Below are 110,307 nucleotides of genomic sequence, written 5' to 3'. Positions count from 1 at the left end.
CGGGCGGCCCTGCGGCTGGCGCCGCCTCAGTCCTCGTGATCCTCGGCCAGGTGCGGCTCCTTCAGCGGCAGGTAGTTCTCGGCCAGGTACTGGTCCTTCAGGCGCACGTAGTTGTCGGCGCTGTAGCGGAAGAAGCCGCGCTCCTGGTCGTTCAGCGGGCGGGCCTGCTTGACCGGGCTGCCGACGTACAGGTAGCCGCTCTCCAGGGTCTTGCCCGGCGGCACCAGGCTGCCGGCGCCGATGATCACCTCGTCCTCGACCACCGCGCCGTCCAGCACGATGGCGCCCATGCCGACCAGCACGCGGTTGCCGATCCGGCAGCCGTGCAGGGTCACCTTATGGCCGACGGTGACGTCGTCGCCGATTTCCAGGGGAAAGCCGTTCGGCTTGTACGCGCTGGCATGGGTGATGTGCAGTACGCTGCCGTCCTGGATGCTGGTCCGCGCGCCGATGCGGATGCGGTGCATGTCGCCGCGGATCGCCACCTGCGGCCAGACCGAACTGTCGTCGCCGATCGCCACGTCGCCGAGCACCACGGCGGAGGGATCGACGAAGACCCGTTCGCCCAGCGTCGGGGTGAGGCCCTGGAAGGTTCTGATGGTCATGCTGAAGACTCCAAGTGGGGTTCCGTATCGTCCCGAAGAGTCACCGTCGGCGCAATAGCGCGGCTTGCCGCTCAGAAGTCGACGGTCGCCGACAGCGTCGCGGTGCGCGCCGCCCCCCAGGACACCCGGTTGCTGGTGCCGCCGCTGGAGATGAAGTACTTCTTGTCGGTCAGGTTGTCGACGTTCAGCTGCAGCTCGGTCTGCTTGCCGATCAGGTTCGGCAGCGTCCAGGTGGCGAAGGCGTCGTAGGTGGTGTAACCGGCCAGCTCGAAGCTGTTCGCCGAGTCGCCCTCGCGCGAGCCGACGTAGCGGGCGCCGCCGCCGAGCCGGAAGGCGCCGGGCAGGACGCTCTGCGGCAGGTCGTAGGAGAGGAACAGCCCGGCGACGTTGTGGGCGACGTTGAGCAGTTCGTTGCCCTTGTTGGCCGGCGTGTCCTTAAGCACCTTGGTATCGGTGTAGGCGTAGTTGGCGACCAGGTTCCAGCGCTCGCCCAGCTGCCCGTTGAGGCTGGCCTCCAGGCCCCGCGAGCGGGCCTCGCCGATCGCCCGGCTGACCTGCTCGCCGTTGACGGTCTCGGTGGTCTGGATGTTTTCCTTGCGGATGTCGAACAGCGTGACCAGACCCGACAGCCAGCCGTTGTCGTAGCGCAGGCCGACTTCGTACTGGCGGCCCTCCTCCGGGGCGCTGCCGCCGTCCACCTGCGTGCCGGAGGCGATGACGTTCGGCTTGTAGGACTCGCTGTAGTTGGCGTACAGGGAGAATTCGTCGTCCAGCTTGTAGACCAGGCCGACGAAGGGCAGGTTCTTGCTTTTGTCCAGGTCGGTACCGGTCTGCGAGGGAATGCCCGCCCTGTCCTGCTGGCGGAAGCGCTGGTGGCGCAGGCCCAGGGAGAGGATCCAGCGCTCGCCGATATGGATGTTGTCCTTGACGTAGGCGGACTGCATGCGCACCCGCGAGCGCTGCTCGCTGTTGCTGGGGTTGACCACCTCGGCCTGCTCCAGGTCGCCATAGTGCGGCGAGTCGGGGTCGAAGCCCCAGGTGTTGGGGCCCTGGTAGAAGAAGCCGTTCGACTCGTCGTGACGCTCGTGGTCGGCGCCCAGGGCCAGTTCGTGGCGCAGGCCGCCCAGCTCCAGGTCGTTGAGCCAGTCGAGGGAGGCATAGTTGCGGGTCCGCTCGACGTCCGGATTGCTGCGAAAGCGCCGGCGCAGCTCGCCGGTCGCCGGGTTGTAGGCGTTCGGATCGGCCTGGTAGTCGCTGTAGGCGTTCTTGTTCCAGCCATAGTTGACGCGCAGTCGCGAGGTCGGCGAGAAGCGGTATTCCATGGCCAGGCTGGCGTACTGGCGCTGGCCGTCGATCCGCGTCCAGTGCTCGTCGAGCCGGTGTTCGCGGTCGCCGACCGCATGGCCGTTGTAGAAGAAGGCGCCGCGGTCGAGCACCGAGGTGTAGTCGGAGTGCTCGTAGGACAGGGTGGCCGAGAATGCCTCGCTCTCGAAGGCCAGCGACGGTGCGACCAGCTTGTCGCGGTTGACGCCGTAGTTGCGCCAGTAGTCCTCGTCCTTGTGCTGGCCGATCAGGCGAAAGGCGAAGCCGCTCTCGCCCAGGGGGCCCGACACATCGAAATAACCGCTGCCGCCGCCTTGGTCGCTGAGCTGTCCGCCCAGGGTGCTGCGCCACTGGTAGGTCGGCTTCTTGCTGATGACGTTGATCACCCCGCCGGGTTCCTGCATGCCGTAGAGCAGGGAGGCCGGGCCCTTGAGCACCTCGACCCGCTCGGTGGTGACGCTGTTGAAGTTGCGCCCTTCGCTGGTACGGATGCCGTCGCGCAGGACCCCGCCGTCGCTGCCGTTGCCGAAGCCGCGCTTGACCAGCGAATCCTGGGTGCCGCCGAAGCTGTTGCCGATGGTGATGCCGGGGACGAACTTGATGGTTTCTTCCAGATCGCTCACCGCGAAGTCGTCCAGCACCTGCCGGTTGACGCTGTAGGCGGTCTGCGTCTGCTCGAGGAACGGCGTCTCGAACTTGTCGCCGATGGCGCTCTCCGCGGCCCGGTAGCTGCTGTCCTCGGCGACCTCGCTGACGCTGATCGCGTCCAGCGCCATGCTGCCGCCGGTTTCCGCCAGGGGCTGCACCTCGTAGTGGCCGGTCCGGGTCGGCACGGCCTGCAGCCCGCTGCCGCCGAGCAGGATGCGCAGGGCCTGCTCGACCTCGTACTGGCCCTCGAGCGGCTGGCTCTGCTTGCCGGCGGTGAGCGCGGCATCGCCGGCCAGGTAGATGCCGGCCTGGGCGGCGAACTGATTGAGCCGCTCGGCCAGCGGGCCGGCGGGAATGGCGTAGCGCTGTCTCTGGGTCTGCTCGGCGGCCTGGCTGGCGCTGCCGTAAAGCAGGGCGGGCGCGCCGGACAGGGCGAGGGGAATGGCCAGGGTCAGCGGGACGAGGGGGACGCTGGGGCGGCGGGCTGGGCGTGGTGACATGGGGTTTCCTTCACTGCGTTTCGGTCGGCAGAAAGCCGTTGTCACCAACCAATTCGGATGAGCGGAGAAAACCGGAAGCAAAAATGAGAATTTTTATTGTTTTATCCGGGCGACGGCCGTCGACGGCGGAGGGGGCTGCGCCGCGTTCCTCGAAAAGGGCGGCAATCGCGCAAGGGCAAGGCCGCTGGCAGGCGCGACGGGCACCGCTCACTGGCGGGCGTCGATGCTCGTCCACCAGGGCAGTGGGCGCTGGATGCGGATCGGCAGGGCGCTTTCCAGCATGGCCAGGACCTGCTCGCTGTCGTGCAGCGGATAGGTGCCCATGACGCGCAGGCCGGCGACTTCCGGGGCGACTCCGAGGTAGCCTTGGTGGTGGCGGGACAGTTCCTCGACGAACTCCGCCAGGGGGATGTCGCCGGCCACCAGGATGCCCTGGGTCCAGGCCTGGCGGGCCGCCAGCACCGGTTCGCGAGTGCCGATTCCCCGCCGGTCGAAGCGCAGCTGCTCGCCGGCCCGGACGATGCGCGTGGCGCCGCTGTCGACGGCGCGGACCTCCACCGCCCCCTCGAAGAGCGCCAGTCGGGTGAAGCCGTCCTGCTGGGTCACGCTGAAGCGCGTACCCAGCGCCCGCAGGCTGCCCTGTTCGGTATCGACGACGAAGGGCCGAGTTTCCGCGGCGGTCTCGATCAGCACTTCCCCGGCGAACAGGCGCAGGCGCCGCCGCTCGGGCCGGTAGTCGGCGTCCAGAGCCGTGGCGCCGTTGAGCCAGAGGTGGGTGCCGTCGGCGAGGACGAAATCGCGCACTTCCCCGGTCGCCGTGCGGTAGTCGGCTTGCCAGGCCATCAGCAGCTGCGGCAGGGGCGTGGCACGCCAGCCGAGCCAGCCGAGCAGGGCGCTCCCCGACAGCACGCCCAGGGTGCGCAGCGCCTGGCGGCGGGAGGTATCCGTGCGGCGTGCCGCGCGCAGGGTCCGCGCGGCCGTGTCGCCCTCGCCCTGCAAGGCGGCGAAGCGCCGGCTGACGCGCTCCACGTATTGCCAGGCCTGACGGTGCGCGGCGCTCTGACCGTGCCAGCGCCGCCAGGCCGCGCCGACGGCTTCGTCGTGCGGATCGGCGCTCAGCCGGGCGTACCACTCGGCGGCTTGTTGCAAGCTGGCGTGGTCGGGTTTCTGTGCGGACAAGGGGTCAGACGAGCGCTTCATCGAGTTCGGCCTCGAGCAGCAGGCACTGGTACATCGCCTGGGCCATGTACTTGGTCACGGTGCGCTCGGACACCCCCAGGCGCTCGCCGATGGCCTTGTAGCCGAGGCCCTCGAGCTGGGCCAGGAGGAAGGCCTCGGCGACCTTCTCCGGCAGGCGGGAGAGCATCCCATGCACCTGCTGCAGGGCTTCCAGCACCAGGGCCCGGTGCTCCTCCGAGGGCGCCACGGCCTCGGGGCGGCCGGCCAGCACCTCCAGCCAGGCCTGCTCGACCTGCCGGCGCCGCCAGAAATCCACGCAGACGTTGCGGGACATGCTGCGCAGGTAGGCTTGCGCGTGGCTGTCGCTGTCGAAGCGGTGCGGCTTGAGCAGCAGGCGCAGGAATACCTCGTGGGCCAGGTCGGCGGAGTCGCAGGCGTTGCCCAGCCTCCGGTACAGCCAGGCGCGTATCCAGCCATGGTGCTCGGCGTAGTAGAGCGCTACCTGTTGCCGATAGGTCGTGTCGAGGGTCGACATGGCCGCTTACCGTCCGCTTGTCTGTGGCATGCAAATAAGATGAATTCTCATTCTACGCATGACCAGCACCCGCAAGCAATCTACATGCCGATATACGGTTCGACCTTCGGCCATGGCTGCCGCCGCAGGGCCCGCTCCCGCCGCCCTGATCCCGTGTCTTTCGATCGCCCCCCTAGCCATTTGCCGAGCTGCGTTGTCGGGCATTTCTCATTAACATGGAGATTGTCCATCTCGACTCAGGGTCAACTGCCGTGACTGCCAGCAATCCACTCCTGCAAGCCTTCGACCTGCCCCCCTATTCCGCCATTCGCCCCGAGCACGTCGAGCCGGCCGTCGACCAGATCCTCGCCGACAACCGCGCAGCCATCGCCCGGCTGCTCGCCGAGCAGGGCGGCACGCCGAGCTGGAACGGCCTGGTGCTGGCGCTGGACGAGCTGGGCGAGCGCCTCGGCCGCGCCTGGGGTCCGGTCAGCCACCTCAACGCGGTGCGCAACGGCCCCGAGCTGCGCAGCGCCTACGAGGCCTGCCTGCCCAAGCTGTCCGCCTACTGGACCGAGATAGGGCAGAACCGCGCTCTCTGCGACGCCTACAAGGCCTTGGCCGCCAGCCCCGAGGCGGCGGGCTTCGACGTGGCGCAGAAGACCATCCTCGAACACGCCCTGCGCGACTTCCACCTGTCCGGCATCGACTTGCCGGAGGCCGAGCAGCAGCGCTACGGCGCGATCCAGATGCGCCTCTCCGAGCTGACCAGCCGCTTCTCCAACCAGTTGCTCGACGCCACCCAGGCTTGGACCAAGCATGTCACCGAGGAAGCCGCCCTGGCCGGGCTGACCGACTCGGCCAAGGCGCAGATGGCCCAGGCCGCCAGGGCCAAGGAACTCGACGGCTGGCTGATCAGCCTGGAGTTCCCCAGCTACTACGCGGTGATGACCTACGCCGACGACCGCGCCCTGCGCGAGGAGCTCTACGCCGCCTACTGCACCCGCGCCTCCGAGCTGGGGCCGAACGCCGGGCAGTTCGACAACGGCCCGCTGATGGCGGAGATCCTCGACCTGCGCCAGGAACTGGCCCAGTTGCTCGGCTACCCCAACTACGCCGAGCTGTCGCTGGCGACCAAGATGGCCGAGTCCGGCGAGCAGGTGCTGCACTTCCTGCGCGACCTGGCGGTGCGCAGCAAGCCCTTCGCCGAGCGGGACCTGGCCGAGCTGCGCGCCTTCGCCGCCGAGCAGGGTTGCAGCGATCCGAAGAGCTGGGACGTCGGCTACTACAGCGAGAAGCTGCGCCAGGCGCGCTACAGCATTTCCCAGGAGCAGCTGCGCGCCTACTTCCCGATCGACAAGGTGCTCACCGGGCTGTTCGCCATTGTCCAGCGCCTCTACGGTATCGAGATCCGCGAACTCAAGGACTTCGACACCTGGCACCCGGACGTGCGCCTGTTCGAGATCCTCGAGAACGGCGCGCACGTCGGGCGCTTCTTCTTCGACCTCTACGCCCGCGCCAACAAGCGCGGCGGCGCCTGGATGGACGGCGCCCGCGACAAGCGCCGCAACGTCGCCGGAGCGCTGGTCAGCCCGGTGGCCAACCTGGTGTGCAACTTCACCCCGGCGGTGGAAGGCAAGCCCGCGCTGCTCACCCACGACGAAGTGACCACCCTGTTCCACGAGTTCGGCCACGGCCTGCACCACCTGCTGACCCGCGTCGAGCACGCCGGCGCCTCGGGGATCAACGGCGTGGCCTGGGACGCGGTGGAGCTGCCCAGCCAGTTCATGGAGAACTGGTGCTGGGAGCCGGAAGGCCTGGCGCTGATCTCCGGCCACTACGAGAGCGGCGCGGTACTGCCCGCCGACCTGCAGGAGAAGATGCTGGCGGCGAAGAACTTCCAGTCCGGGATGGTCATGGTCCGCCAGCTGGAGTTCTCGCTGTTCGACTTCGCACTGCACATCCACCACGGCGACGGGCGCAGCGTGCTCGAGGTGCTGGAGAGCATCCGCGACGAGGTTTCGGTGATGCGTCCGCCGGCCTACAACCGCTTCCCCAACAGCTTCTCGCACATCTTCGCCGGCGGTTACGCGGCCGGTTACTACAGCTACAAGTGGGCGGAAGTGCTCTCCGCCGACGCCTTCTCCCGCTTCGAGGAGGAAGGCGTGCTAAACCCCGCCACCGGCAGCGCTTTCCGCGAGGCGATCCTGGCCCGGGGCGGTTCGCAGGAGCCCTTGGTGCTGTTCGTCGACTTCCGCGGCCGAGAGCCGTCGATCGACGCCCTGCTTCGTCACCTTGGCCTGAGCGCGGCGGCCTGAGAGGAAATCATGAGCGGACACAAGAAACAGTTCATCGCCGGCGCCGTGTGCCCGGCCTGCGAAACCATGGACACCGTGCGGATGTGGAACGTCGACGGCGTGCCGCACCGCGAATGCGTGACCTGCTCCTTCGCCGACACCCTCAACGCCGAGGGCCTGTCGGTGCCTCTGGAGTTGGGCACCCGGGTGAACAAGAGCGAGGCGGCGCCAGCGGTTCCCGGCCCCGCCGCACCCAAGGTGCACGCGGCGCAGTTCTTCCCCAATCCGAAGCTGAAGAAGCCCGACGCCTGAGCAATCGCGGCAATCGACGAGGCGGCGCCCTTTCCGCCGCCTCGTCGCCCAGGCCCCGGCGGTCTGGCGGAGGGCCGATGGAATCCCCATGAGCGAATACCAGTACTACGAATTCGCGGCCATCGACAGGCCGCTGACCCCGCAGCAACAGGCCGAGCTGCGCAGCCGCTCGACCCGCGCGACCATCACCGCCTCGAGCTTCATCAACGAATACCACTGGGGCGACCTCAAGGGCGATCCGCTGGACTGGATGCGGCGCTATTTCGACGCCCACGTGTATTACGCCAACTGGGGTTCGTGCTGCCTGTTGCTGCGCCTGCCGCGCGCGACTCTGGAACAAGCCGTTCTGGACGCCTTCGTCCTGCCCGCCGAACGCGGCAGCGCCTTCTCGGCCAGCGCCACGGACGAGCACTGGATTCTCGACTGGAGCGACTGGGACGAGGAAGGCAGCGGCGACTGCGAGCGCTTCTGGGACGAGGAATCGCAGCACTGGATGGCCCGCCTGCTGCCGCTGCGCGACGAACTGCTGCGCGGCGATACCCGGCCGCTCTACCTGGGCTGGCTGGCGCGGCTGTGCGGGGGCGAACTGGACGACGCGGCCGTGGAGCCGCCGTTGCCCGCCGGGCTGCAGACGCTCAGCGGTGCCCAGCAGGCTCTGGTCGAATACCTGCAGATCGACCCGGACTGGCTGGCGGCCGCCGCCGGGGCCAGCGAACCCCTGCCGGCGTCCGACGAAACGGCGCCGGCCCTGGACGCCTGGCTGGATGCGCAAACGCCGGAAACGCTGCGCGCCGCATTGCGCCTGCTGCTGGAGGGGCGCGGCGCGCAAGCCGAGCGCGAGGCGCGGCGGCGCTTTCTGGACTGGCAGCGCAGCCGGCAGCCCGTCGTCGCCGCGCCTACGCGCCGGCGCGTGGCGGACATCGCCGTGCTGCGCCAGGCTGCCGCCCAGCGCCGCCTGGAACGCGAGCGGCAGGCCCGCGACGCCGAAGAGGCCCGGCAACGCGCCGAACGCCGGCAGCATCTTGCGCAACTGGCGGAACAGGCCGATGTGGTCTGGACCGACATCGACAGAACCCTGCAGCGCGGCACGGGTGCCGCCTACGACCGGGCCCTGCAGAGTCTCCGGGCGTTGTCCGAAGCCCTGGCCCAGGCCGGCCGGGAGCGCGAGTTCCGCCTCGGCCTCGATCGCCTGCAGCAGAGCCACGGTCGGCGCGGCGCCTGGGTCAAGCGGCTGATCGCTGCCGGGTGGGTGGAAAAATAGTCCTGCCGCGCCGGTCGAGAAACGCCCCTACCGTCGCCAGGCCTGACCTACAAGCCGCGTTCCCCCTCGAGCGTCGGGGCGATCTCGGCCGGCACAGCTGCGGACGACGCCGTCAGACCGCCCGCACCTCGAACGCATGGCAGCCCCAGGCCGGCAGGTCGAGGTAGAGGCCGTGGGCGGCGAGGTCGCTGCCGTCGCGCTCGTAGAGCGCGGGACCCAGCCGGTCGCGCAGCCGCCAGCTGCGCCCGGCGAGGTCATTCCACGGCAACCTGACGTAACCCTGGCTCGGGTGGTCGGCGTAGTTCACCGCGACCAGCCGGCGCTGGTCGTCCGCGCCGCTCCAGGCGAAGACGATCAGCGCGTCGTGGCTGGGGTTGCCCGCCCAGGCGGGATCGGCGTCGAGCAGTTGCCAGTGACCGTCGCGCATGACCGGCTCCTTGAGGCAGTCGAGCAGGGCGTCGTAGAAGACGGCGAGCGCGGCGTCCGGCGTCTCGGCCGGGCCGCGGGCGAGGTGGGGCGGGATGCGCACCCTTCTGCCCTCGCGCTGCCCCTGGTGGAAGAAGCGCAGGCCGGGGCTCAGGAAGGTGATCGCGGCGGCCGCGCGGTGCCGGTCCGCGGCGAAGGTGGCGGCGGCGCGCGGTTCGTCGTGGTTCTCGAGAAAGCGCGCGAGGCGGTCCTGGAAGTCGAGCCCGGCGCGCAGGTGGTCGCGCACCGGGCCGGCCTGGCCGGCCACTAGGCGGTCGTAGAGGCGCTTGTCGTAGGTGTAGTCGAAGCCCTGCTGCTGCAGCGTCCACTCCAGGTCCCAGTAGACCTCGGCGAGGAACAGGAAGCCCGGCCGCTCGGCGTGGATCGCCGCGCTGGCCCGCGGCCAGAAGGGCGCGGCGGCGATGCCCCAGGTGCGCGCGAAGACTTCCGGCAACAGCAGCATCGCCATGTCGCAGCGCACGCCGTCGCACTGCCCGGCGATCCGCCGCAGCTCGCCGAGCATGGCTTCCTGCAGCGCCGGCTGGCCGTAGTTCAGTTGCAGGGTGTCGGACCAGCCGGCGAAGTAGGGGTCGCGGCCGTAGGCGAGGATGCGGCTGCCGCCGACCGTTTCGAGGCGCCGGTAGTTGTGCGGCTCGGCCGCCAGTTGCTCCTCCGTGCCGGCGACGAAGAACTCCGGGTGTTCCTCGACCCAGCGATGGTCCGGCGCCAGGTGGTTCGGCACGAAGTCGAGGATCAGGCGCAGGCCGCGCGCCTGCAGGCGTTCGCGCAGGCGGGCGAGGGCCGCGTCGCCGCCGAAGTCGGCATGCACCCGGTAATCCTGGATGGCGAAGCAGGAGCCGCAGACGTCGGATTCCCGGAAGTCTGCCAGGACCCGGCGGTATTCGGCCCGCCACTCGGGATTCGACGCCGACACGCGGCGGGCGGCCTCGCCAGTCTGCCAGACGCCGAGCAGCCAGAGCAGGTCGAAGCCGTCCGCGGCGAGGCGGTCGAGTTCCGCCTCGCCGAGGTCGTCGAGGGTCGCCGGACGGCCCCGCGCGGCGGCCAGCTCGGCCAGGCGGACCCGGGTGTTGAGCTGGAGCAGCGCGGGATAGCGGGGTGTGGGCATGGCGGCCTCCTATTTCTGTCCCTTGCCGCCCGCCTGCTCGCGGGTCATGCGCTCGGCGATGCGCTCCCGTGGCGTCAGCAGCAGGTCGCTGGCCTGGATGCGCCCGAACAGGTCCAGCAGGCGGGCGACGAGGCCGGTCCAGCCGGTCTGGTGGCTGGCGCCGAGGCCGGCGCCGGTGTCGCCGTGGAAGTATTCGTAGAAGAGGATCAGGTCGCGCCAGTGCGGGTCGTCCTGGAATTTCGCGCTGTTCCCGTAGACCGGACGGCGCCCGCTGGCGTCGCGCAGGAACAGGTCGGCGAGCCGCCGGGAGATCTCCCGGGCCACCTCGAAGAGCGTCATCTGCGTGCCGGAGCCGGTAGGGCACTCGACGGTGAGGTCGTCGCCGTAGAAGTAGTAGAGGTTCAAGAGGCCGCGGATGATCAGGGCGTTGACCGGCATCCACACCGGCCCCCGCCAGTTCGAGTTGCCGCCGAACATCCCCGAGTCCGACTCGGCCGGCAGGTAGGCGACGCGGTGCTCCTGATCGCCGACCCGGAACGCGAAGGGGTGCTCCAGGTGGTAGCGCGACAGCGAGCGGATGCCGTGGGGACCGAGGAATTCGTTCTCGTCGAGCAGGTAGCCGAGGACCCGCACCAGCCGTTCCCGGGACAGCGGGGAGAGCAGGCGGCGGCCGTTCAGGCCGATGTAGCCCTCGGTCGTCGGGGCGACCTTGGCCACCACTTCGGGATGGCGTTCGCGGAACAGCCGGATCAGCTCCAGCAGCCGCGGGTGGCGGTCGGCAACGTCCGCCTCGAAGGTCGTGCAGGCGCACAGCGGCAGCAGCCCGACCATGGAGCGGACCTTCAGGCGCATGGCCGAGCCGTCGGGCAGGCGCAGCACGTCGTAGAAGAAGCCGTCCGCCTCGTCCCACATCTCGTCGTGGTGCTCGCCGATGCGGTCCATGGCGTAGGCGATCCACATGAAGTGCTGGAGGAAGTTGAAGGCGTACTCCTCGTACTGCGCATCGCGGTCGGCGAGGATCAGCGCCATCTCCAGCATGTTCTGGCAGTAGAAGGCCATCCAGGCGGTGCCGTCGGCCTGCTCCAGGGTGCCGCCGGTGGGCAACGGCGCGCTGCGGTCGAAGACGCCGATGTTGTCGAGGCCGAGGAAGCCGCCGGCGAAGACGTTGCGGCCCTGCGGGTCCTTGCGGTTCAGCCACCAGTTGAAGTTGAGCCGCAGGCCCTGGAAGCAGCGCTCGAGGAAGTCGAGGTCCTCGCGGCCGAGGTCCCGCTCCACCCGGAAAAGATACAGTGCGGCCCAGGCGTGGACGGGCGGGTTGACGTCGCCGAAGTTCCATTCGTAGGCCGGGATCTGTCCGTTCGGGTGGCAGTAGAGGCTCTTGAGCATCAGCGCCAGCTGTTCCTTGGCGAAGTCGAAGTCGACCAGCGCCAGGGACAGGGTGTGGAAGGCCAGGTCCCTGGCGGCGTACCAGGGGTATTCCCACTTGTCTGGCATGGAGATGACGTCGCCGTTGAACATGTGGAACCACTCGGCGTTGCGCACCTGCCGCGTGCCGCCGGCCAGCGGATGCGCCTGGTGCTCCTTGAGCCAGGTGTCCACGTCGAACAGGTAGTACTGCTTCGACCAGAGCATGCCGGCGAGCGCCTGGCGGTGGACGCGGCGCTCGTCCTCGTCCAGCGGATCGGGGACGATTCGCGCGTAGAACTCGTTGGCCTCGGCGCGGCGCGCGGCGAAGGCGTTCTCGAAGCCTTCGCCGAACGGCTTGCCCGAGGACTCGCCGGCGGACAGCCGCAGGTGGACCACCGAGCAGCCGCCGGCCGGCACCTCGAGCACATAGCGGGCGGCGGCCTTGGTGCCGCTTCGTTCCGGGTTGACGGCCGCCTCCTCGCCGGCGATCAGGTAGCGGTGGAAGGCGTCCTTGACCCAGGGCGAGGCGCTCGGCTGGCCCCACAGGCGCTCGGCGTTGCTCTCGTTCTCGGTGAACAGCAGTTCCGGCGTCCCCTCGCAGAAAAGCCGGTAGTCGCCCAGCTCCGGATGCGTGGCATGGATCGCCCCGCCCGCCGCGCGCAGCGCAGGCTTCGTCTGGCCTGCCTTCCACGACCAGGTGTTGCGGAACCACAGGCTCGGCAACAGTTGCAGCCGCGCGGCCTCGGGCCCGCGGTTGTGCACGGCGATGCGGATCAGGATGTCCTCGGGACCCGCCTTGGCGTATTCGAGGAAAACGTCGAAATACCGGTTGTCGTCGAACACGCCGGTATCGAGCAGCTCGTACTCGGGCTCCTGGCGCGAGCGGCTCCGGTTGGTGTCCACCAGGTCGCTGTAGGGGTAGGCCCGCTGCGGGTACTTGTAGAGGTACTTCATGTACGCGTGGGTGGGCGTCGAGTCGAGGTAGAAGTAGCACTCCTTGACGTCCTCGCCGTGGTTGCCCTCGCGGTTGGTCAGCCCGAACAGGCGCTCCTTGAGGATCGGGTCGCGCTCGTTCCACAGGGCCAGAGCGAAGCACAGGCGCTGCCGGTCGTCGGATATCCCGCCGAGCCCGTCCTCGCCCCAGCGGTAGGCCCGCGAGCGGGCCTGGTCGTGGCTGAAGTAGTCCCAGGCGTTGCCGTCCTCGCTGTAGTCCTCGCGGACCGTCCCCCATTGCCGCTCGCTCAGGTAGGGACCCCATTTCTTCCAGGGAATGCCGGCTTCGCGGGCCTCGTTCAGGCGCTTCTGCTCCGTCACGTCGACGAAGCGGGGCGGTTCGGCCGACGCCTGGCGTCCCGGCTTGCGGCGGGCCGGGCCCGTTGAATCCGATGTGCTCGACATGCTTGCTCGCTCCTGTCCGGTGCCGCGTCGGCGGCCGGCTGAGTTCTGAATCTAGACAGCCGTGAGCGGAACGCCAGCGATCCCGGACTGGCCGGCGGGGTGGGCGCCGCCGGCCGAGCGCAACGGAAGTGCGCGGCGCTTTGGCGAGGAGCCGAATGCTACTTACAATGCCCCTTTGCGGGCGCCGGCCGGGCGCATCGCCGGACCGACAGCGGAGTTTTTCCCGAATGATGACGATGAGCGACGGCTGGCAACTGGTCTGCGGCGACCTCGCGGCCGAGGCCGTCCGACCCCTGCTCGGCGCGGCGGCGCGGATCGAGGTCCTGCACGACGACCTGGCGGTCGGCCCGCTGCTGGATGTCGACGAGCCGCCCTGCGCGGTGCGGGCGGCCTTCTGGGAAGGTGTCTGGCCGCCCGGTTCGCCGCCGCCGGCCTTCGCCGTGCAGCTCGCCGAAGAGGCCGAATGGCTGGCCGCCCTGGCTCGCCAGGCCGAGCCGGTGACGCTCTGGCACGGCGACAGCGCGTCCGAGCAGCTGCTGCTCGCGCGCCTCGCCGCGCTGCTCGGCGAGGCACCGCTGGAGCTGCGCGAAATCGCCTGCGGTACGGGCGACAGCGGGGTACGCCGGCGCCGCGCGGTCGCCCTGTGTTCGCCGCAGCAGCTGCGCGACTGCCAGCGCCAGGCCCGGCCGCTCTCCGCCGAGCGCCGTGCCGAACTGGCCGGGCAGTGGCGCCGGGCGGTGGCGGAAAACGGCGGGGTGCGCCGCTGGCGGGACGGAGTCTTCCATTCCGAGGACTACCGGCTGGTCGACGGCATGCTGCTGTGCCTGTGCAGCCGCGACTGGCAGCCGCTGCCACCGCTGCTGTCCCAGGCGATGCGCTGCTGCAGCGGCTTCTTCGCCACCGACCTGTTCCTCGCCTGGCGCCTGCGCGAGCTGGCCCGCCAGGGCCGCGTCGGCTTCGCCGAGGCGCCCGAGGCCGACTTCGCCGGCCAGCGCGTGCGCCGGCTGGCCGATTAGTTTTCCCGCCCGGTGCCGCCGGGCAGGAAATAACTTCCCGCGAACTTCCATTTATTCTTGTTCGGCATTCGTCGAAAGTCGTTCTGTAAGGAAAGATGTAAGTCGGCGGGCACGGTAGGAATACCGAACATTGCTCATGTGTAAAAAAATGTAAGTCCCCCGAGCCGTTCGCCCCGGCCTGCACTCGGCAGGAAAATCCTTCCCGGCCCTCGCCCGTCGCCGTGGAAGGCCCGGCCGGTCGGGATTGTGGCCAAGCGCCATGAGTCGGGCAGGCGACCGTCGCAACGGGCGAAGGCCGTGCCGTTCGTTGCATTCGGTTTCATTTAAGTTGTGTAGCCGACTATTCAGTTTCACTTAAGTTATGAGCGCTACCCCTTCAGTTTTATTTAAGCCGAAGGGGTCAGACTTATTTAATCGAAGGCACCCCGAGTGTCCCGCGCCCGCCCTGTGCCGAACCCGTCGTTCCGGCTCGTCACAGCAGGGGCGCAACCCAGCCTTGCTACTTTTCCGCTACCCAGGGAGGTTATGCCATGAACCGTTGCATCTCCGGACAGAGCCCGTCGCAGGGAACGACCGAGGCCCGCACCGAGTCCGAAAACGCCGAGGTGGCGCTGAAGAACATCGTCGAGGGCTTCCACCGCTTCCGCACCGAGATCTTTCCCCAGCAGAAGGAGTTCTACCGCGCCCTGGCCAGCGCCCAGCGCCCGCGGGCGATGTTCATCACCTGCGCCGACTCGCGCATCGTCCCCGAGCTGATCACCCAGAGTTCCCCCGGCGACCTGTTCGTCACCCGTAACGTCGGCAACGTGGTGCCGCCCTACGGACAGATCAACGGCGGCGTCTCCACCGCCATCGAATACGCGGTGGCCGCGCTCGGCGTGCACCACATCATCGTCTGCGGCCATTCCGACTGCGGCGCGATGAAGGCGGTGATGGACCCGCCGAGCATGGAGAGCATGCCCACCGTCAAGGCCTGGCTGCGCCATGCCGAGGTGGCCAAGATCGTGATGCAGGAGAACCGCTGCAGCTGCGCCGGCCGCGAGCCGCTGGAGGTGCTCACCGAGGAGAACGTGGTCGCCCAGCTCGACCACCTGCGCACCCATCCCTCGGTGGCGGCGCGCCTGGCCAGCGGCCAGCTGTTCATCCACGGCTGGGTCTATTCCATCGAGACCTCCGAGATCAAGGCCTACGATGCCGAGCAGGGTGGCTTCCGCCTCCTGGACGGCGAAGGTCCCGTGCCCATGGCTACCCCGCGCCCGCGCTTCCACCAGCGCTAGCGCCGCCGCACGTCCGCCGGGCCGATCTTTGCCGATCGGCCTCGTTTTTTATCTCGTCCGCTCCCCGGTGCTGGGCCGTCGCCCCGCGCCGCGGGCGAGTCATGTCCCGCCTTTTACCCGGAAGGAGCCCCCATGAACCTTGAAACCCTGAAATCCACCCTGCCACGGGACGCGATGGCCTCCGTGGTGGTCTTCCTGGTCGCCCTGCCGCTGTGCATGGGCGTCGCCATCGCCTCCGGCATGCCGCCGGCCAAGGGCCTGATCACCGGCATCATCGGCGGACTGGTGGTCGGCGCCCTGGCCGGCGCGCCGCTGCAGGTCAGTGGCCCGGCCGCGGGCCTCGCGGTGCTGGTCTTCGAGCTGGTGCGCCAGCACGGCATCGCCATGCTCGGGCCGATCCTCCTGGTCGCCGGCCTGATCCAGCTGCTCGCCGGGCGCCTGCGCCTGGGCTGCTGGTTCCGCGTCACCGCGCCGGCAGTGGTCTACGGCATGCTGGCGGGGATCGGCATCCTGATCATCCTGTCGCAACTGCACGTGATGCTCGACGCCTCGCCGCAGGCCTCCGGGCTGAACAACCTGCAGGCCTTCCCGGCGGCGCTGGTCGATGCCCTGCCGTTCGGCGCCGGCGACGGCTGGGGCGCCGGGCTGCTCGGCCTCATGACCATCGGCAGCATGTGGCTGTGGGACAAGCGCAAGCCGGCCAGGCTGCGCTTTCTGCCCGGCGCGCTGATCGGCGTGAGCCTGGCGACCCTGGTCAGCCTGGCCCTGTCGATGGACGTGCGGCGGGTCGAGGTGCCGGCCAACCTGGGCGATGCCATCGATTGGGTGCAGCCGGCCGACCTGCTGCATCTGCTGACCGACCCGACCCTCTTGATCGCGGCGCTGACCCTGGCCTTCATCGCCAGCGCCGAGACCCTGCTCTCCGCCGCCGCGGTGGACCGCATGCACCAGGGCCCGCGCGCCGACTTCGACCGCGAGCTGACCTCCCAGGGCGTCGGCAACCTGCTCTGCGGCCTGCTCGGCGCCCTGCCGATGACCGGGGTGATCGTGCGCAGCTCGGCCAACGTGCAGGCCGGCGCCGTCACCCGGATGTCCGCGATCCTCCACGGCCTCTGGCTGCTGGCCTTCGTCCTGCTGCTGACCGCGGTGCTGCAGAGCATTCCGGTGGCCAGCCTGGCCGGGGTGCTGGTCTACACAGGGGTCAAGCTGGTCGACCTCAAGGCCCTGCGCGGCCTGGGCCGCTACGGCCGGATGCCGATGTTCGTCTACGGCGCCACGGCGCTGGCGATCGTCTTCACCGACCTGTTGACCGGGGTGATGATCGGTTTCGCCCTGACCCTGGCCAAGCTCGCCTGGCGCGCCTCGCGGCTGAAGATCAGCCTGGTCTACGACGAGGACGGGCGCAGCGCGGAACTGCGCATGGTCGGCTCGGCGACCTTCCTCAAGGTGCCGGAACTGTCCCGCGTGCTGGCCTCGGTGCGTCCGGGTACCCAGTTGCACGTGCCGCTCGAGCACCTCAACTACATCGACCACGCCTGCATGGAGCTGCTCGACGAGTGGCGTGCCGCCAGCGCGGCCACCGGCTCCGAGCTGGTGCTCGAAGCCCGCGCGGTGAAGCGCCGTCTGGAAGGCCGGGTGCGTACTACGGTGGGCATCGGCAGCGCGGCCTGAGGGGCTGCGCCTGCCCTCGTGGGAGACCGTAGGGCGGGTGAACCCCGCCGCTTTCGGTGCAGGCCCTTGCCACGTCCGGCGGGTTGCACCCGCCCTACCCGTCCGCCCGGCTCAGCTGCAATTCCACCCCGAACTGCCGCGACAGGCACGGCCAGGCCTGCCAGGCGGCGACGGTCGTCGGGCTGTTCAGGCGGTTGCGGGAGGACTCCAGGGACACCTGCTCGAGCAGCGTGTTGCCGAGCAGGCCGTTGACGGCCAGCTGCACGGCCTCGTCGAGCTGGTTGGCGAAGGATTCGCCGATCAGCCGGTGGGCGACCAGGTTGGCCACCGTGGTATCCAGGGGAATCAGCGGCTGGCCGAGGAAGGCGATGTAGCGGTCGTTGATTTCCTCGACCAGGCGATGCGCCAGGTAGGCCTCGTCGAGCAGGCCGGCGAGGCCTTCCTGCCCCTCCACGAGGTCCGGTGGGCTGAGGAAGAAGTGCTCGGCGACCTTCAGCACCGGGCCGATCTGTGCCTCGATGCCCGTCTCGCAGGCGACCGCGTGGGCGGCTTCGAGCAGTTCCGGCACCTGCTCCAGATAACCCTCGACGAAGTGGGTAAGCACCCCCAGGCTGTCCCCGTCGGGCAGGCAGATGGCGGGGTGCAGGTGTTGCATTCGGGATTCCAGCTGGCGGGCGAGCGTGCCGTGACGGGCTTCGTGCTGGCGGGCGCGCTCGATCAGCTGGCGCAAGGCGGGAATATTCACGGGCGGACTCCTTGGACTCGCGGTGGTGCAGCCTCCCTGGCCACGCAGCTGGAAAAATGTCTGCCTAGCTTAGACGTCCGTACTGCTCGCCGCTATTGGCAAATCGCCGTGATTCGCCGCCGAACGCCGCCCCGGACGGCCGCGGACGCAAAAAGCTCTCGCTGTGCCGGCGCTGTCTATACTCGACTCGAAACACGCTTACCGGAGTGAAGCCCGACTGCGCCGCAGACCGGGGTTCTGCGGTAGCGGGTCGCGGGAAAGGGAGCGCAGGCGGTTGCCCGGCGGTTTCCGGCGGCCCGTCCAGGCCGGCAGTTCTGGCCAGCAGCGCCCTCGGTCGACGGTTTTCCAGCGGGATGACAAGAACGACAAGGGGAACCCGCAATGATGCGACATCCACGACTCGGGATGGGTCTTCTGGCGTGCTCGGCCCTGTCCCAGGCACAGGCCGCCTGGGATGTGAACATGCGGCAGGGGGTCACGGAAGTCAGCCGCTCCGTCTTCGATCTGCACATGACCATCTTCTGGATCTGTGTGGTCATCGGTGTGCTGGTGTTCGGCGCGATGTTCTGGTCGATGTTCGCCCATCGCCGCTCGCGGCACCCGCAGCCCGCCCACTTCCACGAGAACACCAGGGTCGAGCTGCTGTGGACGGTGGTCCCGCTGGTGATCCTGATCGCCATGGCCGTCCCGGCGACCCGCACCCTGCTGCACATCTACGACCCCTCCGATCCCGACCTCGACATCCAGATCACCGGCCACCAGTGGAAGTGGCACTACAAGTACCTGGGCGAGGACGTGGAGTTCTTCAGCAACCTGGCCACCGACCGCGAGGCGATCGGCAACCGGGCGCCCAAGGGCGACCACTACCTGCTGGAGGTCGACCAGCCGCTGGTGATCCCGGCCGGCGCCAAGGTGCGCTTCCTGGTCGGCGCGGCGGACGTCATCCACTCCTGGTGGGTGCCGGAGCTGGCGGTGAAGAAGGACGCGATCCCCGGCTTCATCAACGAGGCCTGGACCCGCGCCCCCGAGCCCGGTCTCTACCGCGGCCAGTGCACCGAGCTGTGCGGCAAGGACCACGGTTTCATGCCGATCGTGGTGGAGGTCAAGGCCCCCGCCGACTACGCCGCCTGGCTGGCCGGCAAGAAGGCCGCTGCCGCCGAGAGCAAGGCGCAGGCCGGCAAGGTCTGGACTCTCGAGGAACTGGTCGCCCACGGCGAGCAGGTCTACAAGACCGCCTGCGCGGCCTGCCACCAGCCGACCGGCGAGGGGCTGCCGCCGGTGTTCCCGGCCCTCAAGGGCTCGAAGATCGCCACCGGACCGAAGGAAGGCCACATCGAGCGGGTCGTCAACGGCAAGCCGGGCACCGCCATGGCCGCCTTCGGCAAGCAGCTCTCCGAGGTCGACCTGGCCGCGGTGATCAGCTACGAGCGCAACGCCTTCGGCAACGCCCTCGGCGACATGGTCACCCCGCAGGACATTCTCGCCTTCAAGCAGGCCGCAGAAGCCGGCCAGGGCATGCAGCCCGGCCAACCCCAACCCCAGCCCCAATAGAGGAGAGGCCACGATGAGCGCAGTGATCGATCATGGACATGGCGACCATCCGCACGGCCCGGCCCCGGGGCTGATGCGCTGGGTGCTGACCACCAACCACAAGGACATCGGCACCCTGTACCTGTGGTTCAGCTTCTGCGCCTTCCTCCTCGGCGGCTCCTTCGCCATGGTGATCCGCGCCGAGCTGTTCCAGCCGGGGCTGCAGATCGTCGAGCCGGCGTTCTTCAACCAGATGACCACCATGCACGGCCTGATCATGGTCTTCGGCGCGGTGATGCCGGCCTTCGTCGGCCTGGCCAACTGGATGATCCCGCTGATGATCGGCGCGCCGGACATGGCCCTGCCGCGGATGAACAACTTCAGCTTCTGGCTCTTGCCGGCGGCCTTCGGCCTTTTGGTCAGCACCCTGTTCATGGAGGGCGGCGGGCCGAACTTCGGCTGGACCTTCTATGCGCCGCTGTCCACCACCTACGCGCCGCAGAGCGTGACCTTCTTCATCTTCGCCATCCACCTGATGGGCATCAGCTCGATCATGGGTGCGATCAACGTGATCGCCACCGTGCTCAACCTGCGCGCGCCGGGGATGACCCTGATGAAGATGCCGTTGTTCGTCTGGACCTGGCTGATCACCGCCTTCCTCTTGATCGCGGTGATGCCGGTGCTGGCCGGGGTGGTGACCATGATGCTGATGGACATCCACTTCGGCACCAGCTTCTTCAGCGCCGCCGGCGGCGGCGATCCGGTGCTCTTCCAGCACGTCTTCTGGTTCTTCGGCCACCCCGAGGTGTACATCATGATCCTGCCCGCCTTCGGCGCGGTCAGCGCGATCATCCCGACCTTCAGCCGCAAGCCGCTATTCGGCTACACCTCGATGGTCTACGCCACCGGCGCCATCGCCTTCCTGTCGTTCATCGTCTGGGCGCACCACATGTTCGTGGTCGGCATCCCGGTGGCCGGCGAACTGTTCTTCATGTACGCCACCATGCTGATCGCCGTGCCCACCGGGGTGAAGGTGTTCAACTGGGTCAGCACCATGTGGCGCGGCTCGCTGACCTTCGAGGCGCCGATGCTGTTCGCCGTGGCCTTCGTCATCCTCTTCACCATCGGCGGCTTCTCCGGGCTGATGCTGGCCATCGCCCCGGCGGACTTCCAGTACCACGACACCTACTTCGTGGTGGCGCACTTCCACTACGTGCTGGTGCCGGGGGCGATCTTCGGCATCTTCGCCTCGGCCTACTACTGGCTGCCCAAGTGGACCGGCCATATGTACGACGAGCGCCTGGCCAAGCTGCACTTCTGGCTGTCCTTCGTCGGCATGAACCTGGCCTTCTTCCCCATGCACTTCGTCGGGCTGGCCGGCATGCCGCGGCGGATTCCCGACTACAACCTGATGTTCGCCGACTTCAACCGGGTCTCCAGCCTCGGCGCCTTCCTGTTCGGTGCCACCCAGCTGCTGTTCCTCTACATCGTCGTCAAGTGCATCCGCGGCGGCGAGCCGGCCCCGGCCAAGCCCTGGGACGGCGCCCATGGCCTGGAGTGGTCGGTGCCCTCCCCTGCCCCGTACCACACCTTCAGCACCCCGCCGGAGGTCGAGTGATGGCGCGCCTGCCCATGCCCCGTCGGGAGGCGCCATGAGCGCCGACCTGCCCACTGCCCGGCTGATCCGCCGCCTGCTGCTGGTGGTGGTGGCGATGTTCGCCTTCGGCTTCGCCCTGGTGCCGCTGTACGACGTGATGTGCCAGGCCTTCGGCATCAACGGCAAGACCGCCGGCGCCTGGCAGGGCGCGCAGGCGGTGGACGCGTCGCGCCAGGTGCGGGTGCAGTTCCTCGCCAGCAACGCCGCCGGCATGAGCTGGGAATTCCGCCCCGAGCAGGACGAGCTGGAGGTGCACCCCGGCGCCAGCAGCCAGATGCTGTTCGTCGCCTACAACCCCAGCGGCGTGCCGATGACCGCCCAGGCCATCCCCAGCATCGCGCCGGCCCGGGCGGCGGCCTGGTTCCACAAGACCGAGTGCTTCTGCTTCACCCAGCAGGTCCTGCAGCCGGGCGAGCGCATCGAGATGCCGGTGCGCTTCATCGTCGACCGCGACCTGCCGGCCGACGTGCACCACCTGACCCTCGGCTACACGCTGTTCGACGTCACGGAGCGCCAGGGGCCGGTGGCCCGCGGCGCCCAATAAGGAGAACACCCATGTCGACCCACGAGCAGTATTACGTCCCCGCCCAGAGCAAGTGGCCGATCGTCGCCAGCCTCGGCCTGCTGACCACCTTCTACGGCCTTGGCAGCTGGTTCAACGACCTCAAGGCCGGCCGCGACAGCCTGAGCGGCCCGCTGATCCTCTTCGTCGGCGCCCTGCTGCTGGCCTGGATGCTGTTCGGCTGGTTCGGCAACGTCATCCGCGAGAACCGCGCCGGACTCTACAGCGCGCAGATGGACCGCTCGTTCCGCTGGGGCATGAGCTGGTTCATCTTCTCCGAGGTGATGTTCTTCCTGGCCTTCTTCGGTGCGCTCTTCTACGTGCGTACCTTCGCCGGCCCCTGGCTCGCCGGCGAGGGCGACAAGGGCGTCAGCCACCTGCTCTGGCCGGACTTCGCCTTCGCCTGGCCGCTGCTGGCCAATCCCGATCCCAAGCTGTTCCCGCCGCCTGCCGGGACCATCAGTGCCTGGTCGCTGCCGCTGCTCAACACCGTGCTGCTGGTGTCCTCCAGCTTCACCGTGACCTTCGCCCACCACGCCCTCAAGGACGGCAACCGCTCGCGCCTGAAGGGCTGGCTGGCGCTGACCATCCTGCTCGGGGTGTGCTTTCTGATCCTGCAGGCCGAGGAGTACGGGCACGCCTACCACGAACTGGGGCTGACCCTCGGTTCGGGCGTCTACGGCGCTACCTTCTTCCTGCTCACCGGCTTCCACGGCGCCCACGTGACCCTCGGCTCGATCATTCTTGCGGTGATGCTGGTGCGCGTGCTGCTCGGCCACTTCACCCCCGAGGAACACTTCGGCTTCGAGGCGGCGAGCTGGTACTGGCACTTCGTCGACGTGGTGTGGATCGGGCTGTTCGTCTTCGTCTACGTGCTGTGAACAGGGGATGGGATAGCCGTAGGGCGGGTGAAACCCGCCGACTCCGGTGCAGGCCCCTGCCACGCCTGGCGGGTTGCACTGTAGGCACTTCGGTGGAAAACGCGGGTGCGGCTTTCCACCCTACGAAACCGTAGGGCGGGTGAAACCCGCCGATTCCGGTGCAGGCCTGTGCCACGCCTGGCGGGCTGCAGCCGCCCTACCAGGTCACCCGGGACACCAACTGGCCGCTGTAGAAGCCCCAGGCGACCAGTGCCAGGGTCAGCGCGGCCAGGCCGACCCGCAGGTACAGCGCCTGCAGCAGCCGGCGGCTGTGGCCGGCGTCCCGGACCAGGAAGAACAGGCCGCCGAACAGGCTGGCCGCAGTCGCCAGGAGCGACAGGAGAATCGCCGCCTTGAGCATGGATGGCTCCGGGAGGTAAGGGGGATGGGGTGCAGTATAGTCCGTCGCTGAAAGCGCCTGGCCGAGGGTTGCGGCGCCACTTCCGGCCCGGCTGGGGGCCGAGCCTGCTGGTCGCGCTGCTCGTGCCGGCGTTGCTCTGGCTGGGTTTCTGGCAACTGTCGCGGGCCGAGGAGAAGACCGCCCTGCTCGCCCGGTTCGAGGCCCGTCGCCAGGCCGCGCCGCTCGCCCTGGCGGAACTGGAAGCCGCGGGTGCGCCGGCCTTCCAGCGGGTGCGCCTGCACGGCCGGTTCGACGCGCAGCACGGCCTGCTGCTGGACAACCGCACCCGCAACGTCCGACCCGGCGTCGAGCTGCTGCAACCCTTCCGGGACGACGGCGGCCAGTGGCTGCTGGTCAACCGCGGCTGGCTGCCCTGGCCCGACCGCCGCACGGCGCCGGTCTTCGCCACCCCGGACGAGCCCCTGGCGCTGACCGCCTGGGTCTACCGCCCGCCCGGCGCTCCCTTCCTGCTCGGGGACAGCCCCGGCGCCGGCTGGCCGCGACTGGTCAACCGGATCGACGCCGCCGCCTTCTGGACCGAGCTGGGCCGCGCCGGCCTGCCCGTCGAACTGCGCCTGGAGCCCGGTCCTGCGGCCTACGCGACGGACTGGCCGGCGCTCGCCATGGGCCCGGAGCGGCACCGGGGCTACGCCCTGCAGTGGTTCTCCCTGGCCGCTGCCCTGCTCGTCCTGTTCATCTGCTTCGGTATTCACAGCGCACGGGAGACCCGTCATGCCCTTACTCGCCACCCCGACTGAATGCCTGCCGCCGCGCCGGCGCGGTCGCCTGCAACTGCTGGCGCTCTTCGCCGTGGCCTTCGGCCCCATGCTGCTCGCCGGTGCGATGTACCACTGGCGCTTCTGGGTGCCGGAAGGACGCACCTACCACGGCACCTTGATCGGCACCGGTCAGCACCGCGCCGAGCTGGGCGTCGTGCCGGCCGGAGACGGCGAGCCGCGCTGGGAGCTGCTGGTCACCGCCCCGGCGGAGTGCGCCGCGGACTGCCGGCAGCTGGTCTACCTGGCCCGGCAGATCAACATCGGCCTCGGCCGCGAGGCCGATCGCGGCGCCCATGCCCTGGCCGTGGGCCAGCCGCCGAGCGCCACGGAGACGGAGCGGCTGGAGCGCGAATACCCGCGGCTCGGCCGCTACCGCCTGGAGCGCGCGACCTACGAACGGGCCGCGCCGGGACTGTCCGGCGCGCAGCTGTGGATCGTCGACCCGCTCGGCAACCTGGTGCTGCGCTACGACGCCGGCGCCGACGGCAAGGGCGTGCTGGAGGACCTGCGGCTGCTGCTCAAGCTGTCGAAGATCGGCTGAGCGCCCTGGTAGGAGCGAGCGGGCTCGCGATCCGTCGCTGCGCAAGAGCCTCGCCAGCACGCGGGCTTCTGCGGGGGATGGCCGATGAAAAAGCGGTTCGACGACTGGGAGATCGCCATGGACACACGTCGCAAGCCGGGCTTTCGCCTGGCCCTGTTCGCCACCCTGCTGGCCTTCGCGGTGGTGCTGCTCGGTGCCTACACCCGGCTGACCCACGCCGGGCTCGGCTGCCCGGACTGGCCGGGCTGCTACGGCTTTCTCGCCGTGCCGAGCGGCGAGGCGCAGCTGGCCCACGCCGAGCGGCACTTCCCCGATGCGCCGGTGGAGGCGCAGAAGGGCTGGAACGAGATGATCCACCGCTACTGCGCCGGCGGCCTGGGCCTGCTGATCCTTGCCCTGGCGCTGCAGGCGCTGCGCCGCCGGGCGGACCCCGGACAGCCGCTCGGTCTGCCGCTGGGGCTGCTCGGGGTGGTGGTCGCCCAGGCGCTGTTCGGCATGTGGACGGTGACCCTCAAGCTCTGGCCGCAGGTGGTGGTCGCCCACCTGCTCGGCGGCATGACCACCCTCGCCCTGCTCTTTCTGCTCGGCCTGCGCCTCTCCGGCAGCGTCCCCGCCCTCCCCTCCCCGGCGCCGGGGCTGCGCGCCCTGGCCGGCGCCGCGCTGGCGCTGGTCGTCGGGCAGATCGCCCTGGGCGGCTGGGTCAGCAGCAACTACGCGGCGGTGGCCTGTCTCGACCTGCCGACCTGCCACGGCCGGTGGTGGCCGGAAGAAGCGGACTTCGCCAACGCCTTCCACCTGACCCAGGCGATCGGCCCCAACTACCTGGGCGGCATGCTCGACGGCCCGGCGCGCACCGCCATCCACCTGAGCCACCGCCTCGGCGCCCTGGCCGTCGCCCTGACGCTCGTGGCGCTGGCCTGGCGGCTGTGGCGCCACGGCCTCGGCCGGTTCGCCGCCCTGCTGCTCACCGCGCTGCTGCTGCAGGTCGGGCTGGGCGTCGGCAACGTGTTGTGGCGGCTGCCGCTGCCGTTGGCGGTCGCCCACAACGGCGGCGCCGCCCTGCTGCTGCTGAGCCTGGTGCTGGCCAACTACCGGCTGCGCATGCGGCCGGTGCGCGATTTCGATGGCGCCCATGCTCCGGCGTGGGCGCCCCGGACAGGACGCTCCGCGCCTGCAGACCTGGGGTGAGGAACGCGGAGCGTCCGGGTTGTGTTCCCACGCGGGAGCGTGGGAACGATCCATCGCAGGACAAGAACGACAACAAGGAGAAACGACCATGGCCATCCTACTCGCCACCCGCGGCAACCGGGCCAGCTGGCGCGACTACCTGGAGCTGACCAAGCCCAAGGTGGTGGTGCTGATGCTGATCACCTCGCTGGTCGGCATGTTCCTCGCTTCCCGCGCCGGCGTGCCCTGGACGGTGCTGGTCTTCGGCAACCTCGGCATCGGTCTCTGCGCCGGCGCGGCGGCGGCGGTCAACCATGTGGTCGACCGGCGCATCGACGCGCTGATGGCGCGCACCCGCCGCCGGCCGCTGGCCGAGGGCCGTGTCGCGCCGGCCGCGGCGCTGGGCTTCGCGCTGGCGCTGGCCGTCGCCGGGATGACCCTGCTGCTGGCCTTCACCAACCCGCTGGCGGCCTGGCTGACCCTCGCCTCGCTGCTCGGCTACGCGGTGATCTACACCGGCTTTCTCAAGCGCGCCACGCCGCAGAACATCGTCATCGGCGGCCTGGCCGGCGCCGCCCCGCCGCTGCTCGGCTGGGTCGCGGTGAGCGGCCAGCTGTCCGCCGAACCGCTGCTGCTGGTGCTGATCGTCTTCACCTGGACCCCGCCGCACTTCTGGGCGCTGGCCATCCATCGCAAGGCCGAATACGCCAAGGCCGAGATCCCCATGCTGCCGGTGACCCACGGCGAGGCCTACACCAAGCTGCACATCCTGCTCTACACCCTGGCGCTGCTGGCGGTGACCCTCCTGCCCTATGCCATCCACATGAGCGGCCCGCTCTATCTCGCGTCTGCCCTGATCCTCGGCGGGCGCTTCCTGCACTGGGCCTGGGCGCTGTACCGGGACAGCAAGCCCCATGCAGCGATCGGCACCTTCAAATACAGCATCAAGTACCTGTTCCTGCTGTTCATCGCCCTGCTGGTGGATCACTATTTGCCGTTGACGCTCTGACCTGCCCAGGATTGCCCCTATGACCCGTCTCCAGAAGACCGTCCTCATCCTCGTCGCCGTGATCGCCGCGGTGATCGGTCTGACCTTCTCCAAGGTGCTGCACGGCTCGCGCCAGGCCGACCCGGCGCAACTGCTGGAGGCCGGCATCGTCCTGCTGCCGCAGGCCCGCCGCCTGCCGCCGGTCAGCCTCACCGACCAGAACGGCCAGGCCGTCCGGGTGGACGGCCTGGCCGGCCAGTGGACCCTGGTGTTCTTCGGCTACACCTTCTGCCCGGACGTTTGCCCGACCACCCTCGCCCAGTTGCGCCAGCTCGACGACCGGCTGCCGGCGGCGGCCCGCGAGCGCCTGCGGGTGGCGATGGTCAGCGTCGATCCGCAGCGCGACACCCCGGCGCAGCTCAAGCAGTACCTGGCCTTCTTCGACCCGGCCTACCTCGGCCTGACCGGCGAGCTGGCGGACATCCAGCAACTGGCCAACGCCCTCGGCATCCCCTTCATCCCCGGCGATACCGGTCGCGAGGACTACACGGTGGACCACAGCGGCAACCTCGCCCTGCTCGGCCCGGACGGCACCCAGCGCGGCTTCGTCCGCGCCCCGCTGAACGTCGCCAAGCTGGCCGAGCGCCTGCCGCAGCTGGTCGGGCAGCCCTGAGGCTGGCCGGCCGAGGGGGGTAGGAGCCGGCTTGCTGGCGACCAGCCCAGAGCATCGCCGGCAAGCGGGCTCCCACGGCAGGGCGTACCGGGATCGCAGGGCTTTTCCAACGTCGACGAGAGGAGAAAGACGATGCGCGCCATGCTGCTCGAAGCGCTCGGCCAACCCCTGGTGCTGCGCGAGTTGCCCGATCCGCAGCCGGGGCCGGGCGAGCTGCGCGTACGGGTGAGTGCCTGCGGGGTGTGCCGCACCGACCTGCACGTGGTCGACGGCGAGCTGCCGGCAGTAACTCCGCCGGTGATCCCCGGCCACGAGATCGTCGGCCGGGTGGACGCCCTCGGGCCGGGCGTCGAGGGTTTCGCGCTCGGCCAGCGGGTCGGCATTCCCTGGCTGGGGCACACCTGCGGGCAGTGCTGGTACTGCCGGCACGCGGCGGAAAACCTCTGCGACGCGCCGCAGTTCACCGGCTACACCCGCCCCGGCGGCTACGCCGAGCGAGTGGTGGCCGACGCCCGCTTCGCCTTCGCCCTGGGCGAGGCCGGCGACGACGTGGCTCTGGCGCCCTTGCTCTGCGCCGGGCTGATCGGCTGGCGCTCGCTGGTCAAGGCCGGCGACGCCAGGCGCCTCGGTCTCTACGGCTTCGGCGCGGCGGCGCACATCGTCATGCAGGTGGCGCGCTGGCAGGGCCGCGCGGTATACGCCTTCAGCCGGCCGGGCGATACCGCCGCCCAGGACTTCGCCCGCTCGCTCGGCGCGGTCTGGGCCGGCGGCTCGGACCAGCTGCCGCCCGAGCCGCTGGACGCGGCGATCCTCTACGCGCCGGCCGGCGAGCTGGTGCCGGCGGCCCTGCGCGCGCTGCGCAAGGGCGGCCGGGTGGTCTGCGCCGGCATCCACATGAGCGACATCCCGAGCTTTCCCTACGCCATCCTCTGGGGGGAGCGCGAAGTGGTGTCGGTGGCCAACCTGACCCGCCAGGACGGCCTCGACTTCTTCGCCGTCGCCGCCCAGGCCGGCATCCGCACGGAGACCCACCGCTATGCCCTGGAGGACGCCAACCGGGCGCTCGACGACCTGCGCCACGGGCGTTTCCAGGGCGCGGCGGTGCTGGTGCCTTGAGGGGAGGAAGGGGTTTTCCGCACTGTAGGAGCCAGCTGGTTCCTACGGGACCGGCTGCGTAGGGCGGGTTAGCCGCGATGCGGCGTAACCCGCCAAGGATGCTGACGGCCGGTCGGTGGGTCACGGCCGGCGGCCCAACCCTCCCTACGGAGCGGCCCGCCTCAGGGCTTGGCGGGCGCGCCGCTCTGGCGCGGCACGCTCAGCGCCGGGGCCTTGGGCATCAGCGCGCGGGCGTTGCTCAGGGCGGTGGCGGCGGCGCTCATGTCGCCGCGCGCCAGGGCCTGCTCGCCGCGTTTCAGCCAGGCTTCGGAGAGGCGGCGCTGGTAGTCCTCCAGGGCGGTGCCGGGCTGTTCGAGCTGCAGGCGCTTGAAGCTGGCGGTGGCGGCGGCCAGGTCGCCGTCGCTCAGTTGCCGTTCCAGCTCCTGGCTGATGCTCGGCGTCGGCGGCGGCGGGGTGGGAGCGGGCTCCGTCGACCCACGCTGGCAAGCGGCGAGCAACAGCGGCAGCAACAGCGGGGGCAGGTAGCGAAGGAGCGACGCGGGCATGACGGGGTTCTCTGGCCGTTTTCCGCCCACTCTACACCTGCCGCCGGCCCATCAGGAAGCAGACCTTGGCACTGTGGCGAAGTTCAGCCGGCGCGCCGCGGCAGGGCGAGGCTGGCGAGGAACAGCGCGGCCGCCGAGACCACGATCGACGGGCCGGCCGGGGTGTCCTGGAACCACGACAGCGACAGCCCGGCGCAGACCGCGAGCATCCCCAGAACGCTGGCGCCGGCGGCCATCTGCTCGGGGGTGCGGGCGTGGCGCTGGGCGGCCGCGGCGGGGATGATCAACAGCGAGGTGATCAGCAGCACGCCGACGATTTTCATCGCCACCGCGATCACCAGGGCGATCAGCAGCATCAGCGCCAGGCGGATGCCGGCCACCGGCAGGCCCTCGACCCGCGCCAGCTCCTCGTGCACGGTGATCGCCAGCAGCGGTCGCCACAGCGGCACCAGCAGCAGCAGGACCAGCGCGCTGCCGCCGAGAATCCAGGCGAGGTCCACCGGGCCGACCGCCAGCAGGTCGCCGAACAGGTAGCCCATCAGGTCGATGCGCACATCGCGCATGAAGCTCAGCACCACCAGGCCGAGGGACAGGGTGCTCGGCGCGAGGATGCCGAGCAGGGTGTCCGAGGCCAGCGCCTGGCGCTGCTGCAGGGCCACCAGCAGCACGGCGAGCAGCAGACAGCCGGCGATCACCGCCAGGGTCGGGCTGACGTCGAGCAACAGGCCGACGGCCACGCCGAGCAGCGCGGCGTGGGACAGGGTGTCGCCGAAGTAGGCCATGCGCCGCCAGACCACGAAAGAGCCCAGCGGCCCGGCGACCAGCGCCAGGGCGAGTCCGGCAAGCAGGGCGTTGAGCAGGAAATCAGCCATGGTTGCAGTCGGGACCGTGTACGTGGGGTTTCTTCAGTACCACGCTGCCGTGCAGGTCGTGGGCGTGGTCGTGATGGTGCTGGTAGAGCGCCAGGCTGCGCGCCGCCTGGCCGAACAGGGCGACGAAGGCCGGGTCGCCGCTGACCTGCTCGGGGTGCCCGGAACAGCAGACGTGATGGTTCAGGCAGACCACCTGGTCGGTGGTGCTCATCACCACGTTGAGGTCGTGGGAAACCATCAGCACGCCGCAGCCGTGGCGCTCGCGCAGCCGGGTGATCAGCCGGTACAGCTCGGCCTGGCCGGCCACGTCGACGCCCTGCACCGGCTCGTCGAGCACCAGCAGTTCGGGCTTGCGCAGCAGCGCACGGGCCAGCAGCACGCGCTGCAGCTCGCCGCCGGAAATGGTCTGCAGCGGGCTGTCGACGACCTGCGCCGCGCCCACCTCGACGAGCGCGGCCAGGGCCGCGGCGCGGTCGACGCCGGGCACCAGGCGCAGGAAGCGCAGCACCGACAGCGGCAGGCTGGGATTGACCTGCAGCTTCTGCGGCATGTAGCCGATGCGCAGCCTCGGGCGGCGCCAGACGGTGCCTGCATCGGGCGTCAGCAGGCCGAGCACGACGCGTACCAAGGTGGTCTTGCCGGCGCCATTGGGACCGATCAGGGTGACGATCTCGCCGGGCTGCACGCAGAGGTGCACGTCGTGCAGCATCTCGCGGCCGGCGAAGGCGACGCGCACGCCGTCGAGGCGGATCAGGCTGTCGCTCATCGCGCGTCCTGGCAGCGGGCGCAGAGGCCGACCACCTCCACGGTCTGTCCCTCGACCCGGAAACCCAGGCCCCGGGCGCTGTCGAGGATGCTGTCGCTGATCGCCGAGCGCTCCAGCTCGATGGCCGCGTGGCACTGCCGGCAGATGAAGAACTGGCCCTGGTGGGCGTGGGCCGGGTGGTCGCAGCCGACGAAGGCGTTGAGCGAGGCGATGCGGTGCACCAGGCCGTGCTCGAGGAGGAAGTCCAGCGCCCGGTAGACGGTCGGCGGCGCCGCCCGGCGGCCGTCCTGCTCGCTCAGCACGGCGAGGATGTCGTAGGCGCCGAGCGGTTTGTGGCTCTGCCAGACCAGCTCCAGCACGCGCCGGCGCAGGGCGGTCAGGCGCAGGCCCTGGCGGGCGCAGAGCGTTTCGGCCTCGGCCAGGGCTTGCTCGATGCAGTGACGGTGGTCGTGGGGCTGACAGGCCAGGGGCGGGATGGTCATGGGCGACGTCCGGTCATGGGGACGTTATTCTATTACACTTTAGACCCGGGGGGATGCCCGCCATGTTCCGTCCACTCGCCGCCCTGCTGCTCGCCGGCTGCCTGGCTCCGGCGCAGGCCGACGTGCGCCTGCTGACCAGCGTCAAGCCCCTGCAGCTGATCGCCGCCGCCGTGCAGGACGGCGCCGGCGCTCCCGCCGTGCTGCTGCCGCCCGGCGCCTCGCCGCACCACTACGCGCTGCGCCCCTCGGACGTGCGCGCGCTGCGCGAGGCGACGTTGTTCTACTGGATCGGCCCGGACCTGGAAACCTTCCTGCCCAAGGTGCTGGAGGGCCGCAGCCAGCCGAGCCTGGCCGTGCAGGCGCTGCCCGGCCTGCAGCTGCGCCACTTCGCCGGCGAAACCGCGGCCGGCGGGGACGAGCACGACCACGCCCACCGCCCCGGCAGCCTGGATGCCCATCTCTGGCTGCTGCCGGCCAACGCCCGGCTGATCGCCGCGCGAATGGCCGCCGACTTGGCCGCCGCCGACCCGGACAACGCCGCGCGCTACCAGGCCAACCTCGCCGCTTTCGAGACGCGCCTGGACGACCTCGACCGGCGCCTCAAGGCGCGTCTGGAACGGCTCGCCGGCAAGCCCTACTTCGTCTTCCACGAGGCCTACGACTACTTCGAGGCGGCCTACGGCCTCGAGCATGCCGGGGTGTTCAGCGTCTCGCCGGACGTGCCGCCCGGCGCCCGCCAGGTCGCCGGGATGCGCCAGCGCCTGCAGGACGCCGGCCCGGCCTGCGTGTTCAGCGAGCCGCCCCTGCAGCCGCGCCTGGCGCAGACCCTGAGCGCCGGCCTGCCGGTGCGCCTGGCCGAACTCGATCCGCTGGGCAGCGCCGTTCCGCTCGGGCCGCAGGGCTACGAGCAACTGCTGGAACGTCTCGGCGAGGGGCTGGCGGGCTGCCTGGAGGCGCAGTAGGCGTTTCCGTCCTCGCGGCGATGGCGCACTATCGCAGGGTCCGCCGGGGCTGCGGACCCGGTGGAAGCGGTCCCGACCGCGCCGGAACCGCAGGACTACTCTAGAGTCCCACGAAAACGGCAGGCCGGTGCTGCCGGCGGCGAGGAGGCAACATGCAGCGCTACAGGATCTTTCACCGCACCCACTACCGCTTTTCCAAGTCCGTCGAGCTGGGGCCGCACGCCCTGCTGCTGCGTCCGCGGGAGAGCCACGAGCTGCGCATCGAGTCCTCGACCCTGAAGATCGTCCCGCCGGCCACCCTGAACTGGCACCGCGACGTGGAGGACAACTGCGTGGCGATCGCCACTTTCAAGGTCCACACCGACCAGTTGCTGATCGAGAGCGAGGCGGTCATCCAGCAGTACAACGAGAAGCCCCTCGATTTTCTCGTGGCCGACTACGCGGTGAACTACCCCTTCGTCTACCGCCCCGAGGAGCGGGCCGTCCTCTCGCCCTACATGGATTTCGCCCGGCAGGCGGACCGCGATCGGCTCGCCGAATGGCTCGGCAAGCTCTGGCAGCCGGGCGAGCCGATCCAGACCTATGCCCTGCTGCAGCGGATCAACGAGCAGATCCCCCGGACGCTGGCCTACCGGATGCGCGAAGAACCCGGCGTGCAGAGCGCGGGGGAAACCCTTGCGCTCGGCATGGGTTCCTGCCGCGACTTCGCCAACCTGTTCATGGAGGCGGCCCGGCTGCTCGGCCTGCCGGCGCGTTTCGTCAGCGGCTATCTGCATGTCGAGCCGGCGGGGCTGCATGGCGGCTCGACCCATGCCTGGGCCGAGGTGTATCTGCCGGGCGCCGGCTGGAAGGGCTTCGATCCCACCCACGGGGAACTGGTGGGAGCCAACCATATCGCCGTGGCTGTGGCGCACCTGCCCGCATCGGTGCCGCCGGTCGCCGGCTCCTACCTCGGCCCGCCGAACGCCGGCCGCCTCGAGGTCGGCGTCTGGGTGACCGGGCTGAACTGAAGGGCGGCGTGCGTCCGGACCAGCGGCTAAGGTGAAAGGACCCGTCAGCCAAGGGAGGTCCGGGCGCATGGCGAAACGCGGCGAATCCGCGCCGCCGGGAGCCGGCGGCATTCCCCTGCAGGCCGCTTCCGAGGACATCTGGGCGCAGAAGTACCGGCTGGCCGAACCCGACGGCACGCCGGTCGATACCGACATCGACGCCACCTGGCGACGGGTCGCCCGCGCCTTGGCCGAGGTCGAGCGCGAAGAGCTGCGCGAGCACTGGTACGAGCGCTTCCTCTGGGCGCTGCGCAACGGCGCCATCCCCGCCGGGCGGATCGTCGCCAACGCCGGCGCCCAGGACCGCAAGCCGGCCACCGCGACGATCAACTGCACCGTCTCCGGAACCCTGCGCGACTCGATGGACGACATTCTCGCCAAGGTCCACGAGGCCGGGCTGACGCTGAAGGCGGGCAGTGGTATTGGCTACGAGTTCTCCACCCTGCGCCCGCGCGGCGCCTTCGTCTCCGGCGCCGGCGCGCGCACCAGCGGGCCGCTGTCGTTCATGGATATCTTCGACAAGATGTGCTTCACGGTCAGCTCGGCGGGCGGGCGGCGCGGCGCGCAGATGGCCACCTTCGATGTGGCCCACCCGGACGTGCGCGAGTTCATCCGCGCCAAGCGCGAGGACGGTCGGCTGCGCCAGTTCAACCTGAGCCTGCTGATCACCGACGACTTCATGCAGGCGGTGGAGAGCGACGCCGAGTGGCCGCTGGCGTTCCCGGCGCATCCCCGCGAGGCCGAGGCGCTGGACTTCGACGACCCGCAGCAGGTGCTCTGGCGCGACTGGCCGCTCCACGAGGGCTACCGCGTGCGCGACGACGGCCGGGTGGCCTGCAAGGTCTACGGCAAGGTCCGCGCCCGCCACCTGTGGGACATGCTGATGGCCTCCACCTACGACTTCGCCGAGCCGGGCTTCATCCTCATCGACCGGGTCAACCAGCTGAATAACAACTGGTGGTGCGAGGAGATCCGCGCGACCAATCCGTGCGTGATCGGCGATACCCGGCTGGCAACGCACTACGGCCTGGTGCCCATCGGCGAACTCGAGCGCCGCGGCGTCGCGCTGGAGGTAGCGGTGGACCGCCGCTGCCTGCCCGAGAACGCCCGCGGCGTCGTCCGCCGCCCGGCCAAACCGGCCTTCCTCAGCGCTTGCCGCGCCCCGGTCTGGCGGGTGGTCACCGCGGACGGCTACGAGATTCGGGCGACTGCATGGCACGACTTCTACAGCGAGCGTGGCAAACTGAATCTGTGCGACCTCAAGGTCGGCGACCGGTTGTTGATCCAGTCCGGCAAGGGCCTGTTCGGGCAGGAAGGCCGAGAGGAACTGGGCATCCTGCTCGGCCTGATCGCCGGCGATGGGCACTTCACCCATCGCGGCAAGGGCCAGCGGGCCGCCATCGTCAGCCTGTGGGGCGAGGAGCGGGCGCTCGGCGAGCCGGTGGCGGCCTGGGTGAATGCGCTGACCGCCGGTCTCGGCGGCCGTCGCCGGGTGTCGGCCGTCGCCGTTCCCCAGCGCAATCAGGTGTTCGTCCGCTCGATTCTGCTGGCCCGCCTGCTGGAGCATTACGGCTTCACCGCCGCGACCAAGCTGCGCGTGCCCGAAGTGGTCTGGCGCGGCAGCGAGGCCTGCGTGCGCGGCTACCTGCGGGCGCTGTTCCAGTGCGATGGCACGGTCAATGTGTCCAGTGCCCGGCAGAGCTGCTCGGTGCGCCTGGCCTCCAGCTGCGAGGCGCTGCTCAAAGAAGTCCAGCAACTGCTGGCCAACTTCGGCATCTACTGCTGCGTTCGCCAGCGCCGCCCGCCTACTAGAAGGCGCCGCTTGCCGGACGGCAGGGGCGGGCAGCGGGAATACGCCTGCCGGGCCGACTTCGAGCTGATCGTCGACGGCGAGTCGCGCGAGCGCTTCATGGCCGAGATCGGCTTTTTGCTGCCGAACAAGACCGAGCGCTACCGGGCCTGGGCGCAGGGCCGGCCCCTGCGCAAGACCCAGCGCTTCAGCTCGCCGATCGCCGCCATCGAATACGCCGGCATCGAGCCGGTCTACGACACCACCCAGCCCGATGGCCACGCGGTGATCTTCAACGGCCTGGTCACCGGACAGTGCGGCGAACAACCGCTTCCCCCCTACGGCGCCTGCCTGCTCGGCTCGGTCAACCTGACCGCCTTCGTCGAGGAGCCGTTTTCCGCCAAGGCGCGCTTCGACTGGGAGCGTTTCCGCGAGGTGGTGCGGATCTTCACCCGCCTGCTGGACAACGTGGTGGAGATCAACGGCCTGCCGCTGGCGGCGCAGCGCCGCGAGATTCTCGACAAGCGCCGCCACGGCATGGGTTTTCTCGGCCTCGGCTCGGCGCTGGCCCTGCTCAGGCTGCGCTACGGCAGCGCCGAGGCCTGCGTGTTCACCGAGGAGGTGGCTCGCGAGATGGCGCTGGTCGGCTGGCAGGTGGCGCTGGAGCTGGCCAAGGAGAAGGGCCCGGCGCCGCTGCTGGCGCAGGACTTCGAGGTCACCGCGAAGATGCTCCGCCAGCGCCCGGAGATGGCCGCCGACGGCTACAGGGTCGGCGACCGGGTGCCCGGCCGCGTGCTGCACGCGCGCTACTCGCGCTATATGCAGCGCCTGGCCGAGGTCGCCCCCGAACTGGTCGCCGCGCTGGCCGAGCAGGGCGCGCGTTTCACCCATCACAGCTCCATCGCGCCGACCGGCACCATCAGCCTGAGCTTAGCCAACAACGCCTCCAACGGCATCGAGCCGAGCTTCGCCCACCACTACGCGCGCAACCTGATCCGCCCCGGTCGCAAGGCCAAGGAGCAGGTCGAGGTGTTCAGCTACGAGCTGCTCGCCTACCGCGCCCTCATCGACCCGCAGGCGCAGCCGGACAGCATTGATCCGGCGCACCGGCTGCCGGACTGGTTCGTCGGTGCCGACGACATCGGCCCGACCCAGCACGTGGACATCCAGGCGGCGGCGCAGAAGTGGGTGGACTCGTCGATCTCCAAGACCGCCAACGTGCCCACCGACTACCCCTTCGAGGCGTTCAAGGACATCTACCGCTACGCCTGGCGCCAGGGCCTCAAGGGCTGCACCACCTTCCGCTTCAACCCGGCGGCCTTCCAGGGCGTGCTGGTCCGCGAGGCCGACCTGGAAAACACCCTGTACCGCTTCGAGCTGGAGGACGGCAGCGTGGTCGAACTCCGGGGCAACGAACTGGTGGAGTACGACGGCGAGGTGAACACCGCCGCCAACCTGTTCGACGCGCTGAAGGAAGGCTATTACGGCAAGTATTGAGCGCCTACGCCGGGCCGGTTCATCCGTAGGGGGGTGCAACCCGCCATTGGGCGTCAGATCCTCGCCACGTCCGGCGGGTTGCACCAGCCCTACGAAAAAACCTTTGCAGACAACGGGTTGCAAGTTTCTGGAGGAAAGGGAAGAGCCATGACCGTCAAGATCGGGCAGCGCATCAAGAGCTTCCAGGTGGTCGACGAAAGCCTGCGGCCCGCCGAAACCGACGCCGGGCAGTTGCCGCCCGTGCAGCTGGACGAAACCCTGCAGCGCCCGGAAATGCTGGTCGGCGCCACCTACAAGATCAAGTCGCCGCTGTTCGAGCACGCCCTCTACGTGACCATCAACGACATCCTGCTCAACGCCGGCACCCGCTTCGAACAGCGCCGGCCCTTCGAGATCTTCATCAACTCCAAGGGCATGGAGCACTTCCAGTGGATCGTCGCGCTCACCCGGATCATGTCCGCGGTATTCCGCAAGGGCGGCGACTGCACCTTCCTGGTCGAGGAACTCAAGGCGGTGTTCGACCCGCGCGGCGGCTACCTGAAGAAGGGCGGCATCTACATGCCCTCCATCGTCGCCGAGATCGGCGCGGTGCTGGAGCGTCACCTGATCGCCATCGGCCTGCTGCGCGGCCACGCGCCGGACGAAGCCCAGCGGCGCTACCTGGCCGAAAAACGCGCCGCCTACGAAGCCAGCCAGGGCGCCGCAGCCCTGGAGCCCGGCGAAGGCTTCCCGCCCGGCGCTCAGCGCTGCGGGCAGTGCCATACCCAGGCGGTGGTGCAGTTGGAGGGCTGCACCACCTGCCTGAATTGCGGGCATTCGAAGTGTGGATGAAACGATCCCGGCGGTAGGCTGGGCGACATTCTGCTCGTGCAGCGTGGCGAACGCGGGAAGCCTTCAAGGGCGGTCCAGCGGACTCAACACGCCCAGCCCGCCCCGGTTGAGCACGTGGGTGTAGATCATGGTGGTCTTCACGTCCGCATGACCCAACAACTCCTGGACCGTGCGGATGTCCTGCCCGCTTTCCAGCAGATGGGTGGCGAAGCAGTGGCGCAAGGTATGCGGCGTGGCCGGCTTGACGATTCCCGTTTCCCGCACGGCGGCCTTGAAGGCCCGCTGCACGCGCTTCTCGTCCATATGGTGACGGCGCTTGACGCCGGAACGAGGATCGACCGAGCGGCCGGGAGCCGGAAAAACGTACTGCCACCCCCATTCCTTCGCGGCGTTCGGATACTTGCGCGCCAAGGCAAAGGGTAGATAGACCTCACCGAAGCCCTCGGCAAGATCGCGCTCGTGCAGGGCCTTTACGCAATCGAGATGCCGTTTCAACGGCTGGGCCAGCCGGGCCGGCAGCAAGGTGACGCGGTCCTTCATGCCCTTGCCGTCCCGGACCAGAATCTCGCTGCGGGCAAAATCCATATCCTTCACCCGCAGGCGCACCGCCTCCATGAGGCGCATGCCGGAGCCGTACAGCAACCCCGTAGCTCCCCCTCGAAACAGGCCAGCAGCCGCTGCGTCTCCTCGCGGGACAGGACGACCGGCAAACGCTCGGGCCGCTTGGCGCGTACCACGTCGTTCAGCCAGGGAAGATCGATGGCCAGGACATGCTTGTAGAGAAACAACAGGGCCGCCAGCGCCTGATTCTGCGTGGATGCCGCGACATTCAAATCCACAGCAAGATGCGACAGGAATCGCTCTACTTCGGGAGCGCCCATTTCCGCCGGATGACGTAACTTGTGATAACGAATAAAATCCCGTACCCACTTGATATAGACTGTTTCAGTACGGATCGAATAATGGCGAATACGGATTTGCTCGCGCAGCCGGTCCAGCAATCTGGGCTTGCCGTCCATGGTGTATAACTCCCTGAAAAGACACCAGCCTCCTGCTGGAGGCCGCAGGTTACAAGGGAGCCGCCAGCAGCGGCAAGGGAGTGTTATGCACCAAATGGTGTGTTTGTTCACACCATTTGGTGTCGAATAGTAGTTAACCAACAATATCCACCATCGGGCGTAGGGAAACGTAAATGATGTGGAATCAATCGCCGAAAAAACCGAAAAAATCAGCTATACCCAGCACGGGGCTCCGGCGGAGCATAACGAAGTTAATGCACACGCCGGAGCCCCGTGCTGGGGGAGAGGCAAATTTTTCGATTTTCATTGCGCTTGAGCGCCTACCCCATTTACAGCCCGCTGCGCGGGACGGAGTGTATTGTCGGCTAACTAGTCGCTCAAACACACACTCGCAAAAAGCGCGCGAGCGGTGTTTAGCTCCGTTACGTTAGGCCGCCCCGGTTCACAAGAGGAGCATATATGCCAATCACTCTCACGTTCGATATCGAAAATGCATCTATTGCTGATACGAATGATCGCACCAGAATAATCGCGTGCTTTCAACGCTTCGGTTGGGAGCACATAGGGGGTTCTGCTTGGCGCTATCCAGCACTAGGCACCGAAAACGTTTCCGAAGATTGGTTTAACCACGTTATACCGGCACTCGCATATTTCCGCAGCATTGTGTGCCACGGAAACCTCGATGTGTACAACTTCACGATTGATGCCCACTCTGAGGCAGGGCATCGCGGGCGAGCAAATCCCCCACTGGGGGAGCCTATTCAACAGGCTTCTGATATAACTCTCTATCAGGCCAACCCTACATATGACAGGGTGCTTTCCGAGCAACGTCTTCGTGGTTTTGTCCAGGCCTGTGCAGATCAGCTTGCCTAACAATTCCGTCGAGAGGGACGTCCTAAAGCTGCGCTTTGGGTTCCCTCCGCCTACGGCTCCGGCCGCCCCTCACGTCAAACGTTATGCATAAAGGACCAACGGTGGAACTCGAAAATCTTGAGCTGGAAGTAAAGAGATCCAGATACTTTGTTCTCGCAGCAGCGGTCACCCCAGCGCTTCTATATTTGCTTTGGTTTGTTGCAGTCAACGATCAAAAGCTTTCAACGGACGCCGCCCGCTAGGGAACCTTTGGAGACTTTGTAGGCGGGTTAATCAACCCCCTAATTGCATTCTTTGCCTTCTACTGGCTGACAAAATCAGTACTAATACAAAAAACAGAACTATCCGAAACTAAAACCGCGCTACAAGAAACCCAAAGAGCACAAGAAGCCCAGGCGCGCATCGCTTTAAAAACCGCACAATTACAATCACTCAACATTAGATTGAGCGCAGTAAATCACAAAATCTCACACGAAAGAGATTACATGCGCTACATACTCTCTGAGTATCAGCGCCTTGGCGGCTCCTACACAATAATGACAAGAGACGGAACCGCAGAAAAAGGCGAAGCAGTCTTAAGCAAAACGCATGCAGCAATAAGCACTCTCATGCAGGAGCAAGAAAAGCTAATTGAAATGGTCGAAACTTTGGAGTAACTGCATAACAATGCGCTCAACTGCCGCTCACTTCGTTCGCTGGACAGCCAAAAGCTGCGCTTTTGTCTGCCCGTTAGCTTAATCGTTAGGCCACTACAAATTTCACTGAGGTATGCCCATGAACTTTCCACCATTGATAGCAGAGCTGCATGAGCGTGAGTTTGATTACGCCGACGGAGAAGGCATGGACTTCGAGCCGTTTCAATCTTTTTTGCCGCCTGAGGAAGTTCAAGACTGGTTCAAGGCGTGGACCGGAAACAAGGAAGCTGACGGTAGCAAGTTCCTCGTCTTCGGAAAAGATGGTTCAGGCGGCTTCGCCGCAATATGGCTTGCCAATGAATCGGCTACGGTGCTTGATCAGCCTGTTGTTTTCATGGGCTCCGAGGGAGAGACCGGCGTGGTCGCAAAAAACTTCGATGACTATCTGTGGCTGCTAGCTAGCGGACATGGTCCATACGAGGCTGTTGCTTACCCCGATGACTCAAAAGCAAAGAGCCAAATCTTCGCTGAGTTCGCAAGAGCGCACTCAGGATCAACAGCACGCGCCCCCTCTGAGTTGCTGGCGGCGGCGAACTCAGCCTATCCTGCGTTCAAGAATTGGGTTGAATCGCAATGTCGCTAAATCAGGGCCGTGGCCTAACTGGGCGGTCAAGCGGACGCCAACAAGGGCCATGCCTTCGGCATTCTCATGGCCCTTGTTGGTACCCTGCGCACCTTCGGTGCTCCGGCGCCGCTTACCTTGGGCGTTAGAGGAAACAAAATTGACACTCCGAAATCGTTTTCTTGATGCAATGATCAACGGAAATATTGGCAATGGCTTAGTAGTGACTAGGCAAGAGCTAATTCAGCACTTCAATAATGACAATGAGCTAACGACAGGCTGCTTTTTGTCAAACTCTGAAATCAATACTGGAGCGCCGCACAGCCCTACATACGACCACTTCACTATGCGAATCACTGTCGGTACATATCGGATCCACCCCCAAGCATTGCTTGACCGCATGCGCGAGCGTGGCATCCTCTAACAATGCGCTTAACGCCGCTCACTTCGTTCGCTGGACGTCCAAAAGCTGCGCTTTTGGACGCCCGTTAGCTTAATCGTTAGGCACGCATGAAAAACATTCAGGTCTTTGACAGTGCTATAAATGCTGTTTATGACATTTTCTCAGCCACGGACGAAGAGTTTGCGTTGATATTTCCTGATGGTGAGGACGTAGCATTCATTGATGAGGTGTATGGGCGTGAGAGCACTCACGAGCTTAACCTAGTCTTTGAACGCATATGGGCACGTCGGGTCCCGAAAAAGGAAGCAATGGGAATTCATGGCATACTTTTCTACGAGCTAGATGAGAAAAAGGAATTTTACCCGACACGCCGCGATGAAGAGGCTAGGAATCCCGATGGTAGTCGTTTACGTTAGCAACCGGTGGCAGCGAGCCTAACAATGCGCTCAACTTCGCTCACTTCGTTCGCTGGACAGTCAAACGCTACGCGTTTGCCTGCCCGTTAGCTTAATTGTTAGGCATAATTAGCTTTGTAGTTGGTGCAGGCAAGGAAGCTCGAAAATCATCATTCTGTTTCCACTTCCTTCCTGCCCCATGGGTTCTGCCCGGCTTCGAGTCTGCGGCACAATCACCCGGTGGCTGCTTCCGTTCGCCGCGAGGATGTGGCGGTAGCGTGCCTGGTGCGGTGGCAGGTTTGGCTGTTTGGCGTGAATCGCAGGCTATTCGTGCATCCGCTTTGGCTTCAATGCCTAACATTCGGTATATGGACTCTCCCCACAAGTGGTGAGCAATGCTGTTTCAACCCTGTCGTCAGTGCGGTTGCATTCGTATATCCGGCCTTCCATGGGCGTTGCCGCCCGGGCCATTCTGTAGTTCACGCAACGGGGGCCAAGCGCTCAATCGATCACCAGGATCAGCATTTTTATCGGCCTTGTTCCGCTGCAGGACTCGCCTGTTCCGACAGTGTCGCTGTTCACCACAACCACGGGAAAACCTGCTGCCGATTACGCAGGTCCGCCGTCAGGCGGGCCGGCTGCTCTGCCAGTTGCCGCGGAGGAGCCGACCGTGAAACCACACCGCCCAGCAGATCTGAACCAGCTTGTTGGGCTTGTCCCCCGTCGATAGGGCGGTCGCCGAGAGGCATGGGCACGCTCGCCGATCCCTCCGGTGGGGCGCGCAGGCTTGCTCCACGCCTTCCCGCCGGATGACGCGCATTACGACAGCGGATAGAATTCCGCGCCTGCTCGATACGAGCTGTTCCAGCACGCATCGAATAATGGCGCATACGGATTTGCTCGCATGGCCGGCTCGCTAACTTGTGCTCGTCCATGGGGAAACGCTCTGAAAGGACGTTCGTGTCGGCAGACGAGGATTTTGTACCTCATGGTGGACTTATTCAGATCATGGGTTATCGAAGAACGGTTGAGCAATAAGTTATTCACCTTCAGTACATCGTTTTATCGACTGACGCACTACACGAACCAAGGAGTGCAGTATGAGTAAAAGATTTGTGATCCTCTCCATAGCCACCGTACTTTGGCTGACTGGCTGCGCATCCAATCCTTGGAGCGATATACCTCCCCAGGAGGCCGACGAATGGAAAGGCATAGGGGTTGCCGCCCAGAGTGCGAACCTGTTTCGGCAGAGCGGTTTCACGCCGACCGATATCAAGCCTTGGGTTCAATCCGGTATTCAAAGCCCCGACACCATCATGAGCTGGCATCGCGAAGGTTTCACTCCGCAAGAAACCGCCAAATGGCAAGCCAAGGGATTCACGCTTCCCAGGGCGATAGAACTGAGAAAGCAGGGATTGACTGTCCAGTAATTACATAAACATGAGTCGATCTGGTGTAGGCGCCTGACTTGGTATTCAAGTCGTTCGCCTCGCTAACCCGGACGTCCGTAGGCTACGCTTACGGCGCCCTTTGGCCGATGTCGAGCGGAGTATTCCAATGAAAGCCCTGCCAGAAGATGTTCGACCCTACAAGAGAACGCCGATATTCACGGAGGCAACGGTACCTCCCGGACTTCTGAAGCAGCACACGACGAAAGAGGGCGCCTGGGCGAAAATCGTGGTATTGGAAGGCCGGCTCCTTTATCGGATATTGGTGCCGGAAGTGAGCGAAATCCTCCTGACGCCCGATCAGTACGGTGTCGTCGAACCCCAGGTGCCGTATGAAGTAAGCCCGGATGGTCCGGTCAGATTTTTTGTCGAGTTCTGTCGGGTGCCAAGGGAGTAGAGGCAACGATTCGGTTAGGCAACCGCTCTGGAAAGACTTCGCATTGATAATGCGTCATGGCCAATGCGAGAGGATTTAAAGCGAGCGGGCCTTCTACTTTCTATATTGACGATTGTAAACATCGGGCTACGCTGGAACGGTATCGTGGCTTAGGGTGTGCGGAATTGCAGAGGCTTTCTCATGTCGAGGAGCGCCTGGGCGACCATCTTCATGGACAGGAAAGCACAGGGATTTTGAATCCGGGGACTTTGAACAGGCCACAACTTGCGGTTCGCTTCGACAGCTACAGCTTTTCCATACGCTGGTGTAATCGTACATTACAACTATTCATTATGGTGTTTTATGGCATTTCAGCAATCCGACTACCACATTTCAGTGATGTCGCGAGACGAGCTACAGATAGCCGTGGATTGGGCAAATACCGAAGGGTGGAATCCGGGGTTGGACGATGCCGCTTCTTTTTATGCGGCAGATCCCCAAGGCTTTCTGATCGGAAGGCTCGACAATCGGCCGATTGCAACCATTTCGGCCGTCAAGTATGGCGACTCGTTCGGGTTTGTCGGTTTATATATTGTCGAGAAGAGTCATCGCCAGAAGGGATATGGCATTCAGATTTGGAACAGGGCGCTCGAATACTTGAAGGGGCGAAATGTCGGGTTGGATGGCGTGGTGGCCCAGCAGGAAAACTATAAGAAGTCCGGTTTCAAGCTGGCGCATAGAAACATAAGGTTTGCCGGGCTGTCGAGAAAGTCATCCCCTGTCTCGGCAAACATGGTCAGCCTGTCGTCCCTCGATTTCGGGGACTTATGCGGTTACGACCGGCAGTTCTTTCCGGAGCGGAGGGAGTGCTTCCTCAAGGCCTGGATCAACCAGCCCGATTGTCATGCTCTGGGGATCGTCGAAAACGGCAAGCTTTCAGGGTATGGCGTCATTCGTGCCTGCCGGACGGGATACAAGATAGGTCCCCTGAATGCCGAAGATAAGGACCTGGCCATCGAGCTGTTCAATGCCTTGACCTCCAGGGTCCCTCCAGGCTCCGCCCTTTATCTGGATACGCCCGAGCCCAACGCCCGGGCGATCGACGTTGCCCGGCTCAACGGGATGGAGCCGTCCTTCGAAACGGCACGAATGTACACCGGCTCGTTCCCGGATATTGCTCTCGATAAGGTTTTCGGCATTACCACCTTCGAGCTGGGCTAGTTTCGCGTCCGTCTTTCCGTTGCGCCCGAAAATACCATGGTGCTCCCTGTTGGGCATTTCGTCGGCCGGCGAGATCCCGGCACCCCGGGCTCCGCTGCCGCTCCCCGTCGCGGGCTACTCCGCACGGCTATTCTCTGAAGCGGGGGAGGGACTGTTGTCCTTCCGTTACTTCCGTACCGGCGGAGATCGCCCATGGAAAGGTTCGTGCAGACCAACGGCATCCAGTTGCACTGTCTGGATCACCCCGGCGGCGAGCCGCCGCTGGTGCTGATGCCCGGCCTGACCGCCAATGCCCACATCTTCGACGGTCTGCTCGAGGCCGGTTTGAGTCCGGCGCTGCGGGTGCTGGCCCTCGATCTGCGCGGGCGCGGGCTGAGCGACAAGCCGGAGCGCGGCTACGGCATGGCCGAGCATGCCGCCGACGTGGTGGGCCTGCTGGAGGCGCTGGGCCTGGAGCGGATGGTGCTGGGCGGGCATTCGTTCGGCGGTCTGCTGGCCCTCTACATGGCGGCGCACTATCCCGAGCGGGTCGCCCGGCTGGTGGTGCTCGATGCGGCCGGCTCCTTCCATCCGCAGGCGCGTGCGCTGATCCAGCCCTCCCTGGATCGTCTGGGCACGGTGCATCCTTCCTGGGAGGCGTACCTCGCCTCGATCAAGCGGCTGCCGTTCTACGCGGGCTGGTGGGACCCGACCATCGAAAGCGCCTACCGGGCCGACGTGGAAACCCGCGCCGACGGCACGCTCAGGCCGCGCTCGCGCCCCGAGGCGATCGGCGAGGCGCTGGACAGGCTGCTCGCCGAGGACTGGCCGGGCCATCTGGCTGCCGTCCGTCAGCCGATGCTGCTGGTCAATGCCCCGGGCGCCTACGGGCCGCCGGGCACGCCGCCGGTGCTGCCGCGCGAACAGGCGCTGGAGACGGTCGCGGCGGTCGCCGACGGGTGCTACGTCGAGGTTCCGGGCAACCACATGACCATGCTCTTCGGGGAAGGGGCGCAGCGGACGGTGGCGGCGATTCTAGACTTCGTGCGTCCATAGCCGGGCGGCGGTGCCTGCGTTGCGTAGGGAGGGTTAGCCGCCAGGCGGCGTAACCCGCCAAGGATGCCGGCAGGCATCCCCATTGCCGGCCTCGCGGCCGGTCGGTGGGTACGGCCTGCGGCCTAACCCACCCTACGCGAGGCCGGGGGGGTTACGACGGGAATTACAGGGCGAAGGGCAGGGCGACCTGGACGTGGCGGCGCGCCTGCAGGCGGCGGCGGAACACTTCGGGGTCGTGGATCAGCACCTGCTGGCCGGCGAAGGCCTGGGCGGCGATCAGCCGGGACAGCCAGAAGCGCAGGCAGGCGATGCGCAGCATGGCCGGCCAGAGTTCGGCCTCGGCGGCGCGGAACGGGCGCTTGGCCGAATAGGCGGCGAGCATGGCCTGGGTGAGCTGCGGATCGAGGGTGCCGTCGTCCTTCGAGCACCAGTCGTTCGCGGCGATCGCCAGGTCGTAGAGCATCGGTCCGCAGAAGGCGTTGTAGAAGTCGATCACTCCGGTCAGGTGCGGGCCGTCGAACAGCACGTTGTCGCGGAACAGGTCGGCGTGCAGGTTGGCCGAGGGCAGGGCGAGCAGGCGGGCCTTCAGCCGGGCGACCTCGGCCAGAGCCTCGCGCAGCAGCGGCAGTTGCTCGTCCGGCAGCAGCAGGGCGAGTTCCGGACCCTTTTCCTGCATCCACTCCAGGCCGCGGTCGCTGGGCCGCGGCAGCGGTTGCTTGCTGGTCGCCAGGTGCAGGCGAGCGAGCAGGGTGCCGACTTCGCGACAGTGCTGCGCGTTGGGCTCCTGTACGTGTTTGCCGGGCAGCCGCGGCTGCAGCAGCGCCGGCTTCTCGGCCAGCGCGCGCAGGGCCTGGCCTTCGGTCGTGCGCAGCGCGTAGGGCACCGGCAGATCGGCCGCGTGCAGCACGTCGAGCAGTTCGATGAAGAACGGCAGGTCGTCCGCCGCCCCGCGTTCGATCAGGGTCAGAACGTATTCGCCCTGCTCCAGGCTGACGAAGAAGTTGCTGTTTTCGCTGCCTTCGGCAATGCCTTGGAAATCCAGCAGCCGGCCGAGCCCGTAGGGCGCGACGAAGGTTTCCAGCTCGTGGCGTTCGAGAGGGGTAAAAACCGACATGTTCAGAGGGGCTCGCTTACCATTTGAAGATTTCCCAAGCGGGGATACGCATGGTCGGCTGGTCGGAGCGCACGAAGTTGGCGTCGTTGCCGTCGGCGCGCACCAGGAAATAGGGTTTGCCGAATTTGGGGGTGACCTTGATGGCATAGAGGAAACCGTTGACGCGGTATTCCTCGATGGTCTTGTCGCCTTCCTGGCGGATGGTCACGTCCGGCTCGCCGGACGGCGGCTCCTGCTGGGCGAAGGCGCCGACCGCGCCGAACGCCAGCAGAGCGGCCAGCAGCAGGCGAGGGAAGGTGTGCATGATAACCTTGTCCTTTCGTCGTCAAGTCTTGTCATTCTAGCGCCGCACCCGCGGAAAAGGTTGATTCTTCGTCATGATCCAGCCCCCCCTCGTCCTGGTGGACGGCTCCTCCTACCTGTACCGCGCTTTCCACGCCCTGCCGCCGCTGCACACCTCCGCCGGCCTGCCCACCGGGGCGGTGAAGGGCGTGCTGAACATGCTGCTGAGCCTGCGCCGACAGTACCCGGACAGCCCCTTCGCGGTGGTGTTCGACGCCAAGGGGCCGACCTTCCGCGACGAACTGTTCGAGCACTACAAGTCGCACCGCCCGCCGATGCCGGACGACCTGCGCGTGCAGATCGAGCCGCTGCATGCCTGCGTGCGAGCCCTCGGCCTGCCGCTCTTGTGCATCGAGGGAGTTGAGGCCGACGACGTGATCGGCACCCTGGCGCGTTCCAGCGCCGCCGCCGACCGCCCGGTGGTGATCTCCACCGGCGACAAGGACATGGCGCAACTGGTCGACGGCCACATCACCCTGGTCAACACCATGACCGGCAGCGTGCTGGACCGCGCCGGGGTGGTGGAGAAGTTCGGCGTCGGCCCGGAGCTGATCGTCGACTTCCTCGCGCTGATGGGTGACAAGGTCGACAACATCCCCGGCGTGCCGGGGGTCGGCGAGAAGACCGCGCTGGGCCTGCTGCAGGGCCTGGGCGGCGGCCTCGACGTGATCTACGCCCACCTCGAGCAGGTGCCGGGGCTGCCGATCCGCGGCGCCAAGTCGCTGCCGGCCAAGCTCGAGGAGCACCGCGAGATGGCCTACCTGTCCTACCAGCTGGCGACCATCAAGACCGACGTGGCGCTGGATCTCCAGCTCGACCAGCTGCACCCGGGCGCGGCGGATCGCGAGGCGCTGATCCCGCTGTACCGCGAGCTGGAATTCAAGAACTGGCTGGACGAGCTGCTGCGCGAGAGCAAGGCGGCCGGCGAGGACGGCGCCGCCGACCCGGCAGCGCCGCCGACCCGCTACGAAACCCTGCTGGAGCCGGCGCAGTTCGACGCCTGGCTGGAGAAGCTCGAGGCGGCCGAGCTGTTCGCCTTCGACACCGAGACCACCGGCCTCGACGCCCAGCAGGCCGAGCTGGTCGGCGTGTCCTTCGCGATCGCGCCGTTCGAGGCGGCCTACGTGCCGCTGGCGCACAGCTACATGGGCGTGCCCGCGCAGCTGGATCGCGCCGCGGTGCTCGCCGCGCTCAAGCCGCTGCTCGAAGACCCGGCCAGGGCCAAGGTCGGCCAGCACGCCAAGTACGACATGAACATCCTCGCCCGCTACGGCATCGAGGTGCGCGGCGTGGCCTTCGACACCATGCTCGAATCCTACGTGCTGGACTCCACCGCGACCCGCCACGACATGGACAGCCTGGCGCTCAAGTACCTCGGCCAGAGCACCATCCACTTCGAGGACATCGCCGGCAAGGGTGCCAAGCAGCTGACCTTCGACCAGATCGCCCTCGAGCAGGCCGGCCCCTACGCCGCCGAGGACGCCGACGTGACCCTGCGCCTGCACCAGTGCCTGTGGGAAAAGCTCGAGGCCGTCCCGTCGCTGGCCAGGGTGCTGCGTGAGATCGAGATGCCGCTGGTGCCGGTGCTGGCGCGCATCGAGCGCCACGGCGCGCTGGTCGACGCGAAACTGCTCGGCCAGCAGAGCGTCGAGCTGGGCGAGAAGATGCAGCAGCTCGAGCGCCAGGCCTTCGAGCTGGCCGGCGAGGAGTTCAACCTCGCCTCGCCCAAGCAGCTCGGTGCGATCCTCTACGACAAGCTCGGCCTGCCGATCCTCTCCAAGACCGCCAAGGGGCAGGCCTCCACCGCGGAAAGCGTGCTCGCCGAACTGGCCGAGCAGGGCTACGCGCTGCCGCAGGTGCTCATGGATTACCGCAGCGTCAGCAAGCTCAAAAGCACCTACACCGACAAGTTGCCCGAGCAGATCAACCCGCGCACCGGGCGCATCCACACCAGCTACCACCAGGCGGTGACCGCTACCGGGCGGCTGTCTTCCTCGGACCCCAACCTGCAGAACATCCCGATCAGAACGGCGGAAGGGCGGCGTATCCGCCAGGCCTTCGTCGCCGCGCCGGGCTACAAGCTAGTGGCCGCCGACTACTCGCAGATCGAGCTGCGCATCATGGCCCACCTCGCCCAGGACGACGGCCTGCTCGACGCCTTCCGCCACGACCGCGACGTGCACCGCGCCACCGCCGCCGAGGTGTTCGGCGTCGAGCTGGAGCAGGTCAGCCACGAGCAGCGGCGCAGCGCCAAGGCGATCAACTTCGGCCTGATCTACGGGATGAGCGCCTTCGGCCTGGCCAAGCAGATCGGCGTCGACCGCAAGCAGGCGCAGGCCTACATCGACCGCTACTTCGCCCGCTACCCCGGCGTGCTCGCCTATATGGAGCGCACCCGCGCGCAGGCCGCGGAGCAGGGCTATGTCGAGACCCTGTTCGGCCGTCGCCTGTACCTGCCGGAGATCCAGTCGAAGAACGGCGCCCTGCGCAAGGCCGCCGAACGCACGGCGATCAACGCGCCGATGCAGGGCAGCGCAGCGGACATCATCAAACGCGCGATGGTGGCGGTGGACGCCTGGCTGCAGGAATCCGGGCTGGATGCGCGAATGATCCTCCAGGTGCACGACGAACTGGTGCTGGAGGTGCGCGAGGATCAGGTCGAGGCGCTCAGGGCCGGCCTGCTGCCGCTGATGAGCGGCGCCGCGGCGCTGGACGTGCCGCTGCTGGTCGAGGCGGGGGTGGGCGACAACTGGGACGAGGCGCACTGACGGCGGGAGGCGGCGGTCTTCCCGGCGCGAGGGCGGGGTTCCCCCGTGGGCCGTTGCAGGTTCAGCCGGAAATGTTTCTCGGCGGGGCTGAACTTTTGGAGCGATCGTGCAGTCAGACCCGTACGACTGGCTGAACGGCCTTTCGATGCTCCTTGTTGTGTCAAGTGTTGGCAGATATTCGGCACCCCCTCCAGGGGACCGAGGTTGAACCCCGAACTTCATCCTCCCCCATACGAAGTTCGGGGTTTTTTTGGTTCTTCGCGGGCCGTGGGCGCATGCGGACCGACCCTCGGGGACGCGGGCCTGCAACCAGGCTCCCCGCTCTTACCGGCCCGACGCGCTTGCGGATCGACCGGCCCTCAGCTTTCCAGCCAGACCTCCTTCACCCAGTGCCACACCGAGTCCCAGCTCTCGTCGGTCGGCTCGCCGCTGTCGCCGCTCCACAGCAGCACCTCGCCCTCGATGTCCACCACGTAGTAGTCGCGGCCGGCCTGGCACAGCGGCACCAGATCGCGCGGTACGCCCTGGTCCCAGGCGACCGCAGCGACTTCCGGCAGGTAGGTGTGCGACTGGGGATCGCAGGCGGTCACCGGTTCCAGGCTGCCATAGACCACATCGCTGACTTTGAGCAGGAACTCGCGCAGCTCGAAGGGGAGATTGATCAGCAACTGCTCCTCGATCTCCACCAGCAGATCGTCGTCGGGCAGCTCCAGGGGCACCGGCACGGGTTCGTTCAGCTCGCGCAATTGTTCGATGACGTCTTCCACGGCTCGTTCTTCCTCAGGCAGTCGGTGGGCGCTTTATACCCGAGTCCCGTCGGTGGAGGTCGGCCAGACATCGGGTCGCAGGCGTGCATACTGGCAAGTTGGCAGGCACTTTGCGAGCATAGCCGGCCCGGTGCGGTCCCCCCTGGATGTCGAACACTGCAAGGATCGTCTATGCCCAGTATTTCCCCGGAACACCAGGCAGCGGAATGGAAGCGGCTGCTCGAACAATTTCCCGTGGCGGTCGCCACGCGGGTCAGGGAACTGGCCACTGCCCACCAGGCCGTGCTGGCCGGGTACTTCTACGCGCAGATGCTGCAGGACGAGGAGGCCATGCTCTTTCTCACCCACGAGCAGGTGAAGAGCCGCCTCCAGGGCACCTTGCAGCAATGGATCGCCATGCTGTTCGCCGCCCGCCCCGACGAGGCCGAGCTGTTGCCGCTGATCGCCCAGCAGCAGCGGATCGGCGAGATCCATGCGCGCATCAACATCCCCATCCATCTGGTGCTGCGCGGCGCACGGCACCTGCGCGAGCGGCTGTTCGCGCTGCTCTGCCAGCAGCCGGTCGATGCCGAGCACAAGCTCCTCGGCCAGCGCCTGATCGGCGAAACCATCGACCTGGCCATGGAGATCATGAGCCGTGCCTTCTCCGACGCCCACGACCGCAACTCGCGCAGCGAGGAAGGCTACCGACTGTTCTCGGTGGCGCAGAACATCGGCGTCGAGCAGGAGCGCCAGCGCGGCGCCCTGCTCGACTGGGAAAACCAGCTGATGTTCGACCTCGCGGTCGGTCATTCCCTCGCGCAACTGCCCCGGCTGTCCGGCTCGGAGTTCGGCCTGTGGTTCCGCCACAAGGGCGCCCACGCCTTCCAGGGCTCCCGGGAAACCGAGCTGATCCTGCAGGGCATGCAACACATCGACGGGGTGCTGCTGCCGCTGTTCGAACAGGCCGCGGCACAGATGGATGCGGACCGGCGCCTGCACAACCTGCGCACGCTGCGCGAACAGGCCAAGGGCATCGTCTTCCACCTGGACAACCTGTTCGAGCAGGCCAATGTGCTGGAAAGCGGCCGCGACGTGCTGACGCGCATGCTCAACCGCAAGTTTCTGCCGGTGATCCTGGCCAAGGAAGTGGCTTACGCGCGGCAGAACGAGCGCACCTTCGCCGTGCTGGCCATCGACATCGACCACTTCAAGCAGATCAACGACGCGTTCGGCCACGAAGCCGGCGATCTGGTCCTGCAGCAGCTCGCCACCCTGCTCAGCAACCACTGCCGCGGCGGCGACTACGTGTTCCGCATGGGCGGCGAGGAGTTTCTCGTGCTGCTGGTCGACATCAACGCGAACAGCGCGCTCGGCGTGGCCGAGAAGCTGCGCCGGCAGGCCGAGCAGGAGCGCTTCCGTCTGCCGGGCGAGCACGATCTGCAGCTGACCGTGAGCGTCGGCGTGGCCTTGCACGACGGCCACCCGGACTACCAGCGCCTGCTGCGCTGCGCCGACCGTGCGCTGTACGAGGCCAAGCATGGCGGACGCAACCGGGTGGTGCTGTCCGGCGGTGCGTGAGGCCGGAAAGGGAAAAAAAGAACCCCGGGCATGCCCGGGGTTCTTTTGTCGGAGTCCGGCTCAGCCGTTCTGACGGATGCCGGCGACCAGCCAGGGCTGGTTCTCGCCCTGGCGGCGCTCCATGCGCCAGCTCTCGCTGAAGGCCTCGCCCGGCTCGAAGCGGGAGTTCTTCGACACGCCGCTGAAGGTCAGGGTGGCGACGGTCTTGTCGGCCAGATCGTCCACGCCGTCCAGTTGCACCTGCAGGTTGTCGATGTAGGTGGACTGGAGGCCCTCGCCCTGGTCGGTGCGCTCCTTGCGGATGAAGTCGAGCATCTGCGGAGTGACGAACTCGGCGATCTTGTTCATCTCGTTGGCGTCCCAGTGCTGCTGCAGGGCCATGAAGTGCTGGCGGGCGGCATCCAGGAAACGCTGCTCGTTGAACCAGGCCGGCGCCTGGATCGGAGCGCGGCGTTGGGCGGCGGCCGATGCACCGGCAGCGACGGGGCGCGGCTGGGCCGGCGTCTGCCGCTGCTGCGGCGCGTGGCCGGCCATGGCCGGATGCAGCTTGCGCCGGCGGGCGGCGATCAGGCGGTACACCAGGAAGGCGATCAGCGCGAGGATCAGGATGTCGAGCAGTTGGATGCCGTCGAAGCCGTCGCCCATGAACATCGAGGCGAGCAGGCCGCCGGCGGCGATGCCGGCCAGCGGGCCGAGCCAGCGCGACGCGCCGCTGGCCGGACGAGCGGGGCCCGGGGCGCTGGCGGTGTTGCCGGCCGGCGATTGCGGCTGGGTCTGGTGGATCTGGGTGGTCTGGTGGCTCGGCGCGCTGCCGGACGACTTGCCGCCGCCGAAACGCTTGGCGTTGGCGTCGAGGCTGAGCGTCATAGCCACGCAACATGCCATGAAAAGGCTGAGAAAACGTCGCATGTAGGGGTCTCGTGGTTGATTTCACGCATTTCATCTTGCCCAGCAGTGCCGGGGCCTGTCATCCATTATTTCCCAACGTGCAAATAATGGATGACAGGCCATCGGTTCTGCCGACGAAAAATGTTTCGGGCTTTTGCTCCCGGCTCAGGGGCGCAGCAGGCAGGCCAGCGGCAGGCTGTGCAGGCGCCGGCGCAGGTAGGCGCGCAGCGCGGCCTCGTCCTCCCGGTCGCGGCGCAGCCAGTGGGCGAACGTGCACAGATAGACGGCGCTGAGCGCGCCCTCCTCGCCGATGCGGGCGAGATGGACGCCGTTCCGCCCGGCGGCCTCGCGCCACCACTGCACGGTGCGGCTGATGCGCATCAGCCCCCGCACCTGCAGATGGAGGTGGCCGGGCTCGAGCTTGTAGCGCAGCATCTGCCCGGTCAGCGTGCGGTGCGGGGCGAGTGCGCCCAGCCAGGCGACCAGCAGCTCCTCCAGGCGTCCGGCGGGCGTCAGTGCGGGCAGGTCGGCTCCTCTGGCTCGGGCCAGCAGGGCCGCGTCGGCGCGGTCGAACCAGGCTTCCACCAGGGCGTCCTTGTCCCGGTAGTGGCGGGCGATATCCTCCAGCCCGACGCCCAGCGCGGCGGCCACGTCGAACAGCCGCAGGCGTTCCCAGCCGCTGCGCTCGGCGACCTGCAGGGCGGTATCGAGGATCTGCGCGGAACTGGCCATGGACTCACCTCCGCCTTTCAGTATGGCCGCTCCCGGGCCGGATGCCGGGAGCGGCGACCGGTGGCGGAAGCCTTTGAAGCGGGGCTGGGCGGCGTTTCCGGATGCCCTGCGGCGATCAGGCCGATCCGGCGGAGCCCCGCCCTACACCGCCTCCAGCTTGGCGTAGCCGAGCATCAGCCACTTGCTGCCTTCGCTCTCGAAGTTCACCTGCACCCGTGCCTGGGCGCCGGCACCTTCGAAGTTGAGGATGGTGCCCTCGCCGAACAGCGCGTGGCGCACGCGCTGGCCGAGGGAGAACGGAGTGTCCGGCACCGCGGCGCCGGCGAACATCGCGTTGTGGCCCGGGCGGGTAGCGGTGGGGCGGCTGACGCTGTTGGACAGGCGCACCTCGCGGACCAGCGCCGGAGGCAGTTCGCGGACGAAGCGCGAGATCTTGTTGTAGGTCTCGCTGCCGTACAGCCGGCGGGTCTCGGCGTAGGTCACCACCAGGCGCTGCATGGCGCGGGTGATGCCGACGTAGGCCAGGCGGCGCTCCTCTTCCAGGCGGCCGGGCTCCTCCAGGCTCATCTTGTGGGGGAACAGCCCTTCCTCCATGCCGACCAGGAACACCAGCGGAAACTCCAGGCCCTTGGCGCTGTGCAGGGTCATCAGCTGCACGCTGTCCTCGAAGTCGCCGGCCTGCTGCTCGCCGGCCTCCAGCGAGGCATGGTCGAGGAAGGCCGCCAGCGGCGACTGCCGGCCCTCGTCCTCGGCGTGCTCGAAGGTGCGGGCGGCGCTGACCAGTTCCTCGAGGTTCTCCACCCGCGCCTGGGCCTTCTCGCCTTTCTCCGCGCCGTGATAGGCGCGCAGTCCGGACTCTTCGACCACCACCTGGGCGATCAGCGGCAGCGGCAGCTGCTCGACCTTCAGCGCCAGGGTATCGATCAGCTCGACGAAGGCGTTCAGCGCGGAGGCGGCGCGGCCGCTGACCTGCTTGCTGCCGACCGCCTGGTGCAGCGCGCCCCATAGCGAGAGGTTGGCCTCGCGGGCCAACTGGCGCAGGGTTTCGACGGTCTTCTCGCCGATCCCCCGGGCCGGCAGGTTGATGATCCGCTCCAGCGCCGCGTCGTTGTCGCGCTGGTGGATCAGCCGCAGGTAGGCCACGGCGTTCTTGATCTCGGCGCGCTCGAAGAAGCGCTGGCCGCCGTAGATGCGGTAGGGGATCTTCTCCCGCAGCAGCGCCTCCTCGAGCACCCGCGACTGGGCGTTGGAACGGTAGAGGAGGGCGATCTCGCCGTGCGCCAGGCCGTCCTTGAGCGCCTGGCGGATGCTGTCGACCACGTAGCGCGCCTCGTCGTACTCGTTGAAGGCGGCGTAGAGGCCGATCGGCTCGCCGTCCGCGCCCTCGGTCCACAGCTCCTTGCCGAGCCGGCCCTGGTTGTTGGCGATCAGCGCGTTGGCGGCCTTGAGGATGCTGCCGGTGGAGCGGTAGTTCTGCTCCAAGCGGATGGTTTCGGCGGCGGGGAAGTCGCTGGAGAACTGCCGGATGTTCTCGATCCGCGCGCCGCGCCAGCCGTAGATCGACTGGTCGTCGTCGCCCACCGCCATCAGGCTGGCGCCGCCCTGCGCCAGCAGGCGCAGCCAGGCGTACTGCACGGCGTTGGTGTCCTGGAACTCGTCGACCAGCACATGCCGGAAGCGCCGCTGGTAGTGTTCCAGCAGGCCCGGCCGGTCGCGCCAGAGGTCGAGGGCGCGCAGCAGCAGTTCGGCGAAGTCGATCACCCCGGCGCGCGCGCAGGCCGCCTCGTAGGCTTCGTAGATGTGCAGCTGGGTCTTGAGGTAGAGGTCGCCGCTCGGCTGGATGTGCCGCGGGCGCAGGCCCTCGTCCTTCTGCGCGTTGATGAACCACTGCGCCTGGCGCGCCGGCCAGCGCTGCTCGTCGAGGCCCAGCTCGCGGATCACCCGCTTGACCAGCCGCTGCTGGTCGTCGGAGTCGAGGATCTGGAAGTTCTCGGCCAGACCCGCTTCCTGCCAGTGGGCGCGCAGCAGGCGGTGGGCCAGGCCGTGGAAGGTGCCGACCCACATGCCCGTCGGGCTGTGGCCGAGCAGCTGCTCGATGCGCGTGCGCATCTCGGCGGCGGCCTTGTTGGTGAAGGTCACCGCGAGAATCGAATGGGGCGAGGCGTGCTCCACCTCGATCAGCCAGGCGATGCGGTGCACCAGCACGCGGGTCTTGCCCGAGCCGGCACCGGCCAGCACCAGATGGGGGCCGAGCGGCGCGGCCACGGCCTGGCGCTGGGCGGCGTTGAGGGTACTTAACAGAAAGGAGAGGTCGTCGCGCATCGCGGCATTCTAGCGGCGGCTGCCAAGACGGGGCAAACTCGGGGGGTGCCTTGCCGACGATTACACCGAGGGAGCCTGCCTGATCGCTCACCTTGGGACTGGATTCGCATCACCAATAATGATGGATATGAACTTTCTTTTCTCTCCCGATACCGTTTCGCCGGCCATTGAGCCGGAGAGCATCCGGGAGCGTTACGGTGTGCAGATGGAGGCGGCCCTGAACCGCCGGCTGTACCGTGCCGCTCCCCTGCCCATCGCGCTGATGCTGAGCGGTGGCCTGAGCTGCATGGCGCTGCTCTGGGAGCCGCACGAGCCGTCCACGCTGGCCTGGCTGTCGGGCTGGCTGGTCCTGCTGATCGGCCTGAGCCTGTGGCGCACCCGGGCCTTCCACCGTGCCCCGGTCGAGCGCCAGGCCGATGCGGGCTGGCGGCGCAGCTTTCTGCTCGGCGCCGCGGTTTCGGGGGCGACCCTGACCCAGGTCGGCATCTTCCTCATGCCGCTGGCCACGCCGCTGCAGCAGGCGCTGATCCACGGCCTGCTGGCGGCGGCGACGATCTGCGCCAGCATGGCCTATGCTGCCAGCCTGGGCGCCTTCCTCGCCTTCGCCCTGCCCGCCCTGCTGCCGTCCAGCCTGTATCTGCTCGGTCTCGACCAGCGCTTGTTGCAGGGCTGGGGCGTCCTCGGCCTGATCCTGTTGGCGGCCCTGGTGCTCAGCGCCTGGCAGATCAACCGGGCGACCCGGCGTAGCCTGCTGCAGCGTTTCCAGAACCGTTCGCTGCTGGAGTTCGAGAAGCAGGCGCGGCGCGCCACCGCCCGGCTGAACGACGAGCTGGCCCGCGAGGTGGAGCTGCGCCGGCGGGTCGAGAAGGCTTTGCGCCGCGCCCAGCGGGCGCTGGAGGAGCGGGTCAGCGAGCGCACCCGGGCGCTCACCGCCAGCGAGCAGGCGCGCCGCGAGGAAAAGGCGCTGCGCCGCTACCTGGCCAGCCACGACCCGATGACCGGCCTGGCCAACCGCAGCCTGCTGCTGCGCCGCCTGAAGATCCTGACCAGACGGCCGCAGCCTCCTGGCCGCGAACTGGTGTTGCTGCACATCAACCTGGATCGCTTCAAGCTGCTCAACGAAAGCCTCGGCCACCAGGCGGCCGACGAGATCGTCTGCGAGCTGGCCCGGCGCCTCGGCAGCACGCTGCGCCAGGCCGACACCGTCGCGCGGATCGCGGTCGACGAATTCGTCGTGCTCCTGGAAAGCGACAAGAGCCTGGAGGAGCTCGAACAGCTCGGGCGTCGCCTGCTCGCCCTGCTGCGCCACGGCGTGCAGGTGGGCGAGCACGAGGTGGTGGTCAGCGCCTCGCTGGGGATCGGCCTGCTGTCCGCGGCCGGCGGCGACCCGACGACGCTGCTCTGTCAGGCGGCCATGGCGATGCGTCATGCCAAGCAGTTCGGCAGCAATACCGTGCAGTTCTACCGCGACAGCCTGCAGGGCGGCAGCCGCGAACGCCTGCTGCTCGAGGCGCAGCTGGACAAGGCGCTGGTGCGCGGCGAGCTGGAGGTGTTCTACCAGCCGAAGCTGAATGTCGCGGCGAATCGCCTGCAGGGCGCCGAGGCCCTGGTGCGCTGGCGCCATCCGCAGCGCGGCCTGGTATCGCCGGCCAGTTTCATTCCCCTGGCCGAGGAAACCGGGCAGATCGACGCCATCGGCGCCTTCGTCCTGCGCGAGGCCTGCGCCCAGGCGCGTGCCTGGCAGCAGTCGGGCGTTGCCGAGCTGCGCGTGGCGGTGAACATTTCGATGGGCCAGCTGCGCCAGGACGATTTCGTCGAGCAGGTCGGCGCCGTGCTGGCCAAGACCGGCCTACCGGCGCACCTGCTGGAACTGGAGCTGACCGAAAGCCAGCTGTCGGACGACGTCGAGAGCCTGGCCAGGGTGTTCCTGCGCCTGCGCGCGCTGGGCGTGCGCCTGGCGATCGACGATTTCGGCACCGGCTATTCGTCGCTCGGCTACCTCAAGCACCTGCCGGTCGACGTGGTGAAGATCGACCGGACCTTCATCCACAGCCTGGACGGCTCCGGCCGCGGCGGCGATGCGGCGATCACCCGGGCGATCATCGCCATGGCCCACAACCTGGGCCTGGAGGTGGTCGCCGAGGGCGTCGAGGCGCCGGCGCAGCTGGAGTTCCTGCGCGAGCACGGCTGCGACGAGATCCAGGGCTATCTGATCGGCCGGCCGGTGGAGGCGGCGATCCTGGCCAACCGGCTGCGCGGGCAGGCCGCGCAGCAGGCCTGTGCGATGAGCGACTGACTCAGCCGCGGGTGGTGGCGCCGTCCAGCTCGCGCATCAGCAGGGCGTACTCCAGCTCCACGCCCTCCGGCACCGGCAGGTAGACGGTATGGCCGTCGCCCGGGGCCACCTCGGCGCGCTCGCCGTGCTTGTTCTCTAGGGCCTCCAGGCGGAAGTTCAGGTTGCCCTGCGGAGTCATCAGCTCCAGGCGGTCGCCGAGGGCGAAGCGGTTCTTCACCTGCACCTCGGCCAGGCCGTTGCGGCGCTCGCCGGTCAGCTCGCCGACGAACTGCTGGCGCTCGGACAGCGAGTAGCCGTGGGCGTAGTTCTGGTACTCGTCGTGCACGTGGCGGCGCAGGAAGCCCTCGGTGTAGCCGCGGTGGGCCAGCGACTCCAGGGTGTCCATCAACGACTTGTCGAACGGCCGGCCGGCCGCCGCGTCGTTGATCGCCTTGCGGTAGACCTGGGCGGTGCGCGCCACGTAGTAGTGGCTCTTGGTGCGCCCCTCGATCTTCAGCGAATGCACCCCCATCTGCACCAGCCGCTCGACGTGCTGCACGGCGCGCAGGTCCTTGGAGTTCATAATGTAGGTGCCGTGCTCGTCCTCGAAGGCTTCCATGTACTCGCCCGGCCGCTTGCTTTCCTCGAGCAGCATCAGTCGCTCGGTGGGCGCACCGTTGCCGAGGGTCGGCTCGCTCGATTGCACCGGGATCGGCGCCTGGACGTGGACGATGTTGCCCAGCTCGTCTTCCTTGCCTTCATGGGCCTTGTATTCCCAGCGGCAGGCGTTGGTGCAGCTGCCCTGGTTGGGGTCGCGGTGGTTGATGTAGCCGGACAGCAGGCAGCGCCCGGAATAGGCCATGCACAGCGCACCGTGGACGAACACCTCGAGCTCCATCCCCGGCACCCGCTCGCGCATCTCGCCGATCTCCTCCAGCGACAGCTCGCGGGAGAGGATCGTCCGGGTCAGTCCCTGGCGGCGCCAGAATTCCACGCTGGCCCAGTTCACCGCGTTGGCCTGTACCGAGAGGTGGATGGCCATCGCCGGGAAGTGCTCGCGCACCAGCATGATCAGCCCCGGGTCGGACATGATCAGCGCATCCGGCTGCATGTCGATCACCGGCTGCAGGTCCTTGAGGAAGGTCTTCAGCTTGGCGTTGTGCGGGGCGATGTTGACCACCACGTAGAACTGCTTGCCCTGGGCATGGGCCTCCGCGATGCCGAGCGCCAGGTGGGCATGATCGAACTCGTTGTTGCGCACCCGCAGGCTGTAGCGCGGCTGCCCGGCGTACACCGCGTCGGCGCCGTAGGCGAAGGCGTAGCGCATGGACTTGAGGGTGCCGGCGGGGGACAGCAGTTCGGGACGGAAGGCGGAAGCGGTCATGGCGCAGCGACTCGCGGGGCAGCAAAAGGGCGGAGGATTCTACTGCGCTTTGCCGGGGCGTGCGCCTTTTCCGACAGGTGCGGAGCACGGCCACGGTGCCCCTGTTTTGCATACGGTATGGTTCATGCTAATGCACAAGAACTCCTGTCTTTCATGGGCTTCTGAGGGGTATCGAGGGGAGAATGGGTATCCAAAGGTATGAAATCGCCGGCCGTGTATTGATCCGGATCGACTGAATAATTACTTTTTATTTCAACGTGTGGTGGGGTCCGGAACAAGCGGCGGGCCCTGCCATCGACGGACTCCCGAAAGGCCGGTGCCCTCCGCTTCCTCGACGAGCCAGGCGCGGATCGGCAGAAGCGGCAGAGAGCCTGAAACGTTCCTCGGAGGAACCCCATGAAAAAGTTCGGCATCCTGGCCCTGACCCTCAGCCTGTCGAGCCTCGGCAGCGTGCATGCCGCCGAGGTCGCCAAGGAGGGCGAAGAGCAGACCACCGGCAAGTCGCTGGGCGGGATGAACGGCATGATGGTCGGCGCGATCGGCGGCCCGATCGGCATGCTGATCGGTGCCGGCGTCGGCGCCCTGTTCGGCGGCTCCGCCCAGGAGGCCGCGGGCCTCAGCGAGCGCACCGACGAGGTCGAGGGCGAGGACGGCGAGCGGAAGGTGCTGCGCTCCCCTCATTGATCGGGTCGCTCCCGCCGACCGTTGCCTTTGCCGGGGGCTTCCGGCCCCCGGCCGCGCCGGCGGGCCGTTTCTGCGAGCGTTTCACCTCTCCGCGTCACAGGCCGACCCGCGGGGCTGTGACGCGGCCGCTCGCTAATGCTGCTGAGCGCTACGCTTCGGTTTCTGCCTTGTTTCCTTCCCCTCTCTCCCTCTCTCCCTCTCTCCCTTTGCGCCCGTCCGTCGCTCGGGATCGGTGGAATGCACAGGTCCGACTAAGATTTCATGATGTGGATCAATGAAAGCTCACTTTTCTGGAGGGATTCCGACAAGCGTTTGTCTGTGTCGCGACATTTTGTCGCGAAGCGGGTCTGGGAAACGAAGCTAAGTCATTGATTTGCCGTGCCAGGGCCTCTGGCATGTTTCGTGAAGTAATCCTAGCGAAGCCCACAGACAGTTCCTCGGAGGAACCGCCATGAACAAGTTCGGCATTCTGGCTCTGACCCTCGGCCTGCTGACCATCGGCAGCGTCAACGCAGACGAGATCGTCAGTGAAGCGAAAGACCAGACCTCCGGTAAGGCAACGGGCGGCATGAGCGGCATGATGATCGGCGCCGTCGGCGGGCCGATCGGCGCCCTGGTCGGTGCCGGCGTCGGTGCCCTGTTCGGCGACTCCGCCCAGGACGTGACCGGCGCCAGCGACCGCGCCTACGTGGTGCGCACCGACAGCGGCGAACTGAAGACGGTGCGCTCGCCGAACCGCGTGTTCGCCGTCGGCGACAAGGTCGAGATCCGCGGCAACCGCCCCTATCCGAAGAAGCCCAAGACCACTGCCCTGGCCCTTCTCTAAAGCATTTTTCGGCCCGGACCTCCGACCGGGCCGCTCCGCGTCAGGCTCTCCCGCTCCCCTGCCTCCCCTGGCGATCGAAGCGGCGGGAGAGCCGCCTTTACCCTCCCCCTGCCTCCAGGCCGCGTCGCGTGCCGCCCGAGCCCCTCGTCGAAGCCGATTCGCCGGCGGGTTAGCCCTCCAGCGCCTCGTAGCAGCAGGGGGTGAAGCGCGGCGTGCAGATGCAGTAGAAGGCCAGTTCGCCGTCGCCGGTGTTGGCGATCTGCTGCGTGATGCCCGCCGGGATGACGACCAGGTCGCCGGGGCCTACCGGCTCGGGGGACTGCCGACCGAGGCTGACCAGGCCTTCGCCGTGAAGGATCAGGTAGCGCTCGTCCACCCCGTGCAGGCGGTGCAGCTGGGTGGTCTCGCCCGGGGCCACCGTCGCCAGGGCGATGGAGACCGCCGGGTCGTCGGCGCTGTTCCACAGTTCGAGAATCCGGCAGCGCTCCGCGGTCAGGAAGGCCGCGGCGGGATCGGCCCGCACGATGCTTGGCTTCATGGTTGCTCCTCCGATTTTTCCGATGCCGCCGGCGAGCGTGGCGCGCCGCGCCGCAGCAGGCTGCCGAGGCTCGCCAGTCGGGCGGCAAAGCGCTGCAGGAAGTCCGGCAGCAGGCGGAAGAGGTACAGCGCCACGGCGGCGTTGAGCAGCGCGGCGATGCCGAACAGCGCGGGGATTGACAGCCCTGCGGCCAGCAGGAGGGCGGCGGCGAGCGCGCCCACCACCATGAACAGGGCGTTGAGGATGTTGTTGGCGGCGACGATCCGTGCGCGGTGCGCGGGGGCCGAGCGCAGCTGCAGCAAGGTGTAGAGCGGGACGATGAACAGGCCGCCGGAGAGGCCGAGGGCGAACAGATCGGCGAGCACGTGCAGGGTACCCGGCGCCGCCAGCAGCGCGGCAAGCCCGAGCGGGACGGTCGGTGTGGCGGTCGGGGAGGCGAGGGCCAGGTCGAGGCCGGAGAGGGTGAGGCCGAGGGCGCCCAGCGGCACCAGGCCGATTTCCAGTCGCTGCGCCGAGAGGCGCTCGCAGAGCAGCGAGCCGCTGCCGATTCCCAGGGTGAAGACGCCGAGCAGCAGGGTCACCCCGCCTTCCGAGGTGCCGAGCACGTCCTTCGCGTAGGCCGGGAACTGGGCGAGCAGCAGCGCGCCGTACAGCCAGAACCAGGAGATGCCGAGGATCGCCAGGAACACGCTGCGCTCCTCGCGGGCGAAGCCGATGCTGCGCCAGGTCTCGTCGAGCGGGTTGCGGTTGAGGCGCAGGCCGGGCTCCGGCGGGGCCGCCGCGGGAATGCGCAGGCTGCCGAGGTAGCCGGCCACGGCGGCGAGCAGGCAGCCGGCGGTGATCCACAGGGTGCCGCCTTCGACGCCGGCGAGCAGGCCGCCGGAGAGGGTGCCGACCAGGATGGCGACGAAGGTGCCGGCCTCGATCAGCGCATTGCCGCCGACCAGCTCGGTCTCGCCCAGGTGCTGCGGCAGGATGGCGTACTTCACCGGGCCGAACAGGGTCGCCTGCAGGCCGAGGAGGAACAGGCCGGTCAGCAGGAGTTCCAGGCTGTGCAGCCAGAAGCCGACGCCGGCGAGCAGCACGATGACGATCTCCAGCAGCTTGGCCCGGCGCGCCAGCAGGGCCTTGTCGTACTTGTCGGCGAGTTGTCCGGCGCTCGCCGAGAAGAGGAAGAACGGCAGGATGAACAGGCCCGCCGCCAGGTTGGCCAGGAGGCCGGGAGACAGGCTGGTCCACTGCGTGCTCTGGAAGGTCAGCAGGACCACCAGGGCGTTCTTGAACAGGTTGTCGTTGTAGGCGCCGAGAAACTGGGTGACGAACAGCGGGCCGAAGCGGCGGGCCCTGAGCAGGGCGAATGGCGAACTCATGCGGGGATTTCCTCGGCCATGCGTTTGAGGGTCTGGTAGTCGGTCTTGCCGGTGCCGAGCAGGGGCAGCGCGTCGATCCGGCGGATCACCCGCGGCACCGCAAGCTCCGGCGCCCCGAGCGCCCGCGCCGCGGCGAGCAGGCGTTCGCGGGCGAGTTCCGGGGCGGTGGTGAAGAGTACCAGCGCTTCGCCGCGGGCGGCGTCGCTGCGTGTCGCGGCGGCGTGGAGGAACTCCGGGGCGGCGCTCGCGGCGAGGCTTTCCACCGTTTCCAGCGAGACCATCTCGCCGGCGATCTTGGCGAAGCGCTTGAGGCGGCCGAGGATATGCAGGTAGCCGTCGGCGTCGACGCTGGCGATGTCGCCGGTGGCGTACCAGCCGGGCCTGATCGCCGGCGGCGGCTGGATCACCCCGGGTTGGTCGTAGAGCAGGTAGCCCTTGAGCAGGTTCGGTCCTTTCAGGTGCAGGGCGCCGCCCTCGGCGATGCCGGGCACCGGTTCCAGCTCGTAGTCGATACCCGGCAGCAGCTGGCCGACGCTGCCGTTGCGGCAGGCCATCGGTACGTTGACCGCCACCACCGGCGCGCACTCGGTGACCCCGTAGCCTTCGAGGATGCGGATGCCGAACTTGTCGAGCCACTGTTTGCGCACGCTCTCGGCCAGCCGCTCGGCACCGGCGACCACGTAGCGCAGGCGGCCGAAGTCGTAGGGATGGGCGAACTTGGCGTAGTTGCCGAGGAAGGTCGAGGTGCCGAACAGCACGGTGCAGTTGCGGTCGTAGACCAGCTCGGGGATCACCCGGTAGTGCAGCGGGTTGGGGTAGAGGAACACCTGGCAGCCGGAGACCAGCGGCAGCAGCGCGCCGCTGGTCAGGCCGAAGGCATGGAACAGCGGCAGGGCCATCATGAACTTGTCCTGCGGCGTGAAGTCGGCCACCGCGCGGATCTGCGCGACGTTGGCCAGCAGCGCGGCATGGGAGTGGACGACGCCCTTGGGTTTACCTTCGGAACCCGAGGTGAACAGCACCACGGCGGCGTCCTCGGGCGTCTGGGGCAGCGCGGCGCGGCGCGGGAAGGCCAGGTGCCAGAGCACCCACAGCCGGTCGGCGAGGCCGAACTCGGCCTTGAGATCCTCCAGATAGTGCACGCGGACCTCCGGCACGGCGGCGAGCAGCGGGCCGAGGTGCGCCTTCTCGACGAAGGTGCGCGAGGCGACGAGGGTCTTGAGGTCGGCGGCGTGGCAGGCGGCGCGCAGCCCCTCGGGGCCGGCCGTGTAGTTGAGCAGGGCGGGGACGCGCCGGCCGAGCGACAGGCCGAGCAGCAGGCCGAGGGCCGGCGCGGCGTTGGGGGCGAGCACCCCGACCGTCTCGCCCGGTGCGCTCAGGCGCGCGGTCAGGCGGGCCAGGGCCAGGGCCATCTTCAGCAGCGAGCCGTAGGACTCCTCCTGCAGGCGGATGTCCTCGACCAGCCGGTAGTTCGCGCCGAAGGTTTCCCGGGCGTCGAGGAAGGCCTCGTAGAGGGTGCGTTGCGGGCGGGTGGCGACCAGCATGTCGAGCAGGAGGTGGCGCAGCAGCTCGCCGGCGCGGCGGCGGCGCAGCCTGGCCGAGGGCAGGTCGGGCATCGGGATGTGCTGGGGCGGGCGGATCGAGATACGCACCTTGGGAAACGCCCGGCGCGGGAAGACCCCGGCCAGGCGGCCGAAGTAGCTCTGTGCGGCGCCGTCGATGCGTACCGGCACGACGGTGGCGCCGGTCCGGGCGGCGACGAAGGCGGCGCCGTCGTAGACCTTCATCAGCGAGCCGGTGCGGGTGATCCGCCCCTCCGGGAAGATCGCCACCGGCCGTCCGCTTTCCACCAGCCTGACGATCTGCTTGATCGCCAGCGGGCTGCTCGAGTCGACCACCAGGTGGGGCACGAAGTGCAGCACAACGCGGAACAGCGGGCGGCTGGCGACCTGGGTGTGCACCACGAACACCGCATCCACCGGCAGGAACACGCCGAGCAGCAGGCCGTCGAGGAAGGATTCGTGGTTGGCGACGATCAGCGTGCGCGGATCGTCGAAGACGTTGCGGTCGCCTTGGACCTCGACCCGGAAGAGGGTCTTGAGGAGCAGGCGCAGAAGGGGCTTGAGCATGATCGGTCCCTGGCATGGAAGAGCCGCCAGCATGGCGGCTCATGGAACGAAACGAAACCTTGTCGGAAAAAGTCGTGCAGAATTACCGTACAAGTAGCGGAAAACGATACCTTTGTCCGATGAGCGAACTCGACCGCCTGGTAGGCACCCTCAAGCAGCGCCTGAAACTCCAGGGCATCACCTATCGCGAGCTGGGCACGCGCCTCGGGCTGTCCGAGGCGAGCGTCAAGCGCATGTTCGCAACCCGACGTTTCAGTCTCGACCGGTTGCTCGAGATCGGCCACCTGCTCGGTTTCAGCCTCGCCGAACTGGCCCAGGAGGCGGCGCTCAGCGGGGCGCGCCTGCATACCCTGAGCGAAGGCCAGGAGCGCGAGCTGGTCTCCGACGAGAAGCTGCTGCTGGTCGCGGTCTGCGTGCTCAACCACTGGACGTTCGACGAGATCCTCGCGATCTACCGGCTCGGCGAGGCGGAATGCATCCAGCGCCTGGCGCGGCTGGACCGCCTGCGCCTGCTCGATCTGCTGCCCGGCAACCGCGTCCGCCTGAACGTCGCGCGGGATTTCGACTGGCGGCCCAACGGGCCGATCCACCGCTTTTTCCTGCGCCAGGGGCTGGGCGAGTTCCTGGCCAGCGACTTTGCCGGCGGCGACGAGGTGCTGGGCTTCGCCCACGGCATGCTCACCGAGTCGGCGCTGGCCAAGCTGCAGGCGGAGATCCGCACGCTGCGCCGGCGCTTTGCCGAACTGCACGAGGAAAGCCTGGCCGCGCCGCTGGCGAAGCGGCATGGAACGGGGATGCTGCTGGCGCTGCGCGAGTGGGAGCTGGGCGCTTTCACCCGGCTGCGGAGGGAGACCTGAGGGTGGGGGATGCCTGGCGGTGAGCCGGGCGAAAAAAGCGGAGCCCGAAAAGAAAACTCCCCCTACGAAGAGGGGGAGCGGCGAACAGGCCTAATGGGGCATCCTTGCCGAAGAAATCGGGAAAATCGAGTGATCGATCAAACCGGACCGCGGTGCTCGCGCACGACGGTGGAAACGAAGCTCAGGGCATCGGCGAAGGCAACGGTTTCGTACTTCGGCTTGTAGTCGGCCAGGCCCTGGGCCATGGTGATGACCTTGTCTTCGGCGCTCTGGCCTTTGAAGTCTTCCTTGTCCAGGCGCAGGTCCTCCATCATGGTGTTCCAGATGGCGCCTTCTTCGTGCGGCTGGAGGATCATCTTGACGCCGTCGAGCTCGGTGTAAACCGGCTTGCTCAGGTTGCTCACGTAGAAGATCGCCTGTACGTCGCCGGCCAGGTCGCCCTTGTAGCGCTCGAAGAAGGACGGGAGGTGGGCCAGTTGCTCCAGGCCACCGGAAACCATGCTCAGCTTGTCGTTCTTGAACAGCAGGCCGGCTTGTTTCAGGACGGCTTTCGGCGGCAGGCGGCGGCCAGCGTCGTCGGCGATGTCGCCTTCGATCACCACCAGGTCGCCACGGAAGGCTTCGACGCCGGCTTCGGTGGTTGCACCCTTGACGCTGAGGTTGCACAGCAGGTTTTGGTCTTCGTAGCTTTTCAACAGCATGGTTGGCTTCTCGTCTAGATGAAGGAAGAGGAGTCAGGCCACTTCAGTGGCACTGGGGTTGGCGAGGGCGAGGAGACTGCTCCAGTCGGCCTCGATCAGTTGCAGGTTCTTGCGCTCGCAGACCTTGCGTTCTTTGTCGCTTGGCTGATCGATCAGGACCCAGCCGGCCGGTTCGGCGGCATCGTAGATCATATCGCTCATCACCATGCGCTCGGTGTCGCGGTTGAAGTGCTGGCCGAGGAACAGGTAGCGCTTGTTCTTGCGGTGCAGCTTGATCCAGTCGGGAATCGCGAAGCCGCCCATCAGCTCGGTGATGTAGTCGACGAAGTCGGCATCCGAGGCCACGTAGCCGGGCTTGGGCAGCGGGGTGCCGTGCGGCTTGAAGATCACCGGCAGGGCGGTGTCGACCTGCTCCAGCGCGATCTTGCGGTACTTGCCGTCCTCGAAGTGGTACAGATCGAAGCGGTAAGGGGTCGCGGCGAGACGCGCGGCGCCGACCACCAGGGTGTGCTTGCGCTCGACAGCGATATAGCAGTGCTGCAACTGGGTGTCGCGGTTGCAGTCGATGATATAGGGCAGGTCGAGGTCGGTCAGCCACTGGTGGACCGGCGAGGGGGTCCAGTTGTCGCTGCCGTAGACCTGGGTCAGGAAGCGCTCGATGAAGCTGCGGCCCTTCTTGTTCTCCAGGTGCATGGCGGCCCGGGAGAACTCATACATGAGACGCGGCGACATCGGCTGCCCGCCGGTCATGGCGAGGATCAGGCTGTCGCTGTCGGCGGGAATCGGCTTGCCCGTGTCGCGGTCGACGACTCCGCGCAGAACGCCTTGGCCCAGGTAGGGAACGATTTCGCCCGAGCCGAGCTGGGCGAGGATTTCCTTTAATAAGCTGTTGTTCACTGGACTCTCCTGCGGAAAGAAGGGCAAGAATCGACAACCACTTGCAATAACCGCGCCCAGTAGCGATGTGAGAACAAGTATCTGAAATATAAGCAATTTATGGTGTTTGGCAAGGGGGCTTGTCGCGTCTGTGGGCCATGGCGGGGCGCGGCTTCGCGACAATTGTCGGTTTTGTCACATCCGGGGGCGGGGAAGGCGAGGGGCTGGGAGATGATGTAGGGAGATTGTTCGGTTGTAGCAATTACAACAGACAGAGTAGGGGTTTGTAGGGGGATTGTTATGTATCAAACCGCCCTGCCAGACCTGTCGTCGGGTATCAAATCCATTTAAATCAATAGGTTAGGTGTTTGTCGCGAGTGCTGGCACAGACGCTGCATTAGGTTCAGTGCGCGGACTTGTTCGGGCTTACGCCGAACTTTCAAGTGGAAATGCAACCTGAGGAACTTAACTATGGCTATGCGTCAATGCGCCATCTACGGCAAGGGCGGTATCGGTAAATCCACCACCACTCAGAACCTCGTGGCGGCCCTGGCCGAGATGGGCAAGAAGGTCATGATCGTTGGTTGTGACCCGAAAGCTGACTCCACTCGCCTGATCCTGCACTCCAAGGCCCAGAACACCATCATGGAAATGGCTGCCGAAGCCGGCACCGTGGAAGATCTGGAGCTGGAAGACGTGCTGAAGGTCGGCTACGGCGGCGTCAAGTGCGTTGAGTCCGGTGGTCCGGAGCCGGGCGTTGGTTGCGCTGGCCGTGGTGTTATCACCGCGATCAACTTCCTGGAAGAGGAAGGCGCCTACGAAGACGACCTGGACTTCGTATTCTACGACGTACTGGGCGACGTGGTGTGCGGTGGCTTCGCCATGCCGATCCGCGAAAACAAGGCTCAGGAAATCTACATCGTTTGCTCCGGCGAGATGATGGCGATGTACGCCGCCAACAACATCTCCAAGGGCATCGTGAAGTACGCCAACTCCGGTAGCGTGCGTCTGGGCGGCCTGATCTGCAACAGCCGTAACACCGACCGCGAAGACGAGCTGATCATCGCTCTGGCTGCCAAGCTGGGCACCCAGATGATCCACTTCGTACCGCGTGACAACGTTGTACAGCGCGCCGAAATCCGCCGTATGACCGTGATCGAATACGATCCGACCGCCAAGCAGGCCGACGAGTACCGCACTCTGGCTCGCAAAGTCGTCGAGAACAAGATGCTGATCATCCCGAACCCGATCACCATGGACGAGCTCGAAGCTCTGCTGATGGAGTTCGGCGTTATGGAAGAAGAAGACGAGTCCATCGTCGGCAAGGCCGCCGCTGCCGAAGAGTGATAGCTCCGCTTCAGTAGGACGGGGCAGGGCAGATGGGCCCTGCCGGAGTGTCGCACTGCGCGTGCGCAGTGCGACCCATCCGTTACCCGCACACGAACGCAAAGCAAGAGGAGTCATACCCAATGTCCGGTATGTCGCGCGAAGAGGTCGAATCCCTCATCCAGGAAGTCCTGGAAGTTTACCCCGAGAAAGCCCGTAAAGACCGCGCCAAGCACCTGGCCGTCAACGACCCGGCGGTGACCCAGTCGAAGAAGTGCATCACTTCCAACAAGAAGTCCCAGCCTGGTCTGATGACCATCCGCGGCTGTGCTTACGCCGGTTCCAAGGGCGTGGTCTGGGGTCCGATCAAGGACATGATCCACATCTCTCACGGCCCGGTAGGCTGCGGCCAGTATTCGCGTGCCGGCCGTCGTAACTACTACATCGGCACCACCGGTGTGAACGCTTTCGTCACCATGAACTTCACCTCGGACTTCCAGGAGAAGGACATCGTGTTCGGCGGCGACAAGAAGCTCGCCAAGCTGATCGACGAAGTCGAAACCCTGTTCCCGCTGAACAAGGGCATCTCCATCCAGTCCGAGTGCCCGATCGGCCTGATCGGCGACGACATCGAATCCGTGTCCAAGGTGAAGGGTGCCGAGCACAACACCACCGTGGTTCCGGTTCGTTGCGAAGGCTTCCGTGGCGTTTCCCAGTCCCTGGGTCACCACATCGCCAACGACGCAGTCCGTGACTGGGTCCTGGGCAACCGTGACGACGACAACAGCTTCCAGACCACCCCGTACGACGTAGCCATCATCGGTGACTACAACATCGGTGGCGACGCCTGGTCCTCGCGCATCCTGCTGGAAGAAATGGGCCTGCGTTGCGTCGCCCAGTGGTCCGGCGACGGCTCCATCGCCGAAATCGAGCTGACCCCGAAGGTCAAGCTGAACCTGGTTCACTGCTACCGCTCGATGAACTACATCTCCCGTCACATGGAAGAGAAGTACGGTATCCCATGGATGGAGTACAACTTCTTCGGCCCGACCAAGACCATCGAGTCGCTGCGTGCCATCGCCGCCAAGTTCGACGAGAGCATCCAGAAGAAGTGCGAAGAAGTCATCGCCAAGTACAAGCCTGAGTGGGAAGCGGTGGTCGCCAAGTTCCGCCCGCGCCTCGAAGGCAAGCGCGTCATGCTCTACATCGGCGGTCTGCGTCCGCGTCACGTGATCGGCGCCTACGAAGATCTGGGCATGGAAGTCGTGGGTACCGGTTACGAGTTCGCTCACAACGACGACTACGACCGTACCATGAAGGAAATGGGTGACTCCACCCTGCTGTACGATGACGTGACCGGCTACGAATTCGAAGAATTCGTCAAGAAGGTCAAGCCCGACCTGATTGGCTCCGGCATCAAGGAAAAGTTCATCTTCCAGAAGATGGGCATCCCCTTCCGTCAGATGCACTCCTGGGATTATTCCGGCCCGTACCACGGCTTCGACGGCTTCGCCATCTTCGCCCGTGACATGGACATGACCCTGAACAATCCGTGCTGGAAGAAACTGCAGGCTCCTTGGCAGCAGGCTGATGAAGCCGCCGAGAAAGTCGCCGCCAGCGCCTGATAGTCCGCAATCGTACGCATCGTCCGCTGTGGGCGGGCCGCCCGCCCGCAGCCGACATCCGCTATCGCCGTCCACAGATGAGTGGGGCGTAGGAGAGAGTCATGAGCCAGCAAGTCGATAACATCAAAGCCAGCTACCCGCTGTTCCTCGATCAAGACTACAAGGACATGCTTGCCAAGAAGCGCGACGGCTTCGAGGAAAAGCATCCGCAAGAGAAGATCGACGAAGTGTTCCAGTGGACCACCACTGAAGAATACAAGGAACTGAACTTCCAGCGTGAAGCCCTGACCATTAACCCGGCCAAGGCTTGCCAGCCGCTGGGCGCTGTTCTGTGCGCACTGGGCTTCGAGAAGACCATGCCCTACGTGCACGGTTCCCAGGGTTGCGTGGCCTATTTCCGCTCCTACTTCAACCGCCACTTCCGCGAGCCGGTTTCCTGCGTTTCCGACTCCATGACCGAAGACGCGGCGGTGTTCGGCGGCCAGCAGAACATGAAGGACGGTCTGCAGAACTGTAAGGCTACCTACAAGCCCGACATGATCGCAGTGTCCACCACCTGCATGGCCGAGGTCATCGGTGACGACCTCAACGCCTTCATCAACAACTCGAAGAAGGAAGGTTTCATTCCTGACGAGTACCCGGTGCCGTTCGCCCACACCCCGAGCTTCGTGGGCAGCCACGTGACCGGCTGGGACAACATGTTCGAAGGCATCGCTCGCTACTTCACCGCCAAGTCGATGGACGACAAGGTGGTTGGCAGCAACGGCAAGCTCAACATCGTCCCCGGCTTCGAAACCTACCTGGGCAACTTCCGCGTGATCAAGCGCATGCTCTCGGAAATGGGCGTGGGCTACAGCCTGCTCTCCGATCCGGAAGAAGTGCTGGATACCCCGGCTGACGGTCAGTTCCGCATGTACGCGGGCGGCACCACCCAGGAAGAGATGAAGGACGCGCCGAACGCTCTCAGCACCGTCCTGCTGCAACCCTGGCAGCTGGAAAAGACCAAGAAACTGGTCGAAGGTACCTGGAAGCACGAAGTTCCGAAGCTGAGCATCCCGATGGGCCTGGACTGGACCGACGAATTCCTGATGAAAGTCAGCGAAATCAGCGGCCAGCCGATTCCGGCCAGCCTGACCAAAGAGCGTGGCCGTCTGGTCGACATGATGACCGACTCCCACACCTGGCTGCACGGCAAGAAGTTCGCTCTGTGGGGTGACCCGGACTTCGTGATGGGCATGGTCAAGTTCCTGCTGGAGCTGGGCTGCGAGCCGACCCACATCCTGTGCAACAACGGCAGCAAGCGCTGGAAGAAGGCGGTCGACGCCATCCTGGCCGCTTCCCCGTACGGCAAGGACTGTGAAGTTCACGTTGGTCGCGACCTGTGGCACATGCGTTCCCTGGTCTTCACCAACAAGCCGGACTTCATGATCGGCAACAGCTACGGCAAGTTCATCCAGCGCGACACCCTGCACAAGGGCAAAGAGTTCGAAGTTCCGCTGATCCGTATCGGCTTCCCGATCTTCGACCGTCACCACCTGCATCGCTCCACCACCCTGGGTTACGAGGGTGCCATGCAGATCCTGACCACCCTGGTGAACTCGATCCTGGAGCGTCTGGACGAGGAAACCCGCGGTATGCAGGCCACCGACTACAACCACGACCTGGTTCGCTAAGTCGCGGTTCGAGCGGTATCGGCCGGGGCGGCGCCAGCCGCTCCGGCATTTCCTTGGCGGTTGTCAGCAGGCCGGCGGGCGCTTAGCATCCGCAGCCTGCGACACCGCCAAACCTGTCTAAGGAGCAAGCCCATGCCCAGTGTCATGATTCGCCGTAACGACGCAGGTCAACTGACCTTCTACATCGCCAAGAAAGACCAGGAAGAAATCGTGGTCTCCCTGGAGCATGACAGCCCCGAGCTGTGGGGCGGCGAGGTCACCCTCGGCGACGGCTCCAGCTACTTCATCGAGCCGATCCCGCAACCCAAGCTGCCGATCACCGTGCGCGCCAAGCGAGCCGGCGAGGCCTGATTCCATGAGTGCGCAACCGCCGTACGGCCAGGCCCCCCTGCCGGCCCATCTGGCTCTGCGCATTGCCTTGGCGGCACGTTCGCTCAAGGGGGTGGACACCGCCCACCTGCTGCGTGCCCTGATTGCCGCCGTTGGTGAACCCATCACGGAAGCGCGTCTGCGCAAACTGCGAGCTTCCCGCCTGCGTGCCCGACTGCTTGAGGCGTGCGGGGACAGTGTCCCGCCGGCGCTGACCGATCGTCAGCTGCACAGTGCACTCGGCCTGCTCAAGGGCCGCGGCGTGCGGATGCCGGAAGATCCCCTGCCGATCCCCGAGCCCTATCGCGAGGGCGAATTCCCCTACTCGGTGCGCATCGCCTGCGCGTCCGACAGCGGCGAGCGTCTGGACGGCATCTTCAGCAATTGCGCGCGCTTTCTCATCTACCAGATCTCGCCCCGCGAGACCCGTCTGGTCGACCTGCGCGAGCCCGGTCCCGGTCGCGACGACGAAGACCGCCATGCGCGCCGGGCCGAATTGCTCGGCGACTGCCAGCTGCTCTACACCCTGAGTATCGGCGGTCCGGCGGCGGCCAAGGTGGTCCGCGCCGGGGTCCATCCGGTCCGCCTGGCCCGTGCCCAGCCGGCCCGCGAGATCGTCGAGGAGCTGCAGCGGGTGCTGGCCACCGCGCCGCCGCCCTGGCTGGCCAAGGCGATGGGTGCCGAGCCCGACCAGCGCGTACGTTTCACCCAGTAACTGCTTCGGATGAGGACACAGCCATGATCAGCCAAACACTTCTCGACGATGTCATCCGCCAGGCCGAACAGGGGGTTCTGGGCGAAAGCCTGCTCGCCAGCCTGCGCAGCGCCCATCCCGGCGTGCACTTCACCTGCTGCATGGAGGACGACATCGTGGTCAACGCCAAGCCGGTCGCCGAGCGTCCGGGTTTCAACGTCTATCTGGTCAACTCCAGCGATCACTGCTCGGTGCTGAGCAACGACCTGGGCTCCGCCTCCGGCATCGTCCTGGCGGAAATCATCGAGGATTGAGGTGAGGCATGGCCGACGATCAAGGCGACATCACTCCCCTCGGCGACTGCCGGGCCTGCAGCTTTCGCATGAGCCTGCTGCTGGGTGGCCGCTGCACGCCGGGCGATGCCTGCGTGGCGGTGGAGAGCGGGCGACAGATCGACCGTTTCTTCCGCAATAATCCGCAACTGGCCGCGCACTACTTGGGCGACTCCTTCTGGGAGCGCCGCGCCATCGCCGTGCGCTATTCGCCGGTGGAGGCGCTGACCCCGCTGATCCGCGACAGCGACGAGGTGGTCCGCCGGGCCGTCGCCTACCGTCTGCCCCGCGAACAGCTGGGTGCGCTGATACACGACGACGACCGCGAGGTACGGATCACCGTGGCCGACCGCCTGCCGCTGGAGCAGCTGGAGCAGATGGCCGCCGACAAGGACTACCTGGTGCGCGCCTACGTGGTCCAGCGGATTCCCCAGGGCCGGCTGTTCCGCTTCATGCGCGACGAGGACCGCCAGGTGCGCAAGCTGGTGGCCAAGCGCCTGCCCGAGGAGAGCCTGGGCCTGATGACCCAGGACCCGGAGCCCGAGGTTCGGCGTATCGTCGCCTCGCGCCTGCGCGGCGACGACCTGCTCGAACTGCTCCACGACCCGGACTGGACGGTGCGCCTGGCCGCGGTGGAGAACGCTCCGTTGGCCGCCCTGCGCAAGCTCGACGAACCCGATCCGGAAGTCCGCCGGGCGATCGACGAGCGGCTCGCCGCGTCCTGATCCCCGCCGCCGTCCCGCGCCATCCGGCCGGGACGGCCGTGGCGGCCGCCGCTGCGTCGGCCTCCTCTACCCTTGTCGTCTTTTGCCCGGTGCCGGCGGGAAGGCCCGCCGCTGGCCGTCCGCTTGTTGCAAACCCGACAGGAAGGCGCGTTTACGACAAAGTTTCTTCTTGAAAATTCTTTGTAAATCAATCGCTTATCTTGTGGTATGAGCATTGCAATGATCCATTGCGAACGCTGCATCAACGACCAGAGGGGTACGCGATGAAAGCCAAGGATATTGCCGAGCTGCTCGACGAGCCAGCATGCGAGCACAACAAGAAGGAAAAGTCCGGCTGTTCCAAGCCCAAGCCCGGCGCGACGGCCGGTGGCTGTGCCTTCGACGGCGCGCAGATCGCTCTGCTGCCGATCGTGGATGTCGCGCATATCGTGCACGGCCCGATCGCCTGTGCCGGCAGCTCTTGGGACAATCGTGGTACCCGCTCCAGCGGGCCTGACCTGTACCGCATCGGCATGACCACCGATCTCACCGAGAACGACGTGATCATGGGACGTGCCGAGAAGCGCCTGTTCCATTCGATCCGCCAGGCCGTGGAGACCCACGCACCGCCGGCGGTGTTCGTCTACAACACCTGCGTACCGGCACTGATCGGTGACGACCTCGACGCGGTGTGCAAGGCCGCTGCCGAGCGTTTCGACACCCCGGTGGTTCCGGTGGACTGTGCCGGCTTCTACGGCTCCAAGAACCTCGGTAACCGCATCGCCGGCGAGGCCATGCTCAAGCACGTGATCGGCACCCGCGAGCCCGATCCGCTGCCGGAAGGCAGCGCGCGCCCCGGTATCAAGGTGCACGACGTCAACCTGATCGGCGAATACAACATCGCCGGCGAGTTCTGGAACGTGTTGCCGCTGCTCGACGAACTGGGCCTGCGGGTGCTCTGCACCCTGGCCGGCGATGCGCGCTACCGCGAGGTGCAGACCATGCACCGCGCCGAAGTGAACATGATGGTCTGCTCCAAGGCGATGATCAACGTCGCCCGCAAGCTGCAGGAAACCTACGGCACGCCCTGGTTCGAAGGCAGCTTCTACGGCATCACCGATACCTCGCAGGCGCTGCGCGACTTTGCCCGGCTGATCGACGATCCCGACCTGACCGCCCGCACCGAGGCGCTGATCGAGCGCGAGGAAGCGAAGATCCGCGCCGCCCTCGAGCCCTGGCGCGCACGCCTCAGCGGCAAGCGCGTGCTGCTCTACACCGGCGGCGTGAAGTCCTGGTCGGTGATCTCCGCCCTGCAGGATCTGGGCATGAAGGTGGTGGCCACCGGCACCCGCAAGTCCACCGAGGAAGACAAGGCGCGCATCCGCGAGCTGATGGGCGATGACGTCCGCATGCTGGACGAGGGCAGCCCGAAGGTTCTGCTGCAGACCGTCGAGGACTACAAGGCCGACATCCTGATCGCCGGCGGCCGCAACCTCTACACCTCGCTCAAGGGCCGGGTGCCCTTCCTCGACATCAACCAGGAGCGCGAATTCGGCTACGCCGGCTACCAGGGGATGCTCGAACTGGTGCGCCAGCTGTGCCTGACCATCGAGAGCCCGGTCTGGGAGGCTACCCGCAGCCCGGCACCGTGGGACAGCAACGGTTACCCGCAGCCGGCGAAGCCTGGCGCCTGAGGAGAGAGACATGGCCGAGATCATCAATCGCAAGAAGGCGCTGGCCGTCAGTCCGCTGAAGGCCAGCCAGACCATGGGTGGCGTGCTCGCCATCCTCGGCATGGCACGCAGCATGCCCCTCATGCATGGTTCCCAGGGCTGCACCGCCTTTGCCAAGGTGTTCTTCGTCCGTCACTTCCGCGAGCCGATTCCGCTGCAGACCACCGCGATGGATCAGGTGACCTCGATCATGGGTGCCGACGACAACGTCGTCGAAGCGCTGAAGGTCATCAGCGAAAAGAACCAGCCCGGCCTGATCGGCCTGGTCACCACCGGCCTGTCGGAAACCCAGGGCTGTGACCTGCACTCGGCACTGCACGAGTTTCGCAGCAAGTTCCCGCAGTTCGACAGCGTGCCGGTGGTGACCGTCAACACCCCGGACTTCTCCGGCAGCTTCGAGAGCGGCTACGCCCTCACGGTGACGGCGATCATCGACACCTTGGTGCCGGAAGACCGCAGCAAGGTCGGCCAGCGTCAGCGCCAGGTCAACGTGCTGTGTTCCTCCAGTCTGACGCCCGGTGACCTGGAGTTCATCAGCGAGAGCATCGAGGGCTTCGGCCTGCGTCCGCTGTTGATCCCGGACCTGTCCGGCTCGCTGGACGGCCACCTGGAAGAGTCGCGCCTTAACTCGCTGACCACTGGCGGTCTGACCGTGGACGAGCTGAAGAGCTGCAACCAGAGTATCGCCACCCTGGTGGTGGGCGAGAGCCTGCTCCCGGCCGCCGACCTGCTGAAGGAGCGCACCGGGGTACCGGATCACCGCTTCGGCCTGCTGATGGGGCTGGAGGCCGTGGACCGGTGGCTGGTCACGCTGTCGAATTTGAGCGGCAACCCGGTGCCGCCGCGTCTGCAGCGCCAGCGTCAGCAGCTGCAGGACGCCATGCTGGATACCCATTTCATGCTGGGTGACAGCCGGGTGGCGATCGCCGCAGACCCCGACCTGCTGCTGGCCTACGACCGCCTGCTGCGCAGCGTCGGCTCGCGCACCGTGACGGCGGTGGTACCGGCTCGTGCCCCGGCGCTGGAAGACTCGCCGCTGGCCGCCATCCAGATCGGTGATCTGGAGGACCTGGAAAACAGCGCGCGCGCCGAGGGTGCCGAGCTGGTGCTGGGCAACAGCCATGTGCTGCAGCCGGCCAAGCGTCTGGGCGTGCCGGTGCTGCGTGTCGGCTTCCCGCAGTACGACCTGATCGGCGGCTTCCAGCGTTGCTGGTGCGGCTATCGCGGCACCACCCAGGCCCTGTTCGACATGGCCAACCTGCTGGTCGAACACCACCAGGGCATCGCGCCCCATCTCTCGATCTACGCGCAAAAACCCGCAACCGAACAGCAGCAATGGAGGCACTGAGCAATGTCCAGCCCGACCCGACAATTGCAGGTACTGGATGGTGAGGACGACGGCACCTTGCTGAAGGTTGCCTTCGCCTCGTCCGATCGCGAACTGGTCGACCAGCACTTCGGCTCGTCGCGCTCCTTCGTCATCTACGGGGTCAATCCCGAGCGTTCCCAGCTGCTCTCGGTCGTCGAGTTCGGCGAGCTGGAGCAGGACGGCAACGAGGACAAGTTGGTCAGCAAGATCGAGCTGCTCGACGGCTGCGTCGCCGTATACTGCCGTGCCTGCGGTGCTTCGGCGGTGCGCCAGTTGCTGGCCATCGGCGTGCAGCCGGTCAAGGTGAGCGAAAGCGCGCGGATTGCCGAACTCATCGAAACCCTCCAGACCGAACTGCGCGAAGGCCCTTCGGCCTGGCTGGCCAAGGCCATCCAGCGCACCCGCGGCCCCGACGTCAAGCGCTTCGACGCCATGGCCGCCGAAGGCTGGGACGAGTAAGGCCGATCATTTTTTCAGCGAGGAACCGTACATGTACTACGAAGAGCAACAAGAACCCGTGGTGCAGGAAGACGACCAGTCCCTGCAACACCCCCTCGTCCGCCAGATGGTGATCCAGCTGCGGGCCGTGGACAGCTACGGCACCTACGACACCTGGAGCGATGCCCGCGTGCTCGACCCGCTGGTGCTGACCAAGGAGCGCCGCAAGGCCATCCCGGTGGTCGGCGATCCGGACGAAACCACCATCTCCCGGGTCAAGGCCTACTACAACGCCCTGGCCCAACTGATCGAGCGCGAAACCGGCCTGCTCGCCGTGCCGGTGATCAACATCACCCACGAGGGCTTCGGTCGCGCGCTGATCCTGGTCGGCAAGCTGGTCGCCCTGGACAAGGTGCTGCGCGACGTCCACCGCTTCGGCTTCGACTCCCTCGAGGCGCTGGTCGCCGAGGCGCAGAAGCAACTGGCCAAGGCGACCGCCCTGGTCGGCGAGCACCGCGCGGTCGCCGAACTCTGATTCTGGGGGGACATCGATGAGCGAAGAAGACATCAAGGCCCTGAAGAAAGAGGTCAGCCAGAAGAAGCGCATCGCGACCGAGTGGGCCTCGCAGATCCACGACCTGGTCGAGGATCGCCTGTTCAACGACTACGATTCGCTGCCGGAGCTGGCCCGGCAGGCTCACCAGGCGTGCCTGGAGTGGGCCGAAGCCAAGGCGCGTCTCGACGCGACCGGCGCCGCCTGACGACGGCAGCGGCTGCGCCGGGCGCTGCGCATCCGGCCGGCCGCGATCGGGCACAGGCTCACGAGGCCTGCGTCTTCTATATCCGGGCCCTCGCGGCCCGATCCTTGTGGCCCGCCCTGGCGGCGGGCAACTGCCGCCCGAGCCCACGAAGCCGGGCGGTGCCCGGCCGGACCGGGCACCGACGAGCAAAACCATGCAGAGCGGGCTTTCGAACCGCCTTTATCGATATCGACAACCGTTTGGCCTCCGCCACCGTGAAGGGGCGGGCAGGAGAAAGTAGATGGCTATGATTACCGGGCGTACCCGTGGCGGCTCCGAGTGGGTTCCGCAGTTTATTACCGCACTGAATCCGCAGACCTGCATCGGCTGCGGTCGCTGCTACAAGGTCTGTCCGCGCGATGTGTTCGAGCTGGTCGACCGCGCCGATCTCATCGAGGCCGACGACGATCATGACGACGACGACGAAATGATGGTCATGGCCATCAAGGATGGCCAGGACTGCATCGGCTGCACCTCGTGCGCCAAGGTTTGCGCCAAGCAGTGCCACACCCACGAAGCCGCGGCGGCTTGAGGAGACGAGATCATGGCCAAGCCTGAGTTCCACATCTTCATCTGCGGCCAGCATCGTCCCGAGGGGCATCCCCGCGGCAGCTGCGGCGCCAAGGGCGCCGAGCCGGTGTTCAACGCTTTCGCCCAGGTGCTGATCCAGAAGAACCTGACCAATCGCATCGCCCTGACCAACACCGGCTGCCTCGGCCCCTGCCAGGCCGGCGCCAACGTGCTGATCTACCCCGGTGCGGTCATGTACAGCTGGGTGGAGCCTGCCGACGCCGCGATCATCGTCGAGCAGCATCTGCTGGGCGGCGAGCCCTACGCGGACAAGCTCACCCCTGCCGAGATCTGGTAAACGACATGGCCGACGTGCTGCTGTTCGCTGCCGAGCGTGCGTTCTTTTCCGACCGCACGCCCCAGCCGCTGCGTTACCTGCTCAACAGCGCCCTCTGCGCCGGGACTCCCGATGCCGTCGAGGCACTGTTGCTGGAGGCACGCCAGCGCTGGCCCGCGGAGCCGGACGCGCACATCGGCCTGTACAAATTCTACTTCGTCAGCAGACGCTACGAAGAGGCCGAGGCGGCCGTCTGGGCGGCGCTGCGTGCTGCCGCCGGAGCGGCCGGGTTCGACCGCAACTATCGCCGCCTGCACCCGGGCAGTGCCGACTGGAGTCGGCGCCAGGGCGCCGAGCGGCTGTACCTGTTCAGCCTCAAGGCGCTGGGGGTGATCCGCCTGCGCCGCGCCAAGGTGGCGATGGCCCGGCAGGTGCTGGAAAAGCTGCTGGAACTCGACCCCGGCGACGAGATCGGCGGTGGCGCCTTCCTGCATATCGCCCGTTCCTTCGACGAGGATGCCGCGTGATGAATGCGCCTCTTGAGAGGCGTCTGGACGACGCCCAGCCGCTGTTCGCGGAACTCTGGCAGGTGCTGGCCGATAGCCTGCGCGCCGCCGGACTCGACCAGGGCCTGGCGGTCTCCGGTATGCCCCATACCCGTGGCGAGCTGCGCGAGGACTCCTACGACCGCAGCCAGTCCCTGTATGTCGAATGGCGCACGCCGGGCGGCGGCTACCTGGGCAGCGTGCTGGTGCACGGGGACGGACAGGCCTTCGCCGAGTTCGACGTGCTGCTGCCGCACCCGCGCAAGCCGCAATGGGTGATCGAGGCCGCCACCGCCTGGGGCTACCGCGGTGCGCTGAAGAGCGAGCTTCGTCTGCTGCCGGCGCTCGACTCGTGAACGGCTTGTACGACTGGCTGCTGGAACATGCCGCCGCTGCCGCTCGCGACGAGCCGGTCGGGCGGGTCTGTCTCGGCCTCAACTGGACCCTGGCGGAGGTCGGCGACGGCCTCGGCTTCGCCTTCAGCCCGCGTCAGGTGCCGCGCACCTTGAGCTGGGCCGGCACGCTGGGCGGTCAGGCGAGCGACCGCCTGTGCCCCTGGCTGCTGTCCTGGGATGCCGCCGAGGCGGCGGTGGGCCTGGCGGTGGTCAATGCCGGCATCAATCGCTCCTCGCCCTGCCTGCGCCAGGCCCAGCCGCTGCTGGGCGAGGTGCCCGGACATCTGCGCGTGTTCGCCCACTTCCGGCCGCAGCTGGACGGGCAGAAAGTCGCGGTGATCGGCCATTATCCGGGGCTCGAGACGCTCTGGCACGACTTCCCCTACTGGTGTTTCGAGCGCCAGCCGCAGGACGGCGACCTGCCCGACGCCGCCGTCGAGTACCTGCTGCCGGAGGCCGACTGGGTGTTCATCACCGCCAGCAGCCTGGCCAACAAGACCCTGCCGCGCCTCCTGGAGCTGTCGTCCCGTGCCCGGGTGGTGCTGATGGGGCCGAGTCTGCCGTGGATCTACGAGTGGCGACGGTTCGGGGTGAACTACCTGGCGGGGGTGCGGGTGCAGGATGCCCGGGCCGCGCATCAGGTGGTCGCCGAAGGAGGCGGTACCCGGCTGTTTGCCGGGCCGGTGGAATATGCCCTGTTGGCGTTGGACTCATGAACGAACAGCAAACCATTGAAGCGTTGGCGTGGCGGATACTGCTCTGCCACAAGCATCCGGTGAGCGCGCGGCTGCGCTTTCTGATCCCGAGCGAGGCCGGCGTGGTCTTGCCGCAGGCTCTGCCCAAGCTGGCGGTGATTGCCGAGCAGGAGCAGGAGGCGCCCGTGCAGTGCCATCCGGCCACTGCGCTGCGCTGTCTGCAGGAGGCGCTGGACATCGACTGGCCGCTGGAGCCGGTCGGCGAGTTCCAGTTGAACATGGAGGTGCCGGGGCAGATCCTGCCGGTCTACCTGGTGGCCCTGTCCGGGCACGAGCTGCGCGAGCCGCCGCCCGGTACCCGCTGGATCGATCTGCCGCAGAGCATCGGCATGCCCTGGCTCGACCGCGAACTGCTGCGGCGGGTCTACGAGGTGCTGATCGGCTTCGGCTGATCGCCGGCGGAGCGGGTGCCGGGGCGCGATGCCCCGGCGGACGGACTCAGGCAGGCAGCAGGGCCTTGGCCATCTTCGGCGACAGCTGGTCCTTGCTGAACTGCGGCTCGTTCGGCGGATACAGCGCATCCTCGATGACGTTGAAGCCGGATTCCTTGACCAGGGCGAGGATGTCGCGGACTTTTTCGCAGGCTTTGAGCTTCTCGCCCAGGGCGGGCTCCGCTTTGGCCTTCTCGGCGAAGGCTTTGATTTCCTTGATGGACATGCACTTCTCTCTTTCTTGATGATTGCAGCAAACCCAAGGCCGACGGGCCTAGGCGGAGTCGTTTTATGCAATCGCAGTGCCTTTGTAAAATATTCCTTATAAATCAATGAATTAATCTTTATTTCCTGTCGCGTTGGTGACAATGAGCGGAGGCTTTGGCGCAATTGCGACAGGTTTTTCTCAGTCCATCATCGCCACCGACTTGATCTGCGCGTACACCGGGAGATTCGGCGCCAGTCCCAGCCGGTCGGCCGACAGGCGGGTGATCCGCGCGAGGATGCAGGCGCTGCCCAGGTCCAGTCGCACCATGACCCGCGCCGAGTCGCGCTCGTAGAACAGGTCGACGATGCGCGCGCTGAGGGTGTTGAGGATGCTGCTGCGGTGCGGCGGGTCGAGGGCGATGCTCACGTCCCGGGCGAAGATGCGCACCCGCGTCTCGGCTTCCGGCGGCAGGCGGCAGAGGGCGACGCTGAGGGTGCCGCCGGGAACCCGGAGGGTGCTCAGCTGGTAATGGTGATCGTGGCGTTCCACCTGGCCGATGATTACCACCGCGGCTTCGTCGGGATGGCCGAGCGGCAGGCGCGGATCGCTCAGCAGCCGGCTCGGCGGACCGCTGGCGAGCGTCTGGCCCTTGTCCAGCAGGACCAGGTGGTCGGCCAGCCGGGTGACTTCGTCCTGGCTGTGGGTGACGTAGAGCAGGGGAATCTGCAGCCGCTCGCGCAGTTGTTCGAGGAGCGGGAGGATTTCCGCCCGGCTGTGGCGATCCAGGCTGGCCAGCGGTGCGTCGAGCAGCAGCAGGTCCGGGCTGGTCAGCAGGGCGCGGACGATGGCGACGCGTTGGCGCTGGCCGGCGGAAAGCTGCTCGGCACGTTGCCCGAGCAGCGCTTCCAGGTCGAACAGGGCGACTGCCTCGTCGAAGCCGAGGCGCCGCCGGGCGCGGGGCACGCGCCGGTAGCCGAACGCGAGGTTGGCCCGTACGTCCAGGTGCGCAAACAGCTCGCCGCTCTGGTCGACGTAACCCAGCGGGCGCAGGTGGCCGGGGCGGAAATGGGCGCCTTCCTGCCAGAGCTGTTCGCCGACGCGCAGGAAGCCTTCGGCCCGTTCCAGTCCGGCGATGGCGCGCAGCAGGGTGGTCTTGCCGCTGCCGGAGCGGCCGAACAGCACGCTGATGCCGGTCGCTGGCAGTTGCAGGCGGGCGTCGAGCCGGAAGGCACCCTGCTGCAGGCGCAGCTGCGCATCTATACCCAGTTCCGGCATCTGAAATCTCCCGTGCCCAAGGGGTGAAAAGGTAAGCAACGCAGGCGGGGTGCCGGCAGGACGCGGACGGTCCGGCCACCTGCCGGGAAATCCGGGCGCTGTGGCGGCTCGCTGACCGCGCGGGCTTTCCCGGATGGCTTGTCGGCTACGGCACAAGGCCGATTTATATGTGTAGTTTTGTGTATAAACAAACAAGCACTGAATGCAGTGCAATCCCGCATGGCGCCTAAATTTATCGTATTGGCAAAGTCCTTGCACGTGGGATTGTCAGTTGTTATTTGTATACTTTTATATATAGCGCATGCTCGTCCGCGCCCGGCTTGTCCTGCGGCGCTCCGTCATGCCATTGCCGCAGGGGTCCAAGGTCATGCTGGAAGCACGCTCCGCAACCGTACCACTGATCGACAGCTTCGCTTTCGCCCGCGACGGCTTCGTCCTGCTGCGCGGTTGTCTCCCCGAAACGCTGGTCGACCGGCATGCCGCCGCCGTGGCGGCCTACCGGCTGCGCTGCGAACCGTCCTGCGGACAGCGCCAGCCCCATCCGCAGGTGCTGCGCCGGCGCAGCGCCGTTCACCTGCAGGCGGCCGGCATCCTCGGGCTGGTGCTGCACGAGCGGCTGCTCGCACCGCTCAACATGCTGGCCGGCGAAAGAAGCTACCTGCTCGGCATCGATGCCCTGGAGAGCGCGCAGGTGCTGCTTGCCAGCGATGCCTGCGTGGGGGGTACGCCGCATCTGGGCGTCCTGATCGCCCTGCGGCCGATTCCCCTCGAGGCCGGGCTCAAGGTTCAGCCGGGCAGCCACCTGGACAGCCGTCGTTCCCTGCAGCGGATGCTCGCCGGCGATCCGGCGCTGGCCGTCCAATTGCGGCGAATGCACGAGGAAGGTGCGAGCCTGGAGCGGTGGCGCCAACTCGAGGCGCGTCTGTTGCGGGTGCGGGCGCAGGAGTCGTCGCCCGGCCAGCCCATGCGCCTGCTGGCGCTACGCAAGGGCGACGTACTGATCCAGCAGCAGGGATTGCTCGGGGCGGCCGAGCGGGTGGAGCGCAACGGCTGTCTGGTGGTCCGTTATGGGGCCTCGCAGCTGCACCGCAACCCCTATTTCAGCGATGCGGCCCTGGTCGGCGATTGAGCTCGCCGGGCGAGGCGGAAAGCTGTCGGCGTGCCGCGCCAGGGTGGGGGCGGGTAACGACCGACAGGCCTTGTCGGAAATCAGACATTCATTGCCACAGGTATTGTTCGCTACAGCCAAAGATCCTCTTGTTAAAATTTAAATAATTGATTTTAAAGATAAAATTCATTTTTTGCGGCGTGGCATGCCGGTTGCAGCGATGAACTGCGACAGGTTGAGCATGCAACCGCCAAGTTTTTGAGGAGACAAGCCGATGATTACCCTGACAGATAGCGCCAAGAGCGCGGTTACCCGCTTCATCAGCAGCACTGGCAAGCCGGTCGCCGGTTTGCGCATCCGGGTCGAGGGTGGCGGCTGCTCCGGTCTGAAATACAGCCTGAAACTGGAAGAGACAGGCGGGGAGGGCGATCAACTGATCGACTGCGACGGCATCACCCTGCTGGTCGACGATGCCAGCGCCCCTCTGCTCAACGGCGTGACCATGGACTTTGTGGAAAGCATGGAAGGTAGCGGTTTCACCTTCGTCAATCCGAATGCCAGCAACAGCTGCGGTTGTGGCAAGTCTTTTGCTTGCTGATAGGCAACCCTGAGGTCGCCGGCTGGGCCGGCCCCCAAAGACTCACCGGGAGATGAAGCCGACATGTGGGATTATTCGGAAAAAGTCAAAGAGCATTTTTACAACCCCAAGAATGCCGGAGCCGTGGACGGCGCCAACGCCATCGGCGACGTCGGGTCGCTGAGCTGCGGTGACGCGCTGCGCCTGACCCTGAAGGTGGATCCGGAAACCGACGTGATCCTGGATGCCGGCTTCCAGACCTTCGGCTGTGGTTCCGCCATCGCCTCCTCCTCGGCGCTGACCGAGATGGTCAAGGGCCTGACCCTGGACGACGCCCTGAAGATCAGCAACCAGGACATCGCCGATTTCCTCGACGGCCTGCCGCCGGAGAAGATGCACTGCTCGGTGATGGGCCGCGAAGCCCTGCAGGCCGCGGTGGCCAACTACCGTGGCGAGGAACTCGAGGACGACCACGAGGAAGGCGCGCTGATCTGCAAGTGCTTCGCCATCGACGAGGTGATGGTTCGCGACACCATTCGCGCCAACAAGCTGTCCACCGTCGAGGACGTGACCAACTACACCAAGGCCGGCGGCGGCTGCTCGGCCTGCCATGAGGGCATCGAGCGCGTGCTGACCGAAGAGCTGGCCGCCCGCGGCGAAGTCTTCGTCGCCGCACCGACCAAGGCGAAGAAAAAGAAAGCCGCTCCCGTGGTGGCGGCCGAGCCGGCTCCCGCTCCGGTGACCGAGGCTCCGGTGGCTCCGCCGAAGATGAGCAACCTGCAGCGCATCCGCCGCATCGAGACCGTGCTGGCGGCGATCCGTCCGACCCTGCAGCGCGACAACGGCGACGTCGAGCTGATCGATGTCGACGGCAAGAACATCTACGTCAAGCTCACCGGCGCCTGCACCGGCTGCCAGATGGCGTCCATGACCCTTGGCGGTATCCAGCAGCGCCTGATCGAGGAACTCGGCGAGTTCGTCAAGGTGATTCCGGTCAGCGCCGCGGCTCACGCCCAGATGGAGGTCTGACATGGCAGACGTCTATCTGGACAACAACGCCACCACCCGGGTGGACGACGAAGTCGTCCAGGCCATGCTGCCGTTCTTCACCGAGCAGTTCGGCAACCCCTCGTCGCTGCACAGCTTCGGCAACCAGGTCGGCCTGGCGCTGAAGAAGGCCCGCCAGAGTGTGCAGAAGCTGCTCGGCGCCGAGCACGACTCGGAAATCATCTTCACCTCCTGCGGCACCGAGTCGGATTCCACCGCGATCCTCTCGGCGCTCAAGGCCCAGCCCGAGCGCAAGACGGTCATCACCACCGTGGTCGAGCACCCGGCGGTGCTGAGCCTCTGCGACTACCTCGCCAGCGAGGGTTACACCGTGCACAAGCTGCCGGTGGACAAGAAGGGCCGCCTGGACCTGGACCATTACGCCAGCCTGCTGGACGACGACGTCGCGGTAGTGTCGGTGATGTGGGCCAACAACGAGACCGGCACACTGTTCCCGGTCGAGGAAATGGCGCGCATGGCCGATGAGGCCGGCATCATGTTCCACACCGATGCCGTGCAGGCGGTGGGCAAGGTACCGATCGACCTGAAGAACTCGGCGATCCACATGCTTTCGCTGTCCGGCCACAAGCTGCACGCGCCCAAGGGCGTCGGCGTGCTCTATCTGCGCCGTGGCACCCGCTTCCGTCCGCTGCTGCGCGGCGGTCACCAGGAGCGCGGTCGCCGGGCCGGTACCGAGAACGCCGCTTCGATCATCGCCATGGGCGTGGCCGCCGAGCGCGCGCTGGAGTTCATGGAGCACGAGAACACCGAGGTCAAGCGCCTGCGCGACAAGCTGGAGGCCGGCATCCTCGCCGTCGTGCCCCACGCCTTCGTCACCGGCGATCCGGACAACCGCCTGCCCAATACCGCCAACATCGCGTTCGAGTACATCGAGGGCGAGGCCATCCTGCTGCTGCTGAACAAGGTCGGCATCGCCGCCTCCAGTGGCTCGGCCTGCACCTCCGGCTCCCTGGAGCCCTCCCACGTGATGCGCGCCATGGACATTCCCTATACCGCTGCCCACGGCACCGTGCGTTTCTCCCTGTCGCGCTACACCACCGAGGAGGAGATCGACCGGGTGATCGCCGCCGTACCGCCGATCGTCGCCCAGCTGCGCAAGCTGTCGCCCTACTGGAGCGGTAGCGGTCCGGTGGAAGATCCGGGTAAGGCGTTCGCTCCGGTCTACGGCTGAGTCGCCGCCCTGCGGGAGCGTATCCCGCAGGAAACCGCCCCCGCGGGGAGCCCCGCCCGAGTTGTTGGAGAAAGCCATGGCTAGCGTGATCATCGACGACACCACCCTGCGTGACGGCGAACAGAGTGCCGGGGTCGCCTTCAATGCCGACGAGAAGATCGCCATCGCGCGTGCGCTCGCCGAGCTGGGCGTGCCGGAGCTGGAGATCGGCATTCCCAGCATGGGCGAGGAAGAGCGCGAAGTGATGCGCGCCATCGCCGGCCTCGGCCTGCCTTCGCAGCTGCTGGCCTGGTGCCGGTTGTGCGACTTCGACCTCGATGCCGCGCGCTCCACCGGCGTGACCATGGTCGACCTGTCGCTGCCGATCTCCGACCTGATGCTGCGCCACAAGCTCAATCGCGATCGCGACTGGGCCTTGGGCGAGGTGGCCCGGTTGGTCGGCAAGGCGCGCATGGCCGGGCTCGAGGTATGCCTGGGCTGCGAGGACGCCTCGCGGGCGGATCAGGAGTTTATCGTGCAGGTGGGGGCGGTGGCGCAGGCCGCCGGCGCCCGCCGCCTGCGCTTCGCCGATACCGTCGGGGTGATGGAGCCGTTCGGCATGCTCGATCGCTTCCGCTTCCTCCGCCAGCGCCTGGATATGGAGCTGGAGGTCCATGCCCACGACGACTTCGGTCTGGCGACCGCCAATACTCTGGCGGCGGTGATGGGCGGTGCGACCCATATCAACACCACGGTCAACGGGCTCGGCGAGCGTGCCGGCAACGCCGCGCTGGAAGAGTGCGTGCTGGCGCTGAAGAACCTTCATGGCATCGACACCGGCATCGATACCCGCGGCATCCCGGCGATCTCCGCGCTGGTCGAGCGGGCCTCGGGACGCCAGGTGGCCTGGCAGAAGAGCGTGGTCGGCGCCGGGGTATTCACCCACGAGGCCGGCATCCACGTCGACGGCCTGCTCAAGCATCGGCGCAACTACGAAGGGTTGAATCCCGACGAACTCGGCCGCAGCCACAGCCTGGTGCTGGGCAAGCATTCCGGCGCGCACATGGTGCGCAACAGCTACCGCGACTTGGGCATCGAGCTGGCGGATTGGCAGAGCCAGGCGCTGCTCGGCCGCATCCGTGTCTTTTCGACCTGCACCAAGCGCAGCCCGCAGGCGGCCGAACTGGAGGACTTCTATCGCCAGCTGTGCGAGCAGGGGACCTCCGAACTGGCCGCGGGAGGTCTGGCATGAGCCTGTTTGCGCAATGGCGCGAGGATATCCGCTGCGTCTTCGAGCGCGACCCGGCAGCCCGCACCACCTTCGAGGTGCTGACCACCTATCCGGGCGTGCACGCGATCATGCTCTACCGCCTCGCCCATCGCCTGTGGCGGGCCGAGTGGCGCTACCCGGCGCGGCTGCTGTCGTTCGTCGCCCGCCTGCTGAGCAATGTCGACATCCATCCCGGGGCCGTCATCGGGCCGCGTTTCTTCATCGACCACGGCGCCTGCGTGGTGATCGGCGAAACCGCCGAAATCGGCAAGGATGTGACGCTCTACCACGGGGTCACCTTGGGCGGTACCAGCTGGCGCAAGGGCAAGCGTCATCCGACCTTGGGCGACGGCGTGCTGGTCGGCGCCGGGGCGAAGATCCTCGGCCCGATCACCATCGGCGCCAACGCCCGGGTCGGCGCCAATTCGGTGGTGGTCCAGGACGTGCCGGATGGCTGCACCGTGGTCGGCATCCCCGGCAAGGTGGTCAAGCTGCGCGAAGCAGGCCAGCTCAACCCCTATGGCATCGACCTCGACCACCATCTGATTCCCGACCCGGTGGGCAAGGCCATCGCCTGTCTGCTGGAGCGCATCGATTCGCTGGAGAAGAAGGTCGAGGGGGGCGGTCTGGTCGCGGTCGGCAGCCAGCAGCAGTTCTACCAGGGCTGCAATCCCGACAACAGCATCTGCGAGAGCGATTGTGCCGGCGGTGCTACCGCTCTGGCCCAGCCGGCCAGCCGCCGGCGTGCCGCACCCGCTTCGGTGAGCGAGTGATCGGCGGGTATACGGGGAGCGATTGACTATGGATCTGCAGGACTTCGACAGCGACAGCCTGTATTACGACGAGCCGCTCGCCCCGGAGGTGTCGGCCCGTCTGGCCGCGGCTGCCGAGCAGTACGGCGAGGGCACCGCCGAGCAACCGCTGCTCGAGGCGCAAGCGCTCGCGCCGGAAGACCTGACGGTGCTGGTCGGCCTGTATCGCTTCTACTACTACCAGCATCGCTATCAGGACGCCCTGCAGATCGCCCACCGGGCGCTGGAGGTGGTCGGTCCCCGGCTGTGCCTGCCCGCGAACTGGCGCAAGATCGACGCCGGCCAGCTCGCCGTGGCGGCCGAGCGGGGTATTGCGCTCCTGCGTTTCTACCTGCTGGCACTCAAGGGCGCCGGCTATCTGAACCTGCGTCTGGGCCGATTCGAGCAAGGCAAGTCCATGCTCGCCAAGGTCGTCGAGCTGGACACGAACAACCGCCTGGGCGCCAGGCTGCTGTTGGACGTGCTGGCCGAACACAGCGCTGAAATCCTGACTTTTCCCACTGCGGCCAACGCGGAGATACGACCATGACCGTGCAACCCTTTTCCCCGGATTCCGACCTGACCCTGGACGAGGCTATGGACGAGCTGGTATCGGCCGAAGACTTCCTCGAGTTTTTCGGCGTACCCTTCGATCAGCCGGTCGTGCACGTCAATCGGCTGCACATCATGCAGCGTTATCACGATTACCTGACCAAGGCCGGCGATCTGGACGCGCACGACGACCAGGCGCGCTATGCGGTCTATCGCCAGCTGCTGGCGCGCGCCTATCTGGATTTCGTCGAGTCCGACGCTCTGACCGAGAAGGTGTTCAAGGTCTTCCGCATGCACGAGCCGCAGAAGACCTTCGTTTCCATCGACCAGCTGTTGAGCTGAGCACAGAGGGGGAAGCGCCATGCTGCCGCAGTTTGAATACGGTGATGAAGTACGCCTGATCCGCAACGTGCGTAACGACGGCACCTATCCGGGCATGGATACCGGCGCTCTGCTCATTCGCCGCGGTGCGGTGGGCTGTGTGTACGACGTCGGCACCTACCTGCAGGACCAACTGATCTATCGCGTGCATTTCCTCAGCGAGGGGCGCACCGTCGGTTGTCGCGAGGAGGAGCTGATCCTTGCCTCGGCACCCTGGATCCCCAACCTGTTCGAGTTCCGCGACAACGTGATCGCCACCCGCAGTCTCGCCGTGCGGGGCCAGGTGCTGGTGAAGCGGGGCCAGGTCGGCAGCATCATGAAGGTGCTGCGCGATCAGCCCGAGGACGGCGTCCAGTACCACGTGCATTTCGGCGACGGGCTGGTGTTGCAGGTTCCCGAACAGAGCTTGGCGATGGCCGAGGCGGGGGCGGGGGCGGCTCTGGAGGTGCTTGATGAATTCTGAGCGTTTCGGCGACGGCGACAGCCGTTATTACCTGCTGAAGATCGCCCACGAGCAGTTCGACTGCGCGCCTGGCGCGCTCAGCGAGGAGCAGCTCCAGCAGGCCGACCGGATCATCGGTCGGCAGAAGCATATCGAGGATGCCGTGCTGCGCAGTCCGGATGCGGCCGGCGTGGTGGTTCCGGCTTCCCAGGTCGAAGAGGCCTGGGCGCAGATCGCCAGCCGCTACGAGACCGTCGAGGCGCTGCAGCAGGCCCTCGACGAGCAGGGGTTGGATGCCGTCGGCATGCGCGCCATGCTGGCCCGGGATCTCAAGGTCCAGGCCGTCCTCGACTGCATCTGCGCCGGTCTGCCGGACATCACCGATACCGACGTGAGCCTCTACTACTTCAATCATCCCGAGCAGTTCAAGGTTCCGGCCCGGCACAAGGCCCGGCACATCCTGGTCACCGTCAACGAGGACTTCCCGGAAAACTCCCGCGAGGCCGCCCGGACGCGTATCGAGGCGATCCTCAAGCGGCTGCGTGGCAAGCCGGAACGCTTCGCGGAGCAGGCGATGAAGCATTCCGAATGCCCCACCGCGATGCAGGGTGGGCTGCTTGGCGAGGTGGTTCCGGGTACTCTCTATCCCGAGCTGGACGCCTGCCTGTTCCAGATGGCACGGGGGGAGCTGAGTCCCGTGCTGGAGTCGCCGATCGGTTTCCACGTGCTGCTCTGCGAAAGCGTGAGCCCTGCCCGGCAGCTGACCCTCGAGGAAATCCTGCCGCGCCTGCGCGACAGGCTGCAGCTTCGGCAGCGCAAGGCGTATCAGCGCAAATGGCTGGAAAGCCTGCTCCAACAAAAGGCCACTTTGGAGAACCTCGCCCATGGATAAAACGGACAAACCCTGCTGCTCGTTCTGCGGCGCGGAAAAGAGCCCGACGGTCCCGCTGATCGCCGGCAACGACGGGCGAATCTGCGAAGCCTGCGTCAAGCTGGCCCATCAGGTGGTCAGCAGCTGGGGGCAGCGGCGCAAGAACCAGCAGCTGGCGCCGCAGCTGCGCACCCCTGCGGAATACAAGAAGCACCTGGACGAGTCGGTGATCGGCCAGGAAGCGGCCAAGGAAACCCTCTCGGTTGCGGTCTACAACCACTACCTGCGGCTGCTCAACTGCGACCGCGAGCCGGTCTGCCAGCTCGGCGAACAGGTCGAGCTGGAGAAGTCCAACATCCTCATGGCCGGTCCCTCGGGCACCGGCAAGACCCTGCTGGTGCGCACCCTGGCGCGCATTCTCGGGGTTCCCTTCGCGATGGCCGACGCCACCACCCTGACCCAGGCCGGTTATGTCGGCGACGATGTCGACAGCATCATCACCCGCCTGCTCGATGCGGCCGGCGGCGACGTGCAGCAGGCGCAGTGGGGCATCGTCTACATCGACGAGGTGGACAAGCTGGCCAAGCGCAGCGGTGGCGGCACGGCGGTGCGCGACATCTCCGGCGAAGGCGTGCAGCAGGCCCTGCTGAAGATGGTCGAGGGTACCGAGGTACGGATCAGCAAGTCCGGCCGGCGCAGCGAGCACAGCGAAGAGCAGGTGGTGGATACCCGCAACATCCTGTTCATCGCCGGCGGCGCCTTCCCGGGGCTGGAAGCCATGGTTTCCAGCCGTATCCAGCCGAAGAACACCGGCATCGGCTTCCATGCCCAGCCGCGTCGGGAAGCCCCGTCGATCAACGAGCTGATGGCCTCGCTGCTGCCGGACGACCTGCACGAGTTCGGCCTGATTCCCGAGTTCATCGGTCGCTTCCCGATCATCACCTTCCTCCAGGAACTTGACCACGCCACCTTGCTGCGCATCCTCACCGAGCCGCGCAACGCGCTGGTCAAGCAGTACAAGCAGCTGTTCGCCTATCAGGGCGTCGAGCTGGTGATCACCGATGCGGCCCTCAGCCACATCGCGGATCAGGCGCTGACCCGCAAGACCGGCGCCCGCGGCCTGCGTGCGGTACTGGAGGCGGCCTTGCAGCAGACCATGTTCAACATGCCCTCGCAGCCGCTGCTGCGGGTCTGCACGCTGGACTTGGTCGAGCGCGAGGACGGCGACAGCGCACTGCAGGTTCTGACCGGGCTGGCCGACGAAGGCCGCGAACCGCTCCAGGCCTGTCCGTCCGTCGCAGTGGAGGAGAAATCCGTACTGTCGGCCGATCTTTGAGGTGTTGTAAAAACGACAAGGCCAGCCTGTCTGCCGCTTCCTTGGCGTCGCATTTGCGACAGGGTTTTTTGCTTTTATAAAAAATACTTGTAAATCAATAAGTTGGTAACTGTGGTCGGGCTCTGGAGAGTGGTCTGTTTCTTGCTACCACTCATCGGCCAGCCAGGTGTGCAAGCCCGGAGACTGGCGCCCCGACCACGATCATGCACGCAGCCAGAGGTTAAGTTATGGCCAAGATTGGACTCTTCTTCGGTAGCAACACCGGTAAAACCCGCAAGGTCGCCAAGTCGATCAAGAAGCGTTTCGACGACGAAACCATGTCCGATGCAGTGAACGTCAACCGCGTTTCCGCGGAAGACTTCGCCCAGTACCAGTTCCTGATCCTGGGCACCCCGACCCTCGGCGATGGCGAACTCCCCGGTCTGTCCACCGACTGCGAGAGCGAGAGCTGGGAAGAGTTCCTGCCGAAGATCGAAGGCCTCGATTTCAGCGGCAAGACCGTGGCCCTCTTCGGTCTGGGCGACCAGGTCGGCTATCCCGAGAACTTCCTCGATGCCATGGGCGAGCTGAGCGAGTTCTTTGCCTCGCGCGGCGCCAAGCTCGTAGGCGCCTGGCCGACCGACGGCTACGAGTTCGAAAGCTCTGCTGCTGTGGTTGACGGCAAGTTCGTCGGCCTGGCACTGGACCTGGACAACCAGAGCGGCAAGACCGACGAGCGAGTCTCTGCCTGGCTGGCCCAGATCGCTCCCGAATTCGGGCTGTCCCTGTAAGGGGTCGATCCGGTCATGCAGCGTTGCTGCATGACCGGCTGCCCGACGAGTCGCCTTTCTTCGCCCTCTCTGCGCCATTCGGTGCACGATCTCTTGCTGCAGGAGATCCGTCACTACCCTGCCGGTCGCTCTCTTTTCCATTCAGTCGAATGCCTGGGCAGCTCGCCTTCCGCTTCCGGCTCGGTTTTTCCGTCTCTTTTTCATCGCGACGACGTCGCTGCACTCATGGGGCTGCCTGGAGTGGCAGGGTGCACGCCACGCCGAGTGGGGCAGTGCCCTGCAGCCCGTCCCGTGCACTCGGGAGGGACACGGGTTCCGGGGGAGAAATGCGCCAGATCTGCCCGGATGGGAGGACGGACAGACCCGGCGACTTAAACGGTGGCGGATGTGGATTCAGCGATAGCTGCCGCCAACACCGGCCAGTGCGGTGGCTTCGCGATAGGCGCGGTTGCCACGGGACCTGACCGCTTCGCCAGCGGCCAGTTCGTTACTCGGAGCGCGCAGCACCTTCTCGTCGCCGAGCAGTGCCCCGATGCCGGCGCCGACCAGCATGCCGATCGAGCTGCCGATGACACTGATCATCAGCCCGCTCATGCCGCCGCCCGGCTTGCCGGCAGCCTGCTCCGTGGTTCTCTCGACACCTTCGACGGCATGTGCGCTACCGGCGGTCAGCAGGGTGAGGGTCAGGGCCAGGGTGCCGAGCTTTTTCATGGCAGCTCTCCGCAGAAGGCTTCAGCAGATCTTTGATCTTATATATCCACGAAGCATGCCAATGAAATTTATGATTAAAATCAATCAGTTATATAATTTTGCGGGATTTCATAAGCGACAAAGTGTCGTTATGGCTACAAAAGTTTGTCTCGTTTCTCACAAAAAACCGCGTTTTCATTGATCTGGATCAAGAAGGGTAGTGTGGTTTTGTGCTTGAGCCTTTACCGGGTATTGCTGGCGATTGGCGGTGCCACTCCTGCGGTTCGATGGCGATGGGCTTGCTGGCTCCGGCGTGTGCACTCTGCTTGCCCGATACGGCCGTTCCTGGCCGGGCGAGCGGTCCGTACGTCCGGTTCGGGTCGGGCTGGGGCGTGATGGGGGCTATTCAGGGGGAGGTGATCGAGTCGGGGTGCGGTAACCCCTTGCGATCGGGCGGGTCGCTGTGGAGGCGGCCCGGCAGCGCTCCGGGGCCGCAGAAATGCTCAGCGGAGAGGGCGCGTGCCGTCGTTGGCGTCGGCCAGGGTGGCGGCTCTGTCGGTCGTCTTGGTGTGCGGGCGGTTGCCGCGGATCTCGACCTGCTCGCCGACAACGAAGTGGCGGTGGGGGGAGCGCACGATCTTCACTGTGCCGCTGTCGGTGCGCGTGCGATCACTGCCGCCGAAGGCTTGCGGAGTAGCGCCGCCCAGAACCTTGGCGAAGCTCCGGCCTTGGGTTTCCTCGATGCTTTCGGCGGCGTTGGCACCGCTGGCGGTCAGCAGGCCGAGGGTCAGGGTCAGAATGCCGAACTTTTTCATGACGGCTCCTCCGAGGAGCGTTCCGGTGGGATTCGCTAGGGGATTTCCACGAAACGTGCCAGGTGGCTGGATATGGGAAATCAATTAGTTAGCCATGAAGGGGCGACGAGGTTCGCGACAAGATGTTGCGACTACGACAAGGAAATTGTCGGCTAGTCGCCAGAAGAAGCGCTTTTGTTGATCGTAGTCAGTGAAATGCCCGTGAAGACATGATTTGCCCGCGCCTTGCGGGGGCCTGTTCAGGGCGCGATCCACTGGCCTTTGCTGCGGCTTTCGCAGGATGGTTTGAGGTAGCGGGCGTCGCTGGCGACACCGTAGTAGTGGATATCCTGGTGATAGGCGGTGCCCTCGACCCGTGCCTCGCGGCAGATGCCGAAGCTGCCCTGCGGGCAGTGCTCGGTGAAGCTCACCTCGGTCGTCTGTCCGGCGAGCTGCGGCTGGCAGAAGCCTTCGCGGAACAGCTTGGCCGGGATGCTGCGGTTTTCCTGGCAGATCCGCACCTCGACCCGCTCGGCCCTGCTGTGCACCGTGCAGGCCTCGGCCAGGGCCTGGCCGGACAGGGCAAGAGACAGGGACAGCAGGAGCAGGCGCATGGGGATTCCTCCGGGATGGGCGCGCGCGACTCTAGCATGTCGCGGCCGCTCGCCGCCGCCAGCGGGTGGCTCTGCCGCGACGGGCTTCCCGCTCGCTGCAAAAAGCCCCACCATGCCCGGATGCTGAAGAACATCCCCACCCACCTGATCGCTGGCCCTCTCGGCGCCGGCAAGACCAGCCTGATCCGCCAGTTGCTGGCGCAGAAGCCGGCTGCCGAGCGCTGGGCGGTGCTGATCAACGAATTCGGCCGGATTGGCCTGGACGCCGCCCTGCTGGACAGCGGTGCGGACGGCATCGCCTTCGCCGAAGTTGCTGGCGGCTGCCTGTGTTGCGTCAACGGCGCACCCTTCCGGGTCGGTTTGGCGCGTCTGCTGCGCAAGGCCCGACCCGACCGTCTGCTGATCGAGCCCTCCGGGCTCGGTCATCCGGGCGAGCTGTGGCGCCAGCTCGCTGCACCGCCCTGGGTCGGGGTGCTGGCGCTGCAGCCCGCCGTGCTGGTACTGGATGCCGCCGCCCTGGCCGCCGGCGAGGCCTTGCCGGCGAGCCAGGCGGAAGCGCTGGCTGCGGCTGGGTTGCTGGTTCTGAACAAGGCGGAGTCGCTGGACGAGTCGGCGCGGATACGACTGGCCGAGCGGCTGCCGCCGCGTCCACTGTACTGGACCTGCCAGGGCGCGTTGCCGCTGGCGCTGCTGCCGGGGCTGGCCGCCCGTGCTGAGCCGGGCGCCGGACCGCCGGGCGAGGCGCCGGAGCTGGCGGAGGTCTGGCTCGATCCGGGCCGGCCGGTCTGCGCCAGCCAGACCCGGACCGAAGGCTGGAGCATTGGCTGGCGTTGGCATGCCAGCCAGCGTTTCGCGTTGTCGGCTGTCCAGCGCTGGCTGGCCGGACTGCCCTGGCGGCGTGCCAAGCTGGTCCTGCGCACCGAGGCCGGCTGGTTGTCCGGCAATGCGCTGAACGGCGAGCCGATCCGCTGGCAGCCTAGCGAGTGGCGCCGGGATTCGCGGCTGGAACTGATCTTCGCCGACGCCGGCGACGAGGCCGCGCTCCAGGCCGGGATGACGGCCTGCCGCCTGCCGGAGTGAATTTCCTGGCCGCGGCGCATGGCTGCGCGCCGTGGCGTCCGGCTATACTGCTTCGTCCCTCACCCTCCATGGACGGTGCGCATGATCCTGCATTCCTGGTCCCACGCCACCTCGGCCGGCTTTACCCTGCGCGGCTGGCACAGCACGCCGAGCGGCAGGCCGCTGCTGCACTTTCTGCACGGCAACGGCTTTTGCGGGAGGACCTACGAGCCGCTGCTACGCGTGCTGGCCGCAGATTTCGACCTCTGGCTGTGCGATGTCCAGGGACATGGCGACAGCGACCACGGCGGCCGCTTCCAGGGCTGGAACCGTACCGCCGAGCTGGCACTGGAGGCTTTCCAGGCCGGTCTCGGACGTTTCGGCGAGGTGCCGCGCCACGCCTGCGGGCACAGCTTCGGCGGAGTGCTGAGCTGCCTGATCCTGGCTCGCGAACCGGACTTGTTTCAGCGTGCGGTGCTACTTGATCCGGTGCTGTTCGGTCGGGCGATGATCGGCGCGCTGGGCTTTTCCGAGCTCTTCGGACTGCAGCGTTTCAATGCTCTGGCACGCCAGTCGGCGACGCGCCGCCGGCACTGGCCCGACCGCGCCACCGCCTATGCCTGCCTGCACGGTCGCGGCGTCTTCCGGGGCTGGAGCGACGCGGCATTGCGCGCCTACGTCCAGCACGCCCTGAAGGAGTCTGCGGACGGCGGTATCGAGCTGAAATGCCGGCCGAGCCGGGAGGTCGAGATTTTCAACTCCTTCCCCCGTCGCCTCTGGCCGGCGCTGGTCGGGGTGCGCACGCCGACCCTGCTGCTCAACGGCCAGCGCAGCTTCCCTTTCATCACCCGTTCGACGGCGCGCTGGTGCGCGATGAATCCCCACGTCGGCGCCCATACGTTGCCCGGCGGGCACTGCTTCATGCAGGAGCGGCCCGAGGAGAGCGCCGAACGGGTGGCTGGCTTTCTTCTGCAGCGGGGGTGAAGCGAGGGAGGAGGCTTGGGCCTGTCGCAGGCGCGCGGGATTTCAGTGGTGGCGCTGTTCGTGCAGAGGATGCGTGCGTCGCCATTGGTCGAGCTGGATCACCTCGGCGGAGTGCTGGTGGTGTGGCTGCGGCGGTGCGGGGAAGGGATGGGCGCCCAGTTCGATGCGCGCGACGTGGTGGCCGAACATGACGATGTTGCCGTTGTAGCGCTGTTCGCCGGTGACGGTGAATTCGAAGTCGTAGATCCGCGCCAGGCGCTGGCGACCGCGGGCGTCGGGGTGCAGACCGAAGCTGCGCAGGGCGACGTTGTCGTCGAGCAGTTCGACGTCCACTTTCGTGCAGTGCTGCCTGACTGCGGCCAGGGCCTGCTCGCGCAGGCCATGGGTATGCCACAGCCAGGCACCGATGCCTGCCAGCAGCAACAGAATGAACAGGTTGGCGAGAGTCAGCATGATTGTTGTTGTTTTACCTGTGACGTCGAGCCCAGCTTAGTCGATCTGCCGGTCGACGCCTGTGCATTCGTCGTCTGGATTAGGAGGCCTTGTTCTTGATCTGCCGGTAGCGTGTTTCCAGCTCCTGACGCAGTTCGCGGCGCCGTTTGGCCTGTTCGTAGCGGCGCTTTTCCTGCTCCGTGGTGGGCTGCAGCGGCGGCACCTGGGTGGGCTTGCGGTTCTCGTCGAGCGCCACCATGGTGAAGAAGCAGCTGTTGGTGTGGCGCACGGTGCGTTCGCGGATGTTCTCGGTGACGACCCGGATGCCGATTTCCATGGATGAGCTGCCAGTATAGTTGACCGACGCGAGGAAGGTCACCAGCTCGCCGACCTTGATCGGCTGGCGGAAGGTCACCTGGTCCACGGAAAGGGTCACGGCATAGCGGCCGGCGTAGCGGCTGGCGCAGGCATAGGCGACTTCGTCGAGTAGCTTGAGCAGCGTACCGCCGTGCACGTTGCCGGAAAAGTTGGCCATGTCCGGCGTCATCAGTACGGTCATCGTCAGCTGCGCGTTAGCATATTCCATACGGATCTCCTAGTATCCTAATGGTGGGGTGGGGCGTAATGCCGCAACGATAACCGAATTGAGCGAATTTGCCTGCAGCTAATTGCCAGCGAGTCGACTAAAGAGTCTTCCCGGCCGTCTGGGACGGTCATTTCGGGCTATCGACTATTCGACGACTTTGAAGCGTAGCACGCCGATCAACTGGCCGGCCTCGGTCTGCACGCGGACTTCCCAGCGGCCGAGGGCGTTCTCGGGGAAGCGTCGCTTGTGGCTCCAGGCGCGGTAGCCCTCCTGGCGGCCGCCGCGGATCTCCAGGGGAATGCGGTCCACCTCCCGGCCGGCATGCCGCCAGACGTGGTAGATGCGCTCGTTCAGCCCGCGGGGAGCGTGGATCGAGGTATAGGCGTAGAGGCCCTGGGCGTGCAGCCGAGCCAGATCGATGCGTTTGAGACTCGCCCCCGGCTCGCGGTTGCGTCCGTCCATTTCCAGGCTCACCGCCACCTCGCTCAGCCACAGGGTGGCCGGCGGCACCCAGGCGCGCGCCCACCAGCCGGCACCGCCGAGGGCAGCCAGCAGGCCGAGTAGGATTAGCCGGCGCCGCCAGTTCTGTTCGCGCAGTGCGCCGAGCAGGCTGGGGAAGGCCAGCAGCACGGTGCTGGCCAGGGCCAGTCGGTAGCTTTGCGGCGTCGCCAGCTGGTAGATCAGCGGTAGGGTGGTGAGCAGCACGGCGAACAGGGTCAGGCAGTGGAAGGCCATGAGCGCCCAGCGCCGCGGTGCCAGCCAGTGGTAGTACAGCGGATCGACGATCGATACCAGCGCGGCCAGGCCGAGCAGGCTGGTGAAGACCGCCTGGCCGCTGTTCCAGGTGGTAGTGGTGAAGAAGAACGGCAGGACGAAGAACAGGCTTTCCTGATGGATCATCTGCGTCGCATAGCGCAGCAGCGGCGGCGGCAGATCCAGCCTGAACCAGCGACTGAGGCTGCGGGTCAGCAGGTTCTCCAGCAGCAACCAGACCCAGCTCACCAGCATCACCAGGGCGATGAGGCTGGCCAGACTTTCCTTGCGCTCGACCAGCAGGAAGCTGGCCAGGCCGGAAGCGAAGCCGAACAGGGCGAGCGCGCGAGGGTAGCGGCTGGACAGAGCGATCAGTTGCTGGAGGCGGGTTTTCCAGGGCTGCATGGACTGCATGGCGGCGTCATCGGGGAGCGGAGGGCGAATTCTAGCCGCAAGGCGTACCCGGTCGCGCCGCCGGGTTTTCCGCGACCCGGCCGACCGGCCTGTTCGCTGCGTCGTCGAGCAGCAGGCGGCGCAGCTCGCCGTCCAGGCGGTCCCGCTCGGGTTTTTCGTCCGGGCGGTCGGCGGCCTGGGCTTCGGCTTCCAGCACCACGTAGGCACTGCAGCAGAACAGCGAGTTGAGGCGCTTCATGTCCTCCAGCAGCTCCAGGTGGGTCGAGCCGGTTTCGGGGCTGTGCAGCACCTGGCGGTGCAGGCGGTCGACATGGGCGTGAGCCAGGCGCCGCTCGAGGGCGCGGAAGCGGCGCTTCTGGCGCAGCAGCTGGCGCGCGCTGCGCGGATCGCCGGAGAGAAACACGCTCAGTCCCAGGCGCAGGTTGGCCAGCAGCTCGGCGTGCAGTTCCGCCAGCTCTTCCAAATCGATGCGGGCGAAGCTCTGCCGTTCGGTCCGGCGCTGCATCTTGCCGAGGATGTAGCCGGCCTGCCGCAGGTTGACCGCCAGCTCGATGATCTCCGCCCAGCGGCGATCTTCCGCCTCGTCCAGCGCCTCCCGCGGCAGTCTGGCCAGGTACAGCTTCACCGCTCCGTAGAGTGCGTCCAGATCCTCCTCGAGACGGCGGAGCTCCCTGCCCGCCTCGGCCCGGCGGCCCTGCAGCACGCCCTGCAGATGACCGAGCATCCGTTCGACCAGATCGCCGATGCGCAGGGTCTCGCGCACCGCATTGGCCAGCGCCAGGATTGGCGTGGTCAGGGCATTCGGGTCCAGGTAGCGTGGCTGGGCGATGCTGTTTTTTTCCGTCGCCCGCTCCGGCAGCAGTCGGGTGCACAGGCGTGCCATCGGGGTGACGCTGGGCAGCAGCAGCACGCACCGCAGGCTGTTGTAGGCCAGATGAAAGCCGATCACCTGATCCTGCAGGCTGAGCGGCAGCTTCTGCATCCAGGCTACCAGCGGATCGAGCAGCGGCAGCACCAGCAGCAGTCCGAGCAGCTTGTAGAGCAGGTTGCCGAGGGCGACCCGCCGTCCGGCGGCGACCAGCAGGCTGCTGTTGAGATAGGCGAGCACGCCGCTGCCGATGTTGGCGCCGATCACCAGGCCGATGGCCAGCGGCAGATCGATCAGTCCCGCGCCGGCCAGGGTCGCAGTGAGCAGCACCGCAGCCAGGCTGGAGTAGGTGAGCATGGCGAACAGGGCGCCGATCACTGCCGCCAACAGGAGGTCTCCGGTCAGCGAGGCGAACAGCAGGCCCAGTCCCTGGGCGTGGGTGATGGGTTCGCTGGCTGCGACGATCAGCTCGAGGGCGAGCATGATCAGGCCGAGGCCGATCGCCACCCGGCCGAGCTGGCCGGGGGGATTCTGCTTCTGCGCCAGGAACAGGCTCACGCCGCAGAGCAGCAGCAGCGGCGGCAGCCAGGACAGATCGAGGGTCAGCACCCGCGCCATCAGCGCAGTGCCGACGTCCGCGCCGAGCATCGCCGCCAGCGCCGGAGCCAGAGCCATCAACCCCTCGGCGACGAAGGCACTGGCCAGCAGGGCCGTGGCGTTGCTGCTTTGCACCAGTGCGGTGACCCCGATACCGGCGAGAAAGGCCAGCGGCGTCCGGCGCATGCTGTGGCTGAGCAGACGGCGCAACTGTGCGCCGTAGACGCGCAGGATGCCGGTACGGACGATATGCGTGCCCCACACGAGCAGGGCAATGGCAGATAACAGATGAAGCAGTGTAAGCATGCCGGGGGCCCCTGCAGCGGACAACGAGAGCGCCAGCGCGCGCCCCCCTGCAGCGCAGCGGTGGCCACGCTCCGGGGCGCCTTTTTTGATTCATATCATATTTCTGTCACAAAAAGGGTCCCGCTGTGCCGAAAGAGGCGGTCTGTCGGGGGGCGCTACGGACGACGGGGGCGCGCTCCGGTTCCGGCTCAGGGCAGCAGCGTCAGCACCAGCGGCAGGCTGGCCGCCGCCAGCAGGGTCTGCAGGGTGATGAGGCCGGCCATCAGGTGGCCGTCGCCGCCCAGCTGGCGGGTCAGCACGTAGGCGGTGGGGGCGGTGGGCAGGGCGAAGAACAGCACCAGCACGCTGCTTTCCAGGGGCGGCAGGGCGAGCAGGCGGGCCACCGCCCAGGCCAGCAGCGGCATGGCCAGCAGGCGCAGGGCGCAGTTCCAGCCCAATGTCGGCAGCTCCCCGTCGAGCTCTCGCGGTTGCAGGGCGGCGCCGACGCAGAGCAGGCCGAGCGGCAGGCTGGCGGCGGCGAGCAGGGACAGCAGCCGCTCGCTGCCGGCGGGCAGCGCCAGCCCCGTCAGATTGACCAGCGTGCCGGCCAGGCAGGCGAGGATCAGCGGGTTCCTCAGGGTCGGCAGCAGCGTGCGGGCGCCGACCCCGCGCTCGGCGGTCAGCGCCCAGACCGACAGCAGGTTCACCGTCGGCACCAGCAGCGCCAGCATCAATGCGGCCAAGGCCAGTCCCGGCGGGCCGAACAGGTTGCCGATCGCGGCCAGGCCGAGATAGGTATTGAAGCGCAGCAGGCCTTGGGCGAGGGCGCCGAAGCGGGCGGCCGGCCAGCCGTGCCGCCGTCGCCCCAGCAGCAGGGCGGCCCAGGCCAGGCCGAGGCCGAGCAGCGTGGCCGCCGCCAGGCGCGGCAGGGCCGGATTGCCCTGCGGCGCGCCGGCCAGACTGTGGAACAGCAGGGCGGGGAACAGGATGAAGTAGTTCAGCCGCTCGGCGCCGGGCCAGAAGCCTTCGCCGAGGAGATCCCGGCGACGCAGCAGATAGCCGCCGACGATCAGGGCGAACAACGGCCAGAGGGCCAGCAGCAGGGTAGGCATGTCGTTCCCCCGTCAGGATTCGCCCCATCTTGGGCGGGGAGAGGCGCGGGACGCAAGGCCGGAGCCGACCGGCACTCCTTCCGGGGTTGAACGGGGATACTCAGCGCTGGGGCGCCGGGCGGGCAGCTTCGCTGCCGGGCAGTTGCAGTCCGTCGCTGGCCTTGTGCAGGGCGCGCAGGTGCTCGCCGAGCTGGCGGAGGTTGGCTTCGACGGCCTGTAGTTCGCTCAGGCGCTCGGGCTCCAGCAGGGCGCGCAACTCCCGGTCGAGCTCGTCGTTGAGCTGACGCAGGCCACGGTGGCGGGCGGTGCTCTGCGCTTCGAGGCGTGGCCATTCGCCGGCCTGGGGCAGGCCGTAGCCGCCGTCGAGCAGCTCCGCCGGACGGCTCAGAAAGCCGCTGCTGGCGAGGATCTTGTTCAGGGTGTCGCCGGCCCTGGCCATGTCCGGCCCGGCGTTGCGGCCCTCGCGGTGGCCGAGGTAGCGCTGCTTGAGTTCTTCCTGGGCGAGCAGCAGCTGACGGCGCATGGCCGCCTGCTCGAGCAGCAGCAGGGCCGCACTGGCACGCAGGTCGGCGCGGGCGAGCCAGGGACGGCGCTCGCCGGCGGACAGGGTGAGCCAGTCCTCGACGCTGCCCTGGGGCACCGGCAGGCGCTGGCGCAGGATCGCGAACATCGCCTGGTAGCGCTCGCGGAAGGAGTCGAAGCGATAGCCCAGGCGCAGCGCTTCCTGTAGATCGCTCAGTCGGCTGCGGTCGGCCAGGCCGCGGCCGACCAGCAGCTCCAGCAGGCCGTTGGGCATGATGCTGTCGAGACTTTCCAGCTCGGCGCGGGCGGTGCCGGCCCGCAGCAGCTTGAGGGTTTCCACCGCGCAGTTGTTGGACAGGAACCAGTAGTCGCCGTCGTAGCTCCAGTGCTGTTCGGCAGCGTGCTCGACCAGTGTGCGGCGTTCGCCTTCGCTCAGCCTGAGCGGTACGGAGGCCAGGCTGCGCAGCTCGATCTTGGTGTATTCGTCGATCACCTGATTGAGCGGCAGGACGAACAGCCGCGAGGGGTAGCTGCCGGTCAGGCCGTCCCAGCTGGAGAGCTGCACGTCGCCGACGAAGGCGCGGTAGGAGAGCACCAGATGATGGTCCAGATCCAGCCGGCAGGCCGGTCCGCGCGGCCGGCCGGGAGCGCAGATCACCAGGCGCAGCATGCTGTGGCCCCAGCGGCTGACCCAGTTGTCGTTGGCCTCAGCGAACAGGTAGTCGACCTCGTAGACCCGTTCGGGGTCGAGCTGGCCGAGGGGCTGGCGGGCGAAGTCGCGGCCGGCATTGAGGTAGGGGTAGGTCGGCGGGCACTCGGCGCGCGCTGCCGGTGCCCAGCCGAAGTGCTCCTGGAAGTAGCGGTACAACGAGGGGCGCCGGCAGGCATAGGCGGGATCGAGCAGGAAATACTCGAGATTCACCGCGACGAATTCGCGGGGATTGCGCAGTTCGTAGAGGTCCGGGCTGCGCGCCACCTGGCCGTTGTCCCGCTCGCGCTGGCCACGGCGGCCGACGGCCTGCTGCCAGCCGGCCAGATCCAGCAGGCGGGGATCGTCGGAGAGAGTGAAGCGGCGCGCGGTCTGGCCACGGCAGCGCTCCGCCAGGCCGACCGGGCCGAGGCTGCCGGCCTGTTGGCTGCAGCGGTTCGACAGCCGCCGCTGTTCCGCCGTCCAGGCGCGGCTGCGGTCGTAGAGGTGGGTCAATTCGTGCAGCACCGTGGCCAGCAGTTCGCGGCGTACCGTGCCGTGGGGGCGACCGGTCCGGGCGCTGGCCGCCGAGCCGTTGGCCAGCCCTGGCAGCAGGCGGGCGTTGAGTTCGAGACGGTCGGGACGGCTGGCGCGGCCGTAACCGTTTTCCGGCAGATGTGTACTCCAGCGCACTTCCACGGTACGGTCCAACTGCTCGCGCAGGCGCGGCGGCAGGGCGGCCCGGGCTTCGTCGAGCAGGGTCTGGCTGGCCTGGCGCTGGGCTTCGCTCAGGCCTTCGGCGTACAGGGCGAGGCGCAGGTCGGCCGGCACGCCGGAGCTGGCCAGCAGCAGGGCAGCGCCGAGCAGCCCGACGCCGAGTCTGGTCAACGGGCGAGGATGGCTTCGGCCAGGGCCTGGTCGCTGGCTTCGCGGGCTTCCGGCAGACGCTCGCGGATGGCACCGAGGGCGGCTTCCAACTGTGCGCCGCGGATGGCGCCCTCGCTGGCGACGAAGCTGGCGGCATCGTCGCGAGCGTCGATCACCACTTTCATGTCGCGGATCGAGGTGGTGGTGTCGGAGGTGAAGTCGATGGTGCGGTCGAAGGCGCGTACCACGATGTTGCTGGTCTGCTCGAGGCTTCGGGCCTGGGTGGTGGTGCTGAGCAGCAGCAGGGTGATGGCGAGCAGGGAATGACGCATGGCGGATATCTCGGTTACGGTAGTAGGCGTTCGATGGGCTGGGCGGCCAAGGCCATGCCCGCGGACCGGCAGCCGGCGTGCCGGGGCGACAGCCGCTGGTCGCGGGGCGGAAAAGTAACGGAATCCATCTCGTCGGACCAGTGCCCCGGGACCGACGGGGGAGGGGCCTGTGCTCCCGGCGGATTTGCTGGGCCGACTGCCGCCAACCCGGCGGCGAGGGGGATCGGCGGTCGTTCAGCGGGCGAGAATGGCCTGGGCCAGTTGCAGGTCGCTGGCAGCCAGCTGCGGATGCTTGCCGCGGAGATGTGTGAGCGCGGCCTCCAAGTGTGCGCCGCGGATGGCGCCTTCGCTGGCAACGAAGCTGGCGGCGTCGTCGCGGGCCTCCAGCAGCAGCTTGTTATCGTCGTCATCGTCGGAAGAAACGTCGGAAGTAGCATCACTGGTGCCGGCGGTGGCACGGCCGACCGCATCGGTGGTGACCACAAAGCTGGTGGCCGAGGCGCTGGTGACCGCGAGCAACAGTGCCGCGGCGCTTAAAAGGTGCAGACGAGACATGGGAACACTCCTTTCGGCTTGGCAATAGGGACGCGTACTGCAGAGCACCGCCTACGAAAGCTCCATCGCTTAGCGGCGCAGTTTAGTGCAAGCCATCCAGGGCCAGCCAGTCTGGCATCGGCGCTCGTGAGAGCGCTCGTTCATTTTTCATATCGCCACAAGGCAAACGCCCCGAACGAGTCGGGGCGTTTGTCGGCCGCTCTCGCGGGCCGCTTCGGAGGAGGTTAGGTTTTAGGCGACGGCCTTGACCATGTCCTCAAGGACCTTCTTGGCATCGCCGAACACCATCATGGTCTTGTCCAGGTAGAACAGTTCGTTGTCCAGGCCCGCATAGCCGCTGGCCATGGAGCGCTTGTTGACGATGATGGTCCTGGCCTTGAAGGCTTCCAGGATCGGCATGCCGGCGATCGGCGACTTGGGATCGTTCTTCGCCGCCGGGTTGACCACGTCGTTGGCGCCGAGCACCAGCACCACGTCGGTCTGGCCGAACTCGGAGTTGATGTCCTCCATTTCGTAGACCTGCTCGTAGGGCAGTTCGGCCTCGGCCAGCAGCACGTTCATGTGCCCGGGCATGCGGCCGGCGACCGGGTGGATGGCGAACTTCACGTCGACCCCGTGTTCGGTGAGCTTTTCAGCCAGCTCCTTCAGGGCGTGCTGGGCGCGGGCCACCGCCAGGCCGTAGCCGGGAACGATGATCACGCTGTCGGCGTTGGAGAGCAGGAAGGTGGCGTCGTCCGCCGAGCCGGACTTGACGTTGCGCTGTTCCTGGGCGGCCTCGGTGCTGGCGGTGGCGTCGGCGCCGAAGCCGCCGAGCAGCACGTTGACGAACGAGCGATTCATCGCCTTGCACATGATGTAGGAGAGGATCGCGCCGCTCGAGCCGACCAGCGAACCGGCGACGATCAGCATCGAGTTGTTCAGCGAGAATCCGATACCGGCCGCGGCCCAGCCCGAGTAGCTGTTGAGCATCGACACCACCACCGGCATGTCGGCGCCGCCGATGGGGACGATCAGCAGCACGCCGATGGCGAAGGCCAGCAGCAGCAGCAGGGCGAAGGCGCCGGTGCTGCCCTTGAGGGTGAAGATCAGGCCGAGGCCGAGGATGGCCAGGCCGACCAGCAGGTTGATCAGGTGCTGGCCCTGGAAGCGTACCGGCGTGCCCTGGAACAGGCGGAACGTGTACTTGCCGGAGAGCTTGCCGAAGGCGATCACCGAGCCGGAGAAGGTGATGGCACCGATGGCTGCGCCGAGAAACAGTTCCAGGCGGTTGCCGGCCGGGATCGGCGTATCGATGGACTGCACGATGCCCAGCGACTGCGGCTCTAGCACCGCGGCGATGGCGATGAACACCGCCGCGAGACCGATCATGCTGTGCATGAAGGCGACCAGCTCGGGCATCTTGGTCATTTCGACGCGCCTGGCCATCAGGGTGCCGATGCCGCCGCCAAGCAACAGGCCGAGGAGGACGAAAGCGATGCCGCTGCCGGCGATCTCGGCGTTCAGCTTGAATACCAGGGCCAGGGTGGTGAGGGCGGCGATGGCCATGCCGGCCATGCCGAACAGGTTGCCGCGCTGCGAGCTGGTCGGGTGCGACAGGCCTTTCAGTGCCTGGATGAAGCACACCGAGGCGATCAGGTAAAGAAGGGTGATCTGGTTCATGCTCATTTATTTGGCCTCCGCCTTCGCCGCTTTCTTCTTGAACATTTCCAGCATGCGCCGGGTGACCAGGAAGCCGCCGAACACGTTGACCGCGGCCAGGGCCACGGCGAGGGTGCCCATCAGCTTGCCCAGGCCGGTCTCGGTGAGGGCGGCGGCGAGCATGGCACCGACGATGACGATCGCGGAAATCGCGTTGGTCACCGCCATCAGCGGGGTATGCAGGGCGGGTGTGACGTTCCACACCACGTGGTAGCCGACATAGATCGCCAGCACGAAGATGATCAGGTTGTAGAGCCCGTCGGAAATCAGGTCCATGTTCTTGTCCTTATGCGTTTTCTTTCGTTGCCCGCGGTACGGCAGCCGAGGGGCTGGGCGCACCGCCATTGGTCCGTACGACCCGGCCGCCTTCGCACATCAGGCAGGCCTTGACGATGTCGTCTTCCAGGTCGAGGTGAAAGTGACCGTCCTTGTCGACCACCAGCTTGAGGAAATCCAGCAGGTTGCGCGCATAGAGGGCAGAAGCGTCAGCCGCTACCAACGCAGGCAGGTTGCTGTGGCCGACGACGGTCACGCCGTGGCGGACCACCACCTCGTCGGGCACCGTCAGCGGGCAGTTGCCGCCCTGGGCGGCGGCGAGGTCGACGACCACCGAGCCCGGCTTCATTTCCTGCACGGTGGCCTCGTGCAGCAGGGTCGGCGCCTTGCGGCCGGGAATCAGCGCGGTGGTGATGACGATGTCGGCCTGTTTGGCGCGCTCATGCACCGCTCTGGCCTGACGCTCCATCCACGACGGCGGCATCGGTCGGGCATAGCCGCCGACGCCCTCGGCGCACTGGCGCTCCTCGTCGGTTTCGAAGGGGACGTCGACGAACTTGGCGCCGAGGGATTCGATCTGCTCCTTCACCGCCGGGCGCACGTCGGAGGCTTCGATCACCGCCCCTAGGCGCTTGGCCGTGGCGATGGCCTGCAGGCCGGCGACGCCGGCCCCAAGGACCAGCACGCGGGCGGCCTTCACCGTGCCGGCGGCGGTCATCAGCATCGGCATGAAGCGCGGATAGTGGTTGGCGGCGAGCATCACCGCCTTGTAGCCGGCGATGTTGGCCTGCGAGGACAGCACGTCGAGGCTCTGCGCCCGCGAGGTGCGCGGCGCCGCCTCCAGGGCGAAGGCGGTGATGCCGCACTCGGCCATGCGCGCGATGTTGCCGTCGTCGAAGGGGTTGAGCATGCCGACCAGCACTGCGCCGGTCTTCATCTGTGCCAGTTCGGCCGGGCTGGGGGCGACGACCTTGAGCACGAGGTCGGCGCCGAGGGCGGCCGCCGCATCGCCGATTGTCGCGCCGACCGCCTCGAAGGCGCTGTCCGGAAGACTGGCCTCGAGTCCGGCGCCGCTCTGCACGGTCACCGTGTGGCCTTGACCGAGCAGTTTCTTCACCGTTTCCGGCGTAGCGGCAACCCTTGTTTCCCCGCTGTGGGTTTCTAGTGGAACGCCAATATGCACGTTTGTTCTCCTTGTTTGATTTCGTAACTCTTCCCTGGACCAAGGCTCGGTAGAGCCCCGGTCGGGTACAGCAAAGCGCTAGTCAGCCATGGCAATTGAGCGGCCGCACTGATCGGTGTCATCCGCTTTCGGCAAGGTTGCGTGCGCTGTCGGCTTGGTTGGCAGATGAGCCTCGAGCGGACTACCCATTCCGCACGCCGATCTAGTCTAAAAACTTGCACCCCTACTTTAGTCTAGAATTCATGCGCGATGAGAGTGGGTGGAAGCACAAAGGTTGCATTCTTTTCGTCGCGGCGGCCGATGGCTGATTCGTTGCACTAGGCTTTGGATATCCTGCTTTATGGAGTGAGCAGATTTCCCATGCCCGGTGCTCTTTCTTCGATCCGCGTGCTCGATCTTTCCCGGGTGCTCGCCGGGCCATGGGCCGGGCAGACCCTCGCCGATCTCGGTGCCGAGGTGATCAAGGTCGAGCGTCCCGGCACGGGCGACGACACTCGCCGTTGGGGGCCGCCCTTCCTTAAGGATGTCCGAGGCGATGACACCTCGGAGACGGCCTACTACCTCTCGGCCAACCGCAACAAGCAGTCGATTACCCTTGACTTCACACGGCCCGAAGGCCAGCAGCTGATGCGCGACCTGGCGGCCCGCTCCGATGTGCTGCTGGAGAATTTCAAGGTTGGCGGTCTGGCTGCCTATGGCCTCGACTATGCCTCGCTCAAGGCCGTCAATCCGCGGCTGATCTATTGCTCCATCACCGGCTTCGGCCAGACCGGACCCTATGCGGAGCGCGCCGGCTACGACTTCATGATCCAGGCCATGGGCGGGCTGATGAGCCTGACCGGGCGTGCGGAGGGAGAGGCCGGTTCCGGGCCGCTCAAGGTCGGCGTGGCCCTGACCGATATCCTCACCGGACTCTACGCGGCCGTCGCCGTGCTGGCGGCGTTGTATCACCGAGAGCGGAGCGGCATCGGCCAGTACATCGATCTGGCCCTGCTCGACGTCCAGGTGGCCTGTCTGGGCAATCAGGCGCTGAACTACCTGGCCACCGGCCGGCCGCCGCATCGGCTTGGCAACGCCCATCCGAACATAGTGCCGTACCAGGATTTTCCGACGGCGGATGGAGACTTCATCCTTGCCGTGGGGAACGATGAACAGTTCCGTCGCTTCTGTGAGGTGGTTGGTCATCTTGAGTGGTCCATGGATACGCGCTTTTCGACCAATCAGGCCCGTGTCCTCCATCGTGACGAGTTGATTCCGTTGATCCGTCAAGCCACGGTGCTCCGCACCACCGCCGATTGGGTGGCTGTTCTGGAGGTGGCAGGCGTTCCTTGTGGACCGATCAACGACTTGGCCCAAGTGTTTGCCGACCCGCAAGTCGTTGCCCGCGGGCTTCAAATGGAGCTGCCGCACCCCTTGTCCGGCAAGATACCGCAGGTGGCCAGTCCCATTCGGCTATCTGCCACGCCGGTTTCGTATCGACAGGCGCCTCCGTTGCTCGGAGAGCATGCCGAGTGGGTGCTCTCCAATGTGCTGGGGCTTGACGCAGAGCAGATCGCCGCTTTGCGGCAGAGTGGGGTGATTTGACTGTTGTGGCTGAACGCATTTCGCCTCGGGCTTGGCTGCAGTCTTTTATGGGGGCTGCATTGGTCTGTTGCATCGGGTCCTGTGGACTATATTGAAACGATGGATTGCTTATCCATTACCCAGGTGAGGGGGGAGGCGCATATACATATATAGAGAGCAGCGATTCTCGGCTGAGTTGATCTCTGGATCGTGGGGATTTGCTGATTAAAGGAATATTTCAATTTCCTATTGACGTCAAAAGTTAACGCCCTATAATGCGCCCCACTTCCTGAGCAGGTCTGCAGAAGTCCTTGTAAATCAAGGAGTTGGTTGCGGAGTCTGGCGGGTTGGAGAGTTGGGCGGCGGCGGTGAAAGAAACTTCATCGAAGTGCTTGACAGGTTAGAAGGCTGCTGTAGAATGCGCGGCCTCGGTTGAGACGAAAGGCTCAAGCGAAACGCTCTTTAACAAGTTGAATCAAGCAATTCGTGTGGGTGCTTGTGGGGATAAGACCGGTGGTCGCAAGATTATCGGCAACACAAGCAACACTCGTGAATTCATGAGTTTGTTTG

At 66.8% G+C, this 110,307-nt stretch carries 107 protein-coding genes and 1 pseudogene; 67 read left to right on the top strand and 41 right to left on the bottom strand.

Annotated elements, in window-relative coordinates; translation table 11 throughout:
• Nucleotides 1-26: 26 nt before the first annotated feature.
• The 4 genes from BMY22_RS02370 to BMY22_RS02355 form a co-directional block, all read right to left on the bottom strand.
• Complete coding sequence (locus BMY22_RS02370) at nucleotides 27-605, bottom strand: gamma carbonic anhydrase family protein (protein ID WP_090619254.1); 579 nt, start codon at nucleotides 603-605, stop codon at nucleotides 27-29.
• A gap of 71 nt (nucleotides 606-676) precedes the next feature.
• Complete coding sequence (locus BMY22_RS02365) at nucleotides 677-3,076, bottom strand: TonB-dependent siderophore receptor (protein WP_090619253.1); 2,400 nt, start codon at nucleotides 3,074-3,076, stop codon at nucleotides 677-679.
• A gap of 207 nt (nucleotides 3,077-3,283) precedes the next feature.
• On the bottom strand, nucleotides 3,284-4,276 hold the full coding sequence (locus BMY22_RS02360; protein ID WP_244158778.1) for a FecR domain-containing protein: 993 nt from the start codon (nucleotides 4,274-4,276) through the stop codon (nucleotides 3,284-3,286).
• The gene (locus BMY22_RS02355; protein ID WP_090619251.1) at nucleotides 4,260-4,790 is read right to left on the bottom strand and encodes a sigma-70 family RNA polymerase sigma factor; all 531 of its coding nucleotides are present in this window, start codon (nucleotides 4,788-4,790) and stop codon (nucleotides 4,260-4,262) included. The genes BMY22_RS02360 and BMY22_RS02355 overlap by 17 nt, the downstream gene beginning before the upstream one ends.
• Before the next feature lie 215 nt (nucleotides 4,791-5,005).
• Here BMY22_RS02355 and prlC point away from each other — a divergent pair, with 215 nt between their 5' ends.
• The 3 genes from prlC to BMY22_RS02340 all read left to right on the top strand — a co-directional run bounded on the left by prlC (nucleotide 5,006) and on the right by BMY22_RS02340 (nucleotide 8,639).
• On the top strand, nucleotides 5,006-7,087 hold the full coding sequence (gene prlC, locus BMY22_RS02350) for an oligopeptidase A (RefSeq protein WP_090619250.1): 2,082 nt from the start codon (nucleotides 5,006-5,008) through the stop codon (nucleotides 7,085-7,087).
• A 9-nt stretch (nucleotides 7,088-7,096) separates the two neighbouring features.
• Nucleotides 7,097-7,378: a YheV family putative zinc ribbon protein gene (locus BMY22_RS02345; RefSeq protein ID WP_090619249.1), complete on the top strand. Its 282-nt coding sequence runs from the start codon at nucleotides 7,097-7,099 to the stop codon at nucleotides 7,376-7,378.
• Between the two features lie 88 nt (nucleotides 7,379-7,466).
• The gene (locus BMY22_RS02340) at nucleotides 7,467-8,639 is read left to right on the top strand and encodes a hypothetical protein (protein ID WP_090619248.1); all 1,173 of its coding nucleotides are present in this window, start codon (nucleotides 7,467-7,469) and stop codon (nucleotides 8,637-8,639) included.
• 112 nt (nucleotides 8,640-8,751) lie between these two features.
• On the opposite strand, the gene BMY22_RS02335 is transcribed toward BMY22_RS02340, so the two are convergent.
• Together BMY22_RS02335 and BMY22_RS02330 are read right to left on the bottom strand one after the other, a co-directional pair.
• A complete protein-coding gene (locus BMY22_RS02335; RefSeq protein WP_090619246.1) occupies nucleotides 8,752-10,230 on the bottom strand; it encodes an alpha-amylase family glycosyl hydrolase in 1,479 nt (492 codons plus the stop codon).
• Between the two features lie 9 nt (nucleotides 10,231-10,239).
• The gene (locus BMY22_RS02330; RefSeq protein ID WP_208599213.1) at nucleotides 10,240-13,035 is read right to left on the bottom strand and encodes an MGH1-like glycoside hydrolase domain-containing protein; all 2,796 of its coding nucleotides are present in this window, start codon (nucleotides 13,033-13,035) and stop codon (nucleotides 10,240-10,242) included.
• A gap of 227 nt (nucleotides 13,036-13,262) precedes the next feature.
• Here BMY22_RS02330 and BMY22_RS02325 point away from each other — a divergent pair, with 227 nt between their 5' ends.
• The 3 genes from BMY22_RS02325 to BMY22_RS02315 all read left to right on the top strand — a co-directional run bounded on the left by BMY22_RS02325 (nucleotide 13,263) and on the right by BMY22_RS02315 (nucleotide 16,999).
• Nucleotides 13,263-14,051: a DUF3658 domain-containing protein gene (locus BMY22_RS02325; RefSeq protein ID WP_244158776.1), complete on the top strand. Its 789-nt coding sequence runs from the start codon at nucleotides 13,263-13,265 to the stop codon at nucleotides 14,049-14,051.
• Between the two features lie 530 nt (nucleotides 14,052-14,581).
• Nucleotides 14,582-15,328, top strand: a complete 747-nt coding sequence (locus BMY22_RS02320) for a carbonic anhydrase (RefSeq protein ID WP_090619245.1) — start codon at nucleotides 14,582-14,584, stop codon at nucleotides 15,326-15,328.
• Between the two features lie 132 nt (nucleotides 15,329-15,460).
• Nucleotides 15,461-16,999: a SulP family inorganic anion transporter gene (locus BMY22_RS02315; protein WP_090619243.1), complete on the top strand. Its 1,539-nt coding sequence runs from the start codon at nucleotides 15,461-15,463 to the stop codon at nucleotides 16,997-16,999.
• A gap of 94 nt (nucleotides 17,000-17,093) precedes the next feature.
• Here BMY22_RS02315 and BMY22_RS02310 read toward each other — a convergent pair whose 3' ends face one another.
• Entirely contained in the window at nucleotides 17,094-17,744 is a 651-nt protein-coding gene (locus tag BMY22_RS02310; protein WP_090619242.1) for a hypothetical protein, read from the bottom strand.
• A gap of 381 nt (nucleotides 17,745-18,125) precedes the next feature.
• On the opposite strand from BMY22_RS02310, the gene coxB reads away from it, so the two are divergent.
• From coxB to BMY22_RS02285, 4 genes are read left to right on the top strand one after another with little or no spacing between them, the layout of a single operon-like run.
• On the top strand, nucleotides 18,126-19,295 hold the full coding sequence (coxB, locus tag BMY22_RS02300; protein WP_090619240.1) for a cytochrome c oxidase subunit II: 1,170 nt from the start codon (nucleotides 18,126-18,128) through the stop codon (nucleotides 19,293-19,295).
• A gap of 13 nt (nucleotides 19,296-19,308) precedes the next feature.
• Complete coding sequence (gene ctaD, locus BMY22_RS02295) at nucleotides 19,309-20,892, top strand: cytochrome c oxidase subunit I (RefSeq protein WP_090619238.1); 1,584 nt, start codon at nucleotides 19,309-19,311, stop codon at nucleotides 20,890-20,892.
• A gap of 34 nt (nucleotides 20,893-20,926) precedes the next feature.
• Nucleotides 20,927-21,475 carry a cytochrome c oxidase assembly protein gene (locus BMY22_RS02290; protein ID WP_090619237.1) on the top strand — a complete coding sequence of 183 codons (549 nt, stop codon included), beginning with the start codon at nucleotides 20,927-20,929 and terminating at the stop codon, nucleotides 21,473-21,475.
• 11 nt (nucleotides 21,476-21,486) lie between these two features.
• Nucleotides 21,487-22,374, top strand: coding sequence for a cytochrome c oxidase subunit 3 (locus BMY22_RS02285; protein WP_090619236.1), 888 nt, complete (start codon nucleotides 21,487-21,489; stop codon nucleotides 22,372-22,374).
• 196 nt (nucleotides 22,375-22,570) lie between these two features.
• Here BMY22_RS02285 and BMY22_RS02280 read toward each other — a convergent pair whose 3' ends face one another.
• Nucleotides 22,571-22,774, bottom strand: coding sequence for a twin transmembrane helix small protein (locus tag BMY22_RS02280; protein ID WP_090619234.1), 204 nt, complete (start codon nucleotides 22,772-22,774; stop codon nucleotides 22,571-22,573).
• A 29-nt stretch (nucleotides 22,775-22,803) separates the two neighbouring features.
• Between BMY22_RS02280 and BMY22_RS02275 the strand changes: the two genes are divergently transcribed.
• From BMY22_RS02275 to BMY22_RS02250, 6 genes are all read left to right on the top strand, one after another.
• Nucleotides 22,804-23,571: an SURF1 family protein gene (locus tag BMY22_RS02275; protein ID WP_090619394.1), complete on the top strand. Its 768-nt coding sequence runs from the start codon at nucleotides 22,804-22,806 to the stop codon at nucleotides 23,569-23,571.
• Nucleotides 23,546-24,133, top strand: a complete 588-nt coding sequence (locus tag BMY22_RS02270; RefSeq protein ID WP_090619233.1) for a hypothetical protein — start codon at nucleotides 23,546-23,548, stop codon at nucleotides 24,131-24,133. The genes BMY22_RS02275 and BMY22_RS02270 overlap by 26 nt, the downstream gene beginning before the upstream one ends.
• A 117-nt stretch (nucleotides 24,134-24,250) precedes the next feature.
• The gene (locus tag BMY22_RS02265) at nucleotides 24,251-25,321 is read left to right on the top strand and encodes a COX15/CtaA family protein (protein ID WP_090619392.1); all 1,071 of its coding nucleotides are present in this window, start codon (nucleotides 24,251-24,253) and stop codon (nucleotides 25,319-25,321) included.
• Between the two features lie 88 nt (nucleotides 25,322-25,409).
• A complete protein-coding gene (gene cyoE / locus BMY22_RS02260; RefSeq protein WP_090619231.1) occupies nucleotides 25,410-26,309 on the top strand; it encodes a heme o synthase in 900 nt (299 codons plus the stop codon).
• 19 nt (nucleotides 26,310-26,328) lie between these two features.
• Complete coding sequence (locus BMY22_RS02255) at nucleotides 26,329-26,961, top strand: SCO family protein (protein WP_090619230.1); 633 nt, start codon at nucleotides 26,329-26,331, stop codon at nucleotides 26,959-26,961.
• Nucleotides 26,962-27,093: 132 nt separating this feature from the next.
• Complete coding sequence (locus BMY22_RS02250) at nucleotides 27,094-28,077, top strand: zinc-dependent alcohol dehydrogenase family protein (RefSeq protein ID WP_090619228.1); 984 nt, start codon at nucleotides 27,094-27,096, stop codon at nucleotides 28,075-28,077.
• 161 nt (nucleotides 28,078-28,238) lie between these two features.
• Here BMY22_RS02250 and BMY22_RS02245 read toward each other — a convergent pair whose 3' ends face one another.
• The 4 genes from BMY22_RS02245 to BMY22_RS02230 form a co-directional block, all read right to left on the bottom strand.
• Nucleotides 28,239-28,622 carry a hypothetical protein gene (locus tag BMY22_RS02245; RefSeq protein ID WP_090619227.1) on the bottom strand — a complete coding sequence of 128 codons (384 nt, stop codon included), beginning with the start codon at nucleotides 28,620-28,622 and terminating at the stop codon, nucleotides 28,239-28,241.
• An 83-nt stretch (nucleotides 28,623-28,705) separates the two neighbouring features.
• Entirely contained in the window at nucleotides 28,706-29,494 is a 789-nt protein-coding gene (gene znuB / locus BMY22_RS02240; protein ID WP_090619225.1) for a zinc ABC transporter permease subunit ZnuB, read from the bottom strand.
• Entirely contained in the window at nucleotides 29,487-30,260 is a 774-nt protein-coding gene (gene znuC, locus BMY22_RS02235; protein WP_090619224.1) for a zinc ABC transporter ATP-binding protein ZnuC, read from the bottom strand. Before znuC ends, znuB begins: the two co-directional genes overlap by 8 nt.
• On the bottom strand, nucleotides 30,257-30,742 hold the full coding sequence (locus BMY22_RS02230; RefSeq protein ID WP_090619222.1) for a Fur family transcriptional regulator: 486 nt from the start codon (nucleotides 30,740-30,742) through the stop codon (nucleotides 30,257-30,259). The genes znuC and BMY22_RS02230 overlap by 4 nt, the downstream gene beginning before the upstream one ends.
• Nucleotides 30,743-30,804: 62 nt before the next feature.
• On the opposite strand from BMY22_RS02230, the gene BMY22_RS02225 reads away from it, so the two are divergent.
• From BMY22_RS02225 to BMY22_RS02210, 4 genes are all read left to right on the top strand, one after another.
• Nucleotides 30,805-31,704 (top strand): zinc ABC transporter substrate-binding protein, encoded by a 900-nt coding sequence (locus BMY22_RS02225; RefSeq protein WP_090619220.1) that lies wholly within the window; start codon nucleotides 30,805-30,807, stop codon nucleotides 31,702-31,704.
• 152 nt (nucleotides 31,705-31,856) lie between these two features.
• On the top strand, nucleotides 31,857-32,714 hold the full coding sequence (locus BMY22_RS02220; protein WP_090619219.1) for a transglutaminase family protein: 858 nt from the start codon (nucleotides 31,857-31,859) through the stop codon (nucleotides 32,712-32,714).
• A gap of 67 nt (nucleotides 32,715-32,781) precedes the next feature.
• Nucleotides 32,782-36,039, top strand: a complete 3,258-nt coding sequence (locus BMY22_RS02215) for an LAGLIDADG family homing endonuclease (protein WP_090619217.1) — start codon at nucleotides 32,782-32,784, stop codon at nucleotides 36,037-36,039.
• A 147-nt stretch (nucleotides 36,040-36,186) separates the two neighbouring features.
• Nucleotides 36,187-36,870 carry a TSCPD domain-containing protein gene (locus BMY22_RS02210; RefSeq protein WP_090619216.1) on the top strand — a complete coding sequence of 228 codons (684 nt, stop codon included), beginning with the start codon at nucleotides 36,187-36,189 and terminating at the stop codon, nucleotides 36,868-36,870.
• A 63-nt stretch (nucleotides 36,871-36,933) separates the two neighbouring features.
• Here BMY22_RS02210 and BMY22_RS25185 read toward each other — a convergent pair.
• Nucleotides 36,934-37,889: pseudogene (locus BMY22_RS25185) on the bottom strand (integron integrase).
• Nucleotides 37,890-38,348: 459 nt separating this feature from the next.
• Between BMY22_RS25185 and BMY22_RS23590 the strand changes: the two are divergent.
• The 8 genes from BMY22_RS23590 (at nucleotide 38,349) to BMY22_RS02175 (ending at nucleotide 44,897) form a co-directional block, all read left to right on the top strand.
• Nucleotides 38,349-38,762 (top strand): hypothetical protein, encoded by a 414-nt coding sequence (locus BMY22_RS23590; RefSeq protein ID WP_143068443.1) that lies wholly within the window; start codon nucleotides 38,349-38,351, stop codon nucleotides 38,760-38,762.
• A gap of 485 nt (nucleotides 38,763-39,247) precedes the next feature.
• Nucleotides 39,248-39,418 carry a hypothetical protein gene (locus tag BMY22_RS24250; RefSeq protein ID WP_167363688.1) on the top strand — a complete coding sequence of 57 codons (171 nt, stop codon included), beginning with the start codon at nucleotides 39,248-39,250 and terminating at the stop codon, nucleotides 39,416-39,418.
• A gap of 118 nt (nucleotides 39,419-39,536) precedes the next feature.
• Nucleotides 39,537-40,040, top strand: a complete 504-nt coding sequence (locus BMY22_RS02200) for an SMI1/KNR4 family protein (protein ID WP_090619214.1) — start codon at nucleotides 39,537-39,539, stop codon at nucleotides 40,038-40,040.
• 489 nt (nucleotides 40,041-40,529) lie between these two features.
• A complete protein-coding gene (locus tag BMY22_RS02195) occupies nucleotides 40,530-40,838 on the top strand; it encodes a hypothetical protein (RefSeq protein WP_090619213.1) in 309 nt (102 codons plus the stop codon).
• Between the two features lie 1,079 nt (nucleotides 40,839-41,917).
• Entirely contained in the window at nucleotides 41,918-42,247 is a 330-nt protein-coding gene (locus tag BMY22_RS02190; protein WP_090619211.1) for a putative periplasmic lipoprotein, read from the top strand.
• A gap of 127 nt (nucleotides 42,248-42,374) precedes the next feature.
• On the top strand, nucleotides 42,375-42,662 hold the full coding sequence (locus BMY22_RS02185; RefSeq protein WP_090619210.1) for a TehB family protein: 288 nt from the start codon (nucleotides 42,375-42,377) through the stop codon (nucleotides 42,660-42,662).
• A gap of 342 nt (nucleotides 42,663-43,004) precedes the next feature.
• Complete coding sequence (locus tag BMY22_RS02180; RefSeq protein ID WP_170849429.1) at nucleotides 43,005-43,862, top strand: GNAT family N-acetyltransferase; 858 nt, start codon at nucleotides 43,005-43,007, stop codon at nucleotides 43,860-43,862.
• A gap of 192 nt (nucleotides 43,863-44,054) precedes the next feature.
• Nucleotides 44,055-44,897 (top strand): alpha/beta fold hydrolase, encoded by an 843-nt coding sequence (locus BMY22_RS02175; protein WP_090619208.1) that lies wholly within the window; start codon nucleotides 44,055-44,057, stop codon nucleotides 44,895-44,897.
• 163 nt (nucleotides 44,898-45,060) lie between these two features.
• Here the strand turns inward: BMY22_RS02175 and BMY22_RS02170 are convergent, their stop codons facing one another.
• On the bottom strand, nucleotides 45,061-46,011 hold the full coding sequence (locus BMY22_RS02170; RefSeq protein ID WP_090619206.1) for a homoserine kinase: 951 nt from the start codon (nucleotides 46,009-46,011) through the stop codon (nucleotides 45,061-45,063).
• Between the two features lie 16 nt (nucleotides 46,012-46,027).
• Entirely contained in the window at nucleotides 46,028-46,315 is a 288-nt protein-coding gene (locus BMY22_RS02165; protein ID WP_090619205.1) for a DUF2782 domain-containing protein, read from the bottom strand.
• Between the two features lie 73 nt (nucleotides 46,316-46,388).
• Here BMY22_RS02165 and polA point away from each other — a divergent pair, with 73 nt between their 5' ends.
• Nucleotides 46,389-49,121: a DNA polymerase I gene (polA, locus tag BMY22_RS02160; RefSeq protein WP_090619203.1), complete on the top strand. Its 2,733-nt coding sequence runs from the start codon at nucleotides 46,389-46,391 to the stop codon at nucleotides 49,119-49,121.
• Nucleotides 49,122-49,480: 359 nt separating this feature from the next.
• Here polA and BMY22_RS02155 read toward each other — a convergent pair whose 3' ends face one another.
• Nucleotides 49,481-49,888: an SMI1/KNR4 family protein gene (locus BMY22_RS02155; protein WP_090619202.1), complete on the bottom strand. Its 408-nt coding sequence runs from the start codon at nucleotides 49,886-49,888 to the stop codon at nucleotides 49,481-49,483.
• A gap of 171 nt (nucleotides 49,889-50,059) precedes the next feature.
• Between BMY22_RS02155 and BMY22_RS02150 the strand changes: the two genes are divergently transcribed.
• The gene (locus BMY22_RS02150; RefSeq protein WP_090619200.1) at nucleotides 50,060-51,448 is read left to right on the top strand and encodes a diguanylate cyclase; all 1,389 of its coding nucleotides are present in this window, start codon (nucleotides 50,060-50,062) and stop codon (nucleotides 51,446-51,448) included.
• Between the two features lie 60 nt (nucleotides 51,449-51,508).
• Here the strand turns inward: BMY22_RS02150 and BMY22_RS02145 are convergent, their stop codons facing one another.
• The 3 genes from BMY22_RS02145 to uvrD all read right to left on the bottom strand — a co-directional run bounded on the left by BMY22_RS02145 (nucleotide 51,509) and on the right by uvrD (nucleotide 55,390).
• Entirely contained in the window at nucleotides 51,509-52,357 is an 849-nt protein-coding gene (locus BMY22_RS02145; protein ID WP_090619198.1) for a Tim44 domain-containing protein, read from the bottom strand.
• A 144-nt stretch (nucleotides 52,358-52,501) separates the two neighbouring features.
• On the bottom strand, nucleotides 52,502-53,068 hold the full coding sequence (locus tag BMY22_RS02140; RefSeq protein WP_090619197.1) for a TetR family transcriptional regulator: 567 nt from the start codon (nucleotides 53,066-53,068) through the stop codon (nucleotides 52,502-52,504).
• A gap of 141 nt (nucleotides 53,069-53,209) precedes the next feature.
• Nucleotides 53,210-55,390, bottom strand: coding sequence for a DNA helicase II (gene uvrD, locus BMY22_RS02135; RefSeq protein ID WP_090619195.1), 2,181 nt, complete (start codon nucleotides 55,388-55,390; stop codon nucleotides 53,210-53,212).
• A 127-nt stretch (nucleotides 55,391-55,517) separates the two neighbouring features.
• Here uvrD and BMY22_RS02130 point away from each other — a divergent pair, with 127 nt between their 5' ends.
• A complete protein-coding gene (locus BMY22_RS02130) occupies nucleotides 55,518-57,686 on the top strand; it encodes a putative bifunctional diguanylate cyclase/phosphodiesterase (protein ID WP_425265954.1) in 2,169 nt (722 codons plus the stop codon).
• 1 nt (nucleotide 57,687) lies between these two features.
• Here the strand turns inward: BMY22_RS02130 and trhP are convergent, their stop codons facing one another.
• A complete protein-coding gene (gene trhP / locus BMY22_RS02125) occupies nucleotides 57,688-59,049 on the bottom strand; it encodes a prephenate-dependent tRNA uridine(34) hydroxylase TrhP (protein ID WP_090619194.1) in 1,362 nt (453 codons plus the stop codon).
• Between the two features lie 396 nt (nucleotides 59,050-59,445).
• Here trhP and BMY22_RS02120 point away from each other — a divergent pair, with 396 nt between their 5' ends.
• Nucleotides 59,446-59,733: a hypothetical protein gene (locus BMY22_RS02120; protein WP_090899884.1), complete on the top strand. Its 288-nt coding sequence runs from the start codon at nucleotides 59,446-59,448 to the stop codon at nucleotides 59,731-59,733.
• Nucleotides 59,734-60,184: 451 nt separating this feature from the next.
• Nucleotides 60,185-60,559, top strand: coding sequence for a hypothetical protein (locus BMY22_RS02115; protein WP_090619192.1), 375 nt, complete (start codon nucleotides 60,185-60,187; stop codon nucleotides 60,557-60,559).
• A gap of 169 nt (nucleotides 60,560-60,728) precedes the next feature.
• On the opposite strand, the gene BMY22_RS02110 is transcribed toward BMY22_RS02115, so the two are convergent.
• The 3 genes from BMY22_RS02110 to aas are packed head-to-tail and all read right to left on the bottom strand — an operon-like array spanning nucleotide 60,729 to nucleotide 64,596.
• A complete protein-coding gene (locus tag BMY22_RS02110) occupies nucleotides 60,729-61,097 on the bottom strand; it encodes a cupin domain-containing protein (RefSeq protein ID WP_090619190.1) in 369 nt (122 codons plus the stop codon).
• Nucleotides 61,094-62,467: an MFS transporter gene (locus BMY22_RS02105; RefSeq protein WP_090619189.1), complete on the bottom strand. Its 1,374-nt coding sequence runs from the start codon at nucleotides 62,465-62,467 to the stop codon at nucleotides 61,094-61,096. Before BMY22_RS02105 ends, BMY22_RS02110 begins: the two co-directional genes overlap by 4 nt.
• Nucleotides 62,464-64,596: a bifunctional acyl-ACP--phospholipid O-acyltransferase/long-chain-fatty-acid--ACP ligase gene (aas, locus tag BMY22_RS02100; protein WP_090619187.1), complete on the bottom strand. Its 2,133-nt coding sequence runs from the start codon at nucleotides 64,594-64,596 to the stop codon at nucleotides 62,464-62,466. Before aas ends, BMY22_RS02105 begins: the two co-directional genes overlap by 4 nt.
• A 119-nt stretch (nucleotides 64,597-64,715) precedes the next feature.
• On the opposite strand from aas, the gene BMY22_RS02095 reads away from it, so the two are divergent.
• Nucleotides 64,716-65,453: a helix-turn-helix domain-containing protein gene (locus BMY22_RS02095; RefSeq protein WP_090619186.1), complete on the top strand. Its 738-nt coding sequence runs from the start codon at nucleotides 64,716-64,718 to the stop codon at nucleotides 65,451-65,453.
• Nucleotides 65,454-65,590: 137 nt separating this feature from the next.
• Here BMY22_RS02095 and BMY22_RS02090 read toward each other — a convergent pair whose 3' ends face one another.
• Both BMY22_RS02090 and BMY22_RS02085 read right to left on the bottom strand, forming a co-directional pair.
• The gene (locus tag BMY22_RS02090; protein WP_090619184.1) at nucleotides 65,591-66,154 is read right to left on the bottom strand and encodes a hypothetical protein; all 564 of its coding nucleotides are present in this window, start codon (nucleotides 66,152-66,154) and stop codon (nucleotides 65,591-65,593) included.
• Nucleotides 66,155-66,187: 33 nt separating this feature from the next.
• Nucleotides 66,188-67,051, bottom strand: a complete 864-nt coding sequence (locus BMY22_RS02085; RefSeq protein WP_090619183.1) for an SIR2 family protein — start codon at nucleotides 67,049-67,051, stop codon at nucleotides 66,188-66,190.
• A 450-nt stretch (nucleotides 67,052-67,501) separates the two neighbouring features.
• Here BMY22_RS02085 and nifH point away from each other — a divergent pair, with 450 nt between their 5' ends.
• The 18 genes from nifH to BMY22_RS01995 all read left to right on the top strand — a co-directional run bounded on the left by nifH (nucleotide 67,502) and on the right by BMY22_RS01995 (nucleotide 81,027).
• The gene (gene nifH, locus BMY22_RS02080; RefSeq protein ID WP_039800829.1) at nucleotides 67,502-68,377 is read left to right on the top strand and encodes a nitrogenase iron protein; all 876 of its coding nucleotides are present in this window, start codon (nucleotides 67,502-67,504) and stop codon (nucleotides 68,375-68,377) included.
• 122 nt (nucleotides 68,378-68,499) lie between these two features.
• A complete protein-coding gene (gene nifD, locus BMY22_RS02075; RefSeq protein WP_090619181.1) occupies nucleotides 68,500-69,981 on the top strand; it encodes a nitrogenase molybdenum-iron protein alpha chain in 1,482 nt (493 codons plus the stop codon).
• Nucleotides 69,982-70,082: 101 nt separating this feature from the next.
• Nucleotides 70,083-71,654, top strand: a complete 1,572-nt coding sequence (gene nifK, locus BMY22_RS02070; RefSeq protein WP_090619180.1) for a nitrogenase molybdenum-iron protein subunit beta — start codon at nucleotides 70,083-70,085, stop codon at nucleotides 71,652-71,654.
• A 132-nt stretch (nucleotides 71,655-71,786) separates the two neighbouring features.
• A complete protein-coding gene (nifT, locus tag BMY22_RS02065) occupies nucleotides 71,787-72,005 on the top strand; it encodes a putative nitrogen fixation protein NifT (protein WP_039800835.1) in 219 nt (72 codons plus the stop codon).
• Nucleotides 72,006-72,009: 4 nt separating this feature from the next.
• The gene (locus tag BMY22_RS02060; RefSeq protein ID WP_090619179.1) at nucleotides 72,010-72,738 is read left to right on the top strand and encodes a dinitrogenase iron-molybdenum cofactor biosynthesis protein; all 729 of its coding nucleotides are present in this window, start codon (nucleotides 72,010-72,012) and stop codon (nucleotides 72,736-72,738) included.
• Nucleotides 72,739-72,761: 23 nt separating this feature from the next.
• Nucleotides 72,762-73,031 carry a DUF6129 family protein gene (locus BMY22_RS02055; RefSeq protein ID WP_090619177.1) on the top strand — a complete coding sequence of 90 codons (270 nt, stop codon included), beginning with the start codon at nucleotides 72,762-72,764 and terminating at the stop codon, nucleotides 73,029-73,031.
• Nucleotides 73,032-73,039: 8 nt separating this feature from the next.
• The gene (locus BMY22_RS02050; RefSeq protein ID WP_090619176.1) at nucleotides 73,040-73,774 is read left to right on the top strand and encodes a 4Fe4S-binding leucine-rich repeat protein; all 735 of its coding nucleotides are present in this window, start codon (nucleotides 73,040-73,042) and stop codon (nucleotides 73,772-73,774) included.
• A gap of 263 nt (nucleotides 73,775-74,037) precedes the next feature.
• A complete protein-coding gene (gene nifE / locus BMY22_RS02045) occupies nucleotides 74,038-75,447 on the top strand; it encodes a nitrogenase iron-molybdenum cofactor biosynthesis protein NifE (RefSeq protein WP_090619174.1) in 1,410 nt (469 codons plus the stop codon).
• A gap of 10 nt (nucleotides 75,448-75,457) precedes the next feature.
• Nucleotides 75,458-76,834 carry a nitrogenase iron-molybdenum cofactor biosynthesis protein NifN gene (nifN, locus tag BMY22_RS02040; protein ID WP_090619173.1) on the top strand — a complete coding sequence of 459 codons (1,377 nt, stop codon included), beginning with the start codon at nucleotides 75,458-75,460 and terminating at the stop codon, nucleotides 76,832-76,834.
• A 3-nt stretch (nucleotides 76,835-76,837) separates the two neighbouring features.
• On the top strand, nucleotides 76,838-77,314 hold the full coding sequence (locus BMY22_RS02035; RefSeq protein WP_090619171.1) for a NifB/NifX family molybdenum-iron cluster-binding protein: 477 nt from the start codon (nucleotides 76,838-76,840) through the stop codon (nucleotides 77,312-77,314).
• A gap of 31 nt (nucleotides 77,315-77,345) precedes the next feature.
• Nucleotides 77,346-77,828, top strand: coding sequence for a NifX-associated nitrogen fixation protein (locus tag BMY22_RS02030; protein ID WP_090619170.1), 483 nt, complete (start codon nucleotides 77,346-77,348; stop codon nucleotides 77,826-77,828).
• A gap of 16 nt (nucleotides 77,829-77,844) precedes the next feature.
• Entirely contained in the window at nucleotides 77,845-78,054 is a 210-nt protein-coding gene (locus BMY22_RS02025; RefSeq protein ID WP_090619168.1) for a CCE_0567 family metalloprotein, read from the top strand.
• 280 nt (nucleotides 78,055-78,334) lie between these two features.
• Nucleotides 78,335-78,625, top strand: a complete 291-nt coding sequence (gene fdxB, locus BMY22_RS02020; RefSeq protein WP_090619167.1) for a ferredoxin III, nif-specific — start codon at nucleotides 78,335-78,337, stop codon at nucleotides 78,623-78,625.
• 12 nt (nucleotides 78,626-78,637) lie between these two features.
• Complete coding sequence (locus BMY22_RS02015) at nucleotides 78,638-78,961, top strand: 2Fe-2S ferredoxin (protein WP_090619165.1); 324 nt, start codon at nucleotides 78,638-78,640, stop codon at nucleotides 78,959-78,961.
• 5 nt (nucleotides 78,962-78,966) lie between these two features.
• Entirely contained in the window at nucleotides 78,967-79,467 is a 501-nt protein-coding gene (locus BMY22_RS02010; protein WP_090619163.1) for a hypothetical protein, read from the top strand.
• Nucleotides 79,467-79,841, top strand: a complete 375-nt coding sequence (locus tag BMY22_RS02005) for a hypothetical protein (RefSeq protein WP_244158775.1) — start codon at nucleotides 79,467-79,469, stop codon at nucleotides 79,839-79,841. Before BMY22_RS02010 ends, BMY22_RS02005 begins: the two co-directional genes overlap by 1 nt.
• On the top strand, nucleotides 79,838-80,596 hold the full coding sequence (locus tag BMY22_RS02000) for a DUF364 domain-containing protein (RefSeq protein WP_244158774.1): 759 nt from the start codon (nucleotides 79,838-79,840) through the stop codon (nucleotides 80,594-80,596). The genes BMY22_RS02005 and BMY22_RS02000 overlap by 4 nt, the downstream gene beginning before the upstream one ends.
• A complete protein-coding gene (locus BMY22_RS01995; RefSeq protein ID WP_244158773.1) occupies nucleotides 80,593-81,027 on the top strand; it encodes a hypothetical protein in 435 nt (144 codons plus the stop codon). The genes BMY22_RS02000 and BMY22_RS01995 overlap by 4 nt, the downstream gene beginning before the upstream one ends.
• A gap of 46 nt (nucleotides 81,028-81,073) precedes the next feature.
• Here the strand turns inward: BMY22_RS01995 and BMY22_RS01990 are convergent, their stop codons facing one another.
• A complete protein-coding gene (locus BMY22_RS01990) occupies nucleotides 81,074-81,292 on the bottom strand; it encodes a Nif11-like leader peptide family natural product precursor (protein ID WP_090619160.1) in 219 nt (72 codons plus the stop codon).
• A gap of 180 nt (nucleotides 81,293-81,472) precedes the next feature.
• Nucleotides 81,473-82,549 carry a molybdenum ABC transporter ATP-binding protein gene (modC, locus tag BMY22_RS01985; protein ID WP_090619159.1) on the bottom strand — a complete coding sequence of 359 codons (1,077 nt, stop codon included), beginning with the start codon at nucleotides 82,547-82,549 and terminating at the stop codon, nucleotides 81,473-81,475.
• 367 nt (nucleotides 82,550-82,916) lie between these two features.
• Here modC and BMY22_RS01980 point away from each other — a divergent pair, with 367 nt between their 5' ends.
• The 12 genes from BMY22_RS01980 (at nucleotide 82,917) to BMY22_RS01925 (ending at nucleotide 92,865) form a co-directional block, all read left to right on the top strand.
• On the top strand, nucleotides 82,917-83,678 hold the full coding sequence (locus tag BMY22_RS01980; protein ID WP_090619157.1) for a hypothetical protein: 762 nt from the start codon (nucleotides 82,917-82,919) through the stop codon (nucleotides 83,676-83,678).
• A 253-nt stretch (nucleotides 83,679-83,931) separates the two neighbouring features.
• Nucleotides 83,932-84,255: a HesB/IscA family protein gene (locus tag BMY22_RS01975; protein ID WP_090619156.1), complete on the top strand. Its 324-nt coding sequence runs from the start codon at nucleotides 83,932-83,934 to the stop codon at nucleotides 84,253-84,255.
• Between the two features lie 63 nt (nucleotides 84,256-84,318).
• Entirely contained in the window at nucleotides 84,319-85,263 is a 945-nt protein-coding gene (gene nifU, locus BMY22_RS01970) for a Fe-S cluster assembly protein NifU (RefSeq protein ID WP_090619154.1), read from the top strand.
• A gap of 1 nt (nucleotide 85,264) precedes the next feature.
• Nucleotides 85,265-86,473, top strand: coding sequence for a cysteine desulfurase NifS (nifS, locus tag BMY22_RS01965; protein ID WP_090619152.1), 1,209 nt, complete (start codon nucleotides 85,265-85,267; stop codon nucleotides 86,471-86,473).
• A gap of 76 nt (nucleotides 86,474-86,549) precedes the next feature.
• Nucleotides 86,550-87,704, top strand: coding sequence for a homocitrate synthase (gene nifV, locus BMY22_RS01960; protein ID WP_090619151.1), 1,155 nt, complete (start codon nucleotides 86,550-86,552; stop codon nucleotides 87,702-87,704).
• Nucleotides 87,701-88,495 carry a serine O-acetyltransferase gene (cysE, locus tag BMY22_RS01955; protein ID WP_090619149.1) on the top strand — a complete coding sequence of 265 codons (795 nt, stop codon included), beginning with the start codon at nucleotides 87,701-87,703 and terminating at the stop codon, nucleotides 88,493-88,495. Before nifV ends, cysE begins: the two co-directional genes overlap by 4 nt.
• Before the next feature lie 28 nt (nucleotides 88,496-88,523).
• A complete protein-coding gene (locus BMY22_RS01950; RefSeq protein WP_090619148.1) occupies nucleotides 88,524-89,063 on the top strand; it encodes a tetratricopeptide repeat protein in 540 nt (179 codons plus the stop codon).
• The gene (gene nifW / locus BMY22_RS01945; protein WP_090619146.1) at nucleotides 89,060-89,407 is read left to right on the top strand and encodes a nitrogenase-stabilizing/protective protein NifW; all 348 of its coding nucleotides are present in this window, start codon (nucleotides 89,060-89,062) and stop codon (nucleotides 89,405-89,407) included. The genes BMY22_RS01950 and nifW overlap by 4 nt, the downstream gene beginning before the upstream one ends.
• 19 nt (nucleotides 89,408-89,426) lie before the next feature.
• Nucleotides 89,427-89,909, top strand: coding sequence for a nitrogen fixation protein NifZ (locus BMY22_RS01940; RefSeq protein ID WP_090619145.1), 483 nt, complete (start codon nucleotides 89,427-89,429; stop codon nucleotides 89,907-89,909).
• Complete coding sequence (gene nifM / locus BMY22_RS01935) at nucleotides 89,899-90,780, top strand: nitrogen fixation protein NifM (protein ID WP_090619143.1); 882 nt, start codon at nucleotides 89,899-89,901, stop codon at nucleotides 90,778-90,780. The genes BMY22_RS01940 and nifM overlap by 11 nt, the downstream gene beginning before the upstream one ends.
• Nucleotides 90,773-92,095, top strand: coding sequence for an ATP-dependent Clp protease ATP-binding subunit ClpX (gene clpX, locus BMY22_RS01930; RefSeq protein ID WP_090619141.1), 1,323 nt, complete (start codon nucleotides 90,773-90,775; stop codon nucleotides 92,093-92,095). The genes nifM and clpX overlap by 8 nt, the downstream gene beginning before the upstream one ends.
• 227 nt (nucleotides 92,096-92,322) lie before the next feature.
• Nucleotides 92,323-92,865, top strand: coding sequence for a flavodoxin (locus BMY22_RS01925; protein WP_090619140.1), 543 nt, complete (start codon nucleotides 92,323-92,325; stop codon nucleotides 92,863-92,865).
• 393 nt (nucleotides 92,866-93,258) lie between these two features.
• On the opposite strand, the gene BMY22_RS01920 is transcribed toward BMY22_RS01925, so the two are convergent.
• The 3 genes from BMY22_RS01920 to BMY22_RS01910 form a co-directional block, all read right to left on the bottom strand.
• A complete protein-coding gene (locus BMY22_RS01920; RefSeq protein ID WP_090619138.1) occupies nucleotides 93,259-93,576 on the bottom strand; it encodes a hypothetical protein in 318 nt (105 codons plus the stop codon).
• 482 nt (nucleotides 93,577-94,058) lie between these two features.
• Nucleotides 94,059-94,370 carry a hypothetical protein gene (locus tag BMY22_RS01915; protein ID WP_090619137.1) on the bottom strand — a complete coding sequence of 104 codons (312 nt, stop codon included), beginning with the start codon at nucleotides 94,368-94,370 and terminating at the stop codon, nucleotides 94,059-94,061.
• Nucleotides 94,371-94,609: 239 nt separating this feature from the next.
• Complete coding sequence (locus tag BMY22_RS01910) at nucleotides 94,610-94,963, bottom strand: NADH:ubiquinone oxidoreductase (protein ID WP_090619135.1); 354 nt, start codon at nucleotides 94,961-94,963, stop codon at nucleotides 94,610-94,612.
• Between the two features lie 120 nt (nucleotides 94,964-95,083).
• Between BMY22_RS01910 and BMY22_RS01905 the strand changes: the two genes are divergently transcribed.
• Complete coding sequence (locus BMY22_RS01905) at nucleotides 95,084-96,043, top strand: CobW family GTP-binding protein (RefSeq protein ID WP_090619384.1); 960 nt, start codon at nucleotides 95,084-95,086, stop codon at nucleotides 96,041-96,043.
• A gap of 81 nt (nucleotides 96,044-96,124) precedes the next feature.
• Nucleotides 96,125-97,006 (top strand): alpha/beta fold hydrolase, encoded by an 882-nt coding sequence (locus BMY22_RS01900; RefSeq protein ID WP_090619133.1) that lies wholly within the window; start codon nucleotides 96,125-96,127, stop codon nucleotides 97,004-97,006.
• Between the two features lie 42 nt (nucleotides 97,007-97,048).
• On the opposite strand, the gene BMY22_RS01895 is transcribed toward BMY22_RS01900, so the two are convergent.
• From BMY22_RS01895 to BMY22_RS01845, 11 genes are all read right to left on the bottom strand, one after another.
• A complete protein-coding gene (locus BMY22_RS01895; protein ID WP_090619132.1) occupies nucleotides 97,049-97,459 on the bottom strand; it encodes a DUF3301 domain-containing protein in 411 nt (136 codons plus the stop codon).
• Nucleotides 97,460-97,538: 79 nt separating this feature from the next.
• Complete coding sequence (locus tag BMY22_RS01890; RefSeq protein ID WP_090619130.1) at nucleotides 97,539-98,024, bottom strand: acyl-CoA thioesterase; 486 nt, start codon at nucleotides 98,022-98,024, stop codon at nucleotides 97,539-97,541.
• Between the two features lie 144 nt (nucleotides 98,025-98,168).
• Entirely contained in the window at nucleotides 98,169-99,182 is a 1,014-nt protein-coding gene (locus tag BMY22_RS01885) for a DUF5924 family protein (protein ID WP_090619383.1), read from the bottom strand.
• A gap of 40 nt (nucleotides 99,183-99,222) precedes the next feature.
• Nucleotides 99,223-100,962, bottom strand: a complete 1,740-nt coding sequence (locus BMY22_RS01880) for a Na/Pi cotransporter family protein (protein ID WP_090619128.1) — start codon at nucleotides 100,960-100,962, stop codon at nucleotides 99,223-99,225.
• A 188-nt stretch (nucleotides 100,963-101,150) separates the two neighbouring features.
• Nucleotides 101,151-102,053 carry an AEC family transporter gene (locus tag BMY22_RS01875; RefSeq protein ID WP_090619126.1) on the bottom strand — a complete coding sequence of 301 codons (903 nt, stop codon included), beginning with the start codon at nucleotides 102,051-102,053 and terminating at the stop codon, nucleotides 101,151-101,153.
• A 100-nt stretch (nucleotides 102,054-102,153) separates the two neighbouring features.
• Nucleotides 102,154-104,151, bottom strand: a complete 1,998-nt coding sequence (locus BMY22_RS01870; RefSeq protein ID WP_090619125.1) for a DUF7844 domain-containing protein — start codon at nucleotides 104,149-104,151, stop codon at nucleotides 102,154-102,156.
• Complete coding sequence (locus tag BMY22_RS01865) at nucleotides 104,148-104,462, bottom strand: DUF2388 domain-containing protein (protein WP_090619123.1); 315 nt, start codon at nucleotides 104,460-104,462, stop codon at nucleotides 104,148-104,150. Before BMY22_RS01865 ends, BMY22_RS01870 begins: the two co-directional genes overlap by 4 nt.
• A gap of 234 nt (nucleotides 104,463-104,696) precedes the next feature.
• Complete coding sequence (locus BMY22_RS01860; protein WP_090619121.1) at nucleotides 104,697-105,017, bottom strand: DUF2388 domain-containing protein; 321 nt, start codon at nucleotides 105,015-105,017, stop codon at nucleotides 104,697-104,699.
• A gap of 231 nt (nucleotides 105,018-105,248) precedes the next feature.
• Nucleotides 105,249-106,682, bottom strand: a complete 1,434-nt coding sequence (locus tag BMY22_RS01855) for an NAD(P)(+) transhydrogenase (Re/Si-specific) subunit beta (RefSeq protein WP_090619120.1) — start codon at nucleotides 106,680-106,682, stop codon at nucleotides 105,249-105,251.
• The gene (locus BMY22_RS01850) at nucleotides 106,683-106,991 is read right to left on the bottom strand and encodes an NAD(P) transhydrogenase subunit alpha part 2 (RefSeq protein ID WP_039800922.1); all 309 of its coding nucleotides are present in this window, start codon (nucleotides 106,989-106,991) and stop codon (nucleotides 106,683-106,685) included.
• Nucleotides 106,992-107,001: 10 nt separating this feature from the next.
• Nucleotides 107,002-108,174, bottom strand: a complete 1,173-nt coding sequence (locus tag BMY22_RS01845) for a Re/Si-specific NAD(P)(+) transhydrogenase subunit alpha (protein WP_090619118.1) — start codon at nucleotides 108,172-108,174, stop codon at nucleotides 107,002-107,004.
• A gap of 360 nt (nucleotides 108,175-108,534) precedes the next feature.
• Here BMY22_RS01845 and BMY22_RS01840 point away from each other — a divergent pair, with 360 nt between their 5' ends.
• Nucleotides 108,535-109,758, top strand: coding sequence for a CaiB/BaiF CoA transferase family protein (locus BMY22_RS01840; RefSeq protein ID WP_090619116.1), 1,224 nt, complete (start codon nucleotides 108,535-108,537; stop codon nucleotides 109,756-109,758).
• The last annotated feature ends 549 nt before the right edge of the window (nucleotides 109,759-110,307 follow it).

Source organism: Azotobacter beijerinckii, from assembly GCF_900110885.1.
GTDB lineage: Bacteria > Pseudomonadota > Gammaproteobacteria > Pseudomonadales > Pseudomonadaceae > Azotobacter > Azotobacter beijerinckii.
The sequence above is the reverse complement of the archived record's forward strand: the minus strand, read 5'-3'. Positions and strand labels throughout refer to the sequence as shown.

Coding starts and splice junctions, on each gene's coding strand:
- BMY22_RS02120 (WP_090899884.1), top strand. CDS start 59,446: ATGAAAAAGTTCGGCATCCTGGCCCTGACCCTCAGCCTGTCGAGCCTC.
- BMY22_RS02195 (WP_090619213.1), top strand. CDS start 40,530: ATGAAAAACATTCAGGTCTTTGACAGTGCTATAAATGCTGTTTATGAC.
- nifD (WP_090619181.1), top strand. CDS start 68,500: ATGTCCGGTATGTCGCGCGAAGAGGTCGAATCCCTCATCCAGGAAGTC.
- BMY22_RS02370 (WP_090619254.1), bottom strand. CDS start 605: ATGACCATCAGAACCTTCCAGGGCCTCACCCCGACGCTGGGCGAACGG.
- BMY22_RS01905 (WP_090619384.1), top strand. CDS start 95,084: ATGCTGAAGAACATCCCCACCCACCTGATCGCTGGCCCTCTCGGCGCC.
- cysE (WP_090619149.1), top strand. CDS start 87,701: ATGAGCCTGTTTGCGCAATGGCGCGAGGATATCCGCTGCGTCTTCGAG.
- BMY22_RS02345 (WP_090619249.1), top strand. CDS start 7,097: ATGAGCGGACACAAGAAACAGTTCATCGCCGGCGCCGTGTGCCCGGCC.
- BMY22_RS02060 (WP_090619179.1), top strand. CDS start 72,010: ATGAGTGCGCAACCGCCGTACGGCCAGGCCCCCCTGCCGGCCCATCTG.
- BMY22_RS02030 (WP_090619170.1), top strand. CDS start 77,346: ATGTACTACGAAGAGCAACAAGAACCCGTGGTGCAGGAAGACGACCAG.
- BMY22_RS02165 (WP_090619205.1), bottom strand. CDS start 46,315: ATGCACACCTTCCCTCGCCTGCTGCTGGCCGCTCTGCTGGCGTTCGGC.
- BMY22_RS02360 (WP_244158778.1), bottom strand. CDS start 4,276: ATGAAGCGCTCGTCTGACCCCTTGTCCGCACAGAAACCCGACCACGCC.
- BMY22_RS01975 (WP_090619156.1), top strand. CDS start 83,932: ATGATTACCCTGACAGATAGCGCCAAGAGCGCGGTTACCCGCTTCATC.
- uvrD (WP_090619195.1), bottom strand. CDS start 55,390: ATGCGCGACGACCTCTCCTTTCTGTTAAGTACCCTCAACGCCGCCCAG.
- BMY22_RS02200 (WP_090619214.1), top strand. CDS start 39,537: ATGAACTTTCCACCATTGATAGCAGAGCTGCATGAGCGTGAGTTTGAT.
- modC (WP_090619159.1), bottom strand. CDS start 82,549: ATGCCGGAACTGGGTATAGATGCGCAGCTGCGCCTGCAGCAGGGTGCC.
- BMY22_RS02365 (WP_090619253.1), bottom strand. CDS start 3,076: ATGTCACCACGCCCAGCCCGCCGCCCCAGCGTCCCCCTCGTCCCGCTG.
- BMY22_RS02015 (WP_090619165.1), top strand. CDS start 78,638: ATGGCCAAGCCTGAGTTCCACATCTTCATCTGCGGCCAGCATCGTCCC.
- BMY22_RS01920 (WP_090619138.1), bottom strand. CDS start 93,576: ATGAAAAAGCTCGGCACCCTGGCCCTGACCCTCACCCTGCTGACCGCC.
- polA (WP_090619203.1), top strand. CDS start 46,389: ATGATCCAGCCCCCCCTCGTCCTGGTGGACGGCTCCTCCTACCTGTAC.
- BMY22_RS02340 (WP_090619248.1), top strand. CDS start 7,467: ATGAGCGAATACCAGTACTACGAATTCGCGGCCATCGACAGGCCGCTG.
- nifT (WP_039800835.1), top strand. CDS start 71,787: ATGCCCAGTGTCATGATTCGCCGTAACGACGCAGGTCAACTGACCTTC.
- BMY22_RS02285 (WP_090619236.1), top strand. CDS start 21,487: ATGTCGACCCACGAGCAGTATTACGTCCCCGCCCAGAGCAAGTGGCCG.
- BMY22_RS02250 (WP_090619228.1), top strand. CDS start 27,094: ATGCGCGCCATGCTGCTCGAAGCGCTCGGCCAACCCCTGGTGCTGCGC.
- BMY22_RS02150 (WP_090619200.1), top strand. CDS start 50,060: ATGCCCAGTATTTCCCCGGAACACCAGGCAGCGGAATGGAAGCGGCTG.
- BMY22_RS02090 (WP_090619184.1), bottom strand. CDS start 66,154: ATGCTGTTGAAAAGCTACGAAGACCAAAACCTGCTGTGCAACCTCAGC.
- BMY22_RS01895 (WP_090619132.1), bottom strand. CDS start 97,459: ATGCTGACTCTCGCCAACCTGTTCATTCTGTTGCTGCTGGCAGGCATC.
- BMY22_RS02110 (WP_090619190.1), bottom strand. CDS start 61,097: ATGAAGCCAAGCATCGTGCGGGCCGATCCCGCCGCGGCCTTCCTGACC.
- prlC (WP_090619250.1), top strand. CDS start 5,006: ATGGAGATTGTCCATCTCGACTCAGGGTCAACTGCCGTGACTGCCAGC.
- BMY22_RS01950 (WP_090619148.1), top strand. CDS start 88,524: ATGGATCTGCAGGACTTCGACAGCGACAGCCTGTATTACGACGAGCCG.
- BMY22_RS02215 (WP_090619217.1), top strand. CDS start 32,782: ATGGCGAAACGCGGCGAATCCGCGCCGCCGGGAGCCGGCGGCATTCCC.
- BMY22_RS01880 (WP_090619128.1), bottom strand. CDS start 100,962: ATGCTTACACTGCTTCATCTGTTATCTGCCATTGCCCTGCTCGTGTGG.
- BMY22_RS02035 (WP_090619171.1), top strand. CDS start 76,838: ATGTCCAGCCCGACCCGACAATTGCAGGTACTGGATGGTGAGGACGAC.
- BMY22_RS01875 (WP_090619126.1), bottom strand. CDS start 102,053: ATGCCTACCCTGCTGCTGGCCCTCTGGCCGTTGTTCGCCCTGATCGTC.
- BMY22_RS02115 (WP_090619192.1), top strand. CDS start 60,185: ATGAACAAGTTCGGCATTCTGGCTCTGACCCTCGGCCTGCTGACCATC.
- BMY22_RS02355 (WP_090619251.1), bottom strand. CDS start 4,790: ATGTCGACCCTCGACACGACCTATCGGCAACAGGTAGCGCTCTACTAC.
- BMY22_RS02225 (WP_090619220.1), top strand. CDS start 30,805: ATGTTCCGTCCACTCGCCGCCCTGCTGCTCGCCGGCTGCCTGGCTCCG.
- znuB (WP_090619225.1), bottom strand. CDS start 29,494: ATGGCTGATTTCCTGCTCAACGCCCTGCTTGCCGGACTCGCCCTGGCG.
- BMY22_RS23590 (WP_143068443.1), top strand. CDS start 38,349: ATGCCAATCACTCTCACGTTCGATATCGAAAATGCATCTATTGCTGAT.
- aas (WP_090619187.1), bottom strand. CDS start 64,596: ATGCTCAAGCCCCTTCTGCGCCTGCTCCTCAAGACCCTCTTCCGGGTC.
- BMY22_RS01915 (WP_090619137.1), bottom strand. CDS start 94,370: ATGAAAAAGTTCGGCATTCTGACCCTGACCCTCGGCCTGCTGACCGCC.
- BMY22_RS24250 (WP_167363688.1), top strand. CDS start 39,248: ATGCGCTACATACTCTCTGAGTATCAGCGCCTTGGCGGCTCCTACACA.
- coxB (WP_090619240.1), top strand. CDS start 18,126: ATGATGCGACATCCACGACTCGGGATGGGTCTTCTGGCGTGCTCGGCC.
- BMY22_RS02315 (WP_090619243.1), top strand. CDS start 15,461: ATGAACCTTGAAACCCTGAAATCCACCCTGCCACGGGACGCGATGGCC.
- BMY22_RS02025 (WP_090619168.1), top strand. CDS start 77,845: ATGAGCGAAGAAGACATCAAGGCCCTGAAGAAAGAGGTCAGCCAGAAG.
- BMY22_RS02175 (WP_090619208.1), top strand. CDS start 44,055: ATGGAAAGGTTCGTGCAGACCAACGGCATCCAGTTGCACTGTCTGGAT.
- BMY22_RS02055 (WP_090619177.1), top strand. CDS start 72,762: ATGATCAGCCAAACACTTCTCGACGATGTCATCCGCCAGGCCGAACAG.
- nifM (WP_090619143.1), top strand. CDS start 89,899: ATGAATTCTGAGCGTTTCGGCGACGGCGACAGCCGTTATTACCTGCTG.
- BMY22_RS01910 (WP_090619135.1), bottom strand. CDS start 94,963: ATGCGCCTGCTCCTGCTGTCCCTGTCTCTTGCCCTGTCCGGCCAGGCC.
- BMY22_RS02325 (WP_244158776.1), top strand. CDS start 13,263: ATGATGACGATGAGCGACGGCTGGCAACTGGTCTGCGGCGACCTCGCG.
- nifS (WP_090619152.1), top strand. CDS start 85,265: ATGGCAGACGTCTATCTGGACAACAACGCCACCACCCGGGTGGACGAC.
- BMY22_RS02210 (WP_090619216.1), top strand. CDS start 36,187: ATGACCGTCAAGATCGGGCAGCGCATCAAGAGCTTCCAGGTGGTCGAC.
- nifN (WP_090619173.1), top strand. CDS start 75,458: ATGGCCGAGATCATCAATCGCAAGAAGGCGCTGGCCGTCAGTCCGCTG.
- BMY22_RS01940 (WP_090619145.1), top strand. CDS start 89,427: ATGCTGCCGCAGTTTGAATACGGTGATGAAGTACGCCTGATCCGCAAC.
- BMY22_RS02335 (WP_090619246.1), bottom strand. CDS start 10,230: ATGCCCACACCCCGCTATCCCGCGCTGCTCCAGCTCAACACCCGGGTC.
- BMY22_RS02105 (WP_090619189.1), bottom strand. CDS start 62,467: ATGAGTTCGCCATTCGCCCTGCTCAGGGCCCGCCGCTTCGGCCCGCTG.
- BMY22_RS01885 (WP_090619383.1), bottom strand. CDS start 99,182: ATGCAGCCCTGGAAAACCCGCCTCCAGCAACTGATCGCTCTGTCCAGC.
- BMY22_RS02180 (WP_170849429.1), top strand. CDS start 43,005: ATGGCATTTCAGCAATCCGACTACCACATTTCAGTGATGTCGCGAGAC.
- BMY22_RS01840 (WP_090619116.1), top strand. CDS start 108,535: ATGCCCGGTGCTCTTTCTTCGATCCGCGTGCTCGATCTTTCCCGGGTG.
- BMY22_RS01925 (WP_090619140.1), top strand. CDS start 92,323: ATGGCCAAGATTGGACTCTTCTTCGGTAGCAACACCGGTAAAACCCGC.
- BMY22_RS02290 (WP_090619237.1), top strand. CDS start 20,927: ATGAGCGCCGACCTGCCCACTGCCCGGCTGATCCGCCGCCTGCTGCTG.
- BMY22_RS02185 (WP_090619210.1), top strand. CDS start 42,375: ATGAAAGCCCTGCCAGAAGATGTTCGACCCTACAAGAGAACGCCGATA.
- BMY22_RS01860 (WP_090619121.1), bottom strand. CDS start 105,017: ATGTCTCGTCTGCACCTTTTAAGCGCCGCGGCACTGTTGCTCGCGGTC.
- BMY22_RS01865 (WP_090619123.1), bottom strand. CDS start 104,462: ATGCGTCATTCCCTGCTCGCCATCACCCTGCTGCTGCTCAGCACCACC.
- BMY22_RS02270 (WP_090619233.1), top strand. CDS start 23,546: ATGCCCTTACTCGCCACCCCGACTGAATGCCTGCCGCCGCGCCGGCGC.
- BMY22_RS02320 (WP_090619245.1), top strand. CDS start 14,582: ATGAACCGTTGCATCTCCGGACAGAGCCCGTCGCAGGGAACGACCGAG.
- BMY22_RS02220 (WP_090619219.1), top strand. CDS start 31,857: ATGCAGCGCTACAGGATCTTTCACCGCACCCACTACCGCTTTTCCAAG.
- nifV (WP_090619151.1), top strand. CDS start 86,550: ATGGCTAGCGTGATCATCGACGACACCACCCTGCGTGACGGCGAACAG.
- nifH (WP_039800829.1), top strand. CDS start 67,502: ATGGCTATGCGTCAATGCGCCATCTACGGCAAGGGCGGTATCGGTAAA.
- BMY22_RS02255 (WP_090619230.1), top strand. CDS start 26,329: ATGACCCGTCTCCAGAAGACCGTCCTCATCCTCGTCGCCGTGATCGCC.
- BMY22_RS01850 (WP_039800922.1), bottom strand. CDS start 106,991: ATGGACCTGATTTCCGACGGGCTCTACAACCTGATCATCTTCGTGCTG.
- znuC (WP_090619224.1), bottom strand. CDS start 30,260: ATGAGCGACAGCCTGATCCGCCTCGACGGCGTGCGCGTCGCCTTCGCC.
- BMY22_RS02245 (WP_090619227.1), bottom strand. CDS start 28,622: ATGCCCGCGTCGCTCCTTCGCTACCTGCCCCCGCTGTTGCTGCCGCTG.
- nifK (WP_090619180.1), top strand. CDS start 70,083: ATGAGCCAGCAAGTCGATAACATCAAAGCCAGCTACCCGCTGTTCCTC.
- nifU (WP_090619154.1), top strand. CDS start 84,319: ATGTGGGATTATTCGGAAAAAGTCAAAGAGCATTTTTACAACCCCAAG.
- BMY22_RS01995 (WP_244158773.1), top strand. CDS start 80,593: ATGAACGAACAGCAAACCATTGAAGCGTTGGCGTGGCGGATACTGCTC.
- BMY22_RS02145 (WP_090619198.1), bottom strand. CDS start 52,357: ATGCGACGTTTTCTCAGCCTTTTCATGGCATGTTGCGTGGCTATGACG.
- BMY22_RS02005 (WP_244158775.1), top strand. CDS start 79,467: ATGAATGCGCCTCTTGAGAGGCGTCTGGACGACGCCCAGCCGCTGTTC.
- cyoE (WP_090619231.1), top strand. CDS start 25,410: ATGGCCATCCTACTCGCCACCCGCGGCAACCGGGCCAGCTGGCGCGAC.
- BMY22_RS02330 (WP_208599213.1), bottom strand. CDS start 13,035: ATGTCGAGCACATCGGATTCAACGGGCCCGGCCCGCCGCAAGCCGGGA.
- BMY22_RS02280 (WP_090619234.1), bottom strand. CDS start 22,774: ATGCTCAAGGCGGCGATTCTCCTGTCGCTCCTGGCGACTGCGGCCAGC.
- BMY22_RS02010 (WP_090619163.1), top strand. CDS start 78,967: ATGGCCGACGTGCTGCTGTTCGCTGCCGAGCGTGCGTTCTTTTCCGAC.
- BMY22_RS02050 (WP_090619176.1), top strand. CDS start 73,040: ATGGCCGACGATCAAGGCGACATCACTCCCCTCGGCGACTGCCGGGCC.
- BMY22_RS01990 (WP_090619160.1), bottom strand. CDS start 81,292: ATGTCCATCAAGGAAATCAAAGCCTTCGCCGAGAAGGCCAAAGCGGAG.
- BMY22_RS01890 (WP_090619130.1), bottom strand. CDS start 98,024: ATGGAATATGCTAACGCGCAGCTGACGATGACCGTACTGATGACGCCG.
- trhP (WP_090619194.1), bottom strand. CDS start 59,049: ATGACCGCTTCCGCCTTCCGTCCCGAACTGCTGTCCCCCGCCGGCACC.
- BMY22_RS02140 (WP_090619197.1), bottom strand. CDS start 53,068: ATGGCCAGTTCCGCGCAGATCCTCGATACCGCCCTGCAGGTCGCCGAG.
- nifE (WP_090619174.1), top strand. CDS start 74,038: ATGAAAGCCAAGGATATTGCCGAGCTGCTCGACGAGCCAGCATGCGAG.
- ctaD (WP_090619238.1), top strand. CDS start 19,309: ATGAGCGCAGTGATCGATCATGGACATGGCGACCATCCGCACGGCCCG.
- clpX (WP_090619141.1), top strand. CDS start 90,773: ATGGATAAAACGGACAAACCCTGCTGCTCGTTCTGCGGCGCGGAAAAG.
- BMY22_RS02230 (WP_090619222.1), bottom strand. CDS start 30,742: ATGACCATCCCGCCCCTGGCCTGTCAGCCCCACGACCACCGTCACTGC.
- BMY22_RS01980 (WP_090619157.1), top strand. CDS start 82,917: ATGCTGGAAGCACGCTCCGCAACCGTACCACTGATCGACAGCTTCGCT.
- fdxB (WP_090619167.1), top strand. CDS start 78,335: ATGGCTATGATTACCGGGCGTACCCGTGGCGGCTCCGAGTGGGTTCCG.
- nifW (WP_090619146.1), top strand. CDS start 89,060: ATGACCGTGCAACCCTTTTCCCCGGATTCCGACCTGACCCTGGACGAG.
- BMY22_RS02265 (WP_090619392.1), top strand. CDS start 24,251: ATGGACACACGTCGCAAGCCGGGCTTTCGCCTGGCCCTGTTCGCCACC.
- BMY22_RS01855 (WP_090619120.1), bottom strand. CDS start 106,682: ATGAGCATGAACCAGATCACCCTTCTTTACCTGATCGCCTCGGTGTGC.
- BMY22_RS02170 (WP_090619206.1), bottom strand. CDS start 46,011: ATGTCGGTTTTTACCCCTCTCGAACGCCACGAGCTGGAAACCTTCGTC.
- BMY22_RS02190 (WP_090619211.1), top strand. CDS start 41,918: ATGAGTAAAAGATTTGTGATCCTCTCCATAGCCACCGTACTTTGGCTG.
- BMY22_RS01900 (WP_090619133.1), top strand. CDS start 96,125: ATGATCCTGCATTCCTGGTCCCACGCCACCTCGGCCGGCTTTACCCTG.
- BMY22_RS02095 (WP_090619186.1), top strand. CDS start 64,716: ATGAGCGAACTCGACCGCCTGGTAGGCACCCTCAAGCAGCGCCTGAAA.
- BMY22_RS02130 (WP_425265954.1), top strand. CDS start 55,518: ATGAACTTTCTTTTCTCTCCCGATACCGTTTCGCCGGCCATTGAGCCG.